Origin of the sequence: Empedobacter sp. UBA2044, assembly GCF_002333005.1 — a bacterium.
Lineage (GTDB): Bacteria > Bacteroidota > Bacteroidia > Flavobacteriales > Weeksellaceae > Empedobacter > Empedobacter falsenii_B.
The window spans coordinates 57,672-163,569 of record NZ_DDBA01000028.1; the positions used below are offsets into that span (position 1 = coordinate 57,672).

A 105,898-nucleotide genomic window follows, 5' to 3' on the forward strand; every position below is an offset into this window, starting at 1 on the left:
TTTTGAAAATTTAATCGAAAATTTATACTTTGTAGATCAAGTTTCAAATAACTTATTGTTTCAAAAAAAAGCTGCTTTCCTAAAAGAATACGAACCATTATTAGACTATACATCAAAAACAAAAGCCTCTTAATTAGAGGCTTTTGTTTTATATCTTAAGGTGCTAAACGCTCTTTTTTCCAATCAAAATCGTCTTGTAAAACATAACGAACTCTATCGTGTAAACGACTTGGACGTCCTTGCCAAAACTCTATCTCAGTTGGACGAATCAAGAAACCTCCCCAATGTGCTGGACGAGGAATTTCTTTTCCTTCGTATTTTTTTTCTAATTCCAATTCCTCTGTCGCTAAATCTTCGTGCTCATCAATCACAGAACTTTGCGCCGAAATCCAAGCGCCTAACTGGCTACTTCTTGGACGTGTTTCGAAATATCCATCCGAATTATTATCCGAAGTTTTTTCAGCCACACCTTTTATAATAATCTGTCTTTCTAGAAATGGCCAAAAAAATGACAAACAAACTTTCGGATTTTCTAATAAAGCTTTTCCTTTCTGACTGTTGTAATTCGTATAAAAAATAAAACCTTCGTCCGTATATCTTTTCAATAAAACAACACGCGTTCTCGGAAATCCATCTTCACCAATCGTTGCAACAGACATCGCATTTGCTTCATCCACTCCATCCGATTCTTCAGCTTGCAGAAACCAATCACGAAATTGTTCGATCGGATTTTCTCTTAACGAATCAAAATTCATCGACTGTTTTTCGTAAACTTTTCTTTTATAACTTAAATCTTGTTTCATTAATGATTATTTTATATTTTTAAACAGCTAATTGTATATTTCGTTAAGATTTCACGTAACAAAACCGAAACAAAAATGTCTATCAAAAGTATAAAAAAAGGAGTTATTTTGGTCGCAAAACCAACATTAAGTAACGATATTTTTCAGAGAAGTGTAATTTTAATTACAGAACACTTAGAATCTGGAAGTATTGGTTTTATTCTTAATCATTCTTCTCATATTCCGATTAGTATTTTTGTATCTGAAATGGAGTCTGCATCTATTGTTTTTGAAGGTGGACCTGTCGATAAAGAAAACATCTATTATATTCACAAACGACCTGATTTAATCAGAAATAGTGAAAAAATTACTAAAAATTTATATTGGTCTGGCGTATATGAAGATGTGCGTGATGCAGTAAATCAGAATTTGATTAGTCAAGATGAAATCAAGTTTTTTATTGGATATTGTGGTTGGGCACCAAAGCAAATCAAAGATGAATTAAACAATAATTCGTGGGCTGTAACGGATTTGGATTTTGATATTTTTGAGCGTTGGGATGCTGATTTGTGGAAAAAATTGATGAAACAGCTTGGAGGTGAGAACTTAATTTGGCTAAACACCCCCGCTGATCCTTCTATGAATTAATCAATTATAAATACTTAAAAATCGATTTTGTTTTGTCTAAAGTGTATTCTTTTTTACGATTTTTGGTAATTGGTAAAATTCCAATTCCATCAATCAAAATGAAAACTTCTTCTGCCTTCTGAATTTCAAATGGAAAAATTTCGACTTCTTCTACTTTAAATTCTTCGGCTTTATTAATTTTTGTAATGAAATTATTTCTCAAAACACTAGTAATAACACCTTCTTCTTTTTTCGGTGTACGAATCGTTTCTCCATTCACAACAAAAATATTTCCTCGTAAAGAACGCGCCATTTTTTTGTTTGCATTTAGCAAAATAATATCAGCATAATCATTCTCTAAACGATAGATTTCTGCAATATTTTCTTCTGGACGATACGTATTCACAAGTGAATAAAATGCAGTATTGATCGCATAATCTTTGTAAACATCAATTTCGTTTTCAGCTTGTAAAAACTCCCAATCATTTTCACTATTTTCAATGGAAATCAAATAATTGATGGATGCTTTTAGATAATCTTCCTCATCATTTCTGAACGCAAAAAATTCTACTTTCCCTGATTTGGTCTGATTTGCTTCTGCTAATAAATTGATTTGTTCTTGAAAAAATTCTGGTGTAAAATCTAACGGAATATTCATGCGGTAAATACGCATAGAAGCCATTAAATTGAAATAATGATCTTCCCAATCAATAATTTCACCATTTACAAATCGCAAAATTTCTTTTACAGCATCACCATTACGAAAAGCTCTGTTCTGAATTCCTATTTCTGCATTTGCTTTTTCGACAATAACGCCACCTAAGTTAATTTTCAAAATAATAGATTTTAAACAGATCCTAAGATTTTTTTTAGATCTTCAATTTGACTTTCCCACAATTGTTTTGATTCTTCTACTTCGTCTTCATCAGCAAAATCTGTAATAACTAATGATACATCGTTCGTTAAATCGTCTTCTACAATTGTTAATTCGAAGAAATATTTTGTATCTTCATCATATTCCCATTGAAAGCGCACGTATCCATCTTGCTTAGATTTCATCAAAAATGCAGATTCTTCGTGTCCATCCCAAATAAAAGTATATTTTTCTCCACGAGAATTTACGTTATCTGCAAACCATTCTGATAAACCAGAAGGGTTTGAAATATAGTTATATAGCAAAGACGGTGAAGACTTGATTGAAAATTCTACTTGATATTTCTTTTTTGGCATAATTCTATTTTATTGAAGTCGCAAGATATAAAATGAATTGTATCTACCAAAGAAAATCAAAATAAGTTTTGTTATAAAATCAAAAAAAAATTACCTTTGCAAAAATTAAAATTTAGGCGAGGTAGCTCAGATGGTTAGAGCGCAGGATTCATAACCCTGAGGTCGGCAGTTCGATTCTGCTCTTCGCTACAAATAAAAAGCCCAAACAGACAATCTGTTTGGGCTTTTACTTAACTACTAAAACCTATACTAATCTAAATAACCTACTACTTGATAAGCTCTTGTTCCTCTATTGTAAATTTTTTGGTACAAAACACCTCCAAATTCATACAGATATTCTCCTCCATAATCTACTCTTTCATATCCTGCTGGTAACGCATATACGATAGCACCTAGTGGAGCTTGAACTACTTCATAATAATTTCTATTTGGGCTGTAATAAACACCTTCGTAGAAATAATATGGATTTCTATTACCAATATTAATTGTTACATAACCTACTGGTAAAATATTAATTCTAAATCCTACATATGGCATATATCTCACATATCCATTGTTATAAGGACGATAGTAAATACCATTGTTTCCGTAGAAGTTATAACTGTTATACGAATACTTGTTATAGTTTCTTACATTCACATTAGAAACTGGTCGGTTTCCTCTGTTGTATGAGCTAGAATTTATACGAACTGGATTGTTGTAGAAATCTCTGTTTTTTAAACTCTCAGATCTATTGCCTTGATTTCCTTGGCTATTTCTACTATTATTCCAATCTTTATTAGAACTTGGTCTGCTACCTACAATAGCAGTATTATTTCTATCTATACGTGTACTAGTTTCACGTTCTGTTCTATTTGTAGAATTTTTCCAAGATTCATTCGTAGAATTTCCACGACCTATTCTTTCTGTTCTATTTCCTTCAATACGGCTAGTTCTATTTTCTGTTCTAGCCATTTCAGAGCGTCCATTCCCTTGACTTCTTGAAGTTGCTTCTCTTGAAGAAGAACTTCTCTCACCACCTCTTTGACCTCTATCTTGAGCATTTACACCAACAGCTAACATGGCTGTAAAAGCTACTCCTAAAAGTGTAAATTTAATTTTTTTCATCACCCAACTTTTTAATAAATTAAGACATTTCTCCTAATACTATTTCCGTGCCATAATTATAAGTTTAAACCATAGAAAATGTTATAACAATCAAAATAATTTATAAGCCATTCAAATTCAATGAATTGCATTAACAATTTTGTTTGACAATTTTGTTAAATATTTTTATTCCTGACATCGTTTGTATTGATTTCTGAATTGATTACTTTTGTTTTTAAGAAATTATATAAAATGATTGACGTTAAAAATGCTTACATCGCCTTTATTAGTTTACAAAAAGTTGGACATAAAGTTCGAGAAGAAGCTAACATTTTTGCCGATAAAACACTAGAATACGATGAATCTAAGGAAGAACAATTGGTACCTTTCTTATTAAGTCCTTTCAAAAAAACACTCGAAATTAATCGTTTCACGCATTATACAGAAAAGTTAGAATTTAATGTTTTGTATAATCAATGCAAGCAAATGTTTGATGAAGAAATAGATTTTATCGATTTTTCGCAAGAAGTTTTAAGTCATTTATACGAGAAATCATTACATCCGCAGATCAAAAGTGGTGAAGTTTTTATTGCCCTTTTCGAAAATATGATGTTCGACGGAATTCCTTGCCGTGGAATTGGAATTTATAAATTAGAGAATAAGAAGAAATTCTTGCGTTTTGACGAATCACGTGGTTTAGATTACAACATTTGGAAAGGTTATAAGCTAGAAGGAATCGACAAAGCCTGTCTTATTCTTGATGCTTATCGCGACGAAGGTTTCCGCGTCTACTCTATCGATGATAAAAATGTGGAGTCAGAATATTGGAAGAAAAATTTCTTAGAAATTGATTTGATTAAGGACAACAATTACCATACGAAGAAATATATGGAGTTGATTACAGATTTCTCGAATGATTTTCTTTTGGATAAAACAGACAAAAAACAACAAGCAGAATTTATCTCAAATTCGATAAATGTGTTGAATTCGAATGAAGTTGTAACGAATGAAATTTTTGAAGATCAAGTTTTGAAACCTTTCGAAATTATTGATGAATTCAAAGAATATAAGAAAGATTATAGCGAAAATAATCGTGTTGAATTTGTGGAAGCTTTCGAAGTTTCAGTTCCAACTTTGATGAAAGAATCTAAGAAAATTAAAAGTGAAATTAAATTAGATACAAAGATTAACATCAAATTAGATTTGACAAATCCTGATGCAGCTGAAGAATATTTGGAGCGTGGTTTTGACGAAGAAAAGAAAATGTATTATTATAAAGTCTATTTCAATTCTGAACAATAAATTAAAGGCTCCTATTTTGGAGCTTTTTTTTTGATATTAATTCAATTTCAAAATACATTGATGATTCAAAATCTCAAAACCATTTTTCAGCCAAAAACCTTTTGCAAATTGATTTTCAGCTGTAAATTCTAATTCAATATATGCTTGATCGTTCAAGAAATTTATCGCTTCTTTAACCAATTTAGAAGCGATGTTTTGATTGCGATAATTTGCATCAACATACAACGAATCTATTCTTCCTTTTGATTTAATCACAAAATATTTCGGACGAAGATGTTTCGAACAAATAATATATCCCGTCAACTGATTTTCTATTTCGGCTACAAATATTTTTATATTCTGTTGATGTAAAATTCCCTTGAAAAAATCATCAATATCATGTTTGTAGGTCAAATCTATTTGATACAATGCATTAAACTCTTGATGATGTTGTAACAATTTTATCATCATTCTTTTCAGTTCAGGAATATCATTTTCTACGGCAATTCTTATCATATCTAAAAATAAAAAAATCCAGTTAAAAAACTCTAACTGGATTTACTAAAAACTATTGTTTATCTAGTTTTATTTTGTCTTGACCTTGTTGCAATTGATACAACTCTATAATATCCTCAATTGGATAATTAAACCAATCAACTTGTTTTTTGATTTTCGAATTTTGATCTAAATACAAATATGTCGTGAATTTCATCGCTGGAAACTTCATTCCATTATAGGTATAAGGCGAAAATTCTCCGTTTGCAATAATCATCGAATCGTTAGAAAATAATTCATTTACTTTCAATAATTTATTATTTTCATATTGCATCGTTTGATCACTCCAACGAATAATATCATTCAATAAATAACGCGGGTCTACCGTAGAACCTCCCGAATATTGTGCTACATTTTCATATACCAAACTATCATTGTAAAAAGACAACATTTTCTTGTAATCTTTTCGAGATGAATAATTTTCGAAAAAACGTTTTCCTAATTCATCATTTTTACTGGCTGAAGAAGAATTACAACTTACTAAAAAAGTAATTGCAATAAGACTTAAAATCCATGTAAATTTTATTTTCATTTGTCTGAAATTCTTGTTAAATAATTTTCACCATTATCATCAGCCATTCCATCTTCATTGAGAATCATAATCTCCGAATTGTCCGACCAACGTAAAAATTGAAAAGGTAATTTTTTCTTTTTTGAATCAATCTCCATCAACGATCCATCATCTTTTTTGAATAATTCTCCGTTATAAGATTGACCTTTGTATTCAGCAGTAAATTTATCATCTGCTAATTTCAAAACAATTTTATCCCCAAAATATTTTCCTTCAAAAACACCCTTATAAACAAGCGTTTCATTTGTAAAAACAGAATTTTTTTCTAAAGACAATACATCTTCATGCGATAAGCTATCTGAACTTTTATCCACTTCTACATTGTCCTTTTTACAAGAAAATAAAAAGAGTTGACTGATAAATAGCAAAAAGAAAATCTTTTTCATCTGAGATGAATTATTTTTTCACGAATTGTTCAACATCTTTTCTCGAAATTGGATCATCACCCAAAATCAATAAACGTTCAACAACATTTCTTAACTCACGAATATTTCCTGACCAATCTAATTCTTTCAAAGCATCATACGCTGAATTATCAAAAGATTTTTGACTTGTTGTATCAGTAATAAAATGTTCAACCAAAGCAGGAATATCATCTTTACGATCATTAAGTGCTGGAACATTAATGATAATTACCGCTAAACGATGGTATAAATCCTCGCGAAAACGACCTTCCTCAATCTCTTTTCGTAAGTCTTTATTTGTTGCAGCAATTACACGAACATTTACATTAATCTCTTTCTCAGAACCAACTGGCGAAACTTTTCCTTCTTGTAGCGCACGCAAAACTTTTGCTTGAGCAGAAAGACTCATATCCCCTATTTCATCTAAAAAAATTGTTCCTCCATTTGCCAATTCAAACTTACCTTGCTTGTCTTTAACAGCTCCAGTAAACGATCCTTTCACATGACCAAACAATTCACTTTCGATTAATTCAGCTGGAATTGCCGCACAATTCACTTCAACCAAAGGTTTTACATTACGATTACTTTTCTCGTGTAAATGATGAGCAACCAACTCTTTACCTGTTCCATTTGGACCAAGAATCAATACACGAGCGTCTGTAGCAGCCACTTTATCTATAATTTGTTTTACTTCTGCAATTGCAGGAGCATCACCAATCATTTCATATTTTTTAGCAACTTTTTTCTTTAAAGCTTTATTTTCTTTCTTCAATTCTTTATTCGAAGACAGCAACGATTTACGGTCTAAAGCATTACGAACAGTCGTCAATAATTTATTAAGATCTGGTGGTTTTGAAATAAAATCGTACGCACCTTTTTTGATCGCATCTACAGCCAAATCAACATCTCCGTGCCCCGTTATCATCACCATTGTTAAATCAGGATTGTATTCCATCGCTTCCGATAAAACTTCCATCCCATCTTTCAACGGCATTTTTATATCACTTATAATTAAGTCGTATTCTTTTTCTTTTATTTTTTCAAGCCCTATAGCTCCGTTTTCAGCTTCATCCACATTCCATTTTGGATTTTCGTCCATTAAAATGCTTTTCAAAACGTTGCGAATTGCCTGTTCATCTTCGATTAATAAGATATTTGACATCGTTTAGATCGTTTATTTTTGTAAAATTAAAATAGACTCAAAGATAATTGAAATTATTATTTTTGAGTCTACTTTTGATATAGATTTTAATACTTTTTTTAAGATGTTTTCACTTTTCGTGCATTTTCTAAACCTAATTCTTTTATAGAAACTTCTCTCATTTCTATTTTTCGAATTTTCCCTGAGATAGTCATAGGGAATTCTTGTACAAACTTCCAATATTTAGGACGTTTGAAATGAGCAATGGATAAACAATAAGCCTTCAATTCGTCTTCTGTTACACTAATACCATCTTTCACTTTCACCCAAGCCATTACTTCTTCTCCATATTTGATACTTGGAACGCCAATAATTTGAACATCAGAAATTGATTCATGTTCGTACAAAAAATCTTCAATCTCTTTTGGTGAAATATTTTCTCCTCCTCTGATAATAATATCTTTAATTCGTCCAGTAATATTAATATAACCATCAACATCCATAGTCGCTAAATCACCAGTATGCAACCAATTATTTTCGTCAATAACTTGCGCAGTTGCTTCCGGATTGTTCCAATATTTTTGCATGACGGAATAACCTCTTGTACAAAATTCACCAGCAATTCCACGAGGTAAAATATCTCCTGTTTGCGGATCAATAATCTTAATTTCTAAATGATCTTGAACTGTTCCAACCGTCGAAACTTGCTTTTCTAAAGGTGTTCCGATAATAGTTTGTGTAGAAACTGGCGAAGTTTCTGTCATCCCATAACAAATCGAAACTTCTTTCATATTCATTTTAGCTTGCACTTTCTTCATAATTTCAATCGGACAAGGCGAACCAGCCATTACACCAGTTCTCAAAGATGTTAAATCGAAACGATCAAAATTTGGTAATTCTAATTCCGCAATAAACATCGTCGGAACTCCATAAAGTGATGTACACTTTTCCATTTCGACTGCATTTAAAGTCTTTGCAGGATCAAAACTATCCGAAGGAATTACCATACAAGCGCCATGCGAAGTACACGCCATATTACCAATTACCATTCCGAAACAATGATAAAATGGAACAGGAATACAAACACGATCACGATGCGTATAATTTAATCGAACACCAATAAAAAAACCATTGTTCAATAAATTATGATGCGTTAAAGTTACTCCTTTTGGAAAGCCTGTTGTTCCAGATGTATATTGAATATTTACAGCATCATCAAACTGAACAGATTGCTCTATTTGATGCACTTCTGAAGTCGAAATTTCTTCTCCTTTAATCAAAAAATCATCCCAATTTTCTTCAAAAATAATGATATGTTTTAGTAATTTCGCATTCTCTTTTACATTATTCAACATCACTTTATACTCACTTGTTTTGAAGCTTAAAGAAGCAAAAACTGCAGAAATTTCAGCTTGATTTAATACAAATTCGAGTTCATTTTCACGATAAGCAGGATTCAAATTAACCAAAATCATTCCCACACGGGCCGTTGCATATTGTAACAATGTCCATTCCGCACGATTTGGCGCCCAAATACCTACGCGATCTCCTTTTTGCAAACCAATTGCAATCAATGATTTTGCTATTTGTTCGGTTTGTGAATAAAATTCTGTATACGTCGCTCTATAATTTTGATCTACGCAAACCAAAGCCTCTTGTTGCGGATATTTTGCAACTGTATTTCGTAAATTTTCGCCAATTGTTTCTCCTAAAAGAGGATATTGTGATGCACCACTTGAGTATGATAAGTTAGAAATCATGCGCTTATATTCTATGTTTTTAAAATTACTTTCCAACTCAAACTTAACAACGATTTTCAGGAAAATAAATTTATCAAATACAAGATTTATGATTTCTAAAAGAATCGTATTTTTTTATTAAAATCAAAAATGAATTCAAAAAAATGAAGGTTTATTTTTAACAAATACTTAAAATAACTCCATCAAATTATCCTTAAATTGTAAAAAATTACTGAAAAATGAATACAATAAACCACGACAATTATACTTCTATTTACGATGGAATAGAAGTTGTAGATGCTTTACAGACACGTATTGCTGACATCAAGAAAACATTAATAATTGTAACAGAATTAGATAAATGGGATTATGCATATGCAGAAGGTAAATGGACTATCAAAGAAATGATACAACATTGTATAGATTGCGAACGTATTTTTTCTTATCGTGCGCAACATATTGCGAGAGAAGATTCACAAACATTAAATTTCTTCGATGAAAACGCCTATGTATTGACTTCGAATGCAAATGAAAGAAAGCCTGAAGAATTAATAAAAGAATGGACTAATTTGATGAAAGCAACTTACTTTCAGTTTGAATCTTTTAATGATCAAACTTTAAACAAAATAGGAAAAGTTGGTAATCGAGAGTATTCTGTTGAGAAAATCGGTTATGTAATGGCTGGTCATTCCATCCATCATATGAATGTAATTAATGAACGATATTTATAAAAAAAGTCAGCTTCTAAAAAGCTGACTTTTTTATTTTGGCATCACATTATAAGTCGGATCTTCTTCGATATTAACTTCGATAACGCTTTTAGCATTTTCTAATAATCGGATTGAATCTTTACTCAAATGTCGCAAAATTACAATTTTATCTTGTTGTGCATATTTAGATGTAATAATATTTAAAGCTTCGATTGCACTCATATCAACTATTCTACTCTCTTTCAAATTTATAATAATTTCTTTTGGGTCAGAATTAATTTCAAATTTTTCTAAAAAAGTAGAAGTCGAACCAAAGAAAAGTGGTCCATAAATCTCATATATTTTTCGTCCATTTTCATCAACAGATTTACGTGCTCGAATACGTTTAGCATTATCCCAAGCAAAAACCAAAGCCGAAACAATAACACCTACAAAAACAGCCAAAGCAAGGTTATGTAACACAATCGTGATAATCGCCACCAAAATACTTACAAACACATCCGATTTTGGCATTTTAGTTATCAATTTAAAAAATCCCCACTTAAAAGTCGAGATTGCAACCATCATCATTACACCAACAAGTGCTGCCATTGGAATTTTCTCAATCACTGGAGCACCAATTAGAATAATAATCAAGATTGTAATTGCACCAATTGCTGGTCCTAATCTCGAACGAGAACCTGCATCTAAATTAACAAACGTCTGAGCAATCATTGCACAACCTCCCATTCCACCGAAAAAACCATTTGTAATATTTGCAGCACCTTGCGCCAAACATTCTTTATTCGACGAACCTTTCGTTTCAGTCACCTCATCCACCAAAGTAAGCGTTAGCAAAGTTTCAATTAACCCAACCGAACCCATAATAATCGAATAAGGCAAAATAATTTTCAAGGTTTCTAACGTAAACGGAACACTCGGAATATGAAAACTTGGCAATTCTCCTTTGATACTCGCAATATCACCAACAGTCTTTGTATCAATATGAAATCCAATTACCAATAGAAAAGTCACAAGAATTGCAACCAAAGAAGCTGGAATAATTTTCGTTAACTTCGGAAAGAAATAAACTATCAGAACCGTAATTAGCGTCAATCCAGCCATCGTATAAAAAGGTGTACCACTCAACCAACTCGTTATTCCATTCGTAGTTGATTTGAATTGTTCTATTTGTGACATAAAAATAACAACAGCCAAACCATTTAGAAAGCCATACATAACAGGTTGAGGAATTAAACGAACAAATCTTCCTAATTTGAAAACACCAATTACTATCTGGAAAACTCCTGCTAAAGCAACCGCAGCAAAAATATATTGCTCACCATACGTTGCATTCAACGCGATTAAAGTAATAACGGTAGCACCTGCTCCACCCGCAACCATCGCTGGTCTTCCTCCAAAAACCGCCGTTACAATTCCCATGATAAATGCACCATATAAACCTATTAAAGGTGATAAACCAGCTAAAATTGCAAACGAAAGCGATTCAGGAATCATTGTCATAGCAACAGTTAAGCCGGCTAATATTTCGTTTTTATAATTTATTTTTTGATTGAATTTTAAATATTCAGCAATCGACATCAGAAGTTTTATTTCATGCAAAAGTAACAATTACTACGCATCTAAAATTAGTAAAAAGCTAGATTAAATATCAAATTACATACTAATCATTGAAGTAATTTTATAATTGTTAAATATTCTTAATAAATATTTAACAATTAAGATATATAGCAAATGTATTTTTGACGAAATTAATTTCTAATGAAACATCTTTTAAAACTCTCCTTATTCATTCTAGGTCCATTCGTTTTGGCTCAAAGCGGTGTTATCTCAGGAAAAGTTGTAGATTCTAACGATCAATTTTCGTTACCAGGAGCTACAATTCGCATCGAGAATTCCAATAAATATACTGTATCTGACCAAAATGGTAATTATCAATTTCTAAATCTTACACCTGGTATTTATACCATTTATATTGATTATTTAGGATACGAAACCATCTCAAAACAAATAGAAGTTACCGAAAATAAAACAGCAGTTATTGATTTTTCTCTAAACGCAGGTTACAACGAACTAAATGAAGTTGTTATAGTTGGAGATTATTTAAAAGGGCAAGCAAAAGCATTGAATCAACAAAAAAATAACGGAAATATTACCAATATTATTTCTTCAGATCAAGTTGGTCGTTTTCCCGATTCTAACATCGGAGATGCGTTAAAACGTGTGACTGGAGTAACAATGCAAAACGATCAAGGAGAAGCCAGAAACATTATCATTAGAGGTCTTTCGCCTGAATTAAACTCAGTCATGTTGAATGGTGATCGTATTCCGTCTGCCGAAGGTGATAACCGAAATGTACAAATGGATTTGATTCCTGCAGAGATGATTTCATCTATAGAAGTGAACAAAACTTTGACGCCAGATATGGATGCAGACGCAATTGGTGGAGCTGTAAATTTGATTACGCGTGCTGTTCCAAACAAAGAGCGTATTTCTATAACGGCTTCTGGTGGTTATGCACCAATTCGCGAAAAAGGCTTGTACAATTCAGCTTTTTTATATGGAAATAGATTCTTTGACAAGAAATTAGGTGTGGTTGTTTCAGGAAGTTATCAGGTTCAAAATTTTGGTTCGGATAATATCGAAGCAGTTTGGGACAAAGATGAAAATAAAACCTATTTGTCACAATTTCAGATTCGTAAATATGACATTCAACGCGTAAGAAGAAGTGCGTCTTTTTCGTCAGATTATAAGTTTAATGAAAACAATAGAATTGATCTTTCTGCTATTTACAATTGGCGTGACGACCGAGAAAATCGTTATAGAGTAACTTATCGCGATTTAGAATTTGATGAAAAAACAGGAACTTACAAAGGAAATATACGTCGCCAAACAAAAGGTGGAATTGATAATAACCGCAATAAAAATACGCGTTTAGAAGATCAACGTGTTTACAATGTTTCGTTACGAGGAGAGCATTTATTATCACCAAAAATGGATATGGATTGGGCTGTTTCTTACTCAAAAGCGAGCGAAGACAGACCAAATGAGCGCTACATTGATTATCGTGCAAAAGGTGTTACGTTTAATGAAGATTTATCTGATGCAAAATATCCAAATGTAACAACAACTTCTGCAGAAGATTTGACCAAATTCAAAGTTAGTTCGTTATCAGAACAGCACAATTATACAGATGAAACAGAATTTGGTGCAAAGCTTAATTTCAGAGTTCCCTTAAGTGTTATCCCAAATCAGAAAGGACGTTTACGTTTTGGTGGTCGCCTTCGATTGAAAGACAAAGTGCGCGAAAATATTTTCTATTCGTACGAAAGCATAGATGGAATGGGAAATTTGAGTACTCAAAATCCTGTAAATTGGTCAAGCAATCGTTTCAATGCTGGTAAAAAATATCAAGCTGGATATTTCTATTCAAATCATCAATTAGGAAATTTAGATTTAAACAATACAAATCTATTCAAATCTAACTTAGAGCCTTCTAAATATCTAGCCTCTAACTATAAAGCGAAAGAATATATTTCGGCAGGATATATTCGTTGGGATCAAGATTTATCATCTAAAACATCTTTAATAGTTGGTGTTCGTATCGAAAATACTTCGATAGATTATGCTGGGAATTATGTGCAAGACGAGGAAGATTTGATTGGAGAAATCAAACACAAAAATGATTATACCAATGTTTTACCAAGTCTTTCTTTGAAACATAAATTTACAAATGATTTTATTTTGAGAGCGGCTTTCACAACAAGTATTGCACGACCAAATTATTACAGTTTAGCACCTTTTGTAAGTGTTTTGAAAGAAGATACAGAGCTTTTTGCTGGTAATCCAAATCTAAAAGCGACTTACGCCATGAATTATGATTTGATGGCTGAAAATTATTTTGAGAATATTGGAATTGTTTCGGGAGGATTCTTTTACAAAAAGTTAAACGATTTTATCTATACGTACAAAAACAATACATTTACAACAAATGATTTCCAAACGCTTTTTCCTGACATTGCAAATCCTGTTCCTGCTGGAGAAAACTGGAAAATGACACAAGCAAGAAATGGAGATCACGTGAATGTATTTGGGTTTGAAGTAGCTTTTCAACGTCAATTAGATTTTATTCCAGGTGAATTTTTCAAACATTTGGGAATTTATCTTAACTATACATACACCGATTCGAAAGCGAAAGGAATTACCAATGAAGATGGTGATTTGAGAGAAGATCTTGATTTACCAAAAACAGCTCCGCATATGTTTAATGGTTCGTTAGCATTTGAGAACAAAAAGTTTTCTGCACGTGTTTCGGTTAATTATACAGCCGCTTATTTAGACGAAATTGGAGGAAATGCTTTCGAGGATAGTTACTATGACAAACAATTATTTTTGGATGCAAATGCGTCGTATAAATTCTCGAATCAATTGCGAATTTTTGCAGAAGCAAACAATTTAACAAATCAACCTTTGCGCTACTACCAAGGAGTTTCGAGTCAAACAATGCAACTCGAATATTATCAACCACGTTTTACTTTAGGTCTAAAATTTGATTTCTAAACAATTATGAAAAAAATATTCTTCACATTATCACTCTTCACTATTTTATTTTCTTGTGAATCCTCTAAACTGGCTCCAGTTCCTACAAATGCGGTAAAACCAACTGTTACAACAGAGCAAACACCAAATGACACTGATGATCCTGCAATTTGGATCAATTATCAGAATCCTGAAAAATCACTTATTATTGGAACAGACAAACAAGAAGAAACGGGCGGTTTATATGCCTATGATTTGAATGGTAAAATCGTAAACCAAATCGTTCCACTTAATCGTCCAAATAATGTAGATGTTATGTACGGTTTTCCTCTGAATGGAAAAAACGTAGACATTGCAGTACTTACCGAACGTGCAAACAATAAAATTAGAATTGTTTCGCTTCCAGATTTTAAATTGATTGACGATGGCGGAGTCGAAGTTTTCAAAGACGAAACATTACGAGACCCAATGGGAATTGCGCTCTACAAAAGCAAAAACAACAAGTTTTATGCAATCGTTGGTCGTAAAGACGGTGTAAGTGGAGAATACCTACATCAATATGCATTAGAAAACAAGAACGGAAAAATAGAAGCAACTTTAGTACGCAAATTTGGAAATTATTCGGGTAATAAAGAGATTGAAGCCATTGCAGTTGACGAAGAATTAGGCTTTATTTATTATGCTGACGAAACAGCAGGAATTAGAAAATATTATGCTGATCCAGAAAAAGGAAACGAAGAAATTGCATTTTTTGGGCAAAAAGATTTTAAACGCGACCACGAAGGAATTGCAATTTATAAAACCAATGCAACAGATGGCTATATCTTAATTTCGGATCAACAAGCAAATTATTTTAATGTATACAAACGACAAGGTGAAGCTTCAAATCCGAATGAACACAAATTGATTGCTAAAATCCCAGTTTCTACTATCGAATGTGACGGAGCTGATGCTATAAACTTCAATTTTGGAACTAAATTCCCAAAAGGTTTCTTTGTTGCTATGAGCAATGGAAAAACATTCCAAATCTATGATTGGCAAATAATTCAAAACGAAATTGATAAACAAGCAAAATAATTATACATTCACACATAAAAAATCCGAGCTCATAGCTCGGATTTTTTAGTTATATAGCAGCACCTTTTTTGTCAATATAACATCATTTGCACTTATATTTTTTTGTAAACAAAGCCAATCAAAACAAACTTTATGAAAATTTTCTACATATTTTCTACATAAAAACTTCTACTCCACTTCATCGAACAAACATCAAACAAACATCGAAGAACAAATATAGAATAGATATAAAACTATCGAAGATTTATCGAAGAATCATCGAAGAATCATCGAAAAAAACAAACATATAAAAACAGTATACAACTAACAATCAATTGATAGTCAATTATTAGAAAAGACAAAAACAGATAACCATGGAAAAAGAAAGAAAAATAAGGAAAAATCCTGACAATTAGAGAAATTTTAAGAAAATAGAATTTTTGTCAATATATATTGCTGAACTTTAGCATAATAACCCCTAAAAAAATAAAACAATGGGAAAAATTTATGATTCACTTTTAGCAGGCTCTTCAGGACGCACAGGGCGTATAGTTGTAGCAAATGTAAATGGTCACGAGATTTCAAGAATCAGACCTAAAAAAAGAACCAAAGCACCATCAGAAAAACAATTACTCGTTCAGCAAAGAATGAAACTTGCCATAGACTTTATGACCTCATACAGAGCCTATGCTTGCAAACATTATGGTTATCGTACAGGCATGCGATCTTCTTACAATCAAGCGTTTACCAACATCACAACAAACCTTCTAATAGACTATTCCACAGCCACTATAACTCCAAATTACCAAAATATTTGTTTCTCCAAAGGTGCATTATTAGCCGCCATTCCATTATCTATTAGTTTAGTATCAGCCGCAATGGTCGAGATAAACTGGCAGAACAATGCTCCACCCACATCAGACAGAGCTACAGATATGTTACAAATATTAGTAGCAGTAGAAAACGAAAACAATACATTTTTTATTGAAAATGCAACAGAACGAATGAACGAAACTTACACTTTAAGCCTATCCAACTTTCAAATAGGTAAAACCCTACACTTTTGGATTGCCTTCCGTTCACAAACAGAAGACCAAGTGTCAAACTCAGTTTATTTAGGTGCCATTAGTACTTAAAAACATATTCCTAAGGCTAAAATAATCTAATTATATTTAGCCTTAGGAATATTAAAGTTAAATGACCTACATAAAATTGTCAATCATTATACCTCTTCAAAATATCCAAAAACAATAAACTCCTCAAATAGTAGTTCTTAGAACCTAATCTAAAAAACTTAATCTCACCTTTTTTGCGACACCTATCCAGAGTCTTTTCAGATATACCAAACAATTCAGCAACCTCTTGATCCGTCATCAACTCATCTTTAGTCAATTTAAAATCCTTTGTACTATAACGTTCTACAAACTCCGCATAGATTTGCTGAAGTTCCAAAAATGTAAATTCTGTTTCCTTCATACTACAGCTTTTATAAAAACAATACACATTGGTAATTATTTAATAATGACTAATTTACAAATAAATAAAATATAATACCATATATTAAGCATTTAACTCACAAAGCTTGTTGTATAAATGAAGAAAATAGCCTCTCAAGAAGATAATAAGGCTGTAATCATCCAAGACTCTAAAATCACAAAATGAAAAGAATCTTTTTACATGAAAAATGCACAACTGAAATAAATTTAGTTAACCAAAAAAAAATCCTATTCGAAACAAATAGGATGTATTCTGCTAAATATTTTAATAAAATTACTTGTAGTTAATGAATTGCGAAGGATAATCTGTTTCAATAATATCTGGTCGAGAAATTAAATGCTGAATATAACCCCTTGCCCTTTCTATATCGGTTGGCAATTTATCCGTAGAAGGCGCAATGGCAATCATCACCATAACACCTTTTTTACGCAAATAAGCTATCATTTCTTTTTGTTCTTCTTTCACTTCCAAACCAATCCAAGCAATCATTCTATCATACGAAACATTTAGTTTCTCAAAACTTTCAACATCTTTCATCGAATGAAAAGGTTTCATAAACATTACATACTCAAGATGTTTTGCATAATAAGCAACCTCATCATCTTTTCGCAAACCTAAAACTACATTAGGATAAGGATTTTCTTTCAGAAATTTCACATAAGTTGCATACGGAACACCTTTATTATCCAATTGAAAAATAGTTTTTCCTTGACTCCAATCCAAAGCTTCTTTTAGTGTCGGAATTTTAAAATCAGTCAACTTTCCTTCCCTATCTTTTAATTTCGCATGTTTTATTTCAGCATAGGTATAATCTTTTACCTTTCCTTGCATATTTGTCGTACGATTCAAGGTATCATCGTGCATCAAAATAAGAACAGAATCTTTTGTAAGTTGAGGATCTATCTCAAAAAAAGAAGGCATAATAGACAAGGTTTTCTCAAAAGCCTCAATACTATTTTCAGGATAACCAGGCATCATACCTCCTCTATGTCCCGAAATAATAACAGGTTTATTTTCATCTTGTTCAAAATATGATTTCAACTCATCAAAACTCTTAATATCAACCGTATGCAACTGAGCATTAGCCACAGCAACTGTGGCTAAAACACTCAATAAACTAATTATTCTTTTCATAAAAATGATAATTAAAAACTATATCTAAATCCTATCTGAATTTGATAAGGACTAAACGCATAACTTGTTTTTCCTGTATTAGTATTTACATTATATACAAAATGCTTCTCTGTCGCATCAAAACTTTTAATTGAATAAATATTTTGCTTTCCAATACGAGGACCAACACCCCAATCTTTACTCAATAAATTCGCTACATTGAAAATATCAAAACCAACTTCAAATTTATGCTTCTCAACAATATTGAACTTCTTTGTTAAACGCAAATCAAACGTTCCAGCAAACCCATTAATACCTCCATTTCTTTCTGCTATTTTTCCAAAACTTTTGCGGATATAATCTTTTGTATGTTTTTCTACTTCTGGATTATCTAAAATTGCCTGAATTCCTTTCTTTAAATAATCTGGTGTTGATGCACTATTTGGATCATAGATATAAGCCAAATCATTCGAATTCACAAAATCTCCATTCATGTTACCATTCACTGCCAACGAATAACGAGTTCCTCCTATTCCACTAAAACGAACACCAGCAGTCATTCCCCAAAAAGTTGGTGATTGTCCATACACAACCAGTTTATGACGGAAATGTGTATCAGAATAATTCATTTTACTTAAATTTCGAGGATCTTCAGCAACCATCAAACTCAACGTCGCTGTATTCGCAACATTACCATTATAAGAAGTATTATCTTTCGAATCATTCCAAGTATATGAAACAGAAATCTGTCCATCCTTGAAATAACGATACGTACCATCTAACACAAATGCATATTGATCTTTTTTACCATCACTAATTAATTCTAAAACACGACCCAAGTCTTTCGTTTTACGTCCATTTACCCAATTGGCAGCTCCATTTGTAGGGTTTATTGTTGACGCTGGCACATAAACACCACGATTCGCCTCTTCTGCAATTCTAAAAAATGGTTCATCAACCATATTACGATCCACATACATATAGTTGTTACGCGCCCAGTTAGCATAAGCACTAATTCCTACACGCAAACGATCACTAAAAAAATGGTTATAAGAAGCATTTAACTTATACACCGTTGGCACTTTCGCATCTTTACTATTCGCATTTATTGTGATTAATTTTTCAATATTAGGATTATTGAACAAATCTTTTCCCGGAGCAGTATCAGGATTTTGTCTATAACCAATAAAATCTGGCGTTGGCACTAAAGCACCTTCAATATCTACCGCAGCAACCTTGGTCCCATCAAACAACATATTATTAATCATAGAATAAGGATTAAGTGAAGAACCAAAAATACCTCCACCAAATTTTACGAAATCTTTTCTATTTTGATTAACATCCCAAGTCAATTGAAAACGAGGTTGAATTTGCCACGTATTAATCTTATTATCAGTTCTAACACCCAATTGTTTATCAGCAATTTCATTGTAGTTTGCACCATTCAAGTATTGCATATTCTCTACACGCAAACCAGCCATTAAGTCTAAACCAGGAGAAAGCTCTGTTTCCATTTGTCCATAAACCGCAGAACTTAGTTGATTAATAACTGTAGAAGGATCATCCGTCAATCTAATCTCTCTTGCATAACGATAAGGTGTCATGTTCTTAAAATTGTCCATACCAGTAAAATAAAAACGTCCGTTCATTTCACTACCATACACATTTACCATTCTGTAATACGAGAAATCTCCACCAAAAGTATATTTGATATTATTTCGGTTGATATAAATATTATTCACCAATTGCACAACATCTCCTTTAAACCATTCTGGAGAAAAGCGTTGTCCACCTAACTGAATATTTGTAAACTGATTTTTACCATTAATCGTAGAACTAATTCCTTCTACAATCGCACGCGGAATAGATGCAGTTGGTAATTCCTTTGATGCTAATACAGATTGGTTCTCTAAAAAATACTGAACTTTTAATTCATTTGTAATATCATCATTAATATCAGTTCTCAACGATAACATCAAACTATTATCAGTTTTCTTACGATCAATATACGATTCGTACATATTGATTGTTGTATTATCTCCTTCTGATAATAAATCTTTTTCATGTACAAAATTATTACGAAGCGTTAATAAATTTCTCGCATTAATCTGCCAATCTAAACGTAAAAATGCAGCATTTGTATCTTTATTCTTATTAAATGATCCAAACTGAGGATTATTCGAAACACCATATTTTTCACGCGCAATGCTCAAAAATTGATCTAAAGTAGATTGCGTTACATTAAATAAAGCTTCATCACTTTCATTATTAATATTTGCAATGAATAATGGACGTTTATCAACTTGTCTATCCCAAGCAACAAAAAAGTGCGCTTTATCTTTCTTAATTGGTCCTCCCAAAGAAAAACCATATTGATAAGTAGAGAACTCATTATCTCGTTTATTTCCACGAATATCATACGGACTCGAAAGCCAATCTGTACGACCATACAAAAATGCACTTCCTTGCATTTTATTCGTCCCAGACTTTGTAACAGTACTAATTGTTCCACCACCAGCACGCCCGTTTGTTACATCATATTCATTTGTTACCACTTTAAACTCACGAATCGCTTCCATCGAAATAGAATAAGAAGACGAAGTAGAACCTCCTGCAATAGTACCTCTATTAGACATTCCATCTATCGTATAATCAACAGACGAAGATAATTGACCACCAATACTTGTTCCATTGCTCAACGGAGATAAATCTATTAAAGAAGTGAAATTTCGTCCATTTACAGGTAAAGTTTGTAAATCTTTTGCCGATACAGAAGTAGACGCACCAACTTGTTTAATAGAACTTTTTAAAGTTTGCCCACTTACCATCACTTCATTCAATTCAGTCGTTCCATTTGTAAATTTGAACGGAACCCAAATTAAATCTCCTTGATTCAAACTATATCCTTCTAAGATCTCCTCACCATGTTCTTCCGAAATAATAGTAACTGTATAAGGAGAACCTAATGGCAACTGCTTTAAGTTATACTCTCCTTTTTCATTCGTTTTCGTAGAAGCTGTAAATCCTGTCGATTCATTTTTCACAACAATGGTTACATTGTGCAAATCCGAACCATTAGCATCAGTAATTTTTCCCGATATACCTGCTAAATCTCCCTGTGCATAAACTGCAGTAGTTGCTCCCATCACAAAAACAACTGCTGATAGTTGAAATAAATTAAGTTTCATGTATATGTTTTATTTGAAACCCAAAATTATTTTTTACCTCACAATATGGTGTTACTTAATAATTAAGAAAGCTTTAACTAAAAGTCATAAAAAAGGTAATAGTTACAAGAAATTTAAACGTTTAATAAACCTTAAGAATTTGGTTTTAAGATTTAAAAGAGTATTTAAAGAAAATAATATGTTAAAAATCCGAGCATTCGCTCGGATTTAATTATACGATTATAGCTTTTTTTCGTGTAGATTTCTTCATTCTATACATAACGTAAATAATTACAGATAATAGAAATGAAAAAATAAAGTATCGGATTGCTAACCCATTTTGAGTATCAACTTTACCAGTACTTGAGATAATAAAACTTGTAAGCGAAGTAATAATATACGTCATTCCTCCCATCAAACCACCAGCAACACCAGCATTTTTAGGAAAAGCCATCATATTTGAAGTAAAGAATGATGTGAATAAAATTCCCGAACAAATATGAATGAAAAACGCAAAGAATAATAAAACAAATAGATTTTGAACAAAGAAACCTGCGATAATCAAAAGAGAAATCAAAACTAATTGTACAATAATAGGTAAAGCTATACTTTCTTTAAAGTCAAGATGCATTCTTTTCTTTCCTACAAATCCGCCAATCATCCACGAAAAACCTAAAATTAAAGTTGAATAACCAATCACTACAGAATTAAAATGATAGGTATTTTCAATTAAAAACGGACCAATAATATTGAAAATCATTACAATAGAATAAGCAACAGCCTGTATCATAATTCCAACTATAAATAATTGATTGCTAAGCATCATTCTATAAGTATCAATAACGTTTTTCAAATTCAATTTAGTCTTTTCAACAATACTTTCCCCACTAAAAATCAATTCAAAAATTAAAATTAAAGCAGCGTAAATAGCTAAAAAATAAAAATTCGCATGCCAATTGAACAACTTTTCTAAATATCCACCTAAAAATGGAGCCAAAATAGGTCCGCATGACCAAACAATCGTGAAATAACCTAAATAATGTTTCGCCTTTTCTGGTGTATGAATATCAATAAAAAGTGCTCGAGTTGCAATAACAATAATCGCAACTGAAATTCCTTGAATAATTCGAAGAAAACAAATCAACAAAATGCTATCTGTACTCGCGATAACTAAACTTGTGATTAATACGACAAATAATGCTACAATTTTTGGATAATATCGTCCAATTGCATCCAAAATACTTCCAATAAACAATTGAGATAAACCATAACTCAATAAAAAACAAGTCAGAGTTAATTGAATACTACTTTCTGGAACTATCAACGATTTTGCCATCGACGGAAATGACGGCAAATAGATATCTGTTACAAATCCCGAAATTGGAATCGAAAAGAAACCAAGTATACTTATAATTTTTTTCCTTTTTTCTGATGCTTCTCTCAACATAAATCATTTTTTACTATGCAAAAGTAAAATGAATGTGAAATTGAGGAATTAAAAAAGACAAATAAAAAATTACAAAAATCAAATAAATTAATTTTCTTGTTTAAATTTTAATGGAGAAGTTAAAGTATGTTTTTTAAAAAAATTATTAAAATGAGCAGGTTCCTCAAAACCTAATGTATAACCAACTTGCGCAATATCCCAATCAGTATACAACAACAGGTTTTTAGCTTCTTCAACTATTTTCTGTTTAATAATTTGTGTCGTTGTTTGTTTTGTTACAGATTTCACAGATGAGTTGAGATGATTTACATGAATATTTAATTTCGTTGCAAAATCAGCGGGTGTTTTCAAAATAAGTGGATGAGCAGGTGAATCTAGTGGAAATTGTTTATTTAATAATTCATCAAACTTCTTATACAATCTCACATTTGATGGCAATTCAACCGCATGTATTTCATCAACTTTTTGTTCTAAAACATAATGAAAAATAGCAGATAAATGATTACGAATACTAAAATATCTCAATTGATAATTGGATTGATTAAGACGATACATTTCCTGAAAATAAGACAAAATCAAAGGCAATTGTTCATCAGAAATCTCAATAAAAGGAGAACTCCAATCTTTAAACAAAGATGTTTTTTTGAAGACATCAAACTCTTTATTTTCAGAAAAAAATTGTTGATTGAATAAACAAAAATAACCTTCTTGCAAACTCGATTTACATTCCCAAGTATAAGAAATATGCGGAGATGGAAGAAATAAAACCGGTTTAGAAATATATCTTTCATTATTTCCATATTTAAAAATTCCTTCACCAATCAACAAACTGATTTTGTAATAATCTCGCCGACTATATGGACTTTTAAAACTACAATATTTACGCAAAGAAATATTAAAATGCGCTTTATCGTGTTCAAAGTTAGCAGAATTCATCAATTCGGCTTGTTCTAAACTAATTTTATTATAATAATCTGCAATAGTTTCTAATTCTTGACTCATCTTTATTCTTACAAAATTCAAATAAACGACATTTTAGAATAATTATATGTTAAAAACTACATTAATCATAATATTACCTATTGTGCATTTTGATAATTTTAGCAATTAAACCGTCAATTCGAGTAAAATTCTTTTAGAATTTTTATTCATTTCATTTCTTCAAATCACTCGAACTGACAAATTTTTATTCAAAATACACAGTGGATTAAGTATTATAAAATTTCATTAACTTTAATCACATTCAAAACTCAATAAAATGCCTTGGAATCCCGAAAGATATAATCAATTCAAAAATATTCGTTATCAACCTTTTTATGATTTAGCGGATTTAATTTCTACTAATAATTTGAAAAATTGCATAGATGTAGGTTGTGGAACTGGCGAACAAACAGCAATTCTCGCTAATAAATTTGAACATGCTAATTTTTTAGGAATTGATTCTTCTAAGGAAATGCTCGAAAAGTCAAAAGAATTTGATTTAGCCAATCTTACATTTCAACAACAAACGATTGAAAATTTTGCAAATTCAGATACAACTTGGGATTTAATTTTTAGTAATGCAGCGTTACAATGGTCGGATAATCATGAAGAATTGTTTCCTAAATTAATCTCAAAACTGAATGTTAATGGACAATTTGCAGTGCAAATGCCTTGTCAAAAAGATAATGTATTGAATGTTATTTTGAGTGATTTAGCACGAGAAAAACCTTTTGCGGATTATTTGAATAATTTTCATCGAGATTCTCCTTTGTTAACGATAGATGATTATGCGAAAATCATATTTGATAATGGATTGAAGGATTTGAACATAAACATGAAAGTTTATCCAATTTACGGAAATGACGAAACAGAATTTTATAATTTCATTTCTGGTTCTGCTTTGATTCCTTATATGGAGCGTTTAACGACTAAACATCAAGAATTATTTACGACAGAATTTAAAACGAGAATTAAGAAATATTATAAGACTTTTCCTGCAATTTATTCCTTTAAGAGAATATTGTTGTATGGAAGAAAGAGTTAAACAAAAAGAGAATCAATTATGATTCTCTTTTTTGTTTATTAAAATTTAATCTAAATCGTCTAATACAGATTTTAAGATATCACAACCTTTTATAATATCTTCATCCGAAATATTAATTGGCGGTGTAATTCGTAAATTCTCGATGCTATACATTAAAAAGAAAAGAATCAAGCCTCTATTCATACATTCTTGCTGAACGCGCAACGTATATTCTGGCGATGATAACTCAGGAGCTAACATCAAACCTTTTCCGTGAATTTTCTTAATTTTTGGATGCTGAAGATTTTCTCTGAATAATTGTTCTTTACGATCAATATCATCCATTAATTTCTCTTCTTCTATAACATTTAGTAATTCTAAAGCTGCAGCTGCAATCACAGGATTTCCTCCGAAAGTCGTAATATGTCCCAATTGAGGATTTTGCTTAAGAGAACTCATAATTTTATCAGAAGTCATAAACGCACCAACAGGTAAACCACTTGCCATACCTTTTCCCATTGCCACAATATCTGGCACAACACCAAAATGCTCGAAACCAAACAATTTCCCTGTACGTCCAAATCCTGGCTGAATTTCGTCCATAATCAATAATGCACCAACTTCTTCGCAACGCTTTTTCAACTTGATAAAGAAATCATTTTCTGGTAATCTAAAACCAGAAGCACCACGAATACTTTCTACAATAACACCAGCCGTTTCTTTGGTAATTTTTTGTAAATCTTCTTCGTTATTAAAATCGATGAAATAAACTTCTGGTAACAATGGTCGGAAAGCAGCTTTCTTACGTTCATCACCCGAAACACTTAATGAACCATGTGTATTCCCATGATAGGCATTACGAAAAGAAATCAATTGACGACGACCTGTAAAACGTTTCGCTAATTTAAGCGAAGCTTCAATCGCTTCTGTTCCAGAATTCACCAAATAAACTTGATCCAATCCTTCTGGTGTTAAATCAACCAATCGCTTGCATAATTCGACTGGTTTTTCTTGCGCATATTCACCATAAACAGCGACATGCATATATTTGTTTACCTGATCTATAATCGCTTGATTGATACGCGGATGGCTATGTCCAAGTGTATTCACCGAAACGCCAGCCACAAAATCAAGATAGGCTCTTCCATCCTTTCCATAGATATAAGAGCCCTTTGCGTAATCGACTTCAAAACCAGATGCAAAATTTGTTGTTTGCGCCTGATATTTGAAAAATCCTTCTTTTAATGTTCCCATTTTATTTTAATAAAAAAAGCACAGCTGCACCGCCCATTGCATACGCTGCAACAGTAAGAGCATCTGATTTACCTTTCGAAAATTTTCTTATTTTGAACGATGAAATATCATTTTTATGAAACTTCAATTCTTTTTCTGTTCCTTTTACAACAGCATATAAGGTATCAGCTTTCCATTGCTTTGCCTCTATTGTATATTCTTTTCCTTGCGCATCTACTTTATAAAATTGATCGGGTTTGATAACATCCGAAATATTAATTGTAGAAGGATCTATCGCTACTTTCTCTTCTTTATTCTCTTGTTTTTTAGCTTTTAATGCAGCTAATTTTTCTTTACTTTCTGAAAGAGATGAACTAATTGCATTTTCATTAGGACTTTTGCGTTCTCTTCTCAATTCAGCAATATCAGCTCTGGAACGACTTCTTTCATTAGAGTTAGCCGTCTGATTATTGCCTTTAGACATTTCCAAAGCATATTCGTCAGGATCAAAAGCTTTGTAAGTATAACAACTTGATAATAATAGAATAGATAATATGATAGATGTAGTTTTCATTTAAAGTTTTAGAAATTAAACGATTAATTTATGAAAAGATTATTTCGATTCGATAAAAATATCTCGCCAAGTGTTTAATCGTTCAGAAATTCGCCATTTAAAATCGGGTAAATAACGCATTTCTTCAGGAAATTTAGACAATGGATACATTTTTCCGTCCGATTTTATGCGACATGCAACCAATTCAACATCTTTTCCTACAACATCAACTTCTATAATTCCGCAATAAGAAATATTAACTCCATAACGTTCTTTCACTTTCGTTTTTTGATCCGTATCATCCATGTACGTCAACGCGACAGCATTTTCTTCTACATTTATAAAATCAATTTTATCATCCTGAAAAAGAACAGTTAAATATTTTCCTTTGATTTGATGATATTCATTTTCCACAAGCGACTCCACTTTAGCAATCACAAAAGCATTATTAAACACTTTCATCGAGTCTAATTTTTCTGTTTTCGCATTTGTATACGCTTCGATATAATCTCCTGTAACTTGGTTATCACCAGAAAATAAAATTGGATCTTTGTAAAATTGCATCAATCCTTTAGTTTGATTGTACACCAAAGAATCTGCTTTTCCGTTCGCATTCGATTTGTAAAAACGCGCTTTATGAAAAGCTTTCACCAATGAAGTCGAATCAACATCGTGACGTTTTACCGCCAACAACGTATCAGCACTTATGTAAAGCGAATCTTTATCAAACGCTTTCACAGCATACGCGTTCTTCGTTACAAAAGCCGAATCTAAGTATTTAAAAGCTTCTCCGTAATCACCTTTCAAAAATCTTTTTTCTAATGGATCATCCAAAAAAACATCGCCTTCACCTTTACCAAAACCTGTTTTATCGTTGAAATAAAGTTTTTTAGCCGTCAACGTTTTGTTTTGATAATAAACTTTTGAATTTCCTCTTAACCAAGCTTCACCTGTTTTTTTATTAAAATCTCCATCCGAAGTAATGATATATTGTGATGGATCATTTCGACGTGTAATTTTAGAATAATCGCGGAAAGTTGTAATTCCCGTAATATCATTCGTCGTCATTTTTCTCGAATAAATCGTATAATCTTTATTCGTAATAAAAACTTCTGAACCAAAATTTGCCGATTTAGACTTTACATTATACACAACATTTCGTCCTTCGACTAAAGTTCCATCAGAACCAATTGTTTTGTAAGTATCATTTACAATAATATTTCCTGTCAATCGTTCGTAAATCATTTTCTCAGAACTTATTTGTTGCGTAGGTATCTTCACTTCTACTTTCCCAATACCAGTCGCAATCTCGGTTGTACGATTATAATCCATATAATCTGCCGTAATACGAGAACTTGGATCAGTCAACACCACATCTTTGAAAGCTTTTGCAATTGTTGTGTTTCCGTCATACTCCATTTTATGCGCCGTAATTGTTTTGTCTTTGCTCACCAAACGTGCATTCGACCAAACAACAGCCAAGTTTTTATCACGATACAAAACCGCACTATCAGCCGAAATTACATCACCTTTATATTCGATTACAACATTTCCTGATAAAAAATCATTTCCCTCAAAACGTTTCGGATCATGTTCTACTAAATCAGCATGCCTTAGATTAACTTTTTCTTTTTTAGGTTTCTGTTGCGCAAAAGCACTTATCGTCATAAAACATGAAAGTAAAAAAGCAACTTTCAAGCCTGTTTTATTTCTATTTATATAATTAATTAACAATTACTTATTATTTTTATTTAATCTCTATTTCACTTCAAAAAAGTGCTAGCCAAAATTAGTATTATTTTTTTAGTCCTAAAAATTAATTATTACGTTAAAACGTGCTTTAATACTTAAAATTTTCATAATATTTTAATCAATATGATAGATTTTCAAGTCTTAATTTAATTAAAAAAATAACGATTATTCATCAAATTCAGTTTTAAAATTCTTAACTTCATATTCAATTTTATAAATCTATTAAATGCCTCAATATCAAAATGTATTAGACAGTCCAAACACCAATACTATTTTTATGGTTTGGAATTTTAAGGAAAATACTGCTTACAAAGATGCTTTCAAAAAGCTTTGCGCTTTAATTATCAATCTCAATCATTCAGCCAATACACGTTTTCCGAAAACGCAATCGAGCGTTATTTTAGGAATTAGTTACGATGCTTGGATAAAATTAAATTTACCAAAACCTTTGCCGAAAGAATTAAAACCTTTTGTTGCCATTAAAGGAGAAAAGCATGAAGCCGTTTCTACAAAAGGCGATATTCATTTTCATATCCGCTCTACGCAACAAAGCTATTGCGTTGATATTGTTTCTAATTTGACTGATTTATTGAATGATGTTGCTACTTGTCAAGAAGAAATTCATGGTTTTAGATATTGGGATGGTCGTAGTATTTTAGGTTTTGTTGATGGAACTGAAAATCCACAAGGTAACGAAAGAATAAATTTTGGTTTGATTGGCAATGAAGATTCTGCTTATACAAATGGAAGTTATTTATTTGTGCAAAAATACATTCATGATATGCAAGCTTGGAAAGATTTACCAATTTCTGAACAAGAAAAAGTAATTGGAAGATCTAAAGTTGATGATATTGAAATGAATGACGATGAAAAACCCTCGAATTCACATTCTGCATTAGCAAATGTTGGAGATGACAAAAAAATTGTTCGCGATAATATGCCTTTTGGAAATATGTCGACAAATGAAATGGGAACCTATTTTATTGCTTATGCTAGAAAGTTTAGCATTGTAGAAGAAATGTTAGAACGCATGTTTGTTGGTGAACCTATCGGAAACTATGATCGAATATTAGATTTTAGTAAAGCTAAAACTGGAACTTTATTTTTTGTTCCTTCTTTTGATTTGTTAGATCAATTTTCTAATTAAAAATAACAAAAAAGACCTTTTACGAAATCGTAAAAGGTCTTTTGATTTTATAAAATCAAGGTTATTTATTCTTACGAGTTCCGTAAAAATATAATGAATGATTATCAATTTTGATATCAAAAATATCTTCTATCGTTTGTTTGATAGATTGGATTCTTGGATCACAAAACTCCAATACTTCTCCTGTATCAGACAAAATAATATGGTCATGATTTTTGTCGAAATATGATTTTTCGTAATGCGCTTGTTGATCTCCAAACTGATGTTTACGCACCAATTTTGCTTCCATCAAAAGCTCGATAGTATTGTATAAAGTAGCACGACTAACGCGGTATTTCTTATTTTTCATTTTGATATACAACATATCAATATCAAAATGATCATCTGTAAAATAAATTTCCTCTAAAATAGCATAACGTTCAGGTGTCTTACGATGTCCATTGTCTTCCAAAAAATTCGTAAACACTTGCTTTACTATTTCGTAATTACTTGATTTTACTGATTCGTCTGTCATATAAAAAATTTGTGTAAATATACAGAATATTTCCTTATCAATGTAACGAAACAACTTTCAATTCGTACGTTTTTTCTATCTCTTGATAGTAAATCTTTATAACAACGTATAATTAACAATATATCTATATAAGAAAACGTATAATCTTTCAAAATTATTTTATCCTTTACACCACAAAGGTTAACTTTGCACACGATGGAAGAAAATTATTTAGAAAAACTGAACGAACCACAGCGTTTGGCTGTAGAAGCTACCGAAGGTCCAGTAATGGTAATTGCGGGTGCGGGTTCTGGAAAGACGAGAGTGTTAACTTATCGCATTGCTCATTTACTAAATAAAGGAGTTGATGCTTTCAATATATTGTCTTTAACATTTACCAATAAAGCTGCCCGAGAAATGAAAGAACGTATCGGACATGTGGTTGGTGAAGCGAATGCAAAAGCACTTTGGATGGGAACCTTCCACTCTGTTTTTGCGCGTATTCTACGTGTTGAAGCTCCGCTTTTAGGTTATCCATCAGATTTTACAATTTACGATCAACAAGATGCAGTTTCTGTAATGACAAAGATTATTAACGAAATGCATTTAGATAAAGATATTTACAAAGCAAAACAAGTTTTGGGACGTATTTCTCAATACAAAAATAACTTGATTACAGTTAGAGCTTATCACAATAATCAAGCTTTAATTGAAGCAGATAATGAAGCAATGCGCCCTCGAATGGGTGATATTTACAGAGCTTATGTAGATCGTTGTTTCAAATCTGGTGCAATGGATTTTGATGATTTATTGTTGCGTACCAACGAAATTTTGACGCGTTTTCCTGAGGTTTTAGCAAAATATCAAGAACGTTTCAAATACATTATGGTAGATGAGTACCAAGATACCAATCATTCTCAATATTTGATTGTAAAAGCATTGGCTTCTCGTTACGAAAACCTATGTGTAGTTGGTGATGATGCGCAATCTATTTATGCTTTCCGTGGTGCAAATATTCGAAATATTTTATCATTCAAATCCGATTATCCTGATGCGAAATTGTATCCATTGGAACAAAATTACCGTTCGACGCAAATGATTGTGGAAGCTGCGAATCAGATTATCAAACAAAATCAAGATCAATTAGAAAAAAATGTTTGGACTGCGAATGAAACTGGTGAAAAAATAGCCGTTTATCGTGGACTTTCTGATGCTGATGAAGCGCGTTATATTGCAACGCAGATATGGGAAAGACAGATAAATGAACATCTTCAACCAAAAGATTTTGCTATTCTTTATCGTACCAATGCACAATCTCGTGCGTTAGAAGAAGCCTTGAGAAAAAGAGGAATTCAGTACCGTGTTTATGGCGGAACATCTTTCTATCAACGCAAAGAGATTAAGGATATGGTTGGTTATATGCGATTATTGATTAATCAAAATGATGAAGAAGCTTTATTGCGAACAATCAATTATCCGGCACGTGGAATTGGTCAAACGACTATTTCAAAACTTTTGGTTGCGGCAGATCAACATCAAATTAGTTTATTTTCTTTGATTGAAAATATTGCGATGTATGCTCCAACCATTGGAATAAATGCAGGAACATCAAACAAATTGAATGATTTTGTGTTGATGATTAAGCGTTTCCAAGTGATGCTAAAATCACATGATGTGTATGAAGTAACAATGGAAATGGCTAAAAGAACACAATTGTTGAATGCGTTGAAAGAAGATTCTACACCAGAAGGTGTTTCTCGCTTAGAGAACGTTCAAGAGTTGTTAAATTCGATCCAAGGTTATGTCGAAGAACAACAACAATTAGACGAAGGAGATGCTTCTTTAGGTGGTTTCTTAGAAAATATTGCTTTGGCAACTGATGCGGATAACGAAGAAGATGACGATAATAAGGTCAATTTGATGACGGTCCACTTAGCAAAAGGTTTAGAATTCCCTGTTGTATTTATTGCAGGTTTAGAAGAAAATCTTTTCCCTTCTATGATGAGTGTTAACACGCGCGCTGAATTAGAAGAAGAACGTCGCTTATTTTATGTTGCCTTAACACGCGCTGAGAAAGTGGCTTATATGACCTATTCTGTTTCACGTTTTCGTTGGGGAAAAATTATCGATTGTGAACCTTCTCGTTTCTTAGAAGAAATTGATGATAGTTTCTTAGAATGGAAAAATCTGAATATTTCTGCAAGAGCTTCTAATAATAGTGGATTATCGGCTGATTTATTTGGAGATGAACCAACACCACAAAACTATCAACAACGAGAAAAATCAGTTGCAAGACCAAATCCAAGAGCTCGTGTAGAACCAGCTCAACCAAGGTCAAATTTCAAACCAGTAAATCAAACAAAAAGTAACGCTTCATCAACAGCAAATGCACAAGGTTTGCAAGTTGGTCAAGTTGTTGTTCACGATCGTTTTGGACGAGGAATTGTGAAAGATTTGCAAGGAGAACCATCAGATATGAAAGCAATTATTCATTTTGATAATGCAGGAGAAAAAAAATTACTCTTAAATTTTGCAAAACTAAAAATCATTCGATCATAATAAAAAAACAGAAAAAGGTTACAGTAATTTGCAACCTTTTTTATTTGTATTTAACCAATTACACACCTTTTATCAAACTAAAGGTTTAAATAATATATCTTCAAAATTTAGAATAAAATTCTTGCTTGTATTTATTTTTTCGAATAAATAAACAGATTAAATCTTATAATTAAGATTTTTTTAGCATTTTAGCACCACAAATAAACACAAGAACAAAATTTTTTACTCAAATGGATGATATCATCAATCTAATAAGTAGCTACGTTTGGTCATATGCCTTGATTGGACTTTGCGCTTTAACAGGAATTTACTTCTCTATTCGCACCGGATTTTTACAAATAGTCTACATAAAAGACATGGTTCGCTTGCTATTTAGTGGCGAAAAATCGGACAAAGGAATCACTCCTTTCCAAGCTTTTTCTTTAGCAATTTCTGGTCGTGTCGGAACCGGAAACATTGTTGGTGTTGCAACCGCAATCGCAATGGGAGGCCCTGGAGCAATTTTTTGGATGTGGTTTATCGCATTTTTAGGAAGTGCATCTGCATTCATAGAATCTGCATTAGGACAGGTCTACAAGCAAGAAATCGATGGAGAATATCGTGGAGGTCCTTCATACTACATCGAAAAAGGTTTAGGAATCAAATGGTACGCGGTTTTGTTTGCAATCATTACAATTATGAGTTGTGGATTATTATTACCAGGCGTTCAGTCGAATAGTATTTCATCTGCTTTGAATAACGCGTTTGATATTCCTATTTATAATTTTGTAGGAATTCCAATCAACATTGTAGGATTCGTCATTATTGGATTATTAGCCTTGATTATTTTTGGAGGTGTAAAACGTTTGGGACAAGCTTCTGAATTTATCGTTCCTTTTATGGCAGGCGCTTACATCTTAATGGCAATCATTATTATTGGAATGAATATCCATCAAGTTCCATCAGTTTTACGATTAATTTTTTCATCAGCTTTCAATCAAGAATCACTTTATAGTGGTGTTTTTGGATCTGCAATTGCTTGGGGAATAAAACGTGGAATTTATTCTAACGAAGCTGGTCAAGGAACTGCTCCTCATGCGGCTGCGGCTGCGGAAGTAAACCATCCTGCACAACAAGGTTTGGTACAAGCTTTTTCTGTTTACATCGATACATTATTTGTGTGTACTGCAACTGCTTTTATGATTTTATTTACAGGAAAATACAATGTGAATCACCCAGAAAAAGCGGGAAGTTTCATTACTCAAAATCTTCCTGGAGTAGATTATACAGGTTTTACGCAAGCAGCTGTTTCAAGTCATTTTCCTTCATTCGGAAATAGTTTTGTTGCGATTGCTTTGTTTTTCTTTGCTTTTACAACGATTATGGCTTATTACTATTATGCTGAAACGAATATTACATACATTTTCAAGAAAGGAAATAGAAAAGTATATGTATGGATTTTACGTATTTGTTTTTTAGGTGCTACGTATTACGGAACAATCAAAACTGCTGAAACTGCTTGGGCAATTGGAGATATTGGTGTTGGTCTGATGGCTTGGGTAAATATTATTGCTATTTTATTATTAAGCGGAGTTGGGCTTAAGGTCTGGAAAGATTATAAAGACAAACGTAAAAAAGGAATTAAAAATCCTGATTTTAATCCTACAGAAATCGGAATTAAAAATGCTACTTTTTGGGAGAACAAAAATAAATAACACAAAAAAAACCACTTCGTTTGAAGTGGTTTTTTTGCTATTAAAAATTATGATTATTGGGCTTGAGTAAACTCTAAATTCACCAATAATTTTACTTTATCAGAAACCACTAATCCTCCAGCTTCTGTTACTTGGCTCCATCCTAATCCGTAATCTTTACGGTTGATTTCTCCTGAAAATTCGAATCCAGCTCTTTGTAATCCCCATGGATCAGTGATAACTCCACCAAAATCTGCATTTAATGTAATTGGCTGTTTTTCACCACGAATTTCTAAAGTTCCATTAATTTTTCCGTTTTGAATACCTGAAGTACTTTCAAATTTCATTTCTGGAAATTGCTCAGCAGCAAAGAAATCAGCTGATTTTAAATGTCCATCACGATCTGCATTTTTTGTATTGATTGAATCTACTTTTGCATCAAATTCAAATTTTGCATCAGAAAAATCATCTGAATTAGCTTCTACATCAGCATTGAAATGATCAAAATTTCCTGTTACTGTAGAAATTACCATGTGTTTTACTTTAAATTGGACTTCTGAATGAGAAGGGTCTAAATTCCATTTTGTTGCCATAATGTTTTGTTTTTATTTGTTATTTAAATTGATTTTATTTATCCTATTTTGAATGATAACATTCCTAATGATCCATAAATTAGTTTATCATTAAAAAGTGTTAGCTCCTCTTCTTTTCCTTGTAATGCTAATGCGTAAATAGCTGGCAAATAATGTTCCATAGATGGGACAGCAAGATTAAATGCGCTACCTTTTTGTACAAAATTGAACAATTCGTCGTGATTACCTGTTTGAACAATATTCTTGAATGTATCATTCACTTCATAAGCCCAATCATAACCAGCATTTGGCTCGCTCCAATTTAATGCTCTCAAATTGTGTACAACATTCCCACTTCCTACTATTAATATCCCTTTACTACGCAAAGCGTCTAATTCCTTCGCTAATTCGTAATGCTCTTTTGGCGTTTTATAAACATCCAAACTCAGTTCTATCATCGGAACATCTGCTTCTGGATACAAAAATTTAATCACACTCCAAGAGCCGTGGTCAAATCCCCACATTTTGTCTAAATCAACCTCTGTTGTTTTAATTAAATTTTTGACCTCTGTTGCTAATTCTGGACTTCCTGGCGCTGGATATTCAACATCGAATAAAGCTTGCGGAAAACCATAAAAATCGTGAATCGTTTTGGGTTGTTCTAAAGCCGTAACTTTAGTTCCTTTCGTTTCCCAATGTGCCGAAATACAAATAATCGCATTTGGTTTTGGGATTGTTTTTCCAATCTTCTTCCATCCTTCTACAAAAATATTTTCTTCGATTGCGTTCATCGGAGAGCCATGTCCTAAAAATAAAACTGGCATTTTATCAGTTGTAGAAAAACTTGAAGTAATTGATTTTAACGTATTGAAATCCACGATTTTTATAATATATTTTATTTATTATTATTTAGCTTTTGAAGCTGAAAATTCTAAGTTTGATGTTAATGTAACAACATCACCTACAACAGCTTCTGGGAAATTACCACCGATGTTAAAATCACTTCTTTTTACATTTCCTTTTACTGTAAATCCGTACGTTTTAACTCCGTTATTGTTGATGCTTCCGTTGTAAACTAATTTTAATGCAACTGGTTTAGTTACTCCGTTTAATGTTAAATCACCAACCATTTTAAATTGATTTCCTTTAACACGTGTAATTCCTTTTGAAGAGAATTCTAGTTTTGAATTTTTTGCTGCATTGAAAAAATCTGCTGATTTTAAATGATTATCACGTGCCTCAACTCCTGTATTGATTGAATTGATATCTGCAACTACATGAAATTTTGCATCGCTTAAATCTTCTTTTGTAAAGTTTAAATGAACATCAAAATTTTGGAATTGTCCTTCAACATCAGAAATTGTCATGTGAGAAACAGAAAAGCCTAATTTTGAGTGCGCTTTATCATTTGTATAATTTTGAGCAAATGCAGACATTGAAGCTGCTGATAACATTAACGTGAATAATAATTTTTTCATAACGAATGATTATTTGATTGTTTTTAATTAATTATTTATTTTGATAGGACAAATTTAGCTCAGTCATCAGCGAGATTTCATTGACATAAGATAAGAAATTAAAAAGCTTGATTTTTCATCTAATAAACGATCAAATTGTATCAATTAATATTCCAAAAAGTAAAGATTTTGAATTTGTTAGCAATAAAAAAAACACTTCAATAGAAGTGTTTAATATTATTTTACTGGACTAAAATACCAGTAGGTAGATGTTTTTTTATTCTCGATTTCCAAATATTCTGGAAATGCTTGCGGTAATAAATGTAATTCTTCCGATTTTTTCAAATCTGTTAGAATCTGACGCAAAGGATATCCTTTTTTACGGTCGTGAGGAAAATATCCTTTTTCAATTAAGAAAGGCATCATATCCTTAGTTTTTACACGTTCCAACTTATTTTCTGTTAAATAAGCCTGAATATCTTCGCTCATTTTTTTGACCACTTCGCGGTCTACTTTAATATATTCGTTTCTCTTCATATAATTTTACCAATTACCATTCATGTGCGTTAAAATCATAGGACCTTCAGAAGTAACCAAAACAGTATGTTCGTGTTGTGCAAAAACGCCAGGTGCATTTCCTATCATTGTCCAACCATCCGCTTGCTCAATTGCTTCGTAAGAATTTTCTGAAATAAAAGTTTCCAATGCAATAACTGAATTTTTACGGAATCGACGTTTATCATCAGGGTCTCTGAAATTCATCAAATCCAATGGTTCTTCGTGCAATGAACGCCCTACTCCATGACCAGTTAAATTCTCAATCACATGATAATGATGTTTTTTTGCTTCTTTCTCAATAATTCCACCAATATCAGCGATTTTAACTCCAGATTTTACAGCCGCAATTGCTTTTTGAAGCGCAGAAATAGATGCATCAACAATTTTTTGATAACCATTCACATCTTCTCCAACAACAATAGAACCTCCATTATCAGCCCAAAAACCACCTAATTCTCCAGAAACATCAATATTAACCACATCTCCGTCTTTCAAAATTTTATCGGCTCTTGGAATTCCGTGACAAATTTCTTCATTCACGCTTAAGCAAGTATAACCAGGAAATTGATACGTCTCGAAAGGAGCTGATTTGCAACCAAATTTGTGCATAATCTTCGCACCAAAATCGTCCAATTCTTTTGTTGACATTCCAGGTTTTACATAATCTTTCATCTCTTTAAGAGTAACGGCTACAGCTTCGCTGACTTTTTTCATTCCGATTAACTCTTCTTCTGTCTCTATAATCATTGCTTAAATTCTATTGATTTCCTTTTCAGAAATCATTTGCAAATTTACGGGTATTTGTAACGATTATTTGCTTATTTTGATAGAAATTCGTGATTATTGTATGATAGATTATATTGTTGATTGATAAAGAAGTATATCAATCATAATGAAAACGACATTTCGCAATTTGAATTTCATCTTCTACAACACGATATATTAACCGATGTTCATGATCTATTCTTCTCGACCAAAATCCTGCATATTTATGTTTCAAAGCTTCTGGTTTCCCCAGACCATCAAAAGGATTTCGAGCAATACCTTTAATCAATTCATTGATCTTTTTCAATTTAGATTTATCTGTTTTTTGCCAATACAAATAATCTTCCCATGATTCATCAACAAAAACGATTTTCATCTATTCTTCAATTAACTCCTTTGTAAACGTTTTCTGAGTTTTTAATTTCTCAATTGCAGCATCCAAACGCTCTTCATTTTTGCGAGAAGAAAGCTCATGATTCGTAGCCATTAGCGAATTATACTCTTCTAATGACATAATAACAACACCAGAATTTTTTCCACGATTAATAATCAATGTTTCAAAATTATTCGTCACACGATCAAAATATTCTTTAATATCTTTTCTAAATTCAGAAATATTTGTTATCAACATATGTACAATATTTTGTACAAAAATAAGTATAATTAATTATAAATAAACTTGATTTATAAAGTTTTAGAAAATAAAAAAATCCGTCAAATGACGGATTTAAGGTTATATTTTTCTAACGATTAATCTGCATCATAGATTAATACTCGTTTTGCTAATTTATTTGGACCATTCAAAAACTCGATATGTTGTGGATGTTTTTGATACGTCTCAAATTGTTCCATCGTTTCGAAAGCTGCAAACAAAGAAAACGAATACGAAGCGTCGATAACATCTCTTTCGATATTTGCTGGTGTTCCAACATGAAAAAATACTGAAGGAGCAATTGGTTCTAAATCTTTCAAAGCTTGATGAAATGTATTCACTTCAGCTTCTGTAGCGTCATCTTTTAACCAAAATAGTACGTGGTGTGCTAACATAAAATTCTATTTTTAATATGCAATTTGCATTTTTACTTTCTTATTTTTTACTTTTTGACCGTTCAATTTTTTCAATAAGTCCGGAACTTTTTTACGGTTAATCGCAACATACGAAGTGGTATCTTTTACCTCAATAATTCCGACATCGTTTTTTTCTAAACCTCCTTTTTTGAACAAAAATCCAACAATATCAACTTTGTTTACTTTGTCTTTTTTTCCTGCAGAAATATAAATCGTTTGGTAAGGTGTACGTTCTGGAATCTTATATGTTCCACCTAAATTTTCGACAGGTAAATTTTCATTTACAAACGGAAAATGTTCTTCATTGCTAATAATTAAATACACAAAACCTTTCGCATTCATACGTGCTGTACGTCCATTTCTGTGAATAAAAGCGGCTTCTTTTGCAGGTAATTGATAATGAATAATCGAATCTACTTCTGGAATATCCAAACCACGCGCAGCCAAATCTGTTGTAATTAAAACTCGAACCGAATCATTTCTGAATTTCAGTAACGCACGTTCGCGTTCGTCTTGTTCCATTCCACCATGAAAACTTTCACGCGCAATTCCTTTTTCATGCAACAAATTACTAATACGGTCGACAGCATCACGGTGATTACAGAAAATCAACATGCGTTTGCTTCCAATTTTGCAAATCAAATTAAATAAAGTATCCAATTTTTCTTCTGAAATGGTGTTAACCACTTTCATATGTAAATCAGGCTTTACCTCGATTTGTTTTAGATAGCTCACAATTTTTTCGTCATTCAATCCAACAAATTCTGGAATATTTTCCATTTCTGTAGCAGAAGTCAAAATACGTTGTTTCAAACCAGAAAGTTGCTCTACAATAAAGCTCATATCTTCTTGAAAACCTAATTCTAACGCTTTATCAAACTCTTCTAAAATTAAAGTTTGAACAGTCGAAGGATCAAAATTTTCGTTACGCAAATGATACGCAATACGTCCTGGAGTCCCAATTAATACAGCTGGAGCTTCTAACAAAGTATTTTGCTCAACTTTTGTATTGTGACCTCCATAACAACACGTTACTTTATAATCAGACTTCATCGATTTGAAAACTGTTTCGATTTGTAAAGCTAACTCACGCGCAGGAACTAAAATTAAGGTTTGAACACCTTTTACATCTGGATTTAAATCTCTTAAAGTCGGAAATAAAAACGCCAATGTTTTACCAGATCCTGTTGGTGATAATAAAATTAAATCTCGTTGATTTTCGGACATTTTGAATGCTGAACGTTGCATTGCATTCATATCTTTGATGCCCAAATTTTTATAAAGTAAATCGATTTGCATGCTGCAAAAATAGTCTATTCTTTCGAATTAATCATTTTTTGAAGCTGTAGAAATCTTATAATCTTCCATAAATTCATCAAAAAGATTCATGATTTCGAAGTGATTTTTATCTAAAGTATTTGCGTCAAACGAAACAACAGCGCCATACATTTTATTCCAAAATCTCATACGTGCTTGTAAGAATTTCTGCGTTTCGTTATGGATAAAATCGTCTGCATCAATAATTTTTATATTAATGACACGTTGGCGAGGCAATTTCAGTTCTTCAATTTCTAAAATTTTTCCCCATTCAATATAATTCAAATGATCCGTAGGTTTGTAAACAATTCCTTTTTTATCAATCAATAAAATCAATTGTTTTTTCATCAATTTTTTGATTGAAACGATGATGAATAGTAAACTTGGAACAAATAAAACTCCGCTTAAAATTTTTGCAGTTTGCGGAGAATTAACTTGATTGGCGTTTAGAAATAAATAAATTGAACAAGCAAAAAATAAAAGACTACCGAATAATAATCCCCAATTGCTTGTTTGTTTTGCGTAAACTTTAACTGAATTCAATTGATTTTGTTTTTACAAAAATATAGATTTTAATCTTAATTAAAGGTTATAAAAAAGAGTCTCAAAAAACTGAGACTCTTATTAATTATCCAAAAATTTCTTGGTATTGTTTCTTGTATTTTTCTAAAATAATTTTACGTTTAAATTTTAACGTTGGCGTTAATTCTCCACCTTCTACGGTCATTTCATTTGGAATAATTGCAATCTTTTTGATTTGTTCCCAATGTCCAAAATGATTATTCAGTTGATTGATTTCTTCTTCTAATTTCTTTTTGACAACATCGCTTTTCTGAAATTCATCATGAGGAAGATTTACAATTTCAAGAGCATTTGACTGCGACCATTTTTTTAGATTTGTATAACTCGGAACCACAAAAGCTCCAGGAAACTTCTCACCTTCTCCAACAACCATCAATTGCTCGATGAATGGCGATTCTACCATTTTCATTTCGATTTGTTGTGGAACAATATATTTCCCTCCCGAAGTTTTGTACATTTCTTTTTTACGGTCAACAATTTTCAAGAATTTATTGTCTATCCATTCTCCAATATCACCCGTGTATAGCCAACCATCTTTGATTTCTTCGGCAGTTTTTTCTGGTAAATTATGATAACCCATCATCACAATATCACCTTTTACTAAAATTTCGCCATCATCAGCCAATTTTACTTCAACACCTTTCAACGGAGGTCCAACAGTTCCTATCTTTTTACCTCGACGAAAACAATTCACCGCAATTACTGGCGAAGCTTCTGTCAATCCATAACCTTCATAAATTGGAATTTCGGCAGCTAAAAATACGCGAACAATTCGTTGTTGAATCGCTGCACTTCCCGTTACAATGGCTTTTAATTCGCCACCAAGTCCTTCGTACCATTTGTGTAAAACTAATTTTCGGGCAATTGCTAATTTCAAATTATAAATTGTAGAACGCTGATCATCTTCTAACACAAACTCATCGCCAACTTTTACAGCCCAATCAAAAATAGATTTCTTAAAACCTGATAATTGAGCTCCCGTTTGCATGATTTTTTCATAAACTTTTTCAATCACACGAGGAACAGCCGTAATCATATGCGGTTTAATTTCTTTTAAATTATCGCCAATCTTCTCCATCGATTCTGCAAAATATATCGAAATCCCCATGTACACATACAAATACTGAATTGTTCGCTCATACGCATGACAAGCAGGAAGAAAGGTCAAAGCACGATCATAAGGATCAAGTGGTGTTGAATATTCGCAAGCCATAACATCTGCAATAATATTTTTGTGCGACAACATCACACCTTTCGGATTTCCCGTTGTTCCTGATGTATAGATTAAAAAAGCTAAATCTTCGTGCTTTACATTTGCGGCACGTTTGTCTATTTCTTCTTGTTGAATTGTTTTTCCTTTTTCGATTAAAACATTCCAACTTTCTGTATTTTCAAATTCATCAATCGAGTACAGTTGCTCTAATGAAGGCAATTTTGTTTTGAGTTGATTGATTCGCGTATACAAATCGAGATTACTTGTAAAACACAATTTTATAGCCGAATCGCTAAAAATATATTCGTAATCGCTGTCAGAAATATTCGGATAAATCGCTACCACAACAGCTCCGATTTGTTGTATCGCATAATCTATCATATTCCATTCGACACGATTTTCTGAGATTAATCCCACTTTTTCACCTGGTTGAACTCCACAAGCGATTAATCCTTTTGAGATTGCATCAACATGTTCTAAAAAAGTTGTGGTTTTCATTGGTTTCCATTCTCCATTTTGTTTGGATACAAACATGGATAAATCAGGAAACTTTTCCAGCTGACGTTTTGGTAAATCAAAAATTCTGGTTGCTTCCATAGCGTACTTATAGTTTTGTAATTTTGAAAAGAATTCGTCGAAAATAGCGTAAAATGATGAGTTTTTCAAAAATTTTATCTTCAACTTAAAAAGAATTATATTCGTCATAACTATTACAATTATGAAATATCTAATTTTATTTCTCTTATTATTTTACTCTTGCAGTTCTGATTTTAAAAAGTCTTATATAATTGGAGATATTAAATTATATGAATTACAATGTTCTGGACACTATTATTTAAGCACTGATAATTGTGATTGTAAACATTTACCAACTAATTATTTTATTCCAAAAGGAGAAAATGATTCATTTTTTGAATTATTCTTAAGAGAGAATAATGGTAAACTTCAAGTTAATTCACTTTATAATGAATTTGAAACTCATGGAAATAGCTAAGAGAAAGTAGATTTTATTATATATACCGATAACGCTTCTTTTATGGATAGTATTGAAAAAGTAGATTATACTGTGATTCGTGGTTATACTAACGAAAGAATGAATCCATAAAAAAATCCCTCAACTCATTATGAATTGAGGGATTTTTTTATTTATAAATTTCTTCGAATTCTTTCTGATATTTCTTTAGAATAACTTTACGTTTTAATTTCAAAGTTGGAGTTAATTCTTCACCTTCAATCGTAAATTCATGCGCTAAAATTGCTGGTTTCTTAATCTGTTCCCAATTTCCAAAAAACTGATTTGCTTTACGAACTTCTTGATTAATTACTTTATGAACTTCTGTAGATGCTATGAATTCATCGCGAGAAAGATTACTAATTTCAGGTGCATTTTCTTTTGCCCATTCTTTCAGATTTGCATAATTCGGAACAATAAAAGCTGACGCAAATTTTTGCGCATCACCAACAACCATTGCTTGCTCAATAAAATTTGATTCGACAAGTTTTGTTTCAATTGGTTGAGGAACAACATATTTTCCACCAGAAATTTTGAACATTTCCTTTTTACGATCAATGATTTTCAAGAAATGACCTTCTCCTTCCTCCCAAACTCCAATATCACCTGTGTGCAACCATCCATCAATAATGACCTCATCGGTCGCTTTTTGATTTTTATAATAGACCATCATCACATTAGGACCTTGAACCAAAATTTCTCCATCTTCGGCTAATTTTACCTTAACATCTTTTATTGGTGAACCCACAGTCCCTATTCGAACACCTAATTTATGCGGATTATTTACAGTGATTAAAGGCGAAGTTTCCGTCATTCCATATCCTTCAAAAAATGGTAATCCAGCCGCCATAAAAACACGCGCAATTTTACCTTGCAACGAAGCACTTCCCGAAATAATATATTTGAAATTACCTCCTAACGCTTCATAAAATTTATTCAAAACTAATTTTCGAGCTAAAGCTAACTTCACATTATACACCAAAGATCGTTTCTTCGCATCAGGTTCATATTGAGAAGCAATATTAATCGCCCAATCAAAAACTTTTCGTTTTTTTCCTGTTAAAGCGCTACCTGTTTTTAGGATTTTCTCATAAACTTTTTCCATCACTCGAGGAACAGCAGTCATGATATGAGGTTGTACTTCATTGATATTATCACCAATTTTTTCAAAACCTTCGGCGAAATAAACCGTTACACCAATATATAAATAGGTATAAATTACAGTTCTTTCGTATGTATGACAAGGCGGTAAAAAAGTCAAACCTCTTGTTCCTTCTTCTAACACAACAATTTCTTTTGCCGCAATAAAATTCGAAACAAAATTATTATGAGACAACATTACACCTTTCGGTTTTCCTGTTGTTCCAGACGTATAAATTAAAGTTGCTAAATCTGAATTTCGAACAATTGAACTAAGATTATTTACATATTCGTCTGTTATATCTTTTCCAATTTCTTTTAATTCTGACCAATTTCTAGAATCTGGGAACTCATTAATTGCAAAAACATATTCTAAACTATAAATTGTCCCAAACATATTATTGATACGTTCATACAAATTTTTTGTACTTACAATACACAATTGTATTTCGGCATCATTGAAGATAAATTGATATTCAAAATCTGTAATATTTGGATAAATCGCTACCACAACCGCACCAATTTGCTGAATTGCAAAATCAATCACATGCCATTCATAGCGGCTTTCGCACACAAGTCCTACTCGATCGCCAGGTTTAACTCCCAGAGCTAATAAACCTTTCGAAATTTCTCTTGTTTGCGCAATAAATTCGGCTGGTTTTGTAAACTTCCATTCGCCATCAATTTTACTTGCAAACATATTATGATTGGGGTAAAGTTCTTGTTGACGATAAGCTAAGTCAAAAATTCGTGTAGGATTATTCATTTTTTAAATACTAAACTTTATAAAAAAGAGTGCAAATTTGGTGCAAAATTTTCATAAATCAGTTTTATTTCACGAAAAAAGCAAGATTAATAAAAATCTTGCTTCGTTATTTTTCTAAAAAATTGATGTTTTTATTGATAAATTCCGTCAATTTCTTTTTTATATTTTTCTGAAATGATTTTACGTTTCATCTTCAAAGTTGGCGTTAATTCTCCAGCTTCAATTGTAAATTCATAAGGCAGTAAATGAAATTTTTTAATTTTTTCCCAATTTCCAAAATTGACATTTAATTTATTGATTTCATTTCCTATCAATTCATAAATTTTTGGATGCGTTAAAAACTCTTCACGAGGTAAATTAATCAATGAAGATTCATTTGCTTTTGCCCAATCAATACAGTTTTCATAAGAAGGAATAACCAAAGCAGCAGGGAATTTTCGTCCTTCTCCAACTACCATAATTTGTTCGATATAATTAGATTCTGAAAGAATTTTCTCAATTTGTTGTGGCACAACATATTTTCCTCCAGAAGTTTTGAACATTTCTTTTTTACGATCGATAATTTTTAAGAATTTATCATCAACCCATTCTCCAATATCGCCCGTATACAACCAACCATCTTTCAAAACCTCAGCCGTCGCCTCAGAATTTTTATAATATCCTTGCATGATATTTTTACCTTTTGCTAAGATTTCTCCATCTTCAGCTAATTTAATCTCAATATCAATCAAAGGAATACCAACGGTTCCGATTTTCATTCCACGTTTGATACAATTTACAGATAAACAAGGTCCAGCTTCTGTTAAACCATAACCTTCGTAAATTGGAATTCCGGCTGCTAAATACAATTTTAATAAACGAGTTTGTAAAGTTGCACTTCCCGATGCAATTCCTTTGACATTACCGCCAAGCGCCGCTTTCCATTTCGAAAAAATTAATTTTCGAGCAATGTTTAATTGAAATTTATACCAAGCAGAAAGTTTTGATTCGTCTAAATCATACTGTTCTCCTAACGAAATTGCCCAAAAGAATAAAGCTCTTTTTACTCCTGTCAATTGTTCTCCAGTCGCCATTATTTTATCGTAAACTTTCTCTAAAACACGTGGAACAGCCGAAAAAATATGTGGTTGAACTTCTTTCATATCTTGCCCAATCGTATCCATTGATTGTGCAAAATAGATTGGTAATCCCATTTTGATGTACACGTATTGAAAGACGCGTTCATACGCATGACAAGCAGGTAAAAAAGACAACGCTTTATCATACGCTTTTACAGGAAAAGAATATTCGGAACTATTGACATCAGCCAATAAATTTTCGTGAGAAAGCATAACGCCTTTCGGGTTTCCTGTTGTTCCAGAAGTATAAATAAGAGTTGCTAAATCAGTTGGTTTTACATTGTCCATCTTCGTTTGTAAAACCTCATCAGAAATAGAAATTCCTTTCGAAATTAGCTCAATCCAATTTGGTGTATGCGGATAAGTATTAAATGTATAAACTTGTTCAAGATTTGGAATACGATCTTTGATTCCTAATAATCGTTGATACAACGCATCATTGCTCACAAAACAAAGTTTGATTTCGGCATCATTTAGAATAAATTCGTAATCATTATCCGAAATATTGGGATAAATTGCCACAACAACAGCTCCAATTTGCTGAATTGCAAAATCTACTAAATTCCATTCTAAACGATTTTCGCTGATTAACGCAACTTTATCATTTTGTTGAACACCATTTGCAATCAAACCTTTCGAAATATTATTTACTCGATTGATAAAATCTGTTGTCGAAATTCCCTTCCATTCTCCTTTTTCTTTGTAATTAAAAATCGAAATGTTAGGTGTATTTTTTTCTTGAAATCGAGATAAATCGAATACTCTTTGTGGTTGTTTCATATTCTTGAAATAAGGATACAAATTTCTGCTAATTCTTTCTACTTTAGAAATTATTTACTCATTCTTTTCTCAAAAAAATTAAGTTTATTATCAATAAAAATCATTTTATTTTTTTGCAATAATTATACTATACTCTCTTTCAACTTTTTCGCCAGCTTTGCTAATTACACTTTCTGAAAATGTTTTTCTATTTTCAATAGAAAATTTAGCTGATTTCAATAGTTTTATCACTTCGTCTTCTGTGTATAAATTGAAGCCAAATTGAGTAAAAGGTAAAGTTTCCATAAATTCCTTTTTAGCAAAAGTAAGAGCAAATTCCCCATTGAATTTCAAGACTCTATAAATTTCACTCAAGAAAAATTTAGGATTTTTCCAAAAATAGATTGTATTCACTGTGAAAATTTTATCAAAACGTTTTTCATAAAAATGAATTCTTTCATCCATAATTATTTCAAATCTAATATTTGCATTCAAATAATCAGAATTGTTCGTGATAGCACTATTTTTCATGACCTGTGAAAGTTCTAAACCAATATATTCTAAATCCTTTGCTTGATTTAATACATAAGGTAAATGCTTACAATTTCCATGACCTAACTCTAATATTTGTTCTTTATTTTGTAATTGTAAATGATCTATTGTCGTTTTTATCATACCAAAATTACTTTCATTCATTTGCTCACCAACTTCAATTCCTTCGTCTCCATTTGGACAACTCAATTGTTCCGCAAGATTTTGTAAATCAATATTATTTTTCATTAAATTTATTTATATAGAATAATTCTAAATTAATAAATATTAATCATTGTTCGCGTGATTTTAATCATTTAAAAATTACATCTTACCTTTGAAAAATAGTAAAATAGATGAAGGATATTATACGAACTGAAGACGAAGATGATTTCAAATTGTTTTGTTTGGAATCTGTAGCAGATATTGAAGAGCAAAATGATTCGCAATTATTGGAATTTTTGGAACATTTGGCTCGAGAATTTCAGATTACAAATGTTTATAAAACGACTGATAGCTTTGAAGGTTTCGAAGAAAGTTTGACCAATCTTCTTTATCATGATAAATATTTTAGAGATTATAAAATCATTTATTTAGTTTTTGAAGGCGAAGGAAATCAAATTCAAATTGATGATTATTACTATAGTTTGGAAGAAGTAGCAGAAATTTTTCAAGGAAAACTAACCGATAAAATTGTTCATTTTGCAAATACAATGAGTTTAAATTTGGAAGACGAAAGTTTTCAATATTTTATTGATGTTACAGGAGCAAAAGCCTTATCTGGATATGTAAACCCTTCTCCAATTTTGAGTACAATTTTAGATCAATATTATTTTTGTTTAGCAAAAGAAATTGATGACGAAGAAGAGCTTGTACATGCATTGTTTGATAAACACGCCAATATATGCCTGAAATTAGGATTTAGATTGTATCATTAATAAGATTTAACAATAAGCTAAAACACTTCTCAGAAATAATCTATTCATTTACAAAAATAATAAAATGGATAGACGTAAATTTCTTAGAGGATCGGCATTAATTTCTACAGGCTTAATTCTAAATCCTTTCGATTTATTTGCTCAAAATAAAATCAAACCTAATCTTTCTACAAATTCTGCAAAGAATATTATTTTTATGATAAGTGATGGAATGAGTTCCGGAACTCTTGCTATGGCTAATTTGTACAACATACAATTGCATGGAAAAAATGGTAATTGGATAAATCTTTATGAAGAAAATAAAGTAAAAAGAGCTTTAATGGACACCGCTTCTGCAAGTTCTATTGTTACCGATTCAGCTGCTGCAAGTTCAGCTTTTGGAGGTGGAATTCGTGTGAAAAATGGCGTATTAAATATTAGCACGAATGGAGAACATCATGTTCCGATTTGGCAAAAGTTCAAAAAAGCGGGTAAAAGAACAGGGTGTGTGACTACAGTTACTATTACTCATGCCACTCCAGCTGGTTTTTGTATAAATTCTGCAAGTAGAAATGCAGAACCAGAGATAGCTGAAAAATATGCCGAAATTGGCATTGATGTTTTATTAGGTGGTGGTGATGAGTTTTTTAATTCATCCAAAAGAGAAGACAAGAAAGATTTGTATGCTATTTATAAAAATAAAGGCTATCAAATTGCGAAAACAAAGGAGGAATTAGGAAAATCTCAAAACAATAAATCTCTATTAGGTATTTTCAATACTGGAGCAATTCCTTACGCAATCGATCATAAAAATCTCTCAAAAAATAAATCTATTCCTACACTTGCCGAAATGACTAAGGTTGCGATTGATAATTTGAAAGATCATCAAAATGGTTTTGTATTGCAAGTAGAAGCTGGAAAAGTGGATTGGGCGGCACATGCAAATGATGTTGCAGGATTAATAAATGATCAAATTGCATTTGATGAAACAATCAAAACTGTAATGGATTTTGCTGAAAAGGATGGAAATACGTTAGTTATCATCACAACTGATCACGGAAATGCAAATCCAGGAACTATTTATGGAGCTGATGTAAACAAAAAATTTGAAAGTATTGTTAATTATAAATATACCAACGAACATATTTTGAATGAAATTCACGAAGATTTTAATATACAAGAAATCAAAGATTGGATTGTCGAAACAAATGGTTTTAGTTTAACTGATGATGAAGCAAAACATATGTTAGATTTTTACAAAGGTTTGGATAAAGAAGAAGGATTATATAATTTCAAAAAGCTTCCGTTCAAATTTTTCTCTGAAATTCAGAAAAAACACAACAATGTAGGTTGGATAAGTATGGATCACTCGGGCGATTATGTAGAATTAGCTATGTATGGACCAGGAAGTGATTTGTTGAAGCCATTTGTAAAAAATACAGATCTTCATCAACTTATGTTACAAGCAACGAACGTAAATGTATAGTAAACAAAAACCTCTCAAGTTGAGAGGTTTTATGTTTTATTCTTAAACTATATTTTACATCGAATGCGCTTTATTTCCTTCGAAATGAATCATCCAAGGTGTTCCAAATTGATCAATAAAAGACGCATAAAGCTCAGCAAAAAACTGCTCAGCCAAAGGCATTTCTAACGATTTTGCATTTACCGAAAGACGATCATATAATTGATGCGCTTCTGCGGGATTATCAACATCAAGCATAATGTAATTATTATTTCCAGCTTTGTATTGATGTCCAAATTCTTCAATAATATCAGAACCCATTAACATTGTTGTTTCATTAATAAACAATGCCACATGCGAAACTTTATCCTTTGCACTTTCTGGAATCTGAAATTCTGGATTTGGCGGCATATCTACCATTTTATACATCCCAATATTTTGCGTTTCAAAAACAGTTTCATAAAACTGAAATGCCTTTTCGCAATCTCCGTTAAAATTTAAGTAAGCGTGTACTTTAGCCATAATATAGTGTTTTTTTGTGATTATTTTTTTAATATAATGGTTGACCATTTTCATCGGTTGTTAAAACCTCTGTCATATAATTCAAAAATGGTTGAAGAACCTGAATTGATTTCGCCACTTTCTGCGGAAAATCTTTTGCTAAAACTTCTTCATCCGTGAAATTCTTGATAAATAAATATTGCTTTTTACGCAACAATTCAATTCGCTCATGATCTTTCGAAAAACCTTTTGGAGCAGATTTCACTTCTTCTCCTTGCATTTCTCCAAACTCATTCATAATTGTTTTGGATTGAAGAATCTTCGCTAATTCATCCGAAACTTCAATATCTTTTCTAATACGAAGCAAATCATCGCGCTCTGGTCCCCAAAAACCAACACCTATAAAATTATGATTCGGTTGAATATGGAAATAATACCCACCTCTATTAAGTGGCTTTTTGCGACCTGTTTGCGCAGAAAAATGAGTTTTATAAGGAGTTTTATCATGAGAAAAACGAACATCTCTATAAATTCTATAAATTTTAAGCGGTTCTAATTCTTCCTTTTTACTTAATTCTTGGTAAATCACATTGAAAATTGAATCTGCTTCAGCTTTCGCTGTATCAAATTCAACTTTATGTTCTGTAAACCATTCGCGGTTATTATTTTTTTCTAATTTTTTTAAAAATTTATCGATTTGTGACATGATTTATTTTTTTCGAGTAAGTAGTACTTTTTCATAATTTTCTATCCATTGTTGTGGCGTAATTTTTTGCGCTAATTCTTCGATTAATTTGAACGGAATATCTTCCACTTTTTTGAAACGAATACAACTTTTTCCCATATCTAATTTACGTTTCGAGTATTTTGGATATTCACCAACAAACCAATTCAGCAATTTGTCGTCCATATAAATTCCCATGTGATATAACGCAATAAAATTCTTTTGAGAAGCGATATTGATAAACGGCAACGGCGATTTCGGATCGCAATGATAACCATTCGGATAAAGTGAATGCGGCACAACAAACCCAAGATGACCATAGCTCAACTGCAACTCGAAACCAGCGGGTAAATTATCCGCCAAAATTTTAATTAATTTCTCAACAGCTTCTTTTCTTTCTACTGGAATTGACGTTAAGTATTCTTCTAAATTTGCGACTTCGTATTGCATTATTTTCGGTATTTATCATTCAAACCTTTGCCTTCCATAATCATAGGTTTTATTTTTTCGATGCGAGAAATTTTCGTTTTCTCTTGTTTTGCTTCATCAATATATTCAATGTATTCTTTTTGTTTTCCATTAATTAAAGCTTTAAATGAAGTAAATAACTTATCATCTTGATTTAAAACATCTTTCAAAATTCCATCAACTTCTTTTGGCGTAGATTTTTGAGGTTTTATTTCTTTTCCATCTTTCACTAATTGAATCGCTTCTAAGACATATTCTCTTACTTTTTCGACATCAATTTCATCGGCAGAATTAAATCGCCATTGACGCAAAGCTTTCGTTTTTTCTTCATTTGCGTTCACCAAAACTTTGTATGGATCTTTCAAGAAAACACCATTTTGAAACCACAACGCAAAATGATTTTTGAAGCCACTAAATGCTAACACATTTTTCTTGTTGAACGTGTAAATATCTCCACCCCATTTAAACTCTTTTATAAGTTCTGTTTCATTTACAACTTGTTGAATTGTCTCATTCGCTTCCGTCGAATTTGCATTGTATTTTGTCCATTCTCCAGTTTTTAGATCTTTCATCAAATTAACTTTATACAACACAATTTCCTTTAACAATTTCTTCGGTAAAGCTTTATCCAAGGGAAGTTGTATTGCTCCTTTTGATGTTTTATAATCGGTCAAATCATTTATAAAATGTTCGATTGTTTCAGCTCCAGGATAAATTACTACATGATTTTTAAACATCGCAAAATGAATAACATTTCCATTCAAACGAAATGTTGGCATTTTATAATTAATCGTTTCTGTTGCTTGTGGTACAGTTTCGTGAATAATTTTTCTTATGTTTTCTAAAATCTCCTGTTTAGTTTGATCAAACCCAAGAATATATTCATCAATAGTTGTGAAATTATCTGTCATCATCATTAATCCTCGCAAATTTCTTTTAACTTGCGCAGTGCATTTATCCACATTTCTCTGACTTGAGCTTCTGGAAAAACCTGATCATCTATTTCTACCGAACAGGTTAATCGTGTGTGACCTTCTACATCTTCCAATTTATACGTTTCTTCTGTATTTTTCCACGCATCAATTTCTGGTCCATCAAAAATCTCTTGACCATCTTCGTTCAGCTTTCCTATATGACGCATTTTGATTGATTTTCCTACAATATTTTCATCTATAGTAGCAATCATCGCAGCCGAACCTTTCTCGGTCTCATAAGTGAAATAAACATGAGAACCTTCGGACCAATCTCCTTTAAAATCTGAAGTTTCACTAAACGGTTTCGTCCAAATTTTATACGAATCTGGCGCAATCATTACTTTATGCACATGCTTGGGCCGCGCATAAATAACTTCTGTAAACGATACTTTTTTCATATTTTAAGCATTTGCTAATCCAAAAACAGCTCCAGCAGGATCTTCTACAATTGCAAATTGAAGATTTCCTTCTTTATTTTTAATCTCATGAATAGATTTCCATCCCATTTCCAACGCTTTTTGCAAACTTTCCACAACATTTATCAACGGAAACCATTTGACCATTTTTGATTTATTTTCATCCATCTTCTACTATTTTTAGCGTTTTGATTCAACATAATTTTTGAACCTATTCAAAATAGCTTGCCAACCTTGTTTTTGCATTTCAGTAGAATTTTGACTTTCTGGTTCAAATTTTTCTGTGATTTTGGTTAAATTATTCTCTTCATGAAAATTTATTTCAACCTTGCGACCATCTGCAATGTAGTAACGAATAAATTTATTTGGAATGATTTCGTCATATTTAGCTTCAAATTCGAATTGAAAACTACCATCTTTTGCAGCCATCGTACTGTTTAGTTTTCCTCCAACTTGCAAATCATTTTCTGCTTTCGGACAATGCCAATCATCAGAAGCTTGATTCCATTTTACAATATCTTCAGGAGAATTAAAAGCTTTCCAAACTTGATCTATTGGAGCATTTATTATTGTTTCAATTGTGATCATACGTATGTCTTTTGTTGATTTTTAAGGTTTCATAAAATCAAAAGCACCTTTGCGCAAATTAATTCCGTATTCGAGATAAGCTTTCAGACAAGCCAAGAAATTAGCCCAACCTTCTGTTTGTCCCATCAATTGCTTAATTCCAGCTTCATCATCATTCATTTCATGTTCAATGACTTTAACAATTGTCGAATCATTTTCTCCTATTTCGAGAAAAATCTCCACCAACATATCATCAACTCCACCGCTCCAATCAAAAGAAATGTATTCATCTTGTTTTAAATCGCCTCCCATTACAGGAAAAATATCATCAAACTCAGGGAATTTCCATTCAACAATTTTTCCAGTTTCGATAGCACCTGTAGAAGAAGCGATAAAATATTGATTCATTTTATTTGGATTAACAATCGCATCAAAAACTTCATTTTTAGATTTCTGAATTTGAATTGTTGCTTTTGCAGTTAACTTCATTTCAATTGATTTTGGCTAACTAATTTAATCAAAAAAAGTGTTCGAATTTTCGAATTCATAAAAAATAATTAAAACTTTATCGATATTGAAATCATTTGTAGAAAATAATTCGATTTATACTTTAAAAAAATAAAAGTTTTTTACATTTATAGTATTGTAAAATTGATAAATACGTGAAAAAATTTACTCAAAAAGCAACTCTACTTAGTCTTATTTTGATGAGTGGAATTAGCTATGCGCAAGATGCAAAAGCAGATTCTGCCTATGTTAGAGAGCATTATGAAAAGACCGAACAATTGATTCCGATGCGAGATGGAACGAAATTGTTTACGGCTATTTATACGCCAAAAGATCAAACCAAGAAATATCCTGTTTTACTTCATCGAACACCTTATACAGCTGCGCCTTACGGAGCAAATGAGTATAAAAAATCGCTTGGCAATTTCCCTGCAGAAATGCGTGAAGGATTTATATTCGTCTACCAAGATGTGAGAGGAAAATGGATGAGCGAGGGTGAATTTGAAGATGTACGACCTGTTAATAAAACGAAAAATAAAAAAGCGATTGACGAAAGTACAGATACGTACGACACATTGGAATGGTTGGCAAAAAACATGAAAAATTACAACCAAAAAGCTGGAATCTATGGAATTTCTTATCCTGGTTTTTATTCAACAATGAGTTTAGTTAATTCGCATCCAACCTTGAAAGCTGTTTCGCCACAAGCACCAGTTACGAATTGGTTTTTAGGCGACGATTTTCATCACAATGGTGTATTATTTCTGAATGATTCTTTCAAATTTATGTCGTCATTTGGTGTAAAACGTCCGCAACCAATTACGCCAGATAAAGGTCCAAAATCATTAGAATATCCAATCAAAGATAATTACCGTTTTTATTTAGAAGGTGGATCTGTAAAGGAATTGAAGGATAAATATTTTCAAGATAATATCAAATTCTACAATGATTTGTTTGCACATCCTGATTATGATCAATTTTGGCAAGATAGAAATCCTTTGCCACATCTTACCAATGTGAAACCTGCTGTGATGACGGTTGGTGGTTTCTTTGACGCAGAGGATGTTTATGGTGCTTTTGAAACTTATAAAGCAATTGAAAAGCAAAATCCGAATGCGACAAATATTTTGGTCGCTGGACCATGGTTTCATGGTGGTTGGGTTCGCTCTAAAGCCGATACGTTTGGCGATATGCAGTTTGGAACGCCAACAGGTGAATATTATCAGCAACAAATTGAATTACCTTTTTTCAATTATTATTTAAAAGATAAAGGAAATTTCAAACCGACAGAAGCGCAAATCTTTATCACAGGTTCTAACGAATGGAAACAGTTTGATACTTGGCCACCAAAGAATGTGACAACTCAGAAAATGTATTTGCAAGCCAACGGAAAAATATCTTTTCAACAGACTAATAATACAAGTTTTGATGAATATGTAGCAGATCCAAATAATCCTGTTCCATATCAAGGTGGTGTTTTAGAAAGTCGTCCACGAGAATATATGGTCGATGATCAACGATTTGCGTCAACTCGTCCTGATGTTATGGTTTATCAAACCGATATTTTAACGGAAGATATGACAATTACAGGTCCAATTATCAATCATTTATTTGTTTCATCAACAGGAACAGATGCTGATTATGTAGTAAAATTGATTGATGTTTTTCCTGAAGATACACCAAAATATAACGGAAAATTGATGGCTGGATATCAAAATTTGATTCGTGCCGAAATTATGCGAGGAAAATACCGAAATAGTTTTGAAAAGCCTGAAGCAATGGTTCCTAATCAGAAAACAAATGTAACGTATTCTATGCCAGATGTTGGACATACTTTCAAGAAAGGAAATCGTATTATGATTCAAGTTCAGAATACATGGTTTCCTTTAGCAGACCGCAATCCGCAACAATTTATGAATGTTTATGAAGCAACCGCGAAAGATTTCTTGAAACAAACACAACGAATTTATCACGATTCTTACATCGAAATTCCTGTTTTGAAATAACAAAAAAATCCAACAAGTAACTTGTTGGATTTTTTATTTTGATTCTAACAATTTATTCAACTAAAACTGCAGAAACCAATATTTTTTCGAAACTAAATGAAACACTAATCGGACAGGTTTCTTCTGCTTCTTTTGCTATTTTCTGAAATTCTTCATCTGTAATCGAATGAATTTTTGCTGTTAAGCTTAATTCTGATCGAACAACTTTTCCTCCTTCAAAAACAATTTTACAATCGGTTTCTAATTTTTCTACTGTATAACCTGCGTCACCAAGTAATGCAGAAGTTTTCATAGTAAAACAACCTGCATGAGCCGCTGCCAGAAGTTCTTCTGGGTTTGTTCCTACTCCTTCTTCAAATCGACTTTTGAACGAATATTGTGTATTATCTAATACTGTACTTTGTGTGGTTAATGTTCCTGATCCTTCTGTGACCGAACCATTCCAAACTGCTTTTGCACTTCTTTTCATTTTGAATATTTTTTAGATTGAATTTTATTAAAGTTAAAGATTATGAAATCATAAGAAGAATTAATTCTCAACTTTAAGAATAATTTTAACAAAAAAAGTTCAGATAAAAATATCTGAACTTTTACTAAAAAAACTACTAACCACCCTTTACTATGAATTGTATTAGGTTATTCAAATTTAATAAGAAACTAATATTTATAAAATTGAAAATCAATTTCTAATCTAATTTTAATTTTAGAAAATATTTATAACGTAACTTTTCCAATCTTTCCTTTATTCCCCACCAAAATCACATATTTCTTATCTGGCGAAACTGTACACTTATTGTAACTATCTTTTGTGATATTTGTCCAATTATGTCCTCCATCTGCTGAATAATCCACTCCAGAATATCCACAAACCAAGACTTTATCTTTTGAAATAATTGTTACGCCAGATTTATATCCTGTTGGATATTTCCATGAATCTTGAAAAGCAATTTTACCATTTGTCAACTTAAATTTATAGAAATTATAGCTCGAATCTTCTGGTTTTGTAAAATCTCCACCAACCAAATATCCTACATTATTTGTTGCGTCATAAGCCATTCCATTAATTCCAGAAGTAGAACTTTTTGTTTTCTCTAACGCATACATTTGACCACCTTTTGGCGTATAATAGTATAAATTCGATAGCTCTCCTCCTGTCACAATCAAGGTTTGCTTTGCATCTACATACAAATTACTTCCACTTGAAGCAAAAAAAGCTTCTTTCGGATTTTTTAAACGCAAAGGTTGACCATGAAGCGATTTTGCAACTTCCCATTTTGTCGGATCAGTAATCGAAGACGTTAATACAAATGGTTTATCTGGCGACATTGGATCGCCCAAGACAATAATCTTTTTCGAAGTTTTATCCACATAAATTGCATCTAAAAAAATACCTTTTTCATTATTTTCATACACTTTATTCCATGATTTTCCGCCATCTTTCGTTTGCAAAACATAAGCAGGAGAATCAATTCCTAAAGCTAAATAGTTATCTTTTCCTAAAACTTCTACATCTCTAAAATCTCTATTTTCAACAACTTTCGGGTTAATCCAACTAAATGTTTTACCACCATCTATCGTTTTACCAATTGTATTTTTTGAGCCAGAAACAATAAACGTTTTTGCATCCTGAAAAGCCAAACCTCGGTAACTAACAGACGAATTTTCCTCATTAATCACTTGATAGGTTTGCGCAAAAGACAAACTCGATAACAATAGGACGAAATATTTCATTTTTTTATAAATTTTAGATTCTACATTTTATATAAAACTATTTTATCTCGGCGAATCAACCAAATATTTTTTAAGTTTGTGTTTTACATCAAATAAAATGAAACGATATACATTCTCAACATTACTTCTAAGTCTTACTTTAACATGTTTTAATCCAATTAATCAAACTGTTTATGGACAAAATATGTCAAAAAATAGTTCGAGAAGTTTACAGATTAATGAAAAAACATTAAACGATATTCTTGAGAGAAATAAAGCTTTTTACAAAGAAGGAAAAGTTGCCGATTATATTCCAGAATTAGGAAAAATGCAAGCGGATAAAATTGCTTTTTCTGTAGTTAATGAAAATGGTAAAGTGATAAATGTTGGCGATATCAATCAAAAATTTACAATTCAAAGTATTTCTAAAATCATTGCGTTGATGATTGCTGTTACAGAAAAAGGGGAGAAAAATGTATTTTCTAAAATGGGTTATTTCGGAACAGATAAACCATTTAATCATTACGCAAACCTTGAAACGACAGGAAAACCTCTGAATCCAATGATGAATGCTGGTGCGATTTTAACAACTTCTATGATTGATGGTGAAGGTGAAATTCCTTTCAAAAAAATCCTTGAAATGGTTCGCTACATCACCAAAAATAATTCGATAGATTATAGCAAATCCGTTTATAATTCTGAAAAAGAAACGGGACACAAAAATCGTGGAATGTTTTATTTGATGAAAAATAATGGCTTGATTGAAGGTGATGAAGAAAAGTTGAACAACTATTTCAAACAATGTTCTATCGAAGTAACTGCCGAAGATTTAGCTAAAATTGGTTATTTCTTTGCGCATCAATGCACACGTTTTGATGGTGATACAACGTATAAAAATCCAGAAATCTCACAGTTAATTCAATCTCAAATGTTGACTGCTGGAATGTATGAATTTAGTGGCAAATATTCACGCACCGTTGGTTTACCAAGTAAATCTGGCGTTGGTGGCGGAATTACCGTTTCCGTTCCAAACAAAATTGGTATCGGCGTTTTCAGTCCTGCACTTGACGAACATGGGAATTCCGCAGCTGGATATCATATGATTTTGGATTTGGTAAAGCAATACAATTTAAGCTTATTTCAATAATTTCTTATGTTCGATTTTAGATTAAAAGTTTTTGATACGGTTGCTAAACGATTGAATTTCACGAAAGCAGCAAACGAATTAAACATAACACAACCAGCTGTTACAAAACACATTAAAGAAATTGAATTAAATCTTAACATTAAGTTATTTGAACGAAATGGGACGAAAATAAAATTGACCAAAGCTGGTGAAATTCTATTAAAATATACAGAAGAAATTTTTTCTGTTTATCAAAAAATGGAATTTGAAATTGGGCAATTACAAGAAAAACAAAAAGGAATTTTACGTTTGGGTGCAAGTACGACAATTGCGCAATATGTATTACCTCCTATTTTGGCAGAATTTCGAAAAAGATTTCCTGAAATTCAGTTGAGTTTGGTGATTCAAAATTCGGAAAGAATTGAAGAATTATTAGGAAATCATAAAATCGATGTCGGTTTAATTGAAGCTCAAATCAAAAATAGAACGTTTCATTATTTTCCGTTTATGAAAGATGAAATTGTGTTAGTTTCTCGTCAAAATCATTCTATTTTTACCAAAAATAATATCAAATTAGATGATTTAAAGAACATTCCGTTGGTTTTTCGGGAACCTGGTTCTGGAACTTTAGAAACCATTGATTTAGCTTTAAAATCGAAAAATATAAAGCTAAATGAACTCAATATCGAAATTCAATTGGGAAGTACAGAAAGTATAAAATCGTATGTGTTACATTCTGATGCTTTAGCGTTTTTATCAATTCAATCTATTTTACAAGAACTTAAAAATCAAACTTTAACTATTATTGACATTAAAAACCTTGTGATAGAACGTAATTTCAATTTTATCATTCCAGAAGGTGATCAATCTAAATTGGTGAATTTGTTTATTAATTTTTGCAATAGTTATAACTTAAAGTAATAATAGATTACTTTTTATCATTTCTTTTTGAATAATAAGTACAAGAAATTTGTACCATAAAATTATTCAAATCATGAAAATTATACATTCAGAAAAAGGCTTATTTCAACAATTCACTACACAAAAAGTTATCTTTTTAATTTGTGCATTTCTATGTTTAATGCCTTTTATAAGCTCTCCTATCGCATTAGTTTTAGGATTTGTTGTTGCGCAAATATTTGGAAATCCATACGAAGTACAATCACGAAAAGTATCAAACACTTTACTGAAAGTTGCTGTGGTAGGTTTAGGATTCGGAATGAATATTTTTTCGGCTATACAAGCAGGAAAAGAAGGAATTGTATTCACCGTTGTAAGTATTTCTACGTTGATGATTTTAGGATTTTTATTTACCAAACTCTTCAAAATTGAAAAAGCTACAGGCTACCTAATTTCCGCTGGAACAGCAATTTGCGGAGGAAGTGCAATCGCTGCAATCGCGCCAATTACAAAAGCAAAACCCAATCAAATTTCGGTTGCTTTAGCAGTAGTTTTCACATTAAACTCAATTGCATTATTGATTTTCCCACCGCTTGGACATTTATTCAACTTATCTCAACACGAATTTGGTTTATGGTGCGCTATCGCAATTCACGACACAAGTTCTGTCGTTGGAGCAGCAAGTAAATACGGAGAAGAAGCTTTACAAATCGCTACAACAGTGAAATTAGCTCGCGCACTTTGGATTATTCCATTATCGTTTTTAACCTTATTGTTTTTCAAAAACAACACATCAAAAATTAATATTCCGTGGTTTATTGGTCTATTTTTAATCGCTATTTGTGTGAATACCTATGTACCTTTTGTCCATCAATTTAGTCCAATTATTATCGATCTATCTAAAGCTGCTCTTACGCTTACATTATTCTTAATCGGCACAAGTTTATCATTCAAAATGATGAAAAATATCGGCTACAAACCGTTATTAATGGCGATTATTTTATGGGTAATTATTGGTGTTGGAAGTTTAATTATGATTATGAATTTAGCTTAAAATCATTCAGATTTCTATATTTGTTGTTATCTTTAGAACAAGAAAATTTACAATGAATCATCGATTATTAAAAAATATTGCTCTCGGAATTGGATTTTCAATTTCGAGTTTTGTTTCTGCGCAAACCTATACTTTAAAATTCAAAACTAATTACGGAAAATTTGATGTAATGTTATATGATTTCACTCCCAAACATCGCGATTTGATTTTGAGTGAGATTAATAAAGGAACTTATACAAATGCACAATTTAACAGAGTTGTGAAAGATTTCGTCATTCAAGGAGGCGAATTAGATGATCCTATTTTGGCGCGAGAAGCCGAACATCCAGAGCAAAAACCGATTCGTTTAGCGCCAGAATTTAATCCGAAAGCTTTTCATAAAATGGGAGCTTTAGGTGCTGGTCGAGATGGAAATAAAGAAAAAGCTTCTTATTACAATCAAATTTATTTTGTTGTAGGAAAAAAAATTACAGCGAAAGAATTAGATGATTTGGAAACTAAAAAAGGAATCAAATTTACAGCAGAACAACGCGCTGAATATTTAAAAAATGGCGGACAGCCTCGTTTAGATCATGATTTTACAGTTTTTGGAGAAATTACAAAAGGTTTAGACAAAGTCATGAAAATTAGTGAATTTGAAACAAAGAACGAATTACCATTAGAACCTGTTATTTTTTCAATCAAAGTGAAAAAGAAAAAAACGCCTACAAAATATAACAAAACAAGTGTTTCTTTGGGCGGTACAGCGATAGGTTTTTAATTATTATTTTTGCAAATCAATTACAAATTATGCAATCATCAATTTTATTAACGACTTTAAACGCAAAATATATTCACCTCAATTTGGCAATTCGTATTTTGTACGATTTAAATCATCATCATGGAAATATTTTTTGGAAAGAATTTACGATTAAATCTGACTTTGATGAAGTTGCAGAAAAATGCGTTAAATACAATATTATCTGTTTTAGTTGCTACATTTGGAATATTACGCAGACGTTAGAAGTTTGTAAACGAATCAAACAAATTTCTCCTGAAACTAAAATTTTGTTGGGTGGACCAGAAGTTAGTTACGAATATGATGATGTGATTGCAAATGATTATATCGACTATATCATTGTAGGTGAAGGAGAAATTCCGTTCGAGGAATTTGCAGCAAATTATCCCGCAATAGAAAATGTACCGAATTTAGTTTACAAAAAAGAGAACAAAGTTGTTTTCAATGCACAAAATATTCAATTTGATATTAATCGATTAAAAGGTCGAAATCCTTATCAATACGATAATCCAGCGGATTTGGAAAAGAAGGTTTGTTACATCGAAACTTCTCGTGGATGTCCTTATAAATGTGAGTTTTGTTTAGCAAGTTTAGACAATAAAATGCGCTATTTGCCGATGGAAACCATTAAAGAAAATTTGTTGTATTTGATGAAGCATGGAAAAACAATTAAGTTTTTGGATCGAACATTTAATATAAAACGTGATTTTACGATCGAATTGTTTCAATTTATTTTGGATCATTATCGTGAAGGAAATGTTTTTCAGTTCGAGATTACAGCAGATATTGTTCATCCTGATATTATAAAATTCATCAACGAAAATGTTCCAAAAAATCTTTTCCGTTTCGAAATCGGAATTCAAACCGTTAATCAACAAAGTAATCGAGAAGTTTCGCGCAAGCAAAATTTTGAAAAAACGTCAAATGTTATCAATCAATTGAAAGATCGTATTGAGATGCATTTAGATTTAATTGTTGGTTTACCTTTGGAATATATTGATGATTTGAAATTTAGTTTCGAAGAAACCTTTAAACTATATCCACCAGAATTGCAATTAGGTTTTCTGAAATTTCTGAAAGGGACTCCAGTTCGTCAAAAATATGAAAACTATGGTTACCATTTTGATCCAATGCCGCCTTATCAAATTATAAAAAGTGATTTTTTAAGTGAAAATGATTTAGAAAATATTACTGCTTTAGAAAATGCTCTGGAGATTTATTGGAACAAACCAAGAACGCCAGAAACGCTGAAATATATTAGTCAAAAGTATTCTATTTTCGATTATTTGATGGGATTAGGACAATATTTTGAGCAGCATCATTTGTTTCACAAACATACCTTGAACGATGTTTTTCAAACGATTTACGATTTTGCGCAAACATTTACAAACGACAAAATTATATTAGAATTAATCGCGATTGATTATTATAGTTTTCATAAATCAAAACCAAAAGATTTATTTGAAATGGAACAAAAAATTGAAGAAGATTTGAGTGAACTTGCTTCTCATCCAAAAAGTAAATTTGTTTCGATTCCAATTTCATTTGATTATCTAATTTGGAAAGATGAAAATCGAATTGAAGAAACTACTGAAAATTGGTTAATAGAATTTGTAGGAACTTCTCACAATATTATTCATTGCGAAGTTTTAGAGAAATAGAAGTATAAAAAACCTCTCAAATATTTGAGAGGTTTTTTTCTTAAGATTAGAATTGCTTATTGCCATCCACCTCCAACAGCGCGATATAATTCGACCATTGATGATAAAGATGATAATTTCGCATCAACAACATTCAATTCAGCATTCAACCCATTGTCTCTTGCTGTAATTACTTCTAAATAGTTTGCCATACCGTAGTTTAACAATTCTTCAGAATAGGTAATTGCTTGATTGTATAATTGATATTCTTTTTGTTTATATTCAGCTTTCTTCGTTGCTGCATCGTATGTGTATAACGCATCAGAAACCTCTTTACTTGCATTTAAGATTTTGCTTTTATAATTAATCAAAGCATTTTCTTGATTTGCTAAAGCAACTTCTTTTTGCGTACGCAATTTACGTTGTTGTAACAAAGGTTGAGTTAAGCTACCGATCACCGTTGCAAATAAAGATTGCGCACTAAATAATTTATCAATATCAATTCCTTGTACACCACCTGTTGCAGTAATAGAAAGAGAAGGATAAAAACTTGCATTCGCAACGTTAACATTCTCAAAAGCGTTCATCAATCCAAACTCTGCAGCTTTGATATCAGGACGATTTTCTAATAATTGAGCTGGAACACCAACAGATAATTTTTCGTCAATTTTTTGAGAAGCTAAGTTTGTACGATTAATAGATTGAGGATTTGTTCCTAACAAAATACTCATCACATTTTCATTCATCTTAATTCCATTTTCAACGTCAACCAATAATGATTTCACATTGAACAATTGCGCTTCTGTTTGGTTAACTGCAACTTCTGTTACATTCCCAGCTTCTTTCAAAGCTTTCGTTGTTTCTAAACTTTGCTCGCGGTTGATTAAAGTTTTATCTAAAATTCTTTTTTGCTCATCTAAAGCCAATAAGTTGTAATATGCATTTGCAATAGATGCAACAATTTGCGTTTTTACCGCTTTGTGTGCTTCTACAGTTTGCAAATAAGTTGCTGCAGATGCACGTTGATTACTTCTAATTTTACCCCAAATATCTGCTTCCCAACTTAAGTTCCCTGAAACTTCGTATTGACTTTGTGCACGTTTTGACATCAATGCACCAAATTGAGTATTACGAGAGTTTTCTGTAAACGTATATTTCGGACCTACAGATAAAGTTGGTAAATAACCTGCTTTACCTTGTTTAGCATACGCCTCAGCAACTGCAATATTTTGCAGTGCTGAACGTATATCTAAATTATTTTGTAAACCTTGATTAATCAAAGCTTGTAATTGAGTGTCTGTAAAAATTTGTTTCCAAGAAACAGTTGCAACACTTGCACTGTCTTTTGCAATAACATCTGTTCTGAAATTTGCTTCATTTACAACAGCTTCAGGACGATGATAATCTTTTGCTACGAAACAAGACTGAACAGCAAACAATCCAGCTGCGATTAAAGTAATATTAAATATTCTGTACTTTTTCATTTTTAGATTGAATTATTATGTTCAATTTCTTCTTGTGGACGATCAAATTTAACTGGTTTAACTTTTTCTTGTAATGTTTGGAAAACAACAAACAATACTGGAATAACAAATAAACCTAAAATTGTACCTACCAATAAACCAAATGCTGCTCCAGTAGCTACAGAACGGTTACCAGCAGATGATACACCTGTTGCAAATACTAATGGCATTAATCCTAAAATAAAGGCAAAAGATGTCATCAAAATTGGACGTAAACGAGCTTTAGCTCCATCTATAGCTGCCTGAACAATTGACATTCCGTGTACACGTCTTTGTAAAGCGAACTCTACAATCAAAATGGCATTTTTAGCGAGTAACCCAACCAACATGATTAAGGCAATTTGGAAATAGATATTATTTTCTAATCCAGCTAACCATTGAGATAAATACGCCCCCATCATACCACAAGGAACAGATAATAATACTGCGAATGGTAAAACATAAGATTCATATTGTGCAGATAAGATAAAGTACACGAATACGATACATAAAGCAAAAATCATTGCTGTTTGAGAACCTGAATTAATCTCCTCACGAGTAAGACCTGTAAAGTCAGTACTATAAGAAGTAGATAATGTTTGTTCAGAAACTTGATTAATTGCTGTAATCGCATCACCTGTAGAGAATCCTGGTTTTACTGCTCCTGTAATATTAGCTGATGTAAATAAGTTGAAACGGTTAACAGAGTTAGGACCATACACACGTTTTAAAGTCACAAATTGTGAAACTGGTGTCATTGAACCTGCATCCGTTTTCACGAACATTTTATTTAAGCTTGTTTCATTGATACGATCATCTGGTGAAGCTTGAATGTACACACGGTATTGTTTACCAAAACGTGTAAAGTCAGCTGCATATAATCCTCCAATATATCCTTGTAAAGTTGAGAAAATAGAACTTACTGAAACACCAGATTGTTTTGCTCTTTCAATATTAACATCGATTTCGTATTGAGGAAAACCTGTGTTTAAAGATGTTTGAGCATACATAATTTCTGGACGTTGCATTAAAGCACCAATATATTCCTTTGCAACTTTATCAAAATCAGCAATATCTCCACCTGTTTTATCTAATAATTTCAACTCGAAACCAGAAGACATACCAAAACCTGGAATTGATGGTGGTTGGAAGAAAATCATTTGAGCATCAGGAATTTGAGCTGCAGCACCAAATAATTGTCCAATGATTGATTGTACTGATAAAGCATCTGTTGTACGTTCTTCGAATGGCTTCAATTTAATGAACATCATACCATAGTTAGAACCAGCTCCAGAAATAATAGAGTTACCCGAGATAATTGTTGCTTTATCTAATCCAGGAATTTTTTCAATTTTTTTCTGGAATTCTTTTTCAACTTCATATACACGGTCCATAGAAGCACCCGCTGGTAACTCGATATTACCAATAATAAACCCATTATCTTCAGTTGGTACGAAACCTGTTGGCATCATCTTTCCAACACCCCAAATTCCTAAACCACTTACAATAATCAATAAGAATGAAATCCATTTGTGTTTAATTAAAAATTTGAATGAATTACCATATTTATGTGTCATACGATCAAATGAAGCATTGAAAGCATCAAAGAATCGCTGAATAAAGTTACGTTTTTGCTCTCCTTCTTGATGTGGTTTTAAGAATAAAGCACACAATGCTGGAGATAATGTCAAGGCATTTAATGCCGAAATTAAAATGGCAACAATTAAAGTAATACCAAATTGTTTGTAGAATACTCCGGTTGGTCCTGAGATAAATGTTACTGGTACGAACACCGCACACATTACTAATGTAATCGAAACGATTGCTCCAGAAATTTCATCCATCGCATTTTTTGTTGCATCCATAGGAGCTTCGTGATGAGACTCCATTCGAGCATGCACGGCTTCCACAACAACAATGGCATCATCCACCACAATACCAATGGCGAGTACTAAGGCAAATAACGTTAATAAGTTTAACGAGAATCCTGCCAAATTAAGGAAAAAGAATGTACCAATAATAGACACTGGTACCGCAATCAATGGTACTAATGTAGAACGGAAATCTTGTAAGAAAATATATACAACAATAAATACTAAGATAAACGCCTCTATCATTGTGTGAACAACTTTAGAAATAGACGCATCTAAGAATGTATTTGTATCCATTAAGATGGTGTAAGAAACTCCTTCTGGTAATAATTTAGAAGCTTTTTCTAACTCAGCTCTCAAGTTTACAATAATTTCTTGTGCATTAGATCCTGGTGTTTGATAAACAGCAAATACAGCAGAAGGATCTCCATTCATTGCAGAACGTCCAGCATAAGATTGTGCTCCAAATTCTACATTTGCTACATCTTTTAATCTTAGAACCTGTCCGTTTGGTAAAGATTTAATAACAATATTACGATATTGATCTTCTGTCTTGTATCGTCCAGAATATGTAATTGTATATTGGAATGATTGTCCAGAGTTTTCTCCTAACGAACCAGCAGCAGCTTCAAGAGATTCTTGAGATAAGGCTGCAGAAACTTCAGAAGGAACTAAACCATAACTTGCCATACGAGAAGGATCTAACCAAATACGCATAGAATAAGTCATCGCACCAAACACAGTTGCATCCCCTACACCGTTTACACGTTTTAAGGCTGGAATAATGTTGATGTTCAAATAATTCTGAAGATAAATCTCATCATATTTAGGGTTTTTTGAACTAAACGAAGTAAACATCAATGCTGATGTCTGTTGTTTTTGTGTCACAACCCCAGAACGAGTTACCTCCGATGGTAATAATGGTGTAGCACGTGCTACACGGTTTTGTACGTTTACCTGTGCGATATCTCCATCTACACCTGGTTTAAATACAACATCGATAGAAGCAGAACCGTTATTAGAGGCAGTAGAAGAAATATAATCCATTCCTTCAACCCCGTTCACCTGTTCCTCTATCGGAATAATTACAGACTCCATTACTGTCTTTGCATTCGCTCCGGGATACGAAGCTGAAATTTTTACAGTAGAAGGTGCAATATCTGGATATTGGGTTACAGGAAGCGATATAAGCCCCAGTACCCCCAATATCAATATAAGGATAGAAATTACCGTAGATAGTACGGGTCTTTCAATAAACTTTTTTAACATATCTATTTACAATTTAGAATACCGTTTTTGTAGATTCTACTATTTGATCAAAGTTTGCTGGAGTTGGTTTAACAGCTGTTTTATCACGTAATTTACCTACACCTTGTGCAACAACTTTATCACCTTTCTTCACTCCGTCTTTTACAACTGCCATATTGTTCGCTCTTTCTACAACAGTAATTGGAGTTGCATAAGCTGTATCTTTTGTTACTTTGTAAACATAAGTCATACCTTGCTGTTCAAATGTTGCAGCTTCTGGTACAACCAATACATCAACATAAGTTTTTGGAACACGAATACGTCCTGAGTTACCATTTGCCAAAAGCTTAGCCTCGTTGTTAAACGTAACACGGAAATCGATTGTTCCTGTTGTTGGATTAATTTGACCAGTTACAGTTTGTATTTTACCTTTCTCAGGATAAACATCTCCATTAGCTAGTACTAATTCTACTGCTGGAATTTTATTTAATTTATCTTTTAAAGTAGCTCCTTCTGATTTAGAAATAAAGTTTAAATATTCTTTCTCATTCATAGAGAAATAAGCATATACTCTACTTGTATTTGAAACTGTAGTAATTGGAGTTTGATCCGTAGGGCCAACTAATGTCCCTTGACGAGAATTAATAGAACCAACTACTCCACTAATAGGTGCTCTAACAACAGAATAATCTACATTTGCTTGAGCTCCTTTGTAATTTGATTGAGCTTGAGTAACACCAGCCTGCGCTTGAGACTTAGCAGCTACAGCTTGATTGTAACTCGCTTGTGCTTTTGCTAGATTAGCTTTTGCAGTTTCTAATTGTACATTACTAATAATGTTTTTTTGTACCAAAGGAGTTAATTTGTTTACCTCTACCTGAGCTGCTTGCACTGCCGCTTGCGCTGCACTTACATTAGCCTGAGCCGCTTTTACATTAGCTTGCGCTGCACCAACACCAGATTTTAAAGCATCCGCATTTTGAGTTAAAACATTTGTCTCTAATTTGAACAAAGGTTGACCAGCTTGTACATATTGACCTTCATCAACATAAACTTCTGTAATGTATCCTTGGATTTTTGCACGAACATCATTATTTACGATACCTTGAATATTTGCAGGGTATTCATCATAACTCGTCACCACTTTCGTAGGCACATCAACTACCGGATAAGGTGTTGGACCTTGTGCTTGTTGAGCAGCAGCATTGTCTTTCTTTCCACAAGAACTCAAAGCTATTGCCAAAGCACCAACCATTATAACGTTAACGTTTTTCATATTACTTTTACTTATTTTCTAGTTGAATTTTATTTATTTTTTGTATTGTTTCGTCTAATATCACTTTTGTTTGATTAAGATGTTCCAAATAGATATCAACTACTCTATTTTCAACATTTTTAGAAAGCGTATTATTCGCTAGTTTATGTTCTTTTATTCGATTTGTATAAACTATATCTTGAGAAATCATTTCAAATAAAAAATCTAATTTCTCTGTCAAATAATTAAAATTTAATCTAAAATATCTTTTTCTAGAGTTAATTTTATTTATGTACTCGATGTGTTTCATCGATAGTAAGTAGTTAATAGAGTTTGATAAGGAACTTTTACTAACATTAAAAATCTCAAGAAGTTCTTCGAAAGTAAATCCCTCCTCATCTGATTCTAAAATCATGTATGCTTGCAACTTAGCCGTCAGTGGAGGAAAACCATAAGTTCTCTCCAAAAAAGCACTAAAGCTGCAAAAAAGATCCAAATTACATGCTTGATTTTTTATATTCATAATTGTATAATCTACAAAACCATGCAAATATAAAATAGTTAGTTCGGTTTACACAGAACTAACTATACTTTTTTCGATATTTAACAATTAATTAAATTAATAATTTGTTAATTCACATCTTAAATCCAAACAAAAAATAGACCAAACAAATTAAAAATAAAGCTATTATAGCATAATTAATTATTATTTTACACAATATTACATAAGCAACCTTTTGTTTAAAAGAACTATTGAGACTTAAAATTTATAGGAGTTTTTGTTAAAAAATTATTAATTTCATCAACATCGTTTAAATAATCGAATTTTAAATCTTCATGAAATTTTTCAAAAATAGAAAAAATCAATTTCAATCTCCCGTGTTGATAATTGTATAATTTTTCTGCATTATCTCCTGTTGTATAAGTTTCAAAAAGATAAGGATAACGACTAAAAGATTCTTGAATGATATATTTTCTCAATTCAAATTCTGACACTTTATCTTTCGTAATTTGAACATGATAATTCACAATTCCACTCAATGTTTTTAACGTCAACAACAATTGACGATGACTTCTATTTATGTTAATATGATTAATTAAGTGATGAGACTTTTCAAACTGCAAATCAATCTTTTCATAAATATTTTTTACACGATCTTGCAAATCATTTTCACCCTCTAATAATTGAAAATGCAAATGTTCTACTAAAGTTTCATCTTTATTGATAAGACGCAAAAGAAGTTTATCTTTTTCCTTTGAAGGAAGATCTAAGATAGAGTTTTTCAATTCAGGAACGTCTTTCAATTTCATACTTATTTTGTTTGTTGTTAGCTTGTTTAAAATTACAAAAATATTCGAGATAATTCATTTTACACAAAACGATTAAATCATATAAATAATGTATATTCGAAAAAATAAATCATAACCTAAATGCCAAAATCACTCAAAATCTACATCATTTCTTCAGTTCTCCTCATTTTATTTTTATTGAGTTTAAACCTTATGGGTTTGAATTTAAAAGGAGAATATACCTATCAAATTCTTGCTTGGACTTGGATTATTTTCACCTTTTACATCGTTATTAAATTTTGGAAAATTATCTATATCAAAATTTATGGATTTTCACTTTTTACTTTAGTTGGATTGAGCATTTTACCAATGGCAATTCCGTTTCTATCTATCATTAGTTTTTTATTCAATATGAATACAATTCAAACCATTAAAGTAAACGATGAATATAAAATAGTAGTTACGAAAAAAGTTATGGCAATGAAACGTGCTTATATCTATAATTCTGAATCTAAATTTCCTATTTTAGAAAAATCAAACAATATCGCGAGACCAGATTATAGTAATATTGTTTCTGAAACATTAAATATTAATTCTGATGATCCAAAGCTATATAAATACGAAAACGAACCTATTCAGCAAGCTAAACTGATTTCTATAAACAAGGATAGTATTGGAATTGAATATCAAATTCTCAACAAAAAGAAAATTATTTATCATAATCTTAACGAAACTTATGGATATTAAACGTATTTCGTGATTTATAATCCGTACTTTTGCACTCCGAAAAATGGATTATAATTATGAAAAGCGTTGTAGAACACAGAAAATTACTTGGAGTTGATAAAAATGTAACTCTAAAAGAGTTGAAAACAATTTACAGAAATACGATGAAAGATGCGCATCCTGATAAATTTATCAACGACGAAGCAGGTAAAATAGAAGCTGAAGAAAAAAGTAAAGTTGTGATCGAAGCATACCACTTTTTAGTAAGTATTAATCCTGAAACGCACGAAAAAAACAAAGAAGAATATACGATTACAACTGCAAAATCTAACATTCATGATTTTTATATGGATGAACAAATTTTGAAAGTAGAACATTTAGATGGAAATCATTACGAGTATTTTGGTGTTCCTAAAAACACGTACATCAAAATGGTAAATTCTGACTCTCCAAGCCGTTTTGCTAGAAGACATATCTATGGAAAATTTACACATAGAAAAGCTGGTGAAGCAATGAAAGATTAATTATCTGAACAATATAAAACCAAAAACCACTTCAATTGAAGTGGTTTTTTTTATGCTTAATATATTCTATTGATTAGTTTCCTAAAATATAGTTGAAAATCAATGGCGCTACGATTGTCGCATCAGATTCTATCATATATTTTGGCGTATCAACATCTAATTTACCCCATGTAATTTTCTCATTTGGAACTGCTCCAGAATAAGATCCGTAAGATGTTGTAGAATCAGAAATTTGACAGAAATATGCCCAGAAAGGAACATCTGTCCACTCTAAATCTTGGTACATCATTGGAACAACACAAATTGGGAAATCTCCAGAGATACCACCAGCAATTTGGAAGAAACCTACACCTTTACCATCAGAATTAGCACGATACCACTCTGTTAAGTAAATCATGTATTCAATTCCAGATTTTACTGTAGACGCTTTTAAATTACCTTTGATTACGTTAGACGCAAAAATGTTTCCTGTTGTAGAGTCTTCCCAACCTGGACAAACGATAGGTAAATTTTTCTCAGCTGCAGCAACAATCCAAGAATCTTTCGGATCAATTTCGTAGTATTGCTCTAAAACTCCAGAATTTACAACTTGATATAAAAATTCGTGTGGTAAATAACGCTCACCTTTTTCTTCAGCAGCATGCCAAACATTCTCTAAATGCTCTTGTAAACGACGAAAAGCCTCCTCTTCTGGAATACAAGTATCTGTAACACGATTGAAGTGCGTATCTAACAATTCGCGCTCTTCCTCTGGCGTTAAATCACGGTAATTTGGAATTCTTTTATAGTGTGAATGCGCAACTAAATTCATTACGTCTTCTTCTAAATTTGCTCCTGTACAAGAAATGATGTGCACTTTATCTTGGCGAATCATTTCAGCTAATGAAATTCCTAATTCAGCAGTAGACATTGCTCCACCCAAAGAAATTAACATTTTACCACCTTCTAACAAGTGTTGCTCATATCCTTTTGCAGCGTCAACTAAAGCAGCTGCATTAAAGTGTCTATAGTTATGTTCTATAAACTGACTGATTGGTCCTTTACTCATTTTATTTGTATTTTATTTATTTAAAATTCAATTATTTGTATCCCAAAGTATTCAACACATCTTGATGCGTTTGTTCTTCAGAATATACTTTTGCCTCATAATTTTCATCAATCAAAATATATTTGGGCTGAGGAATTAAACAGTGATTAATTCCACCAAAACCACTAATATTATCTTGATATGCTCCTGTATTAAAGAAACCGATATACAATGGTTTTGCTTGATCATATTTCGGAAGATAAATGGCATTTACATGCTGTTCTGAATTGTAATAATCGTCAGAATCACATGTTAAACCTCCTAATAATACACGTTCATACTTATCGTACCAACGGTTAATTGGCAACATTACAAATCGTTTCGAAATTGCCCAAGCATCTGGCAAAGTTGTCATAAAAGAAGAATCGATCATATCCCAATACTCTTTATCATTTTGTTTCTTTTGATAAAGAATTTTGTAGACTACTCCTCCACTTTCTCCTACTGTAAACGAACCAAATTCTGTAAAAATATTTGGAACAGGAATTCCTTCTTCATCACAAATCATTTTAATTTGCAACAAGATTTCTTTCGCCATGTATTCGTAATCATATTCGAAATTCAACGAATTTTTGATTGGGAATCCACCACCAATATTCAAACTATCTAATTCTGGACAAACTTTTTTAAGGTTTACATAAACTCTCAAACATTTTGTCAACTCATTCCAATAATACGAATTGTCTTTAATTCCTGTATTAATAAAGAAATGAAGCATTTTCAATTTAATGCGTTCATTAGGTTTTACCATTGTCTGATAAAAAGGAACAATATCCTTGTAACCAATTCCTAAACGAGAAGTATAAAATTCAAATTTTGGTTCTTCTTCCGATGCAATACGAATTCCGATTTCAAAATCACCTTCAATTGCCTCAGAAAACAAATCAACTTCCTCGTAATTGTCAATTACTGTAATCGTTTTACGATGTCCGCTATTTACCAAACGAGCAATATTTTCTACATATTCCTCACGCTTGAAACCGTTACAAACAACATATTGATCGTCTGTAATCAAACCTTCTCCAATCAAATTTTCGACAATATTAATGTCAAATGCAGAAGATGTCTCAATGTGAATATCGTTTTTTAATGCTTCACCTAAAATGTGACGAAAGTGAGAACTTTTTGTACAATAACAATAATTGTAAGTTCCCTCATAGTTTAACTCTTCACGCGCTTTTTCGAACCAACCTTTCGCTTTCTGAATGTTTTGCGAAATTTTAGGCAAATATGTGAATTTTAATGGTGTTCCATGTTCTTCGACCAAAGCTTTTAGGTCAATTCCATTAAATTTTAAGTACTCTCCATCTAATTCAAATTCATCTTGTGGAAAGTCAAATGATTGCGTGATTAAATCTATGTATTTAGTTTTCATTATGCTTTATAAATGTTACGTGTGTTTAATAATTCTAAAAATTTTGCAAAAAAATTAGGGTATTACAGACGTATCGCATAATATACATTGCGAAGCAATAAGGGGAAAGAATAATTCTTAAATTCGTTTCTATTCATTAAAACTACTGCGTTAAAGCTCTTTCTATTCTCAACGCTTTCGAATAAAAGGTTAAAACTCATCAACTTTTTTTATTAAAAAAATTATAAAAATACTTGTCGCAAATATAAGTTTTTTAATTCTGTTAAAAAGATAAAATAATATTAAAATTTAGCTTTACAGAACTGATGTTTTATGATGTAAAACAAATATTCAACAATTATTCAAAAATTTATTTTTTCTTTAAGGTTTAGCAAGGTTAAATATTGTATTTTTGAAATCGTTTTGAACGTAAATTATGGGTAAAATTATTGCTATTGCTAACCAAAAAGGTGGTGTTGGTAAAACGACAACTTCGTTAAACCTTGCCGCTTCATTAGGTGTTTTAGAGAAAAAAGTTTTATTAATTGACGCAGATCCGCAAGCAAATGCAACATCTGGTTTGGGTTTTGATTTGGATGAAATCGAAGCTGGAACCTATGAAGTATTGGAAAATGAAGTGCTTGCGAGCAAAGCTATTTTACAATCAGAATCGCCAAACCTAGACTTGATGCCTGCTCATTTAGATTTAGTTGCTGCCGAGATTGAGATTGTAGATTACGAGAACCGCGAATACATGTTAAAAAACGCGCTATCAGAAATCAAAGATCAATATGATTATATTATTATAGATTGCGCGCCTTCACTTGGTTTAATTACTTTGAATGCGCTTACAGCTGCAGATTCTGTGATTATTCCTATTCAGTGCGAATATTTTGCATTAGAAGGTTTAGGAAAATTATTAAATACGATAAAAGGAATTCAACAACATCACAACAAAGAACTGGATATTGAAGGTTTATTGTTGACGATGTATGATTCGCGTTTACGCCTTTCTAATCAAGTATTAGACGAAGTGAACAATCATTTTCCGCAAATGGTTTTCAAAACAATTATTACTCGAAATGTACGTTTGTCAGAAGCACCAAGTTTTGGCGAAACAATTATTCAGTACGACGCAGCAAGTAAAGGTGCAGAAAATTACTTAAATTTAGCGCGTGAATTTTTAATTAACAACAACGATACAGTTTAAATAAAATGGCAAAGCCAAACAAAAATAATCGCTTAGGACGTGGATTATCTGCTCTATTAAAGGATGAACCAACTGTAAAAACAGCACAAGATGAAGGTGCAAAGAAATTGGTTGGAAACATTTTGGAAATAGATTTAGAAAAAATCACCGCGAATCCTTGGCAGCCACGAACTAATTTCGATAAAAAAGCTTTAGAGGAATTGGTTTCGTCTATTCAAACATTAGGCGTTATTCAACCGATTACGATTCGTAAAAAACCAACTGGTGAATATGAATTGATTTCTGGTGAAAGACGTTTTCGCGCTTCACAATTAGCTGGTAAAAAAACAATTCCAGCTTATGTACGTTTAGCAAATGACCAAGAAATGCTGGAAATGGCATTGGTCGAAAATATTCAGCGTCAAGATTTAGATGCGATCGAGATTGCGCTTTCTTACCAACAATTGATTGATGAAATCAAGTTAACACAAGAAGAATTAAGTAAACGTGTTGGGAAAGACAGAACGTCTATTACCAATTATTTGCGTTTATTAAAATTAGACCCAATTATCCAAACAGGAATTCGTGACGGAATGATTTCAATGGGACACGGTCGCGCTTTAATGGCTATTGATGATACTGATTTACAATTTGATATTTACGAAAAAATTGTCAAAAACAATTTATCTGTTCGCGATACAGAACGTTTAATCAAATCGATAAAAGAAGGTAAACCTGAGAAAAAAGCAACAAATGAATTACCTTCTCAGTACAAAGAAGCATTAAGTTCTATTTCAAATTCATTGAATACGAAAGTTGAAATAAAACGTGCAAATAATGGAAAAGGTAAAATAATTTTGAATTTTACTTCTGATGATGAGTTTGAACGATTAAGAAAATTTTTAAATGAGAATTAAAGCATTCTTACTTGGATTAACGATCTCTTCGACGTTTGCTTTCGGTCAAGTTAAAACGGATTCTTTAGTCGTTGTCGAAAATAATGTTATTGTAAACGATACAATGAGCGTAACTAAAGAAGCATTAATGGAGAAAAGTCCAATTAGAGCCTCTTTGTATTCGGCTATTTTACCTGGTGCTGGACAATTGTATAACAAAAAATGGTTAAAAGCACCTATTGCGCTTGGTTTAGTAGGTACAGGAACAGGTTTTACGATTTATTACAATAATTTGTACAAAAAATACCGAAAAGCTTATATTGCGGTAAGAGAAGGAACACCAAACGAATTCACAGGAATTTTATCTGCAGAGCAATTGGCAGTTATTCAAGATGATTACAAACGAAAACGCGATTATAGTGTCGCTTTAACTGCATTAGCTTATTTATTAAATATTGTAGATGCAACAGTAGATGCGCATTTATTCACAGTTCGTAATGACACAGAAATGTCATTCAAACCAACAGTCATTCAAGATGAAATGACATTAGAGCCAGTTTTAGGATTGGCATTTAACTTAAAATTTTAGAAATTACAGATGAAAATTGCATTAATAGGATACGGAAAAATGGGAAAAGCCATTGAAGAAATTTTAATTCAACGCGGACACGAAGTTGTACTTAAAATATCTCGTACTCCACTTGCGGAAGAATTAAATAATGTTGAAGTTGCAATAGAATTTTCGAGACCAGAATTCGCTTACGACAACCTTAAAGTATTACTTGAAAATAAAATCGCAACAATTTGTGGAACAACAGGATGGTTAGATAAACAAGAAGAAATTAATCATTTAGCAATTTCAAATAACACCGCTTTTTTATATGCTTCTAACTTTAGTTTGGGCGTTAATTTATTCTTCGAATTAAATTCTATTTTAGCTCGAATGATGAATAAATATCGTAACGAATACCAAATTAATCTAGAAGAAATTCATCATACACAAAAGCTTGATGCACCTTCTGGAACAGCGATTACAATTGCAGAAGGAATTATTGACAATTCAACATATAATTCTTGGTCGATGGACGAAAAAGCAAAAGACATTATTCCAGTTGAAGCAAAAAGAATCGAAGATGTTCCCGGAACACATATCGTACAATATAACTCTGATGTAGATACTATTGAGATTTCTCATACGGCGCATTCTCGCAAAGGTTTTGCCTTAGGTGCCGTGATTGCTGCGGAATGGATTTGGAATAAACAAGGTGTTTTCACAATGAAAGATGTACTTGAACTGAACTAAATTAAAATACTAAATATCAAAAACTTATGCATGTACTAATTTACTGGTTAATTGGTTTTATTATTGCCAATATAATCTTTGGAGCTGCAACTTGGAAATTATATAAAAATGCTGGAAAGCAAGCAATTCAAGCTTATATTCCTTTTCTAAATATCTGGAAAGGTTTAGAAATTATTCATCGTCCAAAATGGTGGATTATTCTATTTTATTTGCCAATTGTTGGTCCTATTTTTTGGTTAGTATTCTTTGTTGATTTAGGAGATTCTTACGGAAAAATTGAAACAAAAGACAAAGTCATTATGGTTTTGACTTTAGGTTTATACATTTTTGCGGTTAATTATTCTGATAATCCAAAATATTTAGGTCCAGAAAAACGCAAACCAACATTTGTTTCTTCCTTAATTTTTGCCCTTGTTTTAGCAACTTTGGTTCATAACTGGTTTATTCAACCAATGATTGTTCCAACAGGATCGATGGAAAATACAATCAAAATTGGTGATGCTTTATTTGTAGAAAAAGTAAGTCACGGAGCGCGTGTTCCTATGACACCAATCGGAATTCCATTCTCAGAATTTATTTACCGTGATGGTTTTATCGACAAAGCACGCCTACCTTATATGCGTATTCCAGGTTGGAGAGATTTAAAATCGAACGACATTGTTGTCTTCAACTATCCTACAGATTCTATTTACAATGCGATCGATCGTAAAGATGCTTATGTAAAACGTTTAGTTGGTTTACCAGGAGAAACTGTACAGATTCGTAATGGAGTTTTATATGTAAACGATAAAAAATTCATTCCGAAAAAAGATGCACAAGTTCAGCATGCTTATACAGTTGTTGTAAAAACTCCTTTCAGTGATAAATTATTATACGATAATTTTGGAATCATAAGTACAGATTATAATGCTGCAAAACAAAGCGACGGAACATTTATTTATCAATTTGCAGCTTTGACTGATGCTCATGTTACAGCAATGAAATCTAATGCAAATGTAGTTTCTGTTGAACCTATTTTACAACCTGTAGGTGAAAAAACGGAACATATTGTAAATGGAAAAATTGATAGTACAAACACTATTTTTCCAGTAAACAAAAACTGGAATCCTGATCAATACGGACCTTTATACATTCCGAAAAAAGGTGATGTAGTTGATGTTAACAAAGAGACTTTAGCGCAATATATTAACATTATTCGTCGCTATGAAAACAATACATTAAGAGTTGATTCTACAAACGGTAAGTTTGATGTATTTATCAATGATCAAAAAACAGATAAATACGAAATCAAACAAAATTACTATTTTATGGTTGGTGATAACAGAAATCAATCATTAGATGCACGTTTCTTTGGTTATGTTGGAGAAGATCATATTATTGGTCGTCCTATTATGATTTGGGCAAATATGAACGGAATGTTCGAGCCTGCTGCTCCTAAGAAATTTATTTGGAATCGTTTCTTTACATCAATTAATAATGATAATCCTGACAAAACTTCTTACGGAATTTATGTTCTAATTGCCTTAATTGGTTGGATTGGATATGATATTGTAAAAGCTCGTAAAGAGAAAAAGAAGAACAAATATTAATAAAAAGAGCGATTAAAATCCTCTAAATTATAAAATTAACAACACTATAAATGTGCATTATAAGCTACTTGTAATGCACATTTCCATATAAAATAATAGAATGAAAAATACGTTTGCAGCTTTTTATTTTGGACCGATTGATTACTATGCAGAAATGGTAAAAAGCCAAACTTTGGATATCGAAGTTCAAGAAAATTTTCAAAAGCAAACTTACCGTAACCGCATGTATATTTTGGGTGCAAATGGTAAATTAATGTTGAATATTCCAATTTTACACAACGGAACACGTTTGTTCAAAGATTTGCAACCTTCTTATGAATATGATTGGCAAAAAGAACACATCAAATCTTTAAAGTCAGCTTATCAAAGTTCTCCATATTTTGAATATTATGAAGATGAAATTATTCCAATTTTAGAACAAAAAGAGAAATTTCTTTTAGATTTTAATCTAAAAACAATTGATTTCATCAACAAGAAATTAAGCTTAGATTTGGAGATTTCTAAAACTGAAACATATCAAGATTTAAATCCTGAAAATGATTTCAGAAATCAATTTTCTGCTAAAAAAGCACCTCAGTATAACCTACCAGAATATGCACAAGTTTTTGATGATAAATTTGAGTTTATAGAAGGTTTGAGTATCTTAGATTTACTTTTTAGCGAAGGACCAAGTGCCGCAGTATATTTAAAAAACTTAATAAAATAACAACATGAGAAAATTATTTATTGCTTTAGGATTTGCCTTTACATTAGGGTTTGTTCAAGCACAAACAACAGAAGTACCAAAAGAAAAATGGTATCATGCAGGTGTAGAACAAACAGGTGTTTATGGTGTAAATACTGATCAAGCTTTACAATTCTTAAAAGACAACAAAAGAAAAGCAAATACAATTATTGTAGGAGTTTTGGACAGCGGTGTTGAAAATTTTCACGAAGATTTGAAAGCAAATATGTGGTCAAATCCAAAAGAAATTCCAGGAAACGGAATCGATGATGACAAAAATGGTTACATTGATGACGTACATGGATGGTCTTTTTTAGGAACAGCAAAAGGAATCAATTACAATGATGATACCACTGAATTAACACGTGTTTACAAAGCTTTATCATCTAAATACGCAACTTTCGATCAAAAGAAAAATCATGAAGCTATTGTAAAAAATCCTACTGAATATGCTGAATTTCAAAAAATTGAAAAAGAATATTTAAGCGCTGTAGGAAAAGCAAAATATAACCAACAAGTTGCTCAATCTAAATTGAATGCTGTTGAAGGTGGTGTAAATAAAATGGTTCTTGAATTTGGAGATACTAAATTAACTAAAGATATTTTAAAAAATTACCAACCAACAGATTCTCAAATCTTAGAAGCTTTATGGATTTTTGGTGAATTGAAAGAAGAGCAATGGATTGGAAAAACGATGAAAGAAGTTTCGAATACCTATTTAGGAGCTGCTCGTCGTGCTGCGAAGGGAGATGCTTTATCTTCTCACTTAAATTTAGATTTGGTTGATCGTAAAGATGTTGACAATCCAAATGATAAAAAAGAGCGTTTTTATGGAAACAGTGATTCTAACGGACCTGAATCTTCTCACGGAACTCACGTTGCTGGAATTATCGGTGCTGTAAGAGGAAATAATATCGGTTCTGAAGGAACGACTGGAGGAAATAATGTAAAAATTATGTCGGTTCGTACAGTTCCAAATGGAGACGAACGCGATAAAGATGTTGCAAATGCAATTTACTACGCAGTTGACAATGGAGCAAAAATCTTGAATATGTCTTTCGGAAAACCTTATTCTCCTGATGCAGATTTAGTTTGGGATGCGTTCAAATATGCTTCTGATAAAGGTGTTTTAATCGTTAAAGCGGCTGGAAATAGCAACGAAGATATTGATGTTCATGTACATTATCCAACTAATTTTAGAAATGGAAATGTTGTTTCTAAATCTGTTCTTACGGTTGGTGCTTCTACTAAAGATCCAAATGCTTTAAAAGCTCGTTTCTCTAACTATGGTAAAAAATCGGTAGATGTTTTTGGACCAGGACAAGAGATTTATGCAACATATCCAGGGGTTGATCAATATCGTTTCTTAAACGGAACTTCTATGGCTTCACCTGCTGTTGCTGGTGTTGCAGCGTTGGTTTGGTCACATTATCCAAAATTAACTGCAGAAGATATTCGTAATATCTTAATGGAAACAGTTAATAAAAATGAGCAATTAAAAGAGATTTCTGTTGCTGGAGGTGTTGTAGATTCTTACAAAGCTGTACAAAAAGCTGAAGAAATTTACAAACAACGTAAATTGAAATAATTTTAAATTTAACACAACATTATAAAAAGGCTTCAAATTTTGGAGCCTTTTTTGCGTTTAAACTCGAGATAATTTTAGATGTAACAATTTCGGTTGTTTCTCGACATATAGATAAATCAATTATGAAAAAATTCTTATTAAGTATATCAGTTGCCATGTTTGTTGGTGTGGCATCGTTCGCACAAGAAACGACAACTGCTCTACCATTGCCTAAAGTTGATCAAAAATATTGGCAACACGAATCTTTAGAAGAAAGTGGTGTTTATGGTGTAAATACTCAAAAAGCTTTACAATTTTTAGAATCAAAAAAACGTAAACCTTCACAGTTAATTGTTGGTGTTTTAGATTCTGGAGTTGAGATTACTCACCCAGATTTAAAAGATAATATTTGGACAAACACCAAAGAAATTGCTGGAAATGGAATTGATGATGACAAGAATGGTTATGTTGATGATATTCATGGTTGGAATTTTATTGGAGGAAAAGATGGTAAAAATGTTGATGGAGATACATTAGAGTTAACACGTCTTTTTGTAAAATACCGCGATTTATTCGAAAAAAGTAAAGATGCAGCTTCTAACAAAACAAAATTCCCAAAAGAATTGGAAGAATATCAAAAAATAAAACCTGAGTTCGAAAATAAATTAGCCGAAGCAAAACAAAATGCAGCGCAATATGTGCAGATGAATGATATTTTCTCAGTTGCATTTCCTGCTTTGATTAAAGAATGGGGCGAAAAAGAGTTGAATGAAAAAAATATGATGTCTTTTAAACCTGTTTCTAAAGAAGCACAACAAGGGATGATTATTTTTGGTATGGTTCCGAAAGAAGCTTGGGAAGGAAAATCAATGAAAGATTTCTTAACAGAAGTTGGAAATGAAATTTCAGAAGGAACAAAATACTACAAAGAACAAGTTGAAATTAACTTGAATACAGAATTAGATCCTCGTCCAATTGTTGGTGATAATTATGCTGATAAATCAGAACGTTTTTACGGAAATAATGATGTAGATGGCCCTGATTCTATGCACGGAACACACGTTTCTGGAATTATTGCAGCAAAATCTGGTAACGGAATTGGAATGGATGGAATCGCTGGAAATGGTTATGTAAAAATCATGTCAGTTCGTACAGTTCCAAATGGAGACGAACGTGATAAAGATGTTGCGAATGCCATTCGTTATGCAGCAGATAATGGAGCAAAAATCTTAAATATGTCTTTTGGAAAAGCTTATTCTCCTGATAAACAAATTGTTTGGGATGCATTTAAATATGCTGAGAAAAAAGGTCTTTTATTGATTAAAGCTGCAGGAAATGAAAACGTAAATATTGATGACGAAATTCACTTCCCTACCGTTTATGACGACAAAGGTGTAGAAGTTTCTAAAAACGTAATTACAGTTGGAGCAAATACAATGGATAATGACAATTTAAGAGCAAGTTTTTCTAATTTTGGTAAAAAGTCTGTAGATGTTTTTGCGCCAGGAAATGAAATATATTCTACTGTTCCTAATAAAGATGGGGAATACAAAAATGAAAGCGGAACTTCTATGGCTTCTCCAGTTGTAGCAGGAGTTGCGGCTTTGGTTTGGGCACATTATCCTAAATTAACTGCAACAGATATCAAACAAATATTGTTAGAATCTGTCAACAAAAATCCTGCTTTAACAGATATTTCTGTAACAGGCGGTGTTGTTGATGCGTACAAAGCTGTTCAATTAGCAGAAAAAATGTATGTTGCTAAAAAATTGAAGTAAGGAAATCTTAATATCACCATTTCTTATAGTATTTAAGTAACAAAATAAACTTGGGTTAGATTCTATTTTTTTTAGAGTCTAACCTTTTTTTGTATAAGATATTTCTTGTACAGATTGAATAAAAATTGTCAGTTCGAGTGATTTTTAGGAAAAATTATAAATGAATCATTTATTTAAAATCATAATTTCTCCTCGCCCATTTTTTACTTGGTTCAATCCATTCATCAAGAGCTTTATAAAGAAAACCATGCTTTAAGCCATTATTTAATTCAATTTCTTTGAAATGATTGATTTTATTGGTTGAATTTTCTTTACGTTTTATAGCTGAAACGCCAAATGCATCAGACTTCTCGTAAATGGTTAAAACATTTCCAGAAAATTTTATATCAGGCATTTCTTCTAAATCACTTTCTTGAAACGAACCAATAAATACATAGTTGATTTGAGGATTATTTTTAAAAGTTGATACATATTGCGCAATGTAACCACCTTTCGAAGTTCCTACAACCGTAATATGATTAGGTTTAACACCTGTATTAATCAAACTATCAATTTGCTTAACAACCTTTTTTGCATATTTTATTCCGTCTGTTTTCGGCTTTCTTTTCTCACTAATCACAATAAAACCGTCTTTCTTGAATGAATTCAAAACTTTAGAATACTCAATTTTAGTTTTATAGACTGTATCATAATCTCCATCGTTATGCGTTTCTAAATATTTATTATGGAGAAAAAAGATATAATCTTGATCCTTTACATTTTTTGATATTTTATGTTGCGAACAACTCATTAAACCAATTATGAGAATCAATAAATATTTCATTAATAATTTTTTAAATCAATCAAATATAACCAAAAAACCCTCACTAAAAAGTGAAGGTTTTTTTTATATTCTAAATTTGTAAATCTAAATTCAAACTTACTTACCAGTTCATCAAAACAGAGCCCCATGTAAATCCTGCTCCAAAAGCAGTCATCATTACTAAGTCACCTTTTTTGATTTTACCTTCTTGTTTTGCTTCACTCAATGCAATAGGAATAGATGCTGCCGTAGTATTTCCGTAACGCATAATATTGTTATAAACTTTCTCATCTGGTAATCCCAATTGTTTTTGTACAAATTGAGAAATACGCAAATTCGCCTGATGTGGAATAAATAAATCTAAATCTTCTGGCTTTTTATTCGCAGTCGATAAAGCTTCGATAATTGATTCTGGAAAACGAGTTACCGCATGCTTGAAAACATAGTTCCCATTCATATATGGATAAATCTCTTTTTTAGTTAACGTATTACCTTCTTTCAATAATTCGTCTGACCAACCTGTTTTTGTTCCAGGGAAAGTAACTGCTAATTCTTCGGCAAATTCACCTTCAGAATGTAAATTAGTCGATAAAATTCCACGTCCTTCTTCTTCCGTTGCCGAAACAATTACTGCTCCTGCTCCATCTCCAAAAATTACTGAAACGCCACGACCTTCATCCGACATATCCAATCCGAATGAGTGCACTTCTGCTCCAATCACCAAAATATTTTTGTAAACTCCTGCTTTTATAAAAGCATCAGCCGTTGATAACGCATATACAAAGCCAGAACACTGGTTACGAATATCCATTGCCCCAATTGTACGACAACCTAACTCTTTTTGCACCAATACACCATTTCCAGGAAAATAATAATCGGGAGATAAAGTCGCAAATAATATAAAATCAATATCTTGAGCAGTGATTCCTGCATCTTCTAACGCATTTTTAGCCGCAATAACTCCCAAATCTGTAGACGAAATCTTAGAACCTGGCTCGATATGTCTTCTTTCGACAATCCCTGTACGTTCCTGAATCCATTCGTCATTGGTATCCATCACTTCAGCTAAATCAAAGTTTGTAACAACTCTTTCGGGAACATAATGCCCAACACCTGTAATAATAGAGTGTATCATGTGATTATGGTTTACTTTTCAATTGAAGCAAAGATATTAAATGATAAGCATTCTTTAAAACAAATGCGTCTTTTTGACAATAAATTATTTAGAAAATCTTGTTTTTAATATTCCGTTCATAATGATAGAAAGTACCATTACCCCTGTAGCAATATAAAATATAGGATTCATATGTTCTGAATCTCCAAAAATAAGACTTGCCAAAATGATGCCATAAACTGGTTCTAAATTTACGTTCAACATCAACGTAAAAGCACTAACATGTTTCAGCAAATCAACTGATTCTATTTGTGCAAAAGCTGTAAAAATGACGCCAAGCAAAGTCAACCATCCTAAGTTTGACCAACTTATATTTACAACTTCAGAAATAGCTTCTGGCTGAAAAAGAATCATTACCACCGAAAGTGTGATAACTCCACCAATCATTTCGTATAAAGTAACTTTAGTTGGTTTGATTGACTTTGGTAATCTCGAATTAAGAACTGCAAATAATGCCGATAGAAAACTACACAAAATACCAATGATAATTCCCAATTTATAATCTTCTGGTGATGCATTAAAAATAACAGCTACACAAGTGGAAACGATTATAGCAAGAATTATTTCGAGCAGATTAATTTTTCGTTTAAAAAAAATAGGTTCTAAAATCGCACTAAAAAGCGCGCCCATCGACAACGTACTCAACGCAATTGAGATATTAGAAAGTTTAATCGACAAATAAAATGTAAACCAATGTATTCCTACAATTCCACCGATAGCAAGTAATTTCAACAATTCGTTTTTAGTTACCTTGAAATCCATTTTTCTGAACTTCATATAAATAAAAACAGCAATAGCCCCAATAAGAACACGATACCAAACCATTGACAACGCACTCATTGTAACTAATTTTCCGAAAACTCCTGTAAATCCCCAAAGAAGTACGAGAAACTGCAACCGAAGTTGAACTTTTGAAATCATTCTAAGTCTTTTTCGCAAAAGTAAAGTTTAATTCTATATTGCTAAAACGATTTGATTGATTTAATCTGTAAATAATTTTGTATAAGTTCTAATATTAAATTAACATTAAATAATTATTACTCAAACTTTAATTCTTATTCTTCGTTGTATTTTCGAAACTTCAAAATTAATCGATGGATTTTAGTATTTTTTTACAACCAGATGCATTAGTTGCATTATTTACATTAACAATGTTAGAAATCGTTTTAGGGATTGATAATATTGTTTTTATTTCTATTTTGTCAGGAAAATTGCCTGCACATCAACAAAAGAAAGCACAACAGCTTGGTTTATTTTTAGCCATGTTTACACGTGTTATCCTTTTATTCTCACTAAGTTGGGTCATGAGTCTTACCACTCCTCTATTCAATATTGGCGAATGGATTGGCATTACTTCAACCGAATGGTTAGAAAAATTAGCAATCTCTGGTCGAGATTTGATTTTACTAATCGGAGGATTATTCTTGATTTATAAATCGACTGTAGAAATTCACCACAAAATAGAAGGTGTTGAAGAAACCGGAGGAAAAGTGAAAGTCCATTCTTTTGCAGGAACTATCGTACAAATCTTAATTTTAGATATTGTTTTCTCATTAGATTCTGTAATTACAGCAGTTGGTATGGCAGAACATATTGAGGTTATGATTGCGGCTGTAATTATTGCTGTTGCAGTTATGATGCTTTCAGCAAGTGCGGTTTCTAAATTTGTGAACGATCATCCAACGGTTAAAATGTTGGCTTTATCATTCTTATTATTAATCGGCGTTTCGTTATTAGCAGAAGGGTTTGATCAACACATTTCGAAAGGATACATTTATTTTGCCATGGGCTTCTCTGTTTTAGTCGAATTCTTGAATTTGAAAATGAAGAAAAAACATTCGAATCCAGGAATTGTTCGAAATATGGTTGGTGATGCAGAAGAACAAAACAAAAATATATAATACAAAAAAGAGTTTTTTTCAAAACTCTTTTTTTATTTATTCTCTAAAATAGTTTCGTTTTCAGCTTCAACTTTCTTTTCATATTTTTTTCGGATATATTCTGCAGCCAATGTTACGGCTACTCCACCAATTATTCCATATATTGAACGTTTTCCCAAAAATTTAGCTACCGTTACTCCCGTTGTAGCGGCTGTTGTTAATAAACCTATTTTAGTTCCTTTCTCCGTTTGATTTTTTGTTAATGCATCTAAAATTTTCATAGCTTTTTATGTTTAGTCTTAGAAATACTTACAATTATCAAACCATTTTTATTTAATAAAATTTTCTACCAATTCTTTTGGACGACCTACTATTCCACTTTTTCCATCTGTCACTATTGGACGTTGAATCAATTTTGGATATTCAACCAAAGCATTCAAAATTTCATCATCAGAAAGTTCATTTCCTTTAAAATTTATTTTCCAATCTTCTTCATTTGTCCTTACTATATCAATTGGTTTTAGATTTAGTCTTGTTAAAATAGTTCTCAATTCATCTTTCGTCAAAGGCTCTTTCAAATATTCTCTTATTTCAAAATCTTTTCCAGACTCTTCCAAAACCTTTACTGCATCTCTACTTTTTCCGCAACGCGAATTATGTAATATTGTGTACATAAATACTCTTTTAGAAATTAAATATAGTTCAAAAAAAAGAATCCTTATATAAGGATTATTTTTTTATTTTCTTTTTACATTAACAGCCATAAGACCTTTTTTTCCTTTTTCAATATCAAAAGTAACTTGATCATTTTCATTTACTTTGTCAATTAATCCAGAAACATGTACAAAAACATCTTCACCTCCGTTTGCGTTAGAGATAAAACCAAACCCTTTTGATTCGTTGAAGAATTTTACTGTTCCTTCTTGCATAGTTGTATATTTAATTAATTTATTTTTTTGATATTTGAATTGCTCTGAATCCTTTTTCAGACATTTCTTTTTTGAACTGTACTTGATCTCCTACTTTAAGTAATTCTTTTGATTCTTTGAAGTGGAAGAAGATTTTATCGTTAGAAGCTGGTACTTTAATAAAACCAAAACCTTTTGAATCGTTGTAGATATCAACCATACCTTCTATAAAAACATCTCTGTTATCAGATTCAAATCTTTTATTATTCAGCAAATCGGCTTCTTTGTCTTGTAAATGAGGTGGTACATCTGTAAAATTACCAAGTACATCAACATAGACAATCATATCTTCTAATGATTTTCCTTTGTTGTTATTCTCTTTTCTATTCTCTCTTTTGTTTAATTTTTCTAATTTTTTTAAAGCTTTCTTTTTGCTATTTTCTTTTTTAGATGTAGAATCTGCCATAAATGTTTGTATAGATTTTTTGTTTTTAATACTGATAAAACCTAAGAAAACATGAATTAATTATCCGACAACATTTATATTATAATGTAGTAAAACTTACAAGTATACGTTTTAGAAAACAGAAGTTAAAATTATATTGACTAGGTCAATTAGTGAATTAAAAAAAGTAAAATAAAGAATACAATTGTAAACTATTAAGACAAAATATCTTCTTAAGTACGTTGCAAAGGTAATAAGTTTTAATGAATTAAATGGTATTAATTTCTAGAGAATTCTATATGATAAAAAGTTCTAATCTAATTGTGATTAGAACTTATCATGATTGATATCGTTAAAATTGGTAAATAAACGTGTTTATATTCATGCCTGCGCCAACAGATGCAAATAATACCACATCGCCTTCATTTATCTGGTGATTTTCTAAATCATTATCCATAATCATTTTCAAAAGAATTGGAATTGTTGCCACACTACTATTGCCAAGTTTATGAATATTCATTGGCATAATATTTTTTGGCACATCTTGATCATATAAACTATAAAAGCGTTTTACGATTGCTTCGTCCATTTTTTCGTTGGCTTGATGAATCACTATTTTACTGATATCGTCAATATTATATGAGCTATCATCAACACATTTTTTCATTGCTAAAGGTACTTTGGATAAAGCAAACTCATAGATTTTTCTACCATACATTTTGATGTATTTGGTATTCGGACATTTTTCTGAATTATACGATTTTCCAAAAAACAGATAATCTTTTTCTTCGTTTGCATAAGAGGCAGATAAATGGGCTTGTATTCCTTTATTGTTTGTAGAAGCTTCTAATATTGCTGCACCAGCGCCATCTGCATATATCATTGTATCTCGGTCGTGTTCATCTACTACTCTCGAAAGAGTTTCAGCACCAATTACCAAACATCTTTTTGCTAATCCAGCTTTTATAAATGCATTGGCTTGTATAACACCTTCTACCCAACCTGGACAACCAAAAATAACATCGTAAGCAACACAATAAGGATTTTGAATTTTCAATAAATTTTTTACTCTTGCAGCAAGACTTGGCACCATATCAGACTGAATCGTATCGTGTTTTACATCTCCAAAATTATGAGCGAATATAATATAATCAATAGTTTCTGCGTCGATATTTGCATTTGTGATGGCTGAAGCAGCTGCCATATAGCCTAAGTCTGATGTTACTTGATCTTTTCTGGCATATCGACGTTCTTCTATTCCTGTTATTTGTTTTAATTTATGCGAAATTGTAGCATTATTTTGATCTAAAATTTCTCCTTGTTCATTAAAAAATTGATGTTCTTCAAAAAAATGATTTGATATTTTTTCAGTTGGAATATATTTTCCTATTCCTATAAAGTGATTTGTCATATATATTTTAGATAACAGAGTTAGAATCTGCTATCGGATACAATCTCGGGATAACTTTAAGAACTATTGCTATAAAGTTACATTTTTAACTTAAACTTTATATTTATACCAAAATTATATCTTATAAAATATTAAATTAATAAATTTCATGATGATAATTTTTCAATGTCTCTTAGATATATATATAAATAATATGAAATAAACATTTATATTTCAGAACTACTATTCATGTAATTCTAAATTATTAGAATATAAGTGTAAATGTAGATATAAACACTTAATATCGTTATTTTTCAATATATTTAATCAAATTAAAAAATTATGAAAAAGCTATTTTTATTCTTCAGCGTTTCTCTCCTATTTTTTGCTTGTACAACCAATCAATCCACACAAAATTCAGTGCCGAATAAAGATGAGAATTCATTAAAATTCGAGCCGAATGAAGATGGCGGTTATGATATTGTTGTATTTGATCCTCAATATGATATTTATTTAAAAACAACTGCATTACCCAAAGAATATTATTCAAAAGAATATTACGAACAAAAAAATCGCCAATATGTGATGATTTGGAATCAACGACATATGCAACCAATGACATATAATCCAGATTTGTATGCAGTAAGTATAGATTTAGATCCTTCTGTTGACTATGGTTATGATTTTGAATACAAATTATTTAACTTTTTTCGATTTATTGAACATAAATATCGTGTCAGAATTAGATAATATCGTTTATTTTTGCAAGCTAATTTTAGAAAGATGAACGATTTTTCAATCAAAATATACAATCAAATCATTGAAGCAATTCCAGATTTTACAGGGCTTCACAAAAAAGATACCGAATTATTAGAATTCCATATCGAGAATGAATACAAATCGACTTTTGGTGATCTTTATATTCAGACTTCGGATGATGATAAGATTTGGATCAAATCTTCTTTTCCTTTTACAACTTACGAAGTAGATTCTGTTGAGGAACTTTTGTATATTTTGGAAGGTTTGTTGTTCAACCAATTATTCTGGGTAATTAGTTATGATGATGGTGATTGGGACGATACTTTTTTGATGCTGAAAGACCAAGAAATTAAAACGGAAGACGGTTTTACTTATAAAATTCTTTCTTGGAACGGAAAAGATGATAAAGTGATTAATGCTTAACCTCGTGTTCATAAAATCCCCTATTTTTATACATTTGCAATTATGTTTAACAACGAATTACTAAAAGACATCCAAAAACGTACACAAGATTTGCACGAATATTTGGAAATCGAACAAAAAGAAATCGAAGTTCAAAATGAAGAAGAACACGCTGCTTCACCTGAATTTTGGAACAACCCGAAAGAAGCCGAAGCTTTTATGAAAGTTTTACGTGGTAAAAAGAAATGGATTGATGAATACCAAACGATTGCAAATGCAGTAAATGATGTCGAAGTTTTAGTAGAATTTAACCGCGAAGGCGAGGTAAGTGACGAAGAAGTTATGGAACAATATACTGTTGTTGCTAAGCTTTTAGAAGATATAGAATTCAAGAATATGCTTTCAGAAGAAGGAGATAATCTTGGTGCAATTCTTCAAATTACTGCGGGAGCTGGAGGTACAGAATCTTGTGATTGGGCTTCTATGTTGTTGCGTATGTATTTGATGTGGGCCGAAAAACATGGATATAAAGTAAAAGAATTAAACTATCAAGCGGGTGATGTTACAGGTGTAAAAACGGTAACATTAGAAGTTGATGGCGAATTTGCTTTTGGTTATCTAAAAGGAGAAAATGGTGTGCATCGTTTGGTGCGTATTTCGCCTTTTGATAGTAATGCAAAGCGTCACACAAGTTTCGTTTCGGTTTATGTTTCCCCAATTGTGGATGATACAATCGAGATTGAAATCAATCCTGCTGATATCGAATTACAAACGTCTCGTTCTGGAGGAGCTGGAGGGCAAAATGTAAATAAGGTAGAAACTAAAGTTCAGTTAACGCACAAACCAACTGGGATTGTAGTTGTTTGTCAGGTTGAACGTTCTCAGTTAGCCAATCGCGAACGTGCAATGGAGATGTTAAAATCTGAATTGTATAAGATTGAGTTAGAGAAAAAAATGGCTGCACGTAATGAGATCGAGGCAAATAAGATGAAAATCGAATGGGGTTCTCAAATTCGTAATTATGTGATGCATCCATACAAATTGGTAAAAGACGTCAGAACAGGAACTGAAACAGGTAATGTGGATGCTGTAATGAACGGTGATATAGACGAATTCTTGAAATCGTTCCTAATGTTAATGGGACAAAAAGAAACGTCAAAATAGTTTTATCCTAAATTTCTTTCATGAAAATATTAATCGGAGGTGCTGGAGAAGTTGGTTTTCATTTGGCTAAATTACTTTCTAATGAAATGAACGACATCGTCATCATGGACATGGACAAGGACAAGTTGTTGATGATCGAAAACTCGTTAGATGTAATGGCTTATCGTGGTGATATCACTTCTTTCAAGGCTTTGCGAGAAGTTGGAATTGATGATACAGATATTTTTATATCGGTCACTCATCTTCAAAACACAAACCTTACAAGTGCTTCGATTGCGAAAGATTTAGGGGCAAAACGCACATTAGCTCGAATTTCGAATCCTGAATTTCTTTACAAAGAAAATCAATTTTGGGTTCAAGGAATGGGAATTGATGCATTAATTAGTCCTGAGAAATTAGCGGCTGATGAGATTTATTCTCTTGTTCAACAATCTGCTTTCAATGCGATGCATCCCTTTGCAAATGGTCAACTTTTTATGGTTGGAACTGTTTTGGATGCGGATTGTAAAATTTTGGACAAGCAGTACAAAGACATGTATTTGACGACGAAAGGTGGCGAAGACAATCTTTTGATGCCAATTGCAATAATTCGTAGCAACGAACGTGGCGAATATCAAACCATTATTCCCGAAGCCGAAACTGAATTTAGAATAGATGATCACGTTTATTTTATTGTCAAAAAAGCTGGAATTTTAGAAGTTTATAAAATCCTTGGAAAGAAACAAGAATATTTCAAAAATGTAATTGTTTTAGGAGGAGGAAGTATTGGTGTCAAAGTTGCCAAACTTTTAAAAGATAACAAGCACAATGTTAAGTTATTAGAAATCAATCGAAACAAAGCTTTTGATTTAGCTGACGATTTAAATAACATTTTGATTATCAATGGTGATGGTCGAGATGGAGAATTGTTATTGGAAGAAGGTATTTCTGATTCGGATGCTTTTATCGCTGTGACAGGAAGTTCGGAAACGAATATTATGTCATGTCTTTTGGCAAAATCAAAAGGCGTTAAAAAAACAATTGCTTTGGTCGAAAATATCGACTATATACATCTTAGTCAAGAAGTTGGAATTAACGCTTTTATCAATAAAAAACTCTTAACCGCAGATAGTATTTTCCGTTATATTCGACAAGGTTCTGTGATGGATGTAACAGGAATTTCTGATTTAGATGCTGAAGTTTTAGAATTCCGTATTCACGAAAATTCTGAAATCGCATTCAAAAAAGTAAGCGATTTTCCGTTTAAAGAAGGTGCTATTATTGCTGGAATTGTTCGCAGAAATGATGGATTTATTCCAACAAAAGATTTCATTATCGAACCAAAAGATCACGTCGTTGTTTTTAGTCAAGCGAATTTAATTCCAAAAGTGACCAAATATTTTAAATAATGAAATCACTTAACATCAAAGTAATCCTGAATCTTTCGGGTGTTTTATTACTATTAAATGCGCTCTTTATGTTTATTGCAACATGTGTCAGCATTTATTTTAATGATCATCTACTCTACCCTTTTTTAGTTTCGGGGAGTTTAGTGGGATTGTCGGGAGCTGCAATGATGTATTTTACGCGTGACAGAAGAAAACACATCAACAAACGCGAAGGTTATATCGTGGTTTGTGTCGGATGGCTTTTCTTGATTCTTTCGGGGTGTTTACCCTATGTTACCTCGTTAATATTTCTACCAAACGATCATATCATCAATGAAAATTTTAGTTTTGTCAACATTATTTACGAAACCGTTTCTGGTTATACAGCGACTGGGACATCAATTTATGATGATGTAGAAAGTCTCCCAAAAAGTATATTATTTTGGCGAAGTACAACCAATTGGATTGGTGGTATGGGGATTATCGTTTTGACGATTGCGATTTTACCGTTTCTTGGAATTGGTGGTCGACAGCTTTTTATGGCAGAAGCGCCTGGAATTTATACGGATAAAATTCACCCTCGAATTACAGAAACAGCAAAAAACCTTTGGTTAGTTTATTTAGGCTTAACTGCTTTTTTTGCGATGTTGCTTTATTTTGGTGGAATGAATTTATTTGATGCTGCAAATCATTCGATGAGTGTGATTGCAACGGCAGGTTTTTCTACTAAGAATGAAGGTTTGATGTATTGGAATAACAATATTTTTATTCAATATATATTAATCGTGATGATGTTTTTGGGCGGAACAAACTTCGCATTGATTTATTTATTGATTAAAGGACAATTCAAAAAAGTATGGAAAAATGAAGAATTCCGTTGGTGGGTTGGTTTACTTGCTGTCGTTACATTTATCGTTTTTGTTGTATTATTTTTCAATATTTACCCTAGTTATTCCGTCGAAACCTATTCGTGGTTTAATTTCGAACATTCATTCAGAAGTTCATTATTCCACGTTGTATCTATCGCATCTACAACAGCTTTGGCAATGGAAGATTACACAAGTTGGTTAACCGTAACCACACTTATTTTCTTCTCTTTGTTCTTCATCGGAGGTTCGGCAGGTTCTACATCTGGAGGAATTACAGTTATTAGACACGTCATTTTATTAAAAAATAGTTGGATCGAATTTAAGCGTATTTTACACCCAAACGCAATTATTCCTGTTCGTTATAACAATCGTTCGCTTAACCAATCTATTGTTTTCCACGTCATGGCATTCTTTGTCATGTTTATGTTTACATGGATTGTGAGTTCTATTTTGTTTGCGCTTTTGAATTATGGTATAACAATGAGTTTCCAAGATATTTTGGCCTCTTTAACATTAACTGCTTCCACTTTAGGAAACGTAGGTCCGGGAATTGGCGAATTTGGTCCGGGTACTTCAATGAATTCTTTAACGGATAGTGCAAAATTATTATGTTGTTTTTTAATGGTTTTGGGACGATTAGAGCTTTATACAATCTTAATTTTATTTACGCCTGCTTTCTGGAAAAATAATTAATGGGATGCTTCTAAAATTACTTTCTGAATGATTTCTTCGGTTTGATCTGGGAAATCTTTCTCAATAATTTTATTCGAATCCACCCAACGTTGCAATTGTGCTACATTCAAATCATATGAATAATCAACGCCAATCATTTTTAAAGCTTCGCAATTACATAATTGTTCGTATTGACCTTTAATCGGAATCACAAAAAGCTTCTTTTTAAGATAAATACTTTCGGCAGGCAATTCGAAACCAGCACCGCACAAAACTCCTTTACAATTTTCTAAAGTTCTAGTAAAAAGACGTTCATCAATTGGATAAATTTGAACATTAAATTGACGCGTAACATCTTTCACAAAAGGTGAAAAAACTTTCCATTTTGAATCTTTAATCAGTGATAATTTCTCCATAATTTCTGTTGGATGAAAACTTGGTAAATACACCAAATAGTAATCTTTTCGTTTTGGACGCAATGCTCTAATTTTATCTCGAATGATTGGTAAAAAAATAGCATCATTATATTCTTCGAAATGAAAACCGTAATACTTAGAAGTTGGTGCGTAATATTTTAAAATCGTTTCGCCCGTTTTATTTTTCACTGTTGGTGTTTCATCAAATAAAAATGAAGCTTGATGACTCAAACCAACAATATTTATCTTTTTCTTTCGAGCTGCATGTGCCGTAATTGGCTCAAAATCATTAATAATTAAATCATATTTTTCAATTGGAAAATGATTCACTTCATTCCAAAAAGATTTAAAACTATTCTCCTTAAAAATTCGTTTATACGAAACTTTCCCAAGCTGATTATAAAACAACGACAAGCCATTGTGATGTTTAAATTGATAATTTTCGAGTTGTAATTGTGAATTAGAACCACTCACAAAAACATTCAAATCTCCATATTCTTCAAGGATTGGTAACATTTTTTGCGCACGAGCCAAATGTCCATTTCCTGTTCCTTGCAAAGCGTATAAAATTTTCATTTATTTTTTATTGAGAATTGAAACAATCAGTTCATCTAACGAATAATTGAACTCGATTTCTTCTAAATTTTGCATCAAAGTATGTTTATGTTCTTCAAAATAAAACACTGACCAATTTCCGTCTACACATTCTAAAGCAGATAAATTCTCAATCCAATCCCCCGAATTCATATAAACACAAATTCCTTTATCCGTTTTTACTTTTCGCAATTGTGGTTGATGAATATGTCCACAAACTACATAATCATATTCATTTTCGATCGCTAATTCGGCAGCAGTTTGTTCAAAATCATTGATATGCTTCACCGCTTTTTTCACTGAATTTTTAATCTTTTGAGATAACGAATAACGTTCTCTTCCAAAAAACTCTAAACATTTATTGATAAAATAATTCAACTGAATTAATTTATCATAACCCCAACCACCTAATTTCGCAATCCATTTCGAATGTTGAATCGATGCATCAAACACATCTCCATGAAAAATCCAAGCGACTTTATCATTTTGTTTCAACATATATTTATCCGTTAAAAGAATATTTCCAAAACGCATTGTGGTAAATTTACGTAACAATTCGTCATGATTTCCTGTTATATAAACGATTGGAATTCCTTGTTCTGAAAGATTTAACAAATAACTAATAATTTGAAGATGCGTTTCTGGGAAATAACTTTTCTTAAAATTCCAAATATCCACAATATCACCATTGAGAATAATTTTTTTTGGATTGATTGACTGTAGATAAGCTAACAGCTCTTGTGCTTTGCAACCAAAAGTTCCTAAATGCACATCCGAAATAACAACAACATCAAGATTACGCTTCATTGATTTTTATTTAAATTTCGAAATCAAATATTACTTAAACGTTTTTTTAATCTTATGAAATCTTTATAAATTTGAGTCTAAATTGTAAAGTTATGAGCGAATTGAAATTCAAAACAAATATAAATTGTGACAGCTGTATCAAATCTGTAAAACCTTTTTTGGACGAAGCTGTAGGTAAAGACAATTGGAAAGTTGATACTTCTGATGAACGAAAAGTACTGACTGTGACAACAACCGAAGATGAAGAAGAAGTTGTAGAAGCTGTGACAGATGCAGGTTTTAAGATTCAGAAATTAGAAGAATAAATAAAAGCGATTCAGTAAACTGAATCGCTTTTTTGTTAGATTAACAATATATTCTTTCTTATTTTTTTACTACTTTTTGAGTAGAAGATTTTCCGTTAGAAGTAGTTTTAACTACATACGTCCCTTTAACTAATGAAGAAACATCTACATTTTGAACACCTTTAACTTCGAAAGATTTTACCAATTGTCCGTTAATATTGTAAACTTCTACAATTGTTTTATCTTTTACATTGAAAGAAGCTGTATTTGTCCATAATGTATTAGAAACTGCTTTAGTTAATGTTAAATTATCTGTACTCAAATTTGTACAAACATTTGCAGCCGTTTGTCCATTTTTAGGAGCAGCAGCAGCTACGTCAAAATCATTCTTATTATCATTTGTATCTTGACATCCTTTTAACTTTCTTTGAGCAGAATCAGTATTAGATAAAGCCGCAGTAGGACCAGATCCTTCATATTCATTAGACGTTCCAAAACCTACAAAATCAACGATATCTTTATCTGTTACATCAGTTATTGGATCAACATTAGATACAAGTGCTACTTTACCGTTCATGGCTCCTAATGCAAGAGCTGTAGCAGGAATTTGGTCTGGAGTTGGCAATGCATCTGTTCCACTATTACCTTTAGCTTGTTGAATTAAATAATATTTACCTGGCTGAATTGTAATATCTGCTAATACTTGTGTATTAGCTGCACTAACATTACCTGTAGCAGAAGCATATTGAAGTGAATGACCTTTTAATGTAACAGCTTAAGAGCCTCTATTAAACAACTCAATAAAATCATGCGTATATTTTGCGCCCGAATTTCCTCCTCCACCATAAACTTGACTAATCACAACTTGTCCAAATGATAAAGAAGATAATGCAGTAATTACTACTAAAGAATAAAATTTTTTCATATTATATCTGTTTTTAAATTATTATTATAAAGATAGTTAAAAAACAAATTCAATATACATAACGCAAAAAATTAACGATTTGGTAAAATAAAAAAGCAGCCAAAAGGCTGCTTCAACTATAAATTTTAAATTTATTTCTTAGATATGAATTGCATGTCCATATGCATCTTCTACCGCTTCCATAATAGCTTCTGCCATTGTAGGGTGCGCGTGAACAGATTTCATAATTTCATGTGCAGTAGTTTCTAATTTACGGGCTACAACTGCTTCTGCAATCATTTCAGTAACTCCATCACCAATCATGTGACATCCTAACCATTCACCATATTTCGCATCAAAAACTACTTTTACAAAACCATCAGCAGCTCCGTTTGCAACAGCTTTACCGTTTGCAGAGAATGGGAATTTTCCTACTTTTACTTCGTATCCAGCTTCTTTAGCTTTTGCTTCTGTTAATCCTACAGATGCAATTTCTGGAGAACAATAAGTACAACCTGGGATGTTTCCGTAGTCGATTGGTTCTACTTTTTCACCAGCAATATGCTCAACACATAAAATACCTTGTGCAGATGCTAAGTGAGCTAAATCTGCTCCTTTTACAACATCACCAATTGCATAATATCCTTTTACAGATGTTTCACAAAAATCATTGATAACTATTTTACCTCTTTCAGTTGCAATACCAACTTCTTCAAGACCAATATTTTCTGTATTTGGAACAACTCCTGCTGCTGATAAAACAACTTCTGCTTCAAGAATTTCTTCTCCTTTTGCAGTTTTAATTGTTGCTTTTACTAAATCTCCAGTTGTATCAACTCCTGTAACTTCTGCATTTGTTAAGATATTGATTCCAGATTTTTTAAGAGATAATTGTAATTGTTTCGAAATATCTTCATCTTCAACATTTACAATGCGTGGTAAAAACTCTACAATTGTCACTTTTGTTCCTAATGTATTGTAGAAGTGAGCAAACTCAACTCCAATCGCTCCAGAACCTACAACAATCATTGATTTTGGTTGCTTTTCCATTGCTAATGCACCACGGTAACCAATTACTTTTTTACCATCTTGTGGTAATGCAGGTAATTCACGAGAGCGTGCACCAGTTGCAATAATTATATTTTCTGAAGATAATTCACTAACAGAACCATCTGCTGCAGTAACTTTTACTTTTTTTCCTGGTAAAACTTTTGCTTCACCTTGAATTACTTCAATTTTGTTCTTCTTCATTAAGAATTGAACACCTTTACTCATACGATCCGCCACTCCTCTACTACGAGAAACAACATTTCCAAATTCGAATGAAATATCTGAAGGTAAGTTAATTCCAAAATCTTCTGCATGATTTAAGTATTTGAATACTTGAGCAGATTTTAATAAAGCTTTTGTAGGAATACATCCCCAGTTAAGGCAGATTCCACCTAATTCAGCTTTTTCTACGATTGCTACTTTTTTACCTAATTGTGCTGCTCTAATTGCTGCAACGTATCCTCCAGGACCACTTCCAATAACTATAATGTCGTAACTCATTTTTTCCATAATTTGAATGCTAATTTAATAATTATAACCCGAAAAAAAAGGAATTCCTTAAAATAGATTAAAATTTCTTACTTTTGCACTGTGAAAATATTCTTTGAAAATTACGCTGACGACTTACAGGTCGAAACTGAATTACCTTTAGAAGGTAGTTTATCACAAGCTATTGAGATTTTTCATAACCTACCTGATTATGACGGAAGTTATATTGGTTTGATGAATCAAGATGGGAATACTGTTCAGATTTCGAAATATGATCGATTTTTATTTTTAGTAGAAATCCCTGTTTACCAAGAACAAGCTTCATATTCAGTATTATTTACTTATTTTCAAGTAATGCAATTATTAGAAGATTTATACAAAGGATTTGATCCTTATAACATAAAAGGATTGAAATTTGAACAGTATTTAACAAAAAAAGCAACGAAATAATCGTTGCTTTTTTATTTTTATATTATTTAGATTTTACTGCCAAATATATTTCTCACCTAAACTTAACGTTGATTTCATCACATATTTTCCTTCCTCATTTTTTTCAGTTAATACTAAAATAGGATAATATTCACCTGCGGGAACCAATTTTGTGATATTTGTAGTAAAATTTAGCTTTTCAATTTTAGTAAAAGCAGAAATTGGTGAAACATCTAGATTTAGAAGTTCAAATCCATCTATTTCTTTAATTCCTGTTATATTTTGATTTGAAAAATATACCATTAATTTTAAGTCATTTGTAGGTTTATAATCTAAATTCTGTATAGAATTATCAACTCCACCAATTGTAACCATCAACGAATTGAAATCAATTTCTAATTTCCAACCTCCAACTAATTTTAGTTTTTTATTTACATTCGCTATGTTCAAAGAACTTTCTACAGGTGTATATATATCAGATAAAGTAGCGTCTATATTCTTTGTAGAAGCTAAAGTATTAGCATCTGTAACCTGAGGTAATTCTACATTCTTTACAACTTTATCAATTAAAATATTATTAGATTCTAAAGAAATTTTACTACTCAAAACTTTATAATTCAAAATAGAACCTGATTCTTTTTCTTTCAATAACAAAACTGGTGTATAATCTCCTTGTGCTAATGTTTCAAGATCTGAAGCTTTAAAAGTAATAGTAACGTTATTGAAGCTTGTTCCATTTCCTTCTAACTGCCCTAATTGTGCGTTTGTATTGATTTTATTCGGTAAATTATATAAATCTACAGATGTTTTTGATGGAGCAAAATATAAATCAAGAAATAAAGTCTGACTTGTTTTGTTTAAATAATTTGTCAATTTTCCTCCAGATATTTTATAGTTAGATGTATTTCCATCATTCGAAATTTTCCATACTCCTTCAAAAGAATAGTCTTTATTTATCGTAGTCGGTAAATTAATAATGTTTATACCATCTTGTTGAGCTGTAACAAAACTACTCATTATAATAGTTGCAGTAAAAAATAATTTAGTAAAAATATTCATAGGTTATATTTTAAGCTTTCCTACAAAAGGAAGAATTTAATTTACAAAAAGTGTTTAAAATTGGATTTTTTAATATTTATATACAAACTATTAATTTTTGATTAATTAATTTTACGTCGAATTATAGAATTATGACTAAAATATCACCAAAAGATACAGACCAGTTTGACAATTTTGTTCACAAAGAAACAACAACATTTGAAGATTTAACTGTTTTCGATCGCAACAATTTGGCACCAATATCTATTGATAATCAATTTGGTTTAATAGATAAAGAAGGAAATGTAATTATTCCGTTTCAATATCAAAAACTTGTGCTCACAACTGTTAATGCCTATAGCGCGCAAAAGGAGAATAAGTGGGGAATTATCACAAAATCTAACCAGATTTTGATTCCGTTCGAATATGATTTAACAAGTGATTTTATTGAAAATATTTGTGCTGTAAAAAAAGATGGAAAATGGGGTTTTATTGATTTATTAAATCAAGTTGTGATCCCGTTCGAATATGATGGTTGTACAGATTTTAGAGCTGGTTTAGCTGGAGTTGAAAAAGATGGAAAATGGGGAATGATTGATAAAAATAATCAGTTGATTATAGATTATCAATACGAATATTTAACGCCAGTCGATCAAAATTTTGCCACTTTTGGAGAAGCTACTTCACTAAAAATTGAGCGTCCAGATATATTAGCTTATTTTCCATATTTCTTATCAAAAGAGAATTATTTGATGCATTTTGGTTTAATTTCAACCAAAAACGAACAAATTTTAGGTCCAATTTCTGAATTACCAATTTTAGAAAGTTTCGAGAATCAAGCTGTTATTCGTCAAAATTATCAATTAGGTTACTTAAAAAATGGAAAAGATTTTGTGAAATTTGAACAATTTACAATCGATCCGTACGAAGAAAAAATCTTAACACAATTAGGAGTAATGAAATAAAAAAAGAGCTTTAAGAAAAGCTCTTTTTTTATTATCTATTGTTTTGGTTTATACTGCATATATTCATGATTTTCGCTCATCAACATTTTTTCCCCAACCACTTCAAAACCTTTTCTTTCGTACAATTTCTTTGCATTTGGGTTTGTAAAATCGACCAATAAACCTAATGTTTTGCCTTGCTTATTTCCTATTTCATCAATCAAATAATCCAATATTTTAGAACCTATTCCTTTCCCTCTAAAATCTTCAGAAACTGCAATTGTGTCAATATATATTTCACCTGCTTGTGTTTCATCTTGCGGATGAATAATTTGGTTATAATCATTTTTCAATAATTCTAAAACAGGTTTTCGAAGTTCTTCTAATTTTCCTCCGTCATAAAAAGTTGTTGTTCCAGCAAATTGATTATCATATTCTACAACAACTGTATTTTGATAACTATATTGATTTTCTTCTTGTTCAATTAATTTTTTCAAGAATAAAACTCCTTCTTCATAATCTGTTTTTCCGATAAAATCATAAACGATTTTATCCATCGCTAACATCATCAATCTTGCAATTGATAACGCATCTGTCTTTGTTGCTTCTCTAAAATTTAACATAAAAAAATAGCCTTGAGATTTCTCAAGGCTAAGTTAGCAATAATTATTTTGAAATTATTTCGCTTTTAATTTATCTAACGTATTGTTATATCCTTCTTTTGCTTTTTCTCCAGCTTCTTTCGCTTCTGCTTTCACATCTTTTGCAGCTGCATTGATATCAGCTTTTGCATCTTTTGCAACAGTTTTAATATCTTCTTTTGCTTGATTAGCTTTTGCATCTACTTTATCTACAGTATTATTCACTCCATCTTTTACATCTTGCGCAGCATTATTTACAGCAGCTTTTGCATCAATCCACGCTTTATTAGCATCGTCATAAGCTTTTTGTGCAGCTTCTGTTGCAGCTTTATCACCTTTCGCTTTTGCTTCATCTAAAGCTTTTTTTGCTTCGTCTACTTTCGCTTTTGCATCAGTTTCTGATAATGTAGTTGTTGTAGTTGTCGTTTCTTTGATAACAGTCGTAGAATCATTCGCTAATGAATCTACAGTTACATTAGTTTCAGTTGTTTTTGAAGTTTCTTGTTTACAAGAAGTAGCAAATGATAATGAAGCAACTGCCACTAATACAAATAATTTTTTCATAGTTGTTTTTTTTTATTGTTTTAATAATAGAATCAGTTTTAACAATTTTAATACCAAATTGCGAACGATTATTGAATTAAAATTAAATCTTTTCAGAAAATAAAACAAGATTCTTATAGATAATTATTGATTAGAAGCACTTAGCATACGATCATTTCCAGAAATATCTTTATGAATGATTACATTTTGATAAAATTTTTGAAATAATTGTTTTGTCTCTTTTCCTAAATATTGATTGATTTCACAATAAATTTTACCATTCTCTTTCAAATGATTTTTAGCAAAATCTATTACTCGTTCATAAAAAATTAAAGCATCATCATTTTCAACAAAAAGCGCCAAATGAGGTTCAAAATTCAAAACATTTTGATGCATTTCTTTTTTTTCAAGATTTCGGATATAAGGTGGATTTGAAATAATTACATCAAATTTATGGTTTAATTGAATGTCTTCCAGTAAATTATTGTGATAAAAATTTATATTAACTTTTAAATTTTCAGCATTTGATTGTGCTATTTTCAATGCATTTTCAGAAATATCTAATGCTGAAACATTTGCATTTGGAAATAATTTTGCCAACGAAATAGGAATACATCCTGTTCCTGTTCCTAAATCAATCATAGAAATATCTTGATTTTGAGCATAATCATTTCTAATTAATTCAACCAATTCTTCCGTTTCTGGACGAGGAATTAATGTATGTTCATTCACAAAAAAGAAATCGTTATAGAAAAAAGCTTTTCCAGTAATATGTTGTATAGGTTGACCTTTTTTTAATTGTTCTAAATCTGATAAAATTTCAGTCGTTAATTCAATTTCATCTCGGCTAGATAAATCAAGATTCAACTTATCTTCTACATAAATCATGAAAATATGAGAAGCTTCTTCTTTATCATATAGTAATTGCAATTTATCTAAAAACAATTGTTTTAGCTCAACTAAAGTCATTTTGTTAAATTTTTGTAAAGTTAGATTTTATTAATTGAAAGTGCACGATTCTTGATTTCTAAAAAGTAACCAAAAAAGAAATCACAATGAAAATGAATAAATTATTATGTGCTGTTACGATGTTATTTATTAGTCACCTTTCTTTTGCGCAGATAGAAATTGATGGAAATAATAAAAAACTAACGTTAGATTGTAAGGGACAAAAAGTAGAAGTTGGCGGAAGTGGACATGTGATCAATTTGAAAGGAGATTGTACCAAAGTTGAAATCATGGGAACAAATAATACAATATCTGTTAATGGATTAACTTCTGCTGAATTAGCTGGCGAAGGAAATACATTATATTATCGTAAAGCATTATCTAAAAATGGTAAATTACCTCAAATAATTGAGGGAAATAATAATACAATTATCAAAAAGCAGTAAAAATCTTTTCATTTATTATGTCTTTAATAGTTAGAATCTCTTTCTTAATTGTATTATTAAAGAAAGGGATTCTTTATTTCTTAACATTTCCTTATTTTTTTTTCAAATTGGTTCCTAGCTGATTATAAATAAAATGTATTAATTAACTTGTCTAAACAACAAAATATCAATTAACACAAATTATTTATGAAAAAAAATTACTTCCTACTAAGTATGATTTTACTTGGTATAGATTCTTTTGCGCAGGAATACAAAATGCCCGTTTCTAGTGTTACTTCTAAACAAGAGGCACAAAGTGGTAATGAAGCTACTTTTAGCGCAGATGGTATATTAACGACAATGTACCATTCTAAATGGAATCAAAATGGAATCCCAGATCAATTAGATTTTAGTTTCAACAGTCAAGTTAAATCTATAAAATCCCTTGCCTATTTTCCAAGGCAAACAGGTACTAATGGAATTTGGACAAATGTTGAAATTTTATATTCAACTAAAGGTGATCCAACAAATTTCAAAACAGCGACTACGAGTGCTATAACATGGGCTGGAGATTCTACATCTAAAAAATTTGATTTTGATAAAGAAATTATCAATCCAGCAGTCATTAGAATAAAAGTGAATGCTGCTCTAGGAAATTTCTCGAGTGCTGCGGAAGTTGAGTTTTACTCGTCTGATCAAATTACTCCAATAGCTTCGGAGTGTGTAATACAAACAAATGAGTTCTCAAACTATAAGGATATGAAAGTTTCTCCATTAGTTACAGGTTCGTCAGCATCAAGTTTTCAAACAGGGGAAAACATAGAGCAATCATTTGATGGAGATTACAATACGCTTTATCATTCTAACTACAATTCTACTGAAAAAACTTTCCCTATTTCATTAATTTATGCTTTTGATGGAAACACACCATTAGATTATATGATCTATTATCCAAGAAATGATGGTGGAGTAAATGGTTTATTAGGAAAAGTAAAAGTTAGTTACAATACTATAGCTGACCCTACTTATATTGAAATTTCTACACAAGATTTTACGCAAACAAATGATGTAAGAAATATATCTTTTCCATCACAAATAAAACCTTCTTCTATCAAATTAGAAATTTTAGATGGCAAAGGAAATTTTGCAAGTGTTGCCAAGATGGAATTTTATCAAAAAAATTCAAACAAGTTTGATCAGAAAAAGTATTCAACAATTTTTAAAGATGATTTATTCTCAGAATTAAATTCAGGCGTAAATCAACAAACAATTGATGGAATTACTACATCTCCTTTTGTTAAATCTTTAGCACAATGTTTATTAGATAATAAATACAAAAAAATAGATCGTGTTAACGAACATAAAGCATATAAAACAATAGCTTCTATCAATAAAGAATACAAAATTGGAAATTACAATGCTTACGAAAATCCAACAGGAATAGTTTTTTCGGAAAAAACAACTAGCGTTATGTTTGTAAGTGGTATTCCTTCTGGTGAAAGTGTATATTTACGTGTTAGAGATTCTGCTAACGAAGCAAATGTAACTGATATCTCCTACCCTTTATCAAATGGAATAAATGCTATTGAAATGAAAAATAATGGATTAGGATATATTTCTTATTATTCTGATTCTAATAATCTACCAAATATAAAATTAAATGTGTAATCTTCCCTAAAA

At 31.6% G+C, this 105,898-nt stretch carries 106 protein-coding genes and 1 tRNA gene; 40 read left to right on the forward strand and 67 right to left on the reverse strand.

Going from position 1 to position 105,898, the window contains the following annotated elements:
- Positions 1-155: 155 nt before the first annotated feature.
- Positions 156-803 carry a pyridoxamine 5'-phosphate oxidase gene (gene pdxH / locus B4E59_RS04635; protein ID WP_221855228.1) on the reverse strand — a complete coding sequence of 216 codons (648 nt, stop codon included), beginning with the start codon at positions 801-803 and terminating at the stop codon, positions 156-158.
- A 75-nt stretch (positions 804-878) separates the two neighbouring features.
- Between pdxH and B4E59_RS04640 the strand changes: the two genes are divergently transcribed.
- Entirely contained in the window at positions 879-1,430 is a 552-nt protein-coding gene (locus B4E59_RS04640) for a YqgE/AlgH family protein (protein ID WP_291048426.1), read from the forward strand.
- Between the two features lie 4 nt (positions 1,431-1,434).
- On the opposite strand, the gene B4E59_RS04645 is transcribed toward B4E59_RS04640, so the two are convergent.
- Both B4E59_RS04645 and B4E59_RS04650 read right to left on the reverse strand, forming a co-directional pair.
- Entirely contained in the window at positions 1,435-2,244 is an 810-nt protein-coding gene (locus B4E59_RS04645; protein ID WP_221855234.1) for an aminotransferase class IV, read from the reverse strand.
- An 11-nt stretch (positions 2,245-2,255) separates the two neighbouring features.
- Positions 2,256-2,639, reverse strand: coding sequence for an START-like domain-containing protein (locus B4E59_RS04650; protein WP_038330532.1), 384 nt, complete (start codon positions 2,637-2,639; stop codon positions 2,256-2,258).
- Positions 2,640-2,754: 115 nt separating this feature from the next.
- Between B4E59_RS04650 and B4E59_RS04655 the strand changes: the two genes are divergently transcribed.
- Positions 2,755-2,828, forward strand: a tRNA-Met gene (locus B4E59_RS04655).
- 60 nt (positions 2,829-2,888) lie between these two features.
- On the opposite strand, the gene B4E59_RS04660 is transcribed toward B4E59_RS04655, so the two are convergent.
- Positions 2,889-3,746 (reverse strand): DUF6515 family protein, encoded by an 858-nt coding sequence (locus B4E59_RS04660; protein ID WP_125349476.1) that lies wholly within the window; start codon positions 3,744-3,746, stop codon positions 2,889-2,891.
- Positions 3,747-3,977: 231 nt separating this feature from the next.
- Here B4E59_RS04660 and B4E59_RS04665 point away from each other — a divergent pair, with 231 nt between their 5' ends.
- Entirely contained in the window at positions 3,978-5,027 is a 1,050-nt protein-coding gene (locus B4E59_RS04665; protein ID WP_038330727.1) for a nucleoid-associated protein, read from the forward strand.
- 36 nt (positions 5,028-5,063) lie between these two features.
- On the opposite strand, the gene B4E59_RS04670 is transcribed toward B4E59_RS04665, so the two are convergent.
- From B4E59_RS04670 to B4E59_RS04690, 5 genes are all read right to left on the reverse strand, one after another.
- Entirely contained in the window at positions 5,064-5,522 is a 459-nt protein-coding gene (locus tag B4E59_RS04670) for a GNAT family N-acetyltransferase (protein ID WP_038330524.1), read from the reverse strand.
- 52 nt (positions 5,523-5,574) lie between these two features.
- The gene (locus B4E59_RS04675; RefSeq protein WP_038330521.1) at positions 5,575-6,093 is read right to left on the reverse strand and encodes a hypothetical protein; all 519 of its coding nucleotides are present in this window, start codon (positions 6,091-6,093) and stop codon (positions 5,575-5,577) included.
- Positions 6,090-6,518: a hypothetical protein gene (locus B4E59_RS04680; protein ID WP_038330520.1), complete on the reverse strand. Its 429-nt coding sequence runs from the start codon at positions 6,516-6,518 to the stop codon at positions 6,090-6,092. Before B4E59_RS04680 ends, B4E59_RS04675 begins: the two co-directional genes overlap by 4 nt.
- 10 nt (positions 6,519-6,528) lie before the next feature.
- The gene (locus B4E59_RS04685) at positions 6,529-7,698 is read right to left on the reverse strand and encodes a sigma-54-dependent transcriptional regulator (RefSeq protein ID WP_125349474.1); all 1,170 of its coding nucleotides are present in this window, start codon (positions 7,696-7,698) and stop codon (positions 6,529-6,531) included.
- A 98-nt stretch (positions 7,699-7,796) separates the two neighbouring features.
- The gene (locus B4E59_RS04690; RefSeq protein WP_038330517.1) at positions 7,797-9,437 is read right to left on the reverse strand and encodes an AMP-binding protein; all 1,641 of its coding nucleotides are present in this window, start codon (positions 9,435-9,437) and stop codon (positions 7,797-7,799) included.
- 218 nt (positions 9,438-9,655) lie between these two features.
- Between B4E59_RS04690 and B4E59_RS04695 the strand changes: the two genes are divergently transcribed.
- Entirely contained in the window at positions 9,656-10,147 is a 492-nt protein-coding gene (locus B4E59_RS04695) for a DinB family protein (RefSeq protein ID WP_084106811.1), read from the forward strand.
- Positions 10,148-10,177: 30 nt separating this feature from the next.
- On the opposite strand, the gene B4E59_RS04700 is transcribed toward B4E59_RS04695, so the two are convergent.
- Entirely contained in the window at positions 10,178-11,707 is a 1,530-nt protein-coding gene (locus B4E59_RS04700; RefSeq protein WP_291051723.1) for a SulP family inorganic anion transporter, read from the reverse strand.
- A 180-nt stretch (positions 11,708-11,887) separates the two neighbouring features.
- On the opposite strand from B4E59_RS04700, the gene B4E59_RS04705 reads away from it, so the two are divergent.
- The 3 genes from B4E59_RS04705 to B4E59_RS04715 all read left to right on the forward strand — a co-directional run bounded on the left by B4E59_RS04705 (position 11,888) and on the right by B4E59_RS04715 (position 16,857).
- Entirely contained in the window at positions 11,888-14,686 is a 2,799-nt protein-coding gene (locus tag B4E59_RS04705) for a TonB-dependent receptor (protein WP_291051726.1), read from the forward strand.
- Positions 14,687-14,692: 6 nt separating this feature from the next.
- Positions 14,693-15,742: a phytase gene (locus B4E59_RS04710; protein WP_291051729.1), complete on the forward strand. Its 1,050-nt coding sequence runs from the start codon at positions 14,693-14,695 to the stop codon at positions 15,740-15,742.
- Positions 15,743-16,215: 473 nt separating this feature from the next.
- The gene (locus B4E59_RS04715; protein ID WP_291051732.1) at positions 16,216-16,857 is read left to right on the forward strand and encodes a DUF6266 family protein; all 642 of its coding nucleotides are present in this window, start codon (positions 16,216-16,218) and stop codon (positions 16,855-16,857) included.
- A gap of 79 nt (positions 16,858-16,936) precedes the next feature.
- Here B4E59_RS04715 and B4E59_RS04720 read toward each other — a convergent pair whose 3' ends face one another.
- The 5 genes from B4E59_RS04720 to B4E59_RS04740 form a co-directional block, all read right to left on the reverse strand.
- Complete coding sequence (locus tag B4E59_RS04720; RefSeq protein ID WP_125349469.1) at positions 16,937-17,197, reverse strand: helix-turn-helix domain-containing protein; 261 nt, start codon at positions 17,195-17,197, stop codon at positions 16,937-16,939.
- A 294-nt stretch (positions 17,198-17,491) separates the two neighbouring features.
- Positions 17,492-18,352, reverse strand: a complete 861-nt coding sequence (locus B4E59_RS04725) for a glycerophosphodiester phosphodiesterase family protein (RefSeq protein ID WP_291048451.1) — start codon at positions 18,350-18,352, stop codon at positions 17,492-17,494.
- Between the two features lie 11 nt (positions 18,353-18,363).
- The gene (locus B4E59_RS04730; RefSeq protein ID WP_291048455.1) at positions 18,364-21,519 is read right to left on the reverse strand and encodes a TonB-dependent receptor; all 3,156 of its coding nucleotides are present in this window, start codon (positions 21,517-21,519) and stop codon (positions 18,364-18,366) included.
- A gap of 211 nt (positions 21,520-21,730) precedes the next feature.
- Positions 21,731-22,945 (reverse strand): MFS transporter, encoded by a 1,215-nt coding sequence (locus tag B4E59_RS04735; protein ID WP_291048458.1) that lies wholly within the window; start codon positions 22,943-22,945, stop codon positions 21,731-21,733.
- 87 nt (positions 22,946-23,032) lie between these two features.
- On the reverse strand, positions 23,033-23,947 hold the full coding sequence (locus tag B4E59_RS04740) for a helix-turn-helix domain-containing protein (protein WP_125349466.1): 915 nt from the start codon (positions 23,945-23,947) through the stop codon (positions 23,033-23,035).
- A 256-nt stretch (positions 23,948-24,203) separates the two neighbouring features.
- Here B4E59_RS04740 and B4E59_RS04745 point away from each other — a divergent pair, with 256 nt between their 5' ends.
- Positions 24,204-24,971 (forward strand): methyltransferase domain-containing protein, encoded by a 768-nt coding sequence (locus B4E59_RS04745; RefSeq protein WP_291048463.1) that lies wholly within the window; start codon positions 24,204-24,206, stop codon positions 24,969-24,971.
- Positions 24,972-25,016: 45 nt separating this feature from the next.
- Here B4E59_RS04745 and B4E59_RS04750 read toward each other — a convergent pair whose 3' ends face one another.
- The 3 genes from B4E59_RS04750 to B4E59_RS04760 are packed head-to-tail and all read right to left on the reverse strand — an operon-like array spanning position 25,017 to position 28,470.
- Positions 25,017-26,204 (reverse strand): aspartate aminotransferase family protein, encoded by a 1,188-nt coding sequence (locus tag B4E59_RS04750; RefSeq protein WP_221856827.1) that lies wholly within the window; start codon positions 26,202-26,204, stop codon positions 25,017-25,019.
- A gap of 1 nt (position 26,205) precedes the next feature.
- Positions 26,206-26,757 (reverse strand): hypothetical protein, encoded by a 552-nt coding sequence (locus B4E59_RS04755; RefSeq protein ID WP_291048466.1) that lies wholly within the window; start codon positions 26,755-26,757, stop codon positions 26,206-26,208.
- A 39-nt stretch (positions 26,758-26,796) separates the two neighbouring features.
- On the reverse strand, positions 26,797-28,470 hold the full coding sequence (locus B4E59_RS04760) for an OstA-like protein (RefSeq protein WP_291051735.1): 1,674 nt from the start codon (positions 28,468-28,470) through the stop codon (positions 26,797-26,799).
- Positions 28,471-28,714: 244 nt separating this feature from the next.
- Between B4E59_RS04760 and B4E59_RS04765 the strand changes: the two genes are divergently transcribed.
- Positions 28,715-29,635, forward strand: coding sequence for a Dyp-type peroxidase (locus B4E59_RS04765; protein ID WP_115000647.1), 921 nt, complete (start codon positions 28,715-28,717; stop codon positions 29,633-29,635).
- Between the two features lie 61 nt (positions 29,636-29,696).
- Here the strand turns inward: B4E59_RS04765 and B4E59_RS04770 are convergent, their stop codons facing one another.
- Entirely contained in the window at positions 29,697-30,149 is a 453-nt protein-coding gene (locus B4E59_RS04770) for a Fur family transcriptional regulator (protein WP_038331681.1), read from the reverse strand.
- A 195-nt stretch (positions 30,150-30,344) separates the two neighbouring features.
- Here B4E59_RS04770 and B4E59_RS04775 point away from each other — a divergent pair, with 195 nt between their 5' ends.
- Together B4E59_RS04775 and B4E59_RS04780 are read left to right on the forward strand one after the other, a co-directional pair.
- Complete coding sequence (locus tag B4E59_RS04775; RefSeq protein ID WP_286494898.1) at positions 30,345-32,687, forward strand: ATP-dependent helicase; 2,343 nt, start codon at positions 30,345-30,347, stop codon at positions 32,685-32,687.
- A gap of 230 nt (positions 32,688-32,917) precedes the next feature.
- Positions 32,918-34,381 carry an alanine/glycine:cation symporter family protein gene (locus B4E59_RS04780; RefSeq protein WP_221855076.1) on the forward strand — a complete coding sequence of 488 codons (1,464 nt, stop codon included), beginning with the start codon at positions 32,918-32,920 and terminating at the stop codon, positions 34,379-34,381.
- 53 nt (positions 34,382-34,434) lie between these two features.
- On the opposite strand, the gene B4E59_RS04785 is transcribed toward B4E59_RS04780, so the two are convergent.
- From B4E59_RS04785 to B4E59_RS04850, 14 genes are all read right to left on the reverse strand, one after another.
- Positions 34,435-34,953 (reverse strand): YceI family protein, encoded by a 519-nt coding sequence (locus tag B4E59_RS04785; protein WP_125350085.1) that lies wholly within the window; start codon positions 34,951-34,953, stop codon positions 34,435-34,437.
- Positions 34,954-34,991: 38 nt separating this feature from the next.
- Positions 34,992-35,810, reverse strand: a complete 819-nt coding sequence (gene ygiD, locus B4E59_RS04790; RefSeq protein ID WP_221855074.1) for a 4,5-DOPA-extradiol-dioxygenase — start codon at positions 35,808-35,810, stop codon at positions 34,992-34,994.
- 27 nt (positions 35,811-35,837) lie between these two features.
- Complete coding sequence (locus tag B4E59_RS04795; RefSeq protein WP_221855071.1) at positions 35,838-36,410, reverse strand: YceI family protein; 573 nt, start codon at positions 36,408-36,410, stop codon at positions 35,838-35,840.
- 216 nt (positions 36,411-36,626) lie between these two features.
- Positions 36,627-36,926 (reverse strand): hypothetical protein, encoded by a 300-nt coding sequence (locus B4E59_RS04800; protein ID WP_125350083.1) that lies wholly within the window; start codon positions 36,924-36,926, stop codon positions 36,627-36,629.
- A gap of 6 nt (positions 36,927-36,932) precedes the next feature.
- Entirely contained in the window at positions 36,933-37,694 is a 762-nt protein-coding gene (map, locus tag B4E59_RS04805; RefSeq protein WP_291051740.1) for a type I methionyl aminopeptidase, read from the reverse strand.
- Between the two features lie 136 nt (positions 37,695-37,830).
- Positions 37,831-38,088, reverse strand: coding sequence for a Txe/YoeB family addiction module toxin (locus tag B4E59_RS04810; protein WP_221855067.1), 258 nt, complete (start codon positions 38,086-38,088; stop codon positions 37,831-37,833).
- Positions 38,089-38,343, reverse strand: coding sequence for a type II toxin-antitoxin system Phd/YefM family antitoxin (locus B4E59_RS04815; protein WP_221855065.1), 255 nt, complete (start codon positions 38,341-38,343; stop codon positions 38,089-38,091).
- 119 nt (positions 38,344-38,462) lie between these two features.
- Positions 38,463-38,759 (reverse strand): Dabb family protein, encoded by a 297-nt coding sequence (locus B4E59_RS04820; protein ID WP_221855064.1) that lies wholly within the window; start codon positions 38,757-38,759, stop codon positions 38,463-38,465.
- A 12-nt stretch (positions 38,760-38,771) separates the two neighbouring features.
- Complete coding sequence (locus tag B4E59_RS04825) at positions 38,772-40,079, reverse strand: DEAD/DEAH box helicase (RefSeq protein WP_291051743.1); 1,308 nt, start codon at positions 40,077-40,079, stop codon at positions 38,772-38,774.
- 27 nt (positions 40,080-40,106) lie between these two features.
- On the reverse strand, positions 40,107-40,640 hold the full coding sequence (locus tag B4E59_RS04830) for an STM3941 family protein (protein ID WP_221855062.1): 534 nt from the start codon (positions 40,638-40,640) through the stop codon (positions 40,107-40,109).
- A gap of 85 nt (positions 40,641-40,725) precedes the next feature.
- The gene (locus B4E59_RS04835; RefSeq protein ID WP_221855060.1) at positions 40,726-42,489 is read right to left on the reverse strand and encodes an AMP-dependent synthetase/ligase; all 1,764 of its coding nucleotides are present in this window, start codon (positions 42,487-42,489) and stop codon (positions 40,726-40,728) included.
- Between the two features lie 545 nt (positions 42,490-43,034).
- Positions 43,035-44,810 carry an AMP-dependent synthetase/ligase gene (locus B4E59_RS04840; RefSeq protein ID WP_291051746.1) on the reverse strand — a complete coding sequence of 592 codons (1,776 nt, stop codon included), beginning with the start codon at positions 44,808-44,810 and terminating at the stop codon, positions 43,035-43,037.
- A 131-nt stretch (positions 44,811-44,941) separates the two neighbouring features.
- Positions 44,942-46,708, reverse strand: coding sequence for an AMP-dependent synthetase/ligase (locus tag B4E59_RS04845; RefSeq protein WP_291048521.1), 1,767 nt, complete (start codon positions 46,706-46,708; stop codon positions 44,942-44,944).
- 105 nt (positions 46,709-46,813) lie between these two features.
- Positions 46,814-47,467: a class I SAM-dependent methyltransferase gene (locus B4E59_RS04850; RefSeq protein WP_221855054.1), complete on the reverse strand. Its 654-nt coding sequence runs from the start codon at positions 47,465-47,467 to the stop codon at positions 46,814-46,816.
- A gap of 107 nt (positions 47,468-47,574) precedes the next feature.
- Here B4E59_RS04850 and B4E59_RS04855 point away from each other — a divergent pair, with 107 nt between their 5' ends.
- Both B4E59_RS04855 and B4E59_RS04860 read left to right on the forward strand, forming a co-directional pair.
- Positions 47,575-48,156: a DUF6642 family protein gene (locus B4E59_RS04855; protein ID WP_219033962.1), complete on the forward strand. Its 582-nt coding sequence runs from the start codon at positions 47,575-47,577 to the stop codon at positions 48,154-48,156.
- A 64-nt stretch (positions 48,157-48,220) separates the two neighbouring features.
- Complete coding sequence (locus tag B4E59_RS04860) at positions 48,221-49,621, forward strand: alkaline phosphatase (RefSeq protein ID WP_219033963.1); 1,401 nt, start codon at positions 48,221-48,223, stop codon at positions 49,619-49,621.
- Positions 49,622-49,675: 54 nt separating this feature from the next.
- Here the strand turns inward: B4E59_RS04860 and B4E59_RS04865 are convergent, their stop codons facing one another.
- From B4E59_RS04865 to B4E59_RS04900, 8 genes are read right to left on the reverse strand one after another with little or no spacing between them, the layout of a single operon-like run.
- The gene (locus tag B4E59_RS04865; RefSeq protein ID WP_280050962.1) at positions 49,676-50,122 is read right to left on the reverse strand and encodes a VOC family protein; all 447 of its coding nucleotides are present in this window, start codon (positions 50,120-50,122) and stop codon (positions 49,676-49,678) included.
- A 28-nt stretch (positions 50,123-50,150) separates the two neighbouring features.
- Positions 50,151-50,807, reverse strand: a complete 657-nt coding sequence (locus B4E59_RS04870) for a DUF2461 domain-containing protein (RefSeq protein WP_038330630.1) — start codon at positions 50,805-50,807, stop codon at positions 50,151-50,153.
- A gap of 3 nt (positions 50,808-50,810) precedes the next feature.
- Positions 50,811-51,275 (reverse strand): DUF1801 domain-containing protein, encoded by a 465-nt coding sequence (locus B4E59_RS04875; protein WP_280045677.1) that lies wholly within the window; start codon positions 51,273-51,275, stop codon positions 50,811-50,813.
- A complete protein-coding gene (locus tag B4E59_RS04880) occupies positions 51,275-52,204 on the reverse strand; it encodes a DUF1801 domain-containing protein (RefSeq protein WP_291051753.1) in 930 nt (309 codons plus the stop codon). Before B4E59_RS04880 ends, B4E59_RS04875 begins: the two co-directional genes overlap by 1 nt.
- Before the next feature lie 5 nt (positions 52,205-52,209).
- The gene (locus B4E59_RS04885) at positions 52,210-52,665 is read right to left on the reverse strand and encodes a hypothetical protein (RefSeq protein ID WP_291051756.1); all 456 of its coding nucleotides are present in this window, start codon (positions 52,663-52,665) and stop codon (positions 52,210-52,212) included.
- A 3-nt stretch (positions 52,666-52,668) separates the two neighbouring features.
- Positions 52,669-52,851 carry a hypothetical protein gene (locus B4E59_RS04890; RefSeq protein WP_291051759.1) on the reverse strand — a complete coding sequence of 61 codons (183 nt, stop codon included), beginning with the start codon at positions 52,849-52,851 and terminating at the stop codon, positions 52,669-52,671.
- 12 nt (positions 52,852-52,863) lie between these two features.
- The gene (locus tag B4E59_RS04895) at positions 52,864-53,271 is read right to left on the reverse strand and encodes an SRPBCC family protein (RefSeq protein ID WP_291051763.1); all 408 of its coding nucleotides are present in this window, start codon (positions 53,269-53,271) and stop codon (positions 52,864-52,866) included.
- A 21-nt stretch (positions 53,272-53,292) separates the two neighbouring features.
- Positions 53,293-53,739, reverse strand: a complete 447-nt coding sequence (locus tag B4E59_RS04900; protein WP_291051766.1) for an SRPBCC domain-containing protein — start codon at positions 53,737-53,739, stop codon at positions 53,293-53,295.
- Between the two features lie 173 nt (positions 53,740-53,912).
- Between B4E59_RS04900 and B4E59_RS04905 the strand changes: the two genes are divergently transcribed.
- Positions 53,913-55,763, forward strand: coding sequence for a CocE/NonD family hydrolase (locus B4E59_RS04905; RefSeq protein ID WP_291051769.1), 1,851 nt, complete (start codon positions 53,913-53,915; stop codon positions 55,761-55,763).
- A 52-nt stretch (positions 55,764-55,815) separates the two neighbouring features.
- On the opposite strand, the gene B4E59_RS04910 is transcribed toward B4E59_RS04905, so the two are convergent.
- Both B4E59_RS04910 and B4E59_RS04915 read right to left on the reverse strand, forming a co-directional pair.
- The gene (locus tag B4E59_RS04910; RefSeq protein WP_291051772.1) at positions 55,816-56,232 is read right to left on the reverse strand and encodes an OsmC family peroxiredoxin; all 417 of its coding nucleotides are present in this window, start codon (positions 56,230-56,232) and stop codon (positions 55,816-55,818) included.
- A gap of 245 nt (positions 56,233-56,477) precedes the next feature.
- On the reverse strand, positions 56,478-57,494 hold the full coding sequence (locus tag B4E59_RS04915; protein WP_291051775.1) for a YCF48-related protein: 1,017 nt from the start codon (positions 57,492-57,494) through the stop codon (positions 56,478-56,480).
- 184 nt (positions 57,495-57,678) lie between these two features.
- Here B4E59_RS04915 and glsA point away from each other — a divergent pair, with 184 nt between their 5' ends.
- The 5 genes from glsA (at position 57,679) to B4E59_RS04940 (ending at position 62,992) form a co-directional block, all read left to right on the forward strand.
- Positions 57,679-58,620 (forward strand): glutaminase A, encoded by a 942-nt coding sequence (gene glsA / locus B4E59_RS04920; RefSeq protein ID WP_376741536.1) that lies wholly within the window; start codon positions 57,679-57,681, stop codon positions 58,618-58,620.
- Between the two features lie 6 nt (positions 58,621-58,626).
- Entirely contained in the window at positions 58,627-59,520 is an 894-nt protein-coding gene (locus tag B4E59_RS04925; protein WP_219033970.1) for a LysR family transcriptional regulator, read from the forward strand.
- Between the two features lie 73 nt (positions 59,521-59,593).
- A complete protein-coding gene (locus tag B4E59_RS04930) occupies positions 59,594-60,553 on the forward strand; it encodes a YeiH family protein (RefSeq protein WP_115000367.1) in 960 nt (319 codons plus the stop codon).
- 52 nt (positions 60,554-60,605) lie between these two features.
- Entirely contained in the window at positions 60,606-61,313 is a 708-nt protein-coding gene (locus B4E59_RS04935) for a peptidylprolyl isomerase (RefSeq protein WP_219033971.1), read from the forward strand.
- A gap of 29 nt (positions 61,314-61,342) precedes the next feature.
- Positions 61,343-62,992: a B12-binding domain-containing radical SAM protein gene (locus B4E59_RS04940; protein ID WP_219033972.1), complete on the forward strand. Its 1,650-nt coding sequence runs from the start codon at positions 61,343-61,345 to the stop codon at positions 62,990-62,992.
- 56 nt (positions 62,993-63,048) lie between these two features.
- Here the strand turns inward: B4E59_RS04940 and B4E59_RS04945 are convergent, their stop codons facing one another.
- The 5 genes from B4E59_RS04945 to B4E59_RS04965 form a co-directional block, all read right to left on the reverse strand.
- Positions 63,049-64,455, reverse strand: coding sequence for an efflux transporter outer membrane subunit (locus B4E59_RS04945; protein ID WP_219033973.1), 1,407 nt, complete (start codon positions 64,453-64,455; stop codon positions 63,049-63,051).
- A 2-nt stretch (positions 64,456-64,457) separates the two neighbouring features.
- Positions 64,458-67,613, reverse strand: a complete 3,156-nt coding sequence (locus B4E59_RS04950) for an efflux RND transporter permease subunit (protein ID WP_291051780.1) — start codon at positions 67,611-67,613, stop codon at positions 64,458-64,460.
- 13 nt (positions 67,614-67,626) lie between these two features.
- Complete coding sequence (locus B4E59_RS04955) at positions 67,627-68,868, reverse strand: efflux RND transporter periplasmic adaptor subunit (protein WP_286485813.1); 1,242 nt, start codon at positions 68,866-68,868, stop codon at positions 67,627-67,629.
- Between the two features lie 7 nt (positions 68,869-68,875).
- Positions 68,876-69,370, reverse strand: a complete 495-nt coding sequence (locus B4E59_RS04960; protein ID WP_291051788.1) for a GbsR/MarR family transcriptional regulator — start codon at positions 69,368-69,370, stop codon at positions 68,876-68,878.
- A 227-nt stretch (positions 69,371-69,597) separates the two neighbouring features.
- Complete coding sequence (locus B4E59_RS04965; protein ID WP_291051791.1) at positions 69,598-70,158, reverse strand: hypothetical protein; 561 nt, start codon at positions 70,156-70,158, stop codon at positions 69,598-69,600.
- Positions 70,159-70,350: 192 nt separating this feature from the next.
- On the opposite strand from B4E59_RS04965, the gene B4E59_RS04970 reads away from it, so the two are divergent.
- Positions 70,351-70,884: a hypothetical protein gene (locus B4E59_RS04970; RefSeq protein ID WP_291051793.1), complete on the forward strand. Its 534-nt coding sequence runs from the start codon at positions 70,351-70,353 to the stop codon at positions 70,882-70,884.
- Between the two features lie 56 nt (positions 70,885-70,940).
- Positions 70,941-71,387: a KTSC domain-containing protein gene (locus B4E59_RS04975; protein WP_038330588.1), complete on the forward strand. Its 447-nt coding sequence runs from the start codon at positions 70,941-70,943 to the stop codon at positions 71,385-71,387.
- A gap of 73 nt (positions 71,388-71,460) precedes the next feature.
- Here B4E59_RS04975 and B4E59_RS04980 read toward each other — a convergent pair whose 3' ends face one another.
- Positions 71,461-72,435 (reverse strand): deoxyhypusine synthase family protein, encoded by a 975-nt coding sequence (locus B4E59_RS04980; protein ID WP_038330586.1) that lies wholly within the window; start codon positions 72,433-72,435, stop codon positions 71,461-71,463.
- Between the two features lie 31 nt (positions 72,436-72,466).
- Entirely contained in the window at positions 72,467-73,849 is a 1,383-nt protein-coding gene (locus B4E59_RS04985; protein WP_180904450.1) for a type III PLP-dependent enzyme domain-containing protein, read from the reverse strand.
- A 415-nt stretch (positions 73,850-74,264) separates the two neighbouring features.
- Between B4E59_RS04985 and B4E59_RS04990 the strand changes: the two genes are divergently transcribed.
- From B4E59_RS04990 to B4E59_RS05025, 8 genes are all read left to right on the forward strand, one after another.
- The gene (locus B4E59_RS04990; RefSeq protein WP_038330582.1) at positions 74,265-75,038 is read left to right on the forward strand and encodes a ParA family protein; all 774 of its coding nucleotides are present in this window, start codon (positions 74,265-74,267) and stop codon (positions 75,036-75,038) included.
- 5 nt (positions 75,039-75,043) lie between these two features.
- Entirely contained in the window at positions 75,044-75,934 is an 891-nt protein-coding gene (locus B4E59_RS04995) for a ParB/RepB/Spo0J family partition protein (protein ID WP_038330580.1), read from the forward strand.
- Positions 75,924-76,502, forward strand: a complete 579-nt coding sequence (locus tag B4E59_RS05000) for a DUF5683 domain-containing protein (protein ID WP_180904451.1) — start codon at positions 75,924-75,926, stop codon at positions 76,500-76,502. Before B4E59_RS04995 ends, B4E59_RS05000 begins: the two co-directional genes overlap by 11 nt.
- A 9-nt stretch (positions 76,503-76,511) precedes the next feature.
- Entirely contained in the window at positions 76,512-77,216 is a 705-nt protein-coding gene (gene dapB, locus B4E59_RS05005; protein ID WP_115000386.1) for a 4-hydroxy-tetrahydrodipicolinate reductase, read from the forward strand.
- Positions 77,217-77,242: 26 nt separating this feature from the next.
- Complete coding sequence (gene lepB, locus B4E59_RS05010; protein ID WP_219033981.1) at positions 77,243-78,805, forward strand: signal peptidase I; 1,563 nt, start codon at positions 77,243-77,245, stop codon at positions 78,803-78,805.
- A 100-nt stretch (positions 78,806-78,905) separates the two neighbouring features.
- Positions 78,906-79,511, forward strand: a complete 606-nt coding sequence (locus tag B4E59_RS05015) for a WbqC family protein (protein ID WP_180904454.1) — start codon at positions 78,906-78,908, stop codon at positions 79,509-79,511.
- 4 nt (positions 79,512-79,515) lie between these two features.
- Positions 79,516-81,117, forward strand: coding sequence for a S8 family serine peptidase (locus tag B4E59_RS05020; protein ID WP_291051797.1), 1,602 nt, complete (start codon positions 79,516-79,518; stop codon positions 81,115-81,117).
- A 122-nt stretch (positions 81,118-81,239) separates the two neighbouring features.
- Positions 81,240-82,874, forward strand: a complete 1,635-nt coding sequence (locus B4E59_RS05025; protein ID WP_219033983.1) for a S8 family peptidase — start codon at positions 81,240-81,242, stop codon at positions 82,872-82,874.
- Between the two features lie 169 nt (positions 82,875-83,043).
- Here the strand turns inward: B4E59_RS05025 and B4E59_RS05030 are convergent, their stop codons facing one another.
- The 3 genes from B4E59_RS05030 to B4E59_RS05040 all read right to left on the reverse strand — a co-directional run bounded on the left by B4E59_RS05030 (position 83,044) and on the right by B4E59_RS05040 (position 85,771).
- The gene (locus tag B4E59_RS05030) at positions 83,044-83,697 is read right to left on the reverse strand and encodes an alpha/beta hydrolase family protein (protein WP_219033984.1); all 654 of its coding nucleotides are present in this window, start codon (positions 83,695-83,697) and stop codon (positions 83,044-83,046) included.
- A 100-nt stretch (positions 83,698-83,797) separates the two neighbouring features.
- Positions 83,798-84,811, reverse strand: coding sequence for a beta-ketoacyl-ACP synthase III (locus tag B4E59_RS05035; protein ID WP_286494918.1), 1,014 nt, complete (start codon positions 84,809-84,811; stop codon positions 83,798-83,800).
- An 84-nt stretch (positions 84,812-84,895) separates the two neighbouring features.
- A complete protein-coding gene (locus tag B4E59_RS05040; RefSeq protein WP_286494919.1) occupies positions 84,896-85,771 on the reverse strand; it encodes a DMT family transporter in 876 nt (291 codons plus the stop codon).
- 173 nt (positions 85,772-85,944) lie between these two features.
- Here B4E59_RS05040 and B4E59_RS05045 point away from each other — a divergent pair, with 173 nt between their 5' ends.
- Positions 85,945-86,751: a TerC family protein gene (locus B4E59_RS05045; RefSeq protein ID WP_125350055.1), complete on the forward strand. Its 807-nt coding sequence runs from the start codon at positions 85,945-85,947 to the stop codon at positions 86,749-86,751.
- A 32-nt stretch (positions 86,752-86,783) separates the two neighbouring features.
- On the opposite strand, the gene B4E59_RS05050 is transcribed toward B4E59_RS05045, so the two are convergent.
- The 5 genes from B4E59_RS05050 to B4E59_RS05070 all read right to left on the reverse strand — a co-directional run bounded on the left by B4E59_RS05050 (position 86,784) and on the right by B4E59_RS05070 (position 89,494).
- On the reverse strand, positions 86,784-87,011 hold the full coding sequence (locus B4E59_RS05050) for a hypothetical protein (protein WP_125350054.1): 228 nt from the start codon (positions 87,009-87,011) through the stop codon (positions 86,784-86,786).
- A 48-nt stretch (positions 87,012-87,059) separates the two neighbouring features.
- A complete protein-coding gene (locus tag B4E59_RS05055; protein ID WP_286494920.1) occupies positions 87,060-87,404 on the reverse strand; it encodes an arsenate reductase family protein in 345 nt (114 codons plus the stop codon).
- A 63-nt stretch (positions 87,405-87,467) separates the two neighbouring features.
- Entirely contained in the window at positions 87,468-87,659 is a 192-nt protein-coding gene (locus tag B4E59_RS05060; RefSeq protein ID WP_135837000.1) for a cold-shock protein, read from the reverse strand.
- Positions 87,660-87,678: 19 nt separating this feature from the next.
- Positions 87,679-88,104, reverse strand: coding sequence for a cold shock domain-containing protein (locus B4E59_RS05065; protein WP_038335861.1), 426 nt, complete (start codon positions 88,102-88,104; stop codon positions 87,679-87,681).
- A 331-nt stretch (positions 88,105-88,435) separates the two neighbouring features.
- Positions 88,436-89,494 carry a 3-oxoacyl-ACP synthase III family protein gene (locus tag B4E59_RS05070; RefSeq protein WP_286494921.1) on the reverse strand — a complete coding sequence of 353 codons (1,059 nt, stop codon included), beginning with the start codon at positions 89,492-89,494 and terminating at the stop codon, positions 88,436-88,438.
- A 321-nt stretch (positions 89,495-89,815) separates the two neighbouring features.
- On the opposite strand from B4E59_RS05070, the gene B4E59_RS05075 reads away from it, so the two are divergent.
- From B4E59_RS05075 to B4E59_RS05095, 5 genes are read left to right on the forward strand one after another with little or no spacing between them, the layout of a single operon-like run.
- Positions 89,816-90,223 carry a DUF6146 family protein gene (locus tag B4E59_RS05075; protein ID WP_291051800.1) on the forward strand — a complete coding sequence of 136 codons (408 nt, stop codon included), beginning with the start codon at positions 89,816-89,818 and terminating at the stop codon, positions 90,221-90,223.
- A 33-nt stretch (positions 90,224-90,256) separates the two neighbouring features.
- A complete protein-coding gene (locus B4E59_RS05080) occupies positions 90,257-90,655 on the forward strand; it encodes a hypothetical protein (protein WP_038335837.1) in 399 nt (132 codons plus the stop codon).
- A gap of 42 nt (positions 90,656-90,697) precedes the next feature.
- Positions 90,698-91,798 carry a peptide chain release factor 2 gene (gene prfB, locus B4E59_RS05085; RefSeq protein WP_286494922.1) on the forward strand — a complete coding sequence of 367 codons (1,101 nt, stop codon included), beginning with the start codon at positions 90,698-90,700 and terminating at the stop codon, positions 91,796-91,798.
- A gap of 20 nt (positions 91,799-91,818) precedes the next feature.
- Positions 91,819-93,186 (forward strand): Trk system potassium transporter TrkA, encoded by a 1,368-nt coding sequence (gene trkA, locus B4E59_RS05090; RefSeq protein WP_180906656.1) that lies wholly within the window; start codon positions 91,819-91,821, stop codon positions 93,184-93,186.
- Entirely contained in the window at positions 93,186-94,727 is a 1,542-nt protein-coding gene (locus B4E59_RS05095) for a TrkH family potassium uptake protein (protein ID WP_291051805.1), read from the forward strand. The genes trkA and B4E59_RS05095 overlap by 1 nt, the downstream gene beginning before the upstream one ends.
- On the opposite strand, the gene B4E59_RS05100 is transcribed toward B4E59_RS05095, so the two are convergent.
- Positions 94,724-95,698, reverse strand: coding sequence for a glycosyltransferase family protein (locus B4E59_RS05100; RefSeq protein WP_286494924.1), 975 nt, complete (start codon positions 95,696-95,698; stop codon positions 94,724-94,726). The two genes, B4E59_RS05095 and B4E59_RS05100, sit on opposite strands and share 4 nt — an antisense overlap.
- Positions 95,699-96,523, reverse strand: coding sequence for a UDP-2,3-diacylglucosamine diphosphatase (locus tag B4E59_RS05105; protein WP_038335849.1), 825 nt, complete (start codon positions 96,521-96,523; stop codon positions 95,699-95,701).
- Between the two features lie 92 nt (positions 96,524-96,615).
- Between B4E59_RS05105 and B4E59_RS05110 the strand changes: the two genes are divergently transcribed.
- Positions 96,616-96,828 carry a hypothetical protein gene (locus B4E59_RS05110; protein ID WP_180906652.1) on the forward strand — a complete coding sequence of 71 codons (213 nt, stop codon included), beginning with the start codon at positions 96,616-96,618 and terminating at the stop codon, positions 96,826-96,828.
- A gap of 58 nt (positions 96,829-96,886) precedes the next feature.
- On the opposite strand, the gene B4E59_RS05115 is transcribed toward B4E59_RS05110, so the two are convergent.
- From B4E59_RS05115 to lpdA, 3 genes are all read right to left on the reverse strand, one after another.
- Positions 96,887-97,432, reverse strand: a complete 546-nt coding sequence (locus B4E59_RS05115; RefSeq protein WP_291051808.1) for a T9SS type A sorting domain-containing protein — start codon at positions 97,430-97,432, stop codon at positions 96,887-96,889.
- Positions 97,433-97,582: 150 nt separating this feature from the next.
- Positions 97,583-97,732, reverse strand: a complete 150-nt coding sequence (locus B4E59_RS05120; RefSeq protein WP_280038151.1) for a lamin tail domain-containing protein — start codon at positions 97,730-97,732, stop codon at positions 97,583-97,585.
- A 138-nt stretch (positions 97,733-97,870) separates the two neighbouring features.
- On the reverse strand, positions 97,871-99,262 hold the full coding sequence (gene lpdA / locus B4E59_RS05125; protein WP_286494926.1) for a dihydrolipoyl dehydrogenase: 1,392 nt from the start codon (positions 99,260-99,262) through the stop codon (positions 97,871-97,873).
- A 90-nt stretch (positions 99,263-99,352) separates the two neighbouring features.
- Between lpdA and B4E59_RS05130 the strand changes: the two genes are divergently transcribed.
- Positions 99,353-99,700: a hypothetical protein gene (locus B4E59_RS05130; RefSeq protein ID WP_219033995.1), complete on the forward strand. Its 348-nt coding sequence runs from the start codon at positions 99,353-99,355 to the stop codon at positions 99,698-99,700.
- 33 nt (positions 99,701-99,733) lie between these two features.
- Here B4E59_RS05130 and B4E59_RS05135 read toward each other — a convergent pair whose 3' ends face one another.
- Positions 99,734-100,738, reverse strand: a complete 1,005-nt coding sequence (locus B4E59_RS05135) for a hypothetical protein (protein WP_286494927.1) — start codon at positions 100,736-100,738, stop codon at positions 99,734-99,736.
- Positions 100,739-100,869: 131 nt separating this feature from the next.
- Between B4E59_RS05135 and B4E59_RS05140 the strand changes: the two genes are divergently transcribed.
- On the forward strand, positions 100,870-101,682 hold the full coding sequence (locus tag B4E59_RS05140; RefSeq protein WP_221857095.1) for a WG repeat-containing protein: 813 nt from the start codon (positions 100,870-100,872) through the stop codon (positions 101,680-101,682).
- Positions 101,683-101,717: 35 nt separating this feature from the next.
- Here B4E59_RS05140 and B4E59_RS05145 read toward each other — a convergent pair whose 3' ends face one another.
- From B4E59_RS05145 to prmC, 3 genes are all read right to left on the reverse strand, one after another.
- Entirely contained in the window at positions 101,718-102,284 is a 567-nt protein-coding gene (locus tag B4E59_RS05145; RefSeq protein ID WP_219033998.1) for a GNAT family N-acetyltransferase, read from the reverse strand.
- A 54-nt stretch (positions 102,285-102,338) separates the two neighbouring features.
- Complete coding sequence (locus tag B4E59_RS05150; protein WP_286494928.1) at positions 102,339-102,866, reverse strand: hypothetical protein; 528 nt, start codon at positions 102,864-102,866, stop codon at positions 102,339-102,341.
- A gap of 123 nt (positions 102,867-102,989) precedes the next feature.
- Entirely contained in the window at positions 102,990-103,814 is an 825-nt protein-coding gene (gene prmC, locus B4E59_RS05155; protein ID WP_125350425.1) for a peptide chain release factor N(5)-glutamine methyltransferase, read from the reverse strand.
- 92 nt (positions 103,815-103,906) lie between these two features.
- Here prmC and B4E59_RS05160 point away from each other — a divergent pair, with 92 nt between their 5' ends.
- Both B4E59_RS05160 and B4E59_RS05165 read left to right on the forward strand, forming a co-directional pair.
- On the forward strand, positions 103,907-104,239 hold the full coding sequence (locus tag B4E59_RS05160) for a DUF3060 domain-containing protein (RefSeq protein WP_160279610.1): 333 nt from the start codon (positions 103,907-103,909) through the stop codon (positions 104,237-104,239).
- Positions 104,240-104,425: 186 nt separating this feature from the next.
- Positions 104,426-105,886: a discoidin domain-containing protein gene (locus B4E59_RS05165; RefSeq protein WP_286494929.1), complete on the forward strand. Its 1,461-nt coding sequence runs from the start codon at positions 104,426-104,428 to the stop codon at positions 105,884-105,886.
- The last annotated feature ends 12 nt before the right edge of the window (positions 105,887-105,898 follow it).

Bases quoted from the DNA above. Each gene is read 5' to 3' on its own strand.
- B4E59_RS04800 (WP_125350083.1), bottom strand. From the start codon at position 36,926: ATGAAGAGAAACGAATATATTAAAGTAGACCGCGAAGTGGTCAAAAAA.
- B4E59_RS04925 (WP_219033970.1), top strand. From the start codon at position 58,627: ATGTTCGATTTTAGATTAAAAGTTTTTGATACGGTTGCTAAACGATTG.
- pdxH (WP_221855228.1), bottom strand. From the start codon at position 803: ATGAAACAAGATTTAAGTTATAAAAGAAAAGTTTACGAAAAACAGTCG.
- B4E59_RS04785 (WP_125350085.1), bottom strand. From the start codon at position 34,953: ATGGCAACAAAATGGAATTTAGACCCTTCTCATTCAGAAGTCCAATTT.
- B4E59_RS04690 (WP_038330517.1), bottom strand. From the start codon at position 9,437: ATGATTTCTAACTTATCATACTCAAGTGGTGCATCACAATATCCTCTT.
- B4E59_RS04825 (WP_291051743.1), bottom strand. From the start codon at position 40,079: ATGCAAATCGATTTACTTTATAAAAATTTGGGCATCAAAGATATGAAT.
- prmC (WP_125350425.1), bottom strand. From the start codon at position 103,814: ATGACTTTAGTTGAGCTAAAACAATTGTTTTTAGATAAATTGCAATTA.
- B4E59_RS04780 (WP_221855076.1), top strand. From the start codon at position 32,918: ATGGATGATATCATCAATCTAATAAGTAGCTACGTTTGGTCATATGCC.
- B4E59_RS04850 (WP_221855054.1), bottom strand. From the start codon at position 47,467: ATGAAAAATAATATTGATTTACAAAATCTTGCGGAACAATTGAGTTGT.
- B4E59_RS04990 (WP_038330582.1), top strand. From the start codon at position 74,265: ATGGGTAAAATTATTGCTATTGCTAACCAAAAAGGTGGTGTTGGTAAA.
- B4E59_RS04660 (WP_125349476.1), bottom strand. From the start codon at position 3,746: ATGAAAAAAATTAAATTTACACTTTTAGGAGTAGCTTTTACAGCCATG.
- B4E59_RS04945 (WP_219033973.1), bottom strand. From the start codon at position 64,455: ATGAAAAAGTACAGAATATTTAATATTACTTTAATCGCAGCTGGATTG.
- B4E59_RS04950 (WP_291051780.1), bottom strand. From the start codon at position 67,613: ATGTTAAAAAAGTTTATTGAAAGACCCGTACTATCTACGGTAATTTCT.
- lpdA (WP_286494926.1), bottom strand. From the start codon at position 99,262: ATGAGTTACGACATTATAGTTATTGGAAGTGGTCCTGGAGGATACGTT.
- B4E59_RS04960 (WP_291051788.1), bottom strand. From the start codon at position 69,370: ATGAATATAAAAAATCAAGCATGTAATTTGGATCTTTTTTGCAGCTTT.
- B4E59_RS04915 (WP_291051775.1), bottom strand. From the start codon at position 57,494: ATGAAATATTTCGTCCTATTGTTATCGAGTTTGTCTTTTGCGCAAACC.
- B4E59_RS05075 (WP_291051800.1), top strand. From the start codon at position 89,816: ATGAAAAAGCTATTTTTATTCTTCAGCGTTTCTCTCCTATTTTTTGCT.
- B4E59_RS05145 (WP_219033998.1), bottom strand. From the start codon at position 102,284: ATGTTAAATTTTAGAGAAGCAACAAAGACAGATGCGTTATCAATTGCA.
- B4E59_RS04810 (WP_221855067.1), bottom strand. From the start codon at position 38,088: ATGAAAATCGTTTTTGTTGATGAATCATGGGAAGATTATTTGTATTGG.
- B4E59_RS05040 (WP_286494919.1), bottom strand. From the start codon at position 85,771: ATGATTTCAAAAGTTCAACTTCGGTTGCAGTTTCTCGTACTTCTTTGG.
- B4E59_RS05035 (WP_286494918.1), bottom strand. From the start codon at position 84,811: ATGATACACTCTATTATTACAGGTGTTGGGCATTATGTTCCCGAAAGA.
- B4E59_RS05055 (WP_286494920.1), bottom strand. From the start codon at position 87,404: ATGTACACAATATTACATAATTCGCGTTGCGGAAAAAGTAGAGATGCA.
- B4E59_RS05050 (WP_125350054.1), bottom strand. From the start codon at position 87,011: ATGAAAATTTTAGATGCATTAACAAAAAATCAAACGGAGAAAGGAACT.
- B4E59_RS05080 (WP_038335837.1), top strand. From the start codon at position 90,257: ATGAACGATTTTTCAATCAAAATATACAATCAAATCATTGAAGCAATT.
- B4E59_RS04745 (WP_291048463.1), top strand. From the start codon at position 24,204: ATGCCTTGGAATCCCGAAAGATATAATCAATTCAAAAATATTCGTTAT.
- B4E59_RS04860 (WP_219033963.1), top strand. From the start codon at position 48,221: ATGGATAGACGTAAATTTCTTAGAGGATCGGCATTAATTTCTACAGGC.
- trkA (WP_180906656.1), top strand. From the start codon at position 91,819: ATGAAAATATTAATCGGAGGTGCTGGAGAAGTTGGTTTTCATTTGGCT.
- B4E59_RS04705 (WP_291051726.1), top strand. From the start codon at position 11,888: ATGAAACATCTTTTAAAACTCTCCTTATTCATTCTAGGTCCATTCGTT.
- B4E59_RS04670 (WP_038330524.1), bottom strand. From the start codon at position 5,522: ATGATAAGAATTGCCGTAGAAAATGATATTCCTGAACTGAAAAGAATG.
- prfB (WP_286494922.1), top strand. From the start codon at position 90,698: ATGTTTAACAACGAATTACTAAAAGACATCCAAAAACGTACACAAGAT.
- B4E59_RS04815 (WP_221855065.1), bottom strand. From the start codon at position 38,343: ATGTTGATAACAAATATTTCTGAATTTAGAAAAGATATTAAAGAATAT.
- glsA (WP_376741536.1), top strand. From the start codon at position 57,679: ATGTCAAAAAATAGTTCGAGAAGTTTACAGATTAATGAAAAAACATTA.
- B4E59_RS05105 (WP_038335849.1), bottom strand. From the start codon at position 96,523: ATGAAGCGTAATCTTGATGTTGTTGTTATTTCGGATGTGCATTTAGGA.
- B4E59_RS04715 (WP_291051732.1), top strand. From the start codon at position 16,216: ATGGGAAAAATTTATGATTCACTTTTAGCAGGCTCTTCAGGACGCACA.
- B4E59_RS04875 (WP_280045677.1), bottom strand. From the start codon at position 51,275: ATGCAATACGAAGTCGCAAATTTAGAAGAATACTTAACGTCAATTCCA.
- B4E59_RS04770 (WP_038331681.1), bottom strand. From the start codon at position 30,149: ATGACAGACGAATCAGTAAAATCAAGTAATTACGAAATAGTAAAGCAA.
- B4E59_RS05020 (WP_291051797.1), top strand. From the start codon at position 79,516: ATGAGAAAATTATTTATTGCTTTAGGATTTGCCTTTACATTAGGGTTT.
- B4E59_RS05160 (WP_160279610.1), top strand. From the start codon at position 103,907: ATGAATAAATTATTATGTGCTGTTACGATGTTATTTATTAGTCACCTT.
- B4E59_RS04980 (WP_038330586.1), bottom strand. From the start codon at position 72,435: ATGAGTAAAGGACCAATCAGTCAGTTTATAGAACATAACTATAGACAC.
- B4E59_RS05030 (WP_219033984.1), bottom strand. From the start codon at position 83,697: ATGAAATATTTATTGATTCTCATAATTGGTTTAATGAGTTGTTCGCAA.
- B4E59_RS04900 (WP_291051766.1), bottom strand. From the start codon at position 53,739: ATGAAGTTAACTGCAAAAGCAACAATTCAAATTCAGAAATCTAAAAAT.
- B4E59_RS04700 (WP_291051723.1), bottom strand. From the start codon at position 11,707: ATGTCGATTGCTGAATATTTAAAATTCAATCAAAAAATAAATTATAAA.
- B4E59_RS04750 (WP_221856827.1), bottom strand. From the start codon at position 26,204: ATGGGAACATTAAAAGAAGGATTTTTCAAATATCAGGCGCAAACAACA.
- B4E59_RS04940 (WP_219033972.1), top strand. From the start codon at position 61,343: ATGCAATCATCAATTTTATTAACGACTTTAAACGCAAAATATATTCAC.
- B4E59_RS04675 (WP_038330521.1), bottom strand. From the start codon at position 6,093: ATGAAAATAAAATTTACATGGATTTTAAGTCTTATTGCAATTACTTTT.
- B4E59_RS04840 (WP_291051746.1), bottom strand. From the start codon at position 44,810: ATGAATAATCCTACACGAATTTTTGACTTAGCTTATCGTCAACAAGAA.
- B4E59_RS04730 (WP_291048455.1), bottom strand. From the start codon at position 21,519: ATGAAACTTAATTTATTTCAACTATCAGCAGTTGTTTTTGTGATGGGA.
- B4E59_RS04665 (WP_038330727.1), top strand. From the start codon at position 3,978: ATGATTGACGTTAAAAATGCTTACATCGCCTTTATTAGTTTACAAAAA.
- B4E59_RS05140 (WP_221857095.1), top strand. From the start codon at position 100,870: ATGACTAAAATATCACCAAAAGATACAGACCAGTTTGACAATTTTGTT.
- dapB (WP_115000386.1), top strand. From the start codon at position 76,512: ATGAAAATTGCATTAATAGGATACGGAAAAATGGGAAAAGCCATTGAA.
- B4E59_RS05015 (WP_180904454.1), top strand. From the start codon at position 78,906: ATGAAAAATACGTTTGCAGCTTTTTATTTTGGACCGATTGATTACTAT.
- B4E59_RS04795 (WP_221855071.1), bottom strand. From the start codon at position 36,410: ATGAAAAAATTATTATTCACGTTAATGTTATCAGCAGCTTCAATGTCT.
- B4E59_RS05045 (WP_125350055.1), top strand. From the start codon at position 85,945: ATGGATTTTAGTATTTTTTTACAACCAGATGCATTAGTTGCATTATTT.
- B4E59_RS04870 (WP_038330630.1), bottom strand. From the start codon at position 50,807: ATGTCACAAATCGATAAATTTTTAAAAAAATTAGAAAAAAATAATAAC.
- B4E59_RS04845 (WP_291048521.1), bottom strand. From the start codon at position 46,708: ATGAAACAACCACAAAGAGTATTCGATTTATCTCGATTTCAAGAAAAA.
- B4E59_RS04695 (WP_084106811.1), top strand. From the start codon at position 9,656: ATGAATACAATAAACCACGACAATTATACTTCTATTTACGATGGAATA.
- B4E59_RS05065 (WP_038335861.1), bottom strand. From the start codon at position 88,104: ATGGCAGATTCTACATCTAAAAAAGAAAATAGCAAAAAGAAAGCTTTA.
- B4E59_RS05150 (WP_286494928.1), bottom strand. From the start codon at position 102,866: ATGAAAAAATTATTTGTATTAGTGGCAGTTGCTTCATTATCATTTGCT.
- B4E59_RS05095 (WP_291051805.1), top strand. From the start codon at position 93,186: ATGAAATCACTTAACATCAAAGTAATCCTGAATCTTTCGGGTGTTTTA.
- B4E59_RS04970 (WP_291051793.1), top strand. From the start codon at position 70,351: ATGGGTTTGAATTTAAAAGGAGAATATACCTATCAAATTCTTGCTTGG.
- B4E59_RS04755 (WP_291048466.1), bottom strand. From the start codon at position 26,757: ATGAAAACTACATCTATCATATTATCTATTCTATTATTATCAAGTTGT.
- B4E59_RS04765 (WP_115000647.1), top strand. From the start codon at position 28,715: ATGCCTCAATATCAAAATGTATTAGACAGTCCAAACACCAATACTATT.
- B4E59_RS05100 (WP_286494924.1), bottom strand. From the start codon at position 95,698: ATGAAAATTTTATACGCTTTGCAAGGAACAGGAAATGGACATTTGGCT.
- B4E59_RS04720 (WP_125349469.1), bottom strand. From the start codon at position 17,197: ATGAAGGAAACAGAATTTACATTTTTGGAACTTCAGCAAATCTATGCG.
- B4E59_RS04865 (WP_280050962.1), bottom strand. From the start codon at position 50,122: ATGGCTAAAGTACACGCTTACTTAAATTTTAACGGAGATTGCGAAAAG.
- B4E59_RS04685 (WP_125349474.1), bottom strand. From the start codon at position 7,698: ATGTCAAATATCTTATTAATCGAAGATGAACAGGCAATTCGCAACGTT.
- B4E59_RS04855 (WP_219033962.1), top strand. From the start codon at position 47,575: ATGAAGGATATTATACGAACTGAAGACGAAGATGATTTCAAATTGTTT.
- B4E59_RS04975 (WP_038330588.1), top strand. From the start codon at position 70,941: ATGAAAAGCGTTGTAGAACACAGAAAATTACTTGGAGTTGATAAAAAT.
- B4E59_RS04930 (WP_115000367.1), top strand. From the start codon at position 59,594: ATGAAAATTATACATTCAGAAAAAGGCTTATTTCAACAATTCACTACA.
- B4E59_RS04910 (WP_291051772.1), bottom strand. From the start codon at position 56,232: ATGAAAAGAAGTGCAAAAGCAGTTTGGAATGGTTCGGTCACAGAAGGA.
- B4E59_RS04995 (WP_038330580.1), top strand. From the start codon at position 75,044: ATGGCAAAGCCAAACAAAAATAATCGCTTAGGACGTGGATTATCTGCT.
- B4E59_RS05165 (WP_286494929.1), top strand. From the start codon at position 104,426: ATGAAAAAAAATTACTTCCTACTAAGTATGATTTTACTTGGTATAGAT.
- B4E59_RS04885 (WP_291051756.1), bottom strand. From the start codon at position 52,665: ATGAAAAAAGTATCGTTTACAGAAGTTATTTATGCGCGGCCCAAGCAT.
- B4E59_RS04955 (WP_286485813.1), bottom strand. From the start codon at position 68,868: ATGAAAAACGTTAACGTTATAATGGTTGGTGCTTTGGCAATAGCTTTG.
- B4E59_RS04725 (WP_291048451.1), bottom strand. From the start codon at position 18,352: ATGAAAAGAATAATTAGTTTATTGAGTGTTTTAGCCACAGTTGCTGTG.
- B4E59_RS04985 (WP_180904450.1), bottom strand. From the start codon at position 73,849: ATGAAAACTAAATACATAGATTTAATCACGCAATCATTTGACTTTCCA.
- B4E59_RS04680 (WP_038330520.1), bottom strand. From the start codon at position 6,518: ATGAAAAAGATTTTCTTTTTGCTATTTATCAGTCAACTCTTTTTATTT.
- B4E59_RS05135 (WP_286494927.1), bottom strand. From the start codon at position 100,738: ATGAATATTTTTACTAAATTATTTTTTACTGCAACTATTATAATGAGT.
- B4E59_RS05120 (WP_280038151.1), bottom strand. From the start codon at position 97,732: ATGAAAAAATTTTATTCTTTAGTAGTAATTACTGCATTATCTTCTTTA.
- B4E59_RS05060 (WP_135837000.1), bottom strand. From the start codon at position 87,659: ATGCAAGAAGGAACAGTAAAATTCTTCAACGAATCAAAAGGGTTTGGT.
- B4E59_RS04650 (WP_038330532.1), bottom strand. From the start codon at position 2,639: ATGCCAAAAAAGAAATATCAAGTAGAATTTTCAATCAAGTCTTCACCG.
- B4E59_RS05110 (WP_180906652.1), top strand. From the start codon at position 96,616: ATGAGCGAATTGAAATTCAAAACAAATATAAATTGTGACAGCTGTATC.
- B4E59_RS05000 (WP_180904451.1), top strand. From the start codon at position 75,924: ATGAGAATTAAAGCATTCTTACTTGGATTAACGATCTCTTCGACGTTT.
- B4E59_RS05025 (WP_219033983.1), top strand. From the start codon at position 81,240: ATGAAAAAATTCTTATTAAGTATATCAGTTGCCATGTTTGTTGGTGTG.
- B4E59_RS04820 (WP_221855064.1), bottom strand. From the start codon at position 38,759: ATGTTAGCACACCACGTACTATTTTGGTTAAAAGATGACGCTACAGAA.
- B4E59_RS04640 (WP_291048426.1), top strand. From the start codon at position 879: ATGTCTATCAAAAGTATAAAAAAAGGAGTTATTTTGGTCGCAAAACCA.
- B4E59_RS04935 (WP_219033971.1), top strand. From the start codon at position 60,606: ATGAATCATCGATTATTAAAAAATATTGCTCTCGGAATTGGATTTTCA.
- B4E59_RS04835 (WP_221855060.1), bottom strand. From the start codon at position 42,489: ATGGAAGCAACCAGAATTTTTGATTTACCAAAACGTCAGCTGGAAAAG.
- B4E59_RS04895 (WP_291051763.1), bottom strand. From the start codon at position 53,271: ATGATCACAATTGAAACAATAATAAATGCTCCAATAGATCAAGTTTGG.
- lepB (WP_219033981.1), top strand. From the start codon at position 77,243: ATGCATGTACTAATTTACTGGTTAATTGGTTTTATTATTGCCAATATA.
- B4E59_RS04890 (WP_291051759.1), bottom strand. From the start codon at position 52,851: ATGGATGAAAATAAATCAAAAATGGTCAAATGGTTTCCGTTGATAAAT.
- B4E59_RS05070 (WP_286494921.1), bottom strand. From the start codon at position 89,494: ATGACAAATCACTTTATAGGAATAGGAAAATATATTCCAACTGAAAAA.
- B4E59_RS04775 (WP_286494898.1), top strand. From the start codon at position 30,345: ATGGAAGAAAATTATTTAGAAAAACTGAACGAACCACAGCGTTTGGCT.
- map (WP_291051740.1), bottom strand. From the start codon at position 37,694: ATGATTATAGAGACAGAAGAAGAGTTAATCGGAATGAAAAAAGTCAGC.
- B4E59_RS04880 (WP_291051753.1), bottom strand. From the start codon at position 52,204: ATGACAGATAATTTCACAACTATTGATGAATATATTCTTGGGTTTGAT.
- B4E59_RS04735 (WP_291048458.1), bottom strand. From the start codon at position 22,945: ATGTTGAGAGAAGCATCAGAAAAAAGGAAAAAAATTATAAGTATACTT.
- B4E59_RS04710 (WP_291051729.1), top strand. From the start codon at position 14,693: ATGAAAAAAATATTCTTCACATTATCACTCTTCACTATTTTATTTTCT.
- B4E59_RS04965 (WP_291051791.1), bottom strand. From the start codon at position 70,158: ATGAAATTGAAAGACGTTCCTGAATTGAAAAACTCTATCTTAGATCTT.
- B4E59_RS04740 (WP_125349466.1), bottom strand. From the start codon at position 23,947: ATGAGTCAAGAATTAGAAACTATTGCAGATTATTATAATAAAATTAGT.